Below are 113,478 nucleotides of genomic sequence, written 5' to 3'. Positions count from 1 at the left end.
AGCAGCAGGAATACCGCGCCCGCGACGACCATCGCGCGCACGCCCGGGTCGATCTCCCCCGCGATCTTGCGCTCGACGGCCTCGAGATCCGCGCGGAACTGCTCGAAGTCCTGACTGTTCTCCGCCGACTTCATGGTCTCCTCGTTCGCCTCGGGCGCATCCGCACGCGCCGAATCTGATTGTGCCGCTGACTCTTCCGCCTGCTGTGGGTCCTGCGCGGAACCGTCGTCGGGGCCGTTCGGCTGCTGCTCGGTCATCTGTGGTGATCCTGAGTCATGCGGGAGTGGGGTCGACCCATCATGCCCCGCCCCGAATTCCGACTACTACGCGGTGTCGGAATCAGGACGCGATCAGGCACCGCATTCGGAGCCGCAGCCTGCGGCGGCGGCCGCGACGACGAGCGGCTTGCCGATGCTGGGCAGGCCGAGACCGACGCCGATGGGGGCGGTTTTCGGGGTGATGCCGCGTTCGTGGGCATCGCCTGCGGCCGTACGGCGGTGCGACTGGATCGGGGCATCGGCGATGAGGTGATGCGGGGCCGCTTCGGTGACCGCCACCGTGACGATATCGCCGGGGCGGATTTCCGAGCCCGCGGGCAGATCGGCGGTCGGCCGGAAGTGGACCAGGCGGCCGTCCCGGGCACGGCCGCTCATGCGGGCGGTGGCGGCGTTCTTCTTGCCCGCGCCCTCGGCGACCAGCAGTTCGACCGTGGTGCCGATGAGCTCCTGATTGGCTTCGAGGGAGACCTGCTCCTGCAGCGCGATGAGTCGCATATAGCGCTCCTGCACCACCTCTTTGGGGAGCTGATCGGGCATATCCGCGGCGGGCGTGCCCGGGCGGATGGAGTACTGGAAGGTGTAGGCGCTGGTGAACCGCGCCTTGCGCACCACATCCAGGGTGGCCTGGAAATCCTCCTCGGTCTCGCCCGGGAAGCCGACGATGATGTCGGTGGTGATGGCCGCGTGCGGCATGGCCGCACGAACCTTCTCGATGATGCCGAGGAATTTGGCGCTGCGGTACGACCGCTTCATGGCCTTGAGCACGCGATCCGAACCCGACTGCAGCGGCATATGCAGCTGCGGGCAGACATTCGGGGTCTCGGCCATCGCCTCGATGACGTCATCGGTGAATTCGGCCGGGTGCGGGGAGGTGAAGCGCACCCGCTCCAGGCCCTCGATGCTGCCGCAGGCGCGCAGCAGTTTCGCGAACGCGCCGCGATCGCGCTCCTCGGTCGGATCGGCGAAGGAGACGCCGTAGGCGTTCACGTTCTGTCCGAGCAGCGTCACCTCCATGACGCCCTGATCGACCAGCGCCTGCACCTCGGCGAGCACATCGCCTGGACGGCGGTCGACCTCTTTACCGCGCAGCGCGGGCACGATGCAGAACGTGCAGGTGTTGTTGCAGCCCACCGAGATCGACACCCAGCCGGCGTACGCGGATTCGCGCTTGGCGGGCAGCGTGGACGGGAACGCCTCCAGCGATTCGATGATCTCGACCTGGGCCTGCGCATTGTGGCGGGCCCGCTCCAGCAGCACCGGCAGCGAGCCGATGTTGTGCGTGCCGAACACCACGTCCACGTACGGCGCCTTCTTGACCACGGTGTCGCGGTCCTTCTGCGCGAGACAACCGCCGACCGCGATCTGCATGCCCGGCCGCTCGGCCTTGATCGGCGCGAGGTGGCTCAGGGTGCCGTACAGCTTGTTGTCGGCGTTCTCGCGGACCGCGCAGGTATTGAAGACCACCAGGTCGGCGGTATCGCCGGTGGCGGCCCTGACGTATCCGGCATCTTCGAGCAGGCCCGAAAGTCGTTCGGAGTCGTGCACATTCATCTGGCAGCCGTAGGTGCGCACCTCGTAGGTGCGCGCATCCTGCTCGGCAACCGCGTCATGTGCTGAAACCTGCGCCAACGAATTCACCCAATCAGGGTAATGGCTGGGCTCTCGGGGCCATAAACCCCGTCCGATGGTGGTGACCTGCGTCTCCGCGATCACCGCGGTATCAATCGCCGGTTACGGGAGGGTGTCGAGTCGAGGCACAGTACCGGTGTTCCCACCGAAGACGAGCATTTCGGGCACAGTGCCTCTAAGGTCACAGGTCATGACCGACGCGCCTGTTTCCATCAGCAAGTCCGCGCCGATGATCTCGATGCGGAGTGTGGACAAGCACTTCGGCTCGCTGCACGTGCTGCGTGACATCAATCTCGAGGTGCCCTCCGGGCAGGTCGTGATCGTGGTGGGACCTTCGGGTTCCGGCAAGTCGACCCTGTGCCGCACCATCAACCGGCTCGAGACCATCGACTCCGGTGAGATCGCCATCGACGGGGTGAATCTGCCCGATGAGGGTAAAGCGCTGGCCAAACTCCGTGCCGATGTCGGCATGGTGTTCCAGTCCTTCAACCTGTTCGCGCACAAGACGATTCTGGAGAACGTCATGCTCGCGCCCGTGAAGGTGCGCGGTACCGATAAGGCGCAGGCTCGCACGCACGCCATGGAATTGCTCGAACGGGTCGGCATCGCCAATCAGGCGGACAAGTATCCGGCGCAGCTGTCCGGCGGACAGCAGCAGCGCGTGGCGATCGCGCGGGCGCTCGCCATGAATCCCAAGGTGATGCTGTTCGACGAGCCCACCTCCGCGCTGGACCCGGAAATGGTGTCCGAGGTGCTCGAGGTGATGGTGCAGCTGGCCAAGGACGGTATGACCATGGTCGTGGTCACGCACGAGATGGGGTTCGCGCGCCGCGCGGGCAATCGCGTGCTGTTCATGGCCGACGGGCAGATCGTCGAGGACACCGATCCGGACTCGTTCTTCACCGCACCCAAATCCGATCGCGCCAAGGATTTCCTCGGCAAGATCCTGAGCCACTGACGTTTCCCTACAGACGTTTCCCTACAGAGAAGGACTCTCGATGAGGTTCAACCAGGTACTCAAGGTCGCAGTCGGGGCACTGGCCCTAACCGTCGTGGCCGCCGGTTGTGGTGGCGGCAGCGATAAGTCCGCCCAGCAGAACGCGGCGAGCGGCAAGCTGACCGTGGGCATCAAGTACGACCAGCCGGGTCTGGGCCTGCACAACAAGGATGGCTCGTTCAGCGGTTTCGATGTGGATGTGGCCAAGTTCGTGGCCGATAAGCTCGGCGTGAAGCCGGAGAACATCACCTTCAAGGAAGCGCCGTCGGCGCAGCGCGAAACGCTGATCCAGAACGGTCAGGTCGATTTCATCGCCGCGACCTACTCGATCACCGATAAGCGCAAGGAGAAGGTCGATTTCGCGGGGCCGTACTACCTGACCGGGCAGTCGCTGCTGGTGCGTTCGGACAATACCGATATCACCGGTGCGGATTCGCTCAACGGCAATAAGAAGCTGTGCTCGGTGAAGGGTTCCACCCCGGCGCAGAACGTGAAGGACAAGTACGCCAAGGACGTTCAGCTGCAGGAGTACGACACGTACTCGCTGTGCGTGGAGGCGCTCAAGTCCGGTTCAGTTGACGCGGTCACCACCGATGACATCATTCTGCGCGGTTACGCGGCGCAGTCCCCGGGTGCGCTGAAGGTCGTCGGCGCGCCGTTCACCACCGAGAAGTACGGCATCGGCGTCAAGAAGGGCGATGCCGAATTCCGCGGCAAGGTCAATGACGCCATCGAGGCCATGATCACCAGCGGCGCCTGGAAGGCGGCACTGGAGAAGAACTTCGCCGGAACGGGTTTCGAGATTCCCGCGCCGCCGCAGGTCGACCGGTACTGAGTTGAGCAGGCGTGCCGGGCGGTGGATCCGCCCGGCACGCTTTCTATTTCGAACGGAGGGGCTCGGGCGCCGTGTTCAACTTGATCTCGGACTACCACACCCAGCTGCTGGACGCGTTCTGGGTGACCATCAAACTGACGCTGTATTCGGCTGTGCTGGCACTGGTTCTGGGCACGATCGTGGCCGGGATGCGAGTGGCGCCGGTGCCGATCGCGCGGTTACTCGGCACGGCATACGTCAATGTCTTTCGCAATACGCCACTTACGCTGATCGTCATCTTCTGCTCGATCGGGTTGTATTCCACGCTCGGCGTCAAACTCGCCGCATCGGGACCGAATGATCTGGCGGAGAACAATTTCCGCTTCGCGGTGCTCGGATTGGGTGTGTACACGGCGGCTTTCGTCTGCGAATCGCTGCGGGCGGGCATCAATACCGTGCCGCTGGGGCAATCCGAGGCGGGCCGCTCACTGGGCCTGACATTTTTGCAGAATTTGCGACTCGTGGTGCTGCCGCAGGCATTTCGCGCCATCATCGGCCCGCTCGGCAGTGTGTTCATCGCGCTGACCAAGAATTCCACCGTCGCCTCGGTGATCGGTGTCGGCGAGGCCGCGCTGCTGATGGACACCATGAACGAGAACGAGGCCGCCCCACTGGCCATCGGCGCGATCTTCGCGCTCGGCTTCGTGGTGCTGACCCTGCCGGCCGGTCTGCTGTTCGGCTGGCTGGCCAAACGATATGAGGTGGCGCGATGAGCTCGGCATCGGTTCTCTACGACGCACCGGGCCCCCGCGCGCGGCTGCGCTACCGGATCTACAGCGTCGTGGTCGTGGTGATCGCGGCGGCGCTGCTGTGGTTCGTCTACGACGCGTTCAACAGCAAGGGCCAGTTCGAGGCGGCGAAGTGGAAGCCGTTCCTGGAAGGGGACATCTGGTCCACGTATCTGCTGCCGGGTCTGCGCGGAACCATCGAGGCGGCCGGGCTGTCGATCGTGTTCGCGCTGGTGATCGGCATGGTGTTCGGCATCCTGCGGCTGTCCGATCATCGCAGTGTGCGGATCTTCGCGGGAACGGTCGTGGAGGTGGCCCGGGCGATCCCGGTGCTGATCCTGATGATCTTCCTGTTCGCGATGTTCTCGCAGAACAATGTGTTCCCGTCGGATCAGCTGGCGCTCGCCGCCGTGGTGACCGCGCTGACCGTCTACAACGGATCGGTCATCGCGGAGATCGTGCGCTCGGGCATTCGCTCGCTGCCGCGCGGGCAATCCGAAGCGGCGGTGGCCCTCGGCCTGCGCAAGAACCAGGTCATGCGCCTGGTCCTGCTTCCCCAGGCCATCACCGCCATGCTGCCCGCCCTGGTCTCGCAAATGGTCGTGGCGCTGAAGGATTCGGCCCTCGGCTACCAGATCACCTACGTCGAGGTGGTCCGCGCCGGTAAGCAACTCGGTGCGGCCGAACAGAACACCATCCCCGCCCTCCTGGTGATCGCGGTGATCATGATCGCCCTCAACTACACCCTCAGCGTGATCGCCACCCGCCTGGAACGCTGGCTCCGCACCCGCAAACGCGGCAGCCGAACAGCCCTGCCCGCCAACGCCAGCACCGCGGCCCCGGGCATGAGCCTCACCTGACAACCGCCCCGGCTCGGCGGACCGCCGCAATGGCCGTCCCCCGAGCCGGGCCGAATCCCGACTTCAGGCCAATGTGCCCGAGCCTCGGACAACAACCGCCCCTACCTCGCATACTGCTGTAATGAGCGAAGCCGACAGCGCCCGAAGACAATTCCGTCTCGGCCTGCTCCTGCTCGCCCTCGCCACCCCCCTGGCCGCAGCCTGCACCGCCCTGGCCGCCGCCCTAGGCGCCCTCCTCCTCTCAGACGCCCGCAAACGCCTGAACCCACCCGCACCCCTCCCCACCCCCAAAACCCTCCCCCGCGTTGCCAGCCCCCGCCCCACCCCCCGAGCCGACTCCCGCCGCCCCCGCCGCGGCCCCCGCCAACACGGCCGAGTCCTCAACTGACCAGCATCGCCGCCAGATCGTAGGCTTGCGCGAACTCTCCGCCCCATGCGGCGGCATGGTCCCTCTCGAAGGCCCGAAACAGCCTGTCCCGCACCTCATCCCGCCGCAACCACGCGGTCACGCGATCCATCCGATCGGGACGATAGACCGCTTCCCGCACGAGTTCCGCGAGGTGCCGATCGGCGGAAACGCCCACGGTCGATTCCCACGCCCGCAGATAAGGCGCGGGGTCGAGCCCGATCGCTGCGATTGCGCGCAAGAATTCCGCCGGGCTGGTGAATGCCCCGGTCTCGGACGGAAATTCGGTCAGCACCGCACCCCATACGCTGTCGAGAAAACCCTCGATCGTCGATTGTTCGGTACTCGGCCAACTCCGCCAGTTCGCCTGTGCCAGCTTCCCCAGCACGATCTCCGGATCGAGCTCATCGGAGGCGACCAGCCGTGCCAGCAAGAGCGGCAGCAGTGCCTTCACATCTTCGCGGTCACCGACGGTATTGCCGAGTTTGATTGCCAGCCAATACAGATCCGCGTCGTCGACCCTGACCGGCGGCCCGCAATGCGGGCAGCGCTCCAGCACCGCTCTACGCGGATACACCTCGAATGCCTTGGCGACCGTAGCCAAGGCAACCTCTACCGAATCCGCCACTCACCGATCCTCGCACCAACAGCGAGCCAAAAACCAAGACATAAAAGGCAGGACGTCAGGACGAGAAGGGCCGCACCGGGGGTTCGCCACTAAAGGCTCCGGGACCTTGGCGTCAGGGGCGGTTCAGGTCGGCGGCGGCCAATTCGGCTTTGACGATGGTGTAGGCGGTGGATTGGTTGTAGCCGCGGCGGGCGAGCATGCCTACGAGGCGGGTTATTGCCTTTTGGCGGTCCAGGTTCGGGGGGAAGGTGCGGAGTTTGCGGCGGACCAGGTCGGCGGCGGGGTCGGAGTCTTGTTCGGGCGATTCGGAATCCGCGGGATCGTCGGTGACGATGGCTTTGCCGAATTTGTACATCGGGCGATTGGTGGCGGGCGCGGGTTTGGCCGACCTGGGTGCCTTCGAGGTGCGGAGTGAGGTCGATTCATTCCGGGCGGGTTCCGAATCCGCCTCGGAGGTCGCGCCGCTTCCGGCGCGGGAGCGGGTGAGGCCGCCGTTCGATTCGTGCGAACCGGCGTCCGACTGATCGGGCGGGGTGCGGCGGGAGGACTGCGGTGGGGGTTTGCGGGTGTCGGTGAGACCGGCGGCCGCAACCTCGGGGGCTACCACCGCGAAGGCGGTGCCGGGGTCGTAGCCGCGGCGGGCGAGCATGCCCACCAGGCGGGTGATCGCCTTCTGGCGTTCTATGCCCTCCGGGAAGGTGCGGAGTTTGCGGCGGACCAGGTCGGCGGCGCGGGACAGTTCATCATCGGAGGTGATGGTGGACAGGGCTTCGTCGGCGACTTCCGGCGCTATGCCCTTGCGGCGGAGTTCCTCCGCGAGCGCCTTCTTACCCTTGCCGGAGTAGGTGTGGCGCGAGTAGACCCACTGCTGGGCGAAGGCCGCGTCATCGATGAGGCCGACTTCGGTGAGGCGATCCAGCACCTGATCGGACACCGCGGTCGAGAAGCCGCGGGCGGCAAGCTTATCCGCCAATTCGAATCGGCTGCGCGCACGATCGGTGAGCAACCGCAGGCAGATCTCCTTGGCCTGCGCCGGTTTACCGCCGTCGGGCAGCGGCTCCACCGGCTGCCCCGGACGACGCGCCCGCTGCGAACGCCGCCCCCGACCGGATCCCCCATCCGAGGATGAGTCGGTCCCGGACCGCCTCGAATCCGACTCGCCCCCAACCGATTCCCCGTCACCCCGGCGTCGACGACGCCGACCGTTGGATTCGCCGTCGGCGGAGTCGGCATCACGCGAACGGGCAAGGCGGCCACTCGACTCGCCATCGGCGGAGTCAGGGTCGGCATTGTCGCGCCGGGGGCGGCGGCTGTTCGGCTCGTCGTCAGAGGGGTCTGTGTTGTCACGGCGGGCGCGGGTGGAAGTGGTGCGGCGGGTGGAGGATTGGGTCCAGCCGCCGGTGCCGGAATCGGATTCGGACCAGAGTTGTGACGTGTCTGCGGCACCGGACCACGGGTCACTCGAGGCGGATTCTTCCCAGCGGGAGGGGGCGGCGGAGGCGCCGCTGTCATCCCATTTGCTGGGGGCATCCCATGCGCCACGGCCGGAGGAAGCGCCTGTGCCGGAGCCGTTTCGAGTCCTGGCACCTCCCGAACCGGAGCCGCCGCCCGCTCGCGCCGCGCGCTTGGCGCTGCGGGACTCGATGGCGTCGAGTTGGCGGCGGAGGCGTTCTACGGCGTCGAGGCGGGAGTCCTCGGGCCCCGGCCGAGTGGGCCGGGGCTCGGGGGTGGACCGGTCTGTCATGCGAGGTTAGAAGTCGGCGGGAGCCTCTTCGGCGGTGACATCCGCGCCGATGCCGAGCTTCTCCTTGATCTTCTTCTCGATCTCGTCGCGGACATCGGTGTTCTCCAGCAGGAACTTACGGGCGTTCTCCTTGCCCTGGCCGAGCTGGTCACCCTCGTAGGTGTACCAGGAGCCGGACTTGCGGATGAAGCCGTGCTCGACACCCATATCGATGATCGAGCCTTCCTTGGAGATGCCGACGCCGTAGAGGATGTCGAACTCGGCCTGCTTGAACGGCGGCGAGACCTTGTTCTTGACGACCTTGACGCGGGTGCGGTTACCGACCGCGTCGGAACCGTCCTTGAGGGTTTCGATACGACGCACATCCAGGCGCACCGAGGCGTAGAACTTGAGCGCCTTACCACCGGTGGTGGTCTCCGGCGAGCCGAACATGACGCCGATCTTCTCGCGCAGCTGGTTGATGAAGATGGCGGTGGTGCCCGAATTGTTCAGGGCGCCCGTCATCTTGCGCAGCGCCTGGCTCATCAGGCGGGCCTGCAGACCGACGTGGCTGTCACCCATCTCGCCTTCGATTTCGGCGCGCGGCACCAGGGCGGCGACGGAGTCGATGACGATGATGTCGATGGCGCCGGAACGCACCAGCATGTCGGCGATTTCCAGGGCCTGCTCACCGGTGTCGGGCTGCGAGACCAGCAGTGCGTCGGTGTCGACGCCGAGCTTGCGGGCGTAATCGGGATCGAGCGCGTGCTCCGCGTCGATGAACGCGGCGACGCCGCCCAGGGCCTGTGCGTTGGCGACCGCGTGCAGGGCAACGGTGGTCTTACCGGAGGATTCCGGACCGTAGATCTCGACGACGCGACCACGCGGCAGACCGCCGATGCCGAGCGCGACGTCCAGCGCGATGGAACCCGTCGGAATCACCGAAATGGGCTGGCGCACCTCTTCGCCGAGGCGCATGACCGCGCCCTTGCCGAAGCCCTTCTCGATCTGGGCAAGCGCCAGCTCCAGCGCCTTATCGCGGTCAAAAGCCTGTGGTGCCATCGTCTGGTTCCCCTTTTCGGCGGGTTGTCTTTACGTGCTGTGGTTGGCGCTCACGTTAGAGGGCGGCACCGACAAGTTCCGACGACGAGCTTAAACGAACACCTGTTCGAGGCAAACACCACACCCGCCGACACGCGGGACGGATATTTTCCGGTGGCCGAATCAGCGGATCAGCGAGATTCGGTCGGTGTCCATCAGCGCCTGCGCCTGCTTGAACGTCCGCAGCGACGGTGTCACCTCCACATCCACGATCCCGTCGAGCGCGCCCAGCCGCTCGGTGACGAACCGGTACAGATGCGCGATATCGCGGCAGACCAGCGCCGCGGTCAGCGTGGTCGGCCCGGTGGTCGCCCCGACGTAGGTGACCTCGGCATAGGTGGCCAGCGCCGACCCGACCGCGGCGAGATCGGCGGGCCGCACCCGCATCCAGATCGCCGCGCGCACCGCGTAACCCATGCGTTCCAGCGCGAAATCCAGATCGAAATACAGCACACCGGATTCGACGAGTTCGCTCATGCGCCGTGCGACGCGCGGTGCGCTCCAGCCGGTGGCGGTCGCGAGTTGCGCGTAGGGCGCGCGCCCGTCACGGGCCAGGATCGCCAGCATCGCCTCGTCCTCGCGGGTCAGCGCGAACGGTTCGTCGAATACCGCCGCGTCCTGCACCGGTTTGCCGGGACCCAGCATCCGCAGTTGATCGGCGGTGAACAATCGGCTGAAGCGCGGCCAGTCCTCATCCTGTTCGAAGCCGTGCATGACCTCGTACGCGGTCAATCCGGTGACCTGTGGCGCATTCGGAATTATCTTCAGCAGCAGGGCATCTCGTCGTTCCGCGGTGCGCGCGCGGCTCACGCACATGATCTCCGAACCGGTGGAGAGCAGCGAGACCCAGCTCAGTTCGGGCAGTCGCGCCAGCGCCTCGCCGAGCCGCAATGCCGCGCTCGGCGTGGAGCGGATGCGCAGGATCCAGCGCGCGTAACCGAGGGGTACGACATTGACCTGCCCGGAGACGTGAATGATGCCGCGCTGCAACAGCGATCGATACCGCCGGGCCACGGTCTGCTCCGAAACATCCAGTACCGCCGCGAGTTTGGCGAAGGGGATGCGGGCGTCCACCACCAGCCCGTGGATGATTCGCTTATCGAGGTCATCGAGGATGGCGGATTCCTGGACGGATTCGTCAACCATAGGAAGAATCTAACGCAGATGCCGCTGTGGGTGTGTGAAATCTGGGCCACAAGCCACGCTGAACGCACAAATCGTTCATTCTTTCCGTGGAGGCTCCCTCATGCGAAAATGGCTCCCCCTTTTCGCCGCGTGCCTGGGCACGCTCATGCTTCTCATCGACGTCACCATCGTGAACGTCGCCCTGCCCGATATGGCCGCCGACCTCGGCACCGGACTGTCGGGCCTGCAGTGGATCGTGGACGGCTACGCGCTCGCCCTGGCCGCGCTGCTGCTGGTACTCGGCTCGCTCGCGGACCGGATCGGCGCGAAACCCGTCTATCTGGCCGGACTCACGCTCTTCGCCGTCTCGTCACTGGTGTGCGGAATGGCCGGGGACACTTCGCTTCTCGTGCTCGCCCGGGTGTTCCAGGGCATCGGCGGCGCGGCCATGTTCGCGACCACGCTGTCACTGCTGCACGCCACCTATACCGGCCGCGATCGCGGTATCGCATTCGGCGCCTGGGGTGCGGTGAGCGGTGCGGCGGCCGCGCTCGGCGTGGTGCTGGGCGGTGTGCTCACCGATCTGCTGTCGTGGCGGTGGATCTTCTTCGTGAACCTGCCGATCGCGGCGGTCACCATCGCGCTCTCGGTCGTCGTTTTCCCCGCCTCGCAACGCAATTCGGGTCATCGGGTGGATCTGCCGGGCATGCTGGCGTTCACGGTGGCGGCGACCGGGATCACCTTCGGCATCATCCGGGGCGGTGAGCACGGCTGGGATGACGGCGGAGCGCTGACCGCGCTGCTGTTCGGCATCGTCGCCGCGGCACTGTTCGTGTTCATCGAATCCCGCAGTGCGGCACCGATGTTGCCGCTGCGACTGCTGCGCAACCGCACCTTCGCCGGAACCCTGCTCGGCGCGTCCGGGCAGACCTTCGCGGCTTTCGCCGCCTCACCGCTGATCTCACTGTGGTTGCAGCAGCAGCTGCATATGAGCCCGCTGCGCACCGGTCTGGCATTGCTGCCCATGGCCGTAACGGCTTTCGTGGTGGCCGGTGCGACCGGTCGCTTCCTGCACGATGCCGCGGCGCAGTGGACGATCGGGGCGGGCCTGATCGTGATCGGCATCGGGGCGGGGTTGCTCACCCTGGTCGACAGCGGATCCTCCTGGACCGCTTTGATTCCCGGCCTGGTGGTGATTGGCGCGGGAGCGGGCATCAACGCCCCGGCGCTGGTGTCCACCGGCATGGCGGCCGTCCCGCCGCAGCAGAGCGGCACCGCGGCCGGTGCGGTGAACACCGCCCGCCAGCTCGGGCTCGCATTGGGAGTCGCGGTGCTGGGCACCGTTTTCCGCGGCGCGGCCGGTGACGCGCGTCCGACTCCGATCGGGCAGTTCGTGGACGGACTGGATACGGCTTTCACCGTGGCAGGCGTGGTCGGACTGGTATTCGGCGCGGTGGCCTTCGCGCTGTTGCGCCGGGCGCGGGTGCAGTCGCCGCCGGTGACTCCCGCCGCCGTACCGGTCGGCTGAGCGGTCACGCCCGGGACGTCTCCGCACCATCGGTGCGGGGGCGTCCCGGAATCGGTTGTGCGGGAACGGTTGCCGTCACCCGCGTGCCCTCCCCCGGTGCCGAGGCAACGATCAGGGTGCCGCCGATCACCGCGAGTCGATCCTGCATATTCGTAAGTCCCACGCCCGCCGGGTTTTCCGATTGTTCGAATCCGCACCCGTTGTCCGACACCGTAATCGTCAAGGTGCCGTCGTCCTGATGCGCGGAAATGGTGGCGGTGACACCGTTCCCACCGTGTTTGGCGGTGTTCTGCAACGCTTCGAGACAGCAGAAGTAGAGGGCGGTCTCGATCTCGCTGCGATACCTGCCCAGATCGGCGATATTCAGCAGCACCGGCACGACGGAGCGATGCGTGACACCCGCCAGCGCGGCCCGCAATCCGCCCGAGGCGAGCAGGGTCGGATAGATGCCGTGCGCGAGCCGGCGGATCTCCCCGATCGCGGTTTGCAGCAGATCGCTTGCCTCGGTGAGCATTCGGGCGCACTCGTCATCGTTCGACCCCACCAGCTGCCGGGCCAGCTGCACCGTCACCGCGACCGCGACCAGATCCTGTTGCGCGCCGTCGTGCAGATCGCGTTCGAGCCTGCGCCGCTCGGCGTCGATGGCCGCGACCAGCCGGGCGCGCGAGGCCGCGAGCTGTTCGGCGCGCCGCGCCAGCAGCTGCTGTGACAGGGCCAATGCGTCCGCGCTGCGCCGGGCAGCGGTCGCGATGTCCTGCAATGTGGTCGCGGTATGCCACACCACCAGCAGGATCAGCGTGGACATCACCGGCAGTCCGACGATGGCGGCGGCGGAGATGCCCGGTGAGCGCGGCACCGAACTCAGCAGCGGCGCGGCCAGTACCCCGCACACCACGATGCTGGCGATGGTGACGATGGAGAAGCCCGGCAGTCGTCGCCGATCCACGTACGGGACAACGAAAATGGCGGGCAGGATCGCCGCGACCACATGAATCGGAAGCGTGAACGGCGACAGATACGAGGCGACCATGGCGCTCACCCACAGCTCGATCGAGATCACGGTGACCGCGAAGGCCAGCGCACCGCGCTCCACCAGCCGCAACACCCCGATATCGATGAGGGCGTTGAACGCCAGCACCGCGGCCAGCGCGATATTCCAGATCGAAGGCCGCAGCAGCTGCGCGACCAGGCACAGCCCGAGCAGTACCGCGATGGTCCCGAAGGCGGCGAACAGGAACTGCCGCAGCCGAATCCGGCTCACGGCGGCGGTGTCGTCCCAGTCGTGCGCCAGCGGTTCAGTCGGGTCCAGACCGTCGCGATCAGCTCCGGGCTCAGGTTTTCCTTGTGCACGTATCCGGCTGCGCCACACTGCGATACCTCGTCCGGGAGATCAGATGTGTCATAGGTCGACATCAACAGCACCCGCACACCGGGGTGCGCGCCGCTGATCCGGCGGGTCGCCTCGATACCGCCGATACCGGGCATATTGATATCCATCAGCACCAGCCCGGCCGCCGCCCGCGTGAGCAGTTCCAGGGCCGCCTCACCGGTGGCGGCCTCACCCGCGACGGTGAAACCCGCGCTGGCCGCGATCGTGGCGGCCAGGGCACGCCGGAAGGCCGCGCGATCATCGACGATCCACACCGGCACTTCGGCATTCATGCTGTCATGGTGCCGCGCGGGGCCGGGCATCGAAAGGGTGCACACACCCCTAACGGTCGTTCGCGGACAGGAATACCAGCACCGCCGCCACCCGCTGATCCAGTGCCGGATCCGCGGTCAGCCCGAGCTTGGCGAAGATCGAATTGATGTGCTTCTCCACCGCTCGCTGCGAGAGCGCCAGCCGTTCGGCGACGACCCGATTGCTGCCGCCGAGCGCGATCTCCCCGAGCACCTGATGTTCGCGCGTGGTGAGGCGGTCGACCAGCTCCCGCTGTGGTCGTTGTGCCAGTAGCGCTTCCATGATCATCGGATCGAGAATCGAACCGCCGCCCGCGATCACGTGCACCGCGTTGAGCAGCTGATCGAAATGCGCGATGCGTTCCTTGAGCAGGTAGCCGCGCCCCACCGAGCCGCCGTCGAGAAGTCCTGCGGCATAGGCGGGTTCGGCATAGTGCGAGAGCACCAGCACCCCCGTGCCCGGATGCGTCTCGCGCAGCAGTTTGGCCAGCCGCACCCCCTCATCGGTGCCGGTGGGCGGCATCCGCACATCGGTGATGAGCACATCCGGCCGCGCCGAACGCACCACCTCGAGCGTCGAGGCGAAATCGGTGCCCGCCCCGACCACTTCGATCCCCGAATCCGTTGCCAGCACCCGCAATACGCTCTCGCGAATCAGTATCGAGTCCTCGGCGACGACAACCTTCACCCGGCCGGTGTTCACATCTGCGAGGATCCTCCACCCCGCGCCGGCGCGCACCCGTACCGCACTACCTCAATTCCCGGGGCGCACCGCTCGCACGGTGGTGCCAGCACCCCGTCCACGAGTGGTGCGTACAGGCTGCCACCCCGGACCCCGATCGCCGACTATTTAGAGGCCGACGCAATCCCGCATCGGCAACCACCCGCCCCATAAGGCCATCGCGGCACTGCCCGCCGCGATGGCCGAGCGGGAGCACAACTTTCGGCCCGAGCGCAGCTGGCGTGCGAATCCGCCACGAGCTCGCCCACCCACCACTTCCGGTGATACTCCGGGGCGGCGCGGCGGAGGGGTCCGCACCGCCCCGGAGGCACACCGGGTGCAGCGGCCGGAGAGGACCTCCGCACGCAGCGAATCACGGACGGCCTCCGGACTATTGGAGCGGCAGGTCCCAGTTGTCGTCCGCCTCGGTGCGCGGCCCGAAGATGCGGCGGGCGGATTCATCGATGCGGGTGTCGTTGATGCTGGCTTCGCGACGGGACATCAGGCCCTCCGCGGAGAATTCCCAGAGCTCATTGCCGTAGCTGCGCCACCATTGGCCGGAATCGTCATGCCATTCGTATTGGAAGCGCACGGCGATGCGGTTCCCGTCGAAGCTCCAGAGCTGTTTGCGCAGCGCATAGCCGTTCTCGGCGGACCATTTGCGCTTCAGGAAGTCGACGATCTCGGCGCGGCCGGTCAGGAATTCATCGCGATTGCGCCAGACCGAATCCTCGGTGTACGCCTGCGCGACCTTCTCGGGATCGCGGGTGTTCCAGGCGTTTTCGGCGGCACGGACCTTCAGTTTGGCCGATTCCAGGTCGAAGGGCGGCAGTGGGGGTCGCATGGTGCGGTCCTTTCACGGAAGAAATAACCATACTGAGGCGTTTCACTGGTTAGAAACCTAGGGTCGAGCACCCGTGGTGTCAACCTTCATTGTCGACAGCACCGGTTAGTGAGGAGGTGTTCCACCGATGACGAGCTCGCGACAGTTAGTCTCAGGCGTGCCCGATGCCCGCCCCCACCTCGGCGAACCGCTTGCGCTGGATCTGCTGAACACCCGCTGGATCGATGCGGAGGGTCCGCAGGATCTGCTCACCGACCTCGCCGGATTGCGGCGGTGGCTGGCGGATAACGACCTCTCGGTCGCGGTCGACGCCGCCACGCTGCGCGCGGTCGTGGCCACGCGCGAGGCGATCCTGCTCACTGTGCGCGGCGGCTCCGCCGATGAGCTCAACCGGGTGCTGGACCACGGCCGCATTCGCCGCGTCCTCACCCCCGACGGTCCGGTCGCCGAACCCGATGTCCGGCAGGCCGAATGGTTCCCGGCCTGGCTGGCCGCCGAAAACCTATTGGAGCTATTGGGCGCGGCCCCCGACCGCATCAAACAGTGCGCACACCCCAACTGCGTGCTCTGGTTCCACGACACCTCGAAGAACGGCGCTCGCCGCTGGCATTCCATGGCGACCTGTGGCAATCGCGCCAAGGCCACCCGGCACTACGCCAAGAAGACACATCCGGACGAGTGAGCCTGCGGACCCGGCGACTGGTCGACGATCGGTGGCCAGGCTAGCTACCAGCGCGTCTTGGGTACGTCGAACTCCGCGCAGAGCGCGCGCCACACATCGCGCGGATCGATGCCCGAATCGATGGCCTGCGCACCCGTCTTCCCGATCCGCGGCAGCACATGGTCGGTGAGCAGCGCGTCCCCGCGCGCCGTGCCGAACTCGGTATGCAACAGCTCCTGGAATTCCGTCAATCGCACGGCCGCGAGCCTACGCCACGGCCAAGACCCGCGCGCACCGCTCCGCTTTCCGCGAAATCCACGTGCGGCACCCATCCGGCGACGTCAGGTGTTGGCGACGTCATGACAGATCTGGACGGGGTCGGAGACCACCGCCGCTCCGGCCGCGGCCGATCGGGCGGCGGCGGTGTAGGCCGGATCGTCGAGGATCTGTTTCACCGCGTCGCGCACCGATTCCGGTGTGAGCGGGCGTACGAGGATCGAACTGCCTTGGCGGACAACGCGATTCGCAAGCTCCCATTGGTCGCCGCCGCCGGGGACGGTGACCACGGGCACACCCGCCAGCAAGGATTTCGCGAGCAGACCGTGCCCGCCGCCGCCGATGACCACCGACGCGTGGCGGAGCAATTCGTCCTGGCGACCCAAACCGGCTGTGGCCCAGGCGGGCAACTCGGCCGGTGGGGTATCCAGGGTGGAGACCGCGACGCGCACGCCCGCACCGCGCAGACCCTCGAGCACGGTGTCGACCATGTCGGCGACACCCGTGTGCGCGGTCGAGGGCGCGACCATGATCAACGGTTCATCGCCGGGCGGCAGTTCCAGAATGTGATCGGTCGGCTCCCACAGCAGCGGGCCGACCAGGTGCGCGTTGTCCGGCCAGTCCGGTCGCGGCACCTCGAGCGCGGGCAGGGTGGCGATCAGGCGCGCGGCCGGTCCCGGATCCTGTTCGGGCAGGCCGATACTCACTCGCGCCAGTCCGCGCTGCGCCTCGCCCCGGCGGATATCGCGGGCGGTCAGCGTGCGCAGCACCGAATCCCGGGCGCGACCGCGCATCCCCTCCCCCGGCGTGAGCCCACTTCCGATGGGCGGCAACCCCTTCGACGGCAGGTACAGCGGATGCGGTGACAACTCCACCCAGGGCAGCCCCAACCGCTCGGCCGCCATCCCGCCGCCGGCGGTGAGCACATCCGATACCACCAGTTCGGGGAGCATGGCGCTCAGATCCGGCAGGATCTCGGTCGAAATATGCGCCGCCCGTTGATGGATGCGGGCACCCGCGTCGGCATCGTCATCTTCGGCGCGCGGGGCCAGCCCCTTCAACCGCCGCACCCCGATACCGGCCGCCAGCGCCGCGTCGAACCACCGCGGGCTGGTGAACAGCACCGGATCGTCGCCCGCCGCCAGCATTCGCAGGCATAACGCGATCGCCGGAAAGGCATGTCCCGGATCAGGCCCGGCCACCACCGCTACTCGCACACGCGTAGCCTCCCACACCGCCCCGCCCCCACCCGCACCTCGCCCAACAACACCCGCCGGTATTGCCCCCCGACGGGCGAATTGACGGGGTTACCCGGCGAAGTAGTAGAGCTCGAAGGAGACCGCTCGGGCGGCCGGGAAGCCCTCCTTGGGACCGGCGGTCATATCGATGACCGCGCGCGCCTGATCGACCACGGGGTCGGAGCTCAGCGCGGCGAGGTAGCGGTGGTGCGCGGCGAGGGATTCCACGGCCGTTTCGATGGTGTCGGTGACGTCCACGCCGTGGCTGCCGTCGGCGACACCGCAGACCGCGGCCCAGCGCGGGGAGTGCGGGGGCAGGTCCAGGTCCGTGTGAATCCATTCGTTACCCGCATCGGATACCGCGTCCAGGCCGGAGCGGCCGACGGCGCGGTGGTCGGCGCTATTGGCGTAGCCGCGCGCCCAGACATCGCCGAAGTTGAAGAGCACCACCATATCCGGCTGATGCCGTCGAATGGCGGCCGCCAGATCGCGGCGCAGCGCGAGACCCTCCTCGATGCGGCCGTCCGGATAGCCGAGGAATTCGACCTGGCTGACGCCGACGATCTGCGCGCTGGCGCGCTCCTCGTCCTCGCGCAGCGGACCGGCCTCGGCGGGCGTCAGTCCCGCGATGCCCGCTTCGCCGCTGGTGACCAGGACGTACCGAATGTCCTTGCCCTGCCGGGTCCATCGCGCGACGGCCGCGGCCGCACCGTATTCGATGTCATCGGGGTGCGCGACGATCACCAGTCCGCGCTGCCAGTCCTCGGGAAGCTGCTCCATGGGTGAATTCAATACCAGACCCGGGCCAACGGACGCCGACTCGTACGATTCGATGCCGCGCGTTATCCGCGCATCCACTCACCTACTGCTACAGCGCGGCGAGAACTCCGTCGAAGGCGGCTTCGGCCGCACCCAGCAATTTCAGATCGGCTCCCAGCCGGGACTTTTCGATGCGCACCCCGCCGAGCGCGCGACTGACCATGCTGCGACGGCGCACCTCATCGGCGACCTTGGCGACCGTCGCATCGGGCAGCGCGGTGAACAGGTCGCCGAGCACCACCAGTTCCGGGCCGAGGATATTCACGACATTGACCAGCCCGAGCACCAGCCAGTTCAGATAGTCGGCGAGGCGGGCATCGCAATCCTCGTGCAGCTCACGGAGTTCGGCGACGATCGCCCCGCGCGGCCCGTGCTCGGGCAGCCCGAGCGCACGGCACAGCGCCGCTTCGCCGACCTCGGTTTCCCAGCAGCCCTCATTGCCGCAGTGGCAGGGCAGGCCGCCGGGGCGCACCATCATATGGCCGATTTCGCCGAGATAGCCCGCCGAGCCGCGCAATAGCGCACCCTGCGCGATCAATCCGCCGCCGACCCCGACATCGGCGGAGACGAACACGGCATCGCTCGCGCCCTTGCCCGCACCGCGCACATGTTCCGCCAGCGCACCGAATTCGGCATCGTTGCCGACCACGACCGGCAATTCCAGCACCGCACCCAGGCGCTGCCCCAGCGCCACCTCGGCCCAGCGCAGATTCTCCGAACTGCGCACCAGGCCGTCGGAACGCCGCACCACCCCCGGCACGGACACCCCCGCCGAGAGCGGCCGCACCCCGAGATCATCGGCCAGCAGCGCGGCGGATTCGGCGACGTGGGTGATCACCTCATCCGGTTCCCGTTGCCGCCCATGCAGATTCCAGCTGTTGCGCCCGAGTACCTGCCCGCCGAAGCCGACCAGCGCGATCCCGGCGTGCTCGGCGCGCACATCCACCGCCAGCACCGCCGCGGACTGCGGTTGCGGCAGCACCAGCAGCGATGGGCGGCCCGCGCCGCTGGCCAGCCGCGGCACCCGCTCCTCCACCAATCCGGCTTCGGCGAGTCCGTCGACCAGCATTTTGATGGTGGATCGATTGAGCCCCAACGCGGTGGCGAGCGCTGCCCGGGTGGTGGGTCCTCCGGTATGCAGCAGCCTCAAGAGGCTGGACCGGTTATAGCGGCGCACCTCGTCCGGGCGGGCGACGGTCATGGACTTAGCAATACCATTGCCGCCCCGAGCGCCCTTCTCGCGCCTTGCGTGTTCCGCGCAACGCCGCGCGAATTCGCGCCACCCGCAGCCACGTTGAGCGTGGCTGCGAGCGAATTGCGCGGCCTCATCGCTGCGCCGTCGCCGAGCGCCGCCGGGACAGCGCGTCGACGGTCGCGGCGAGCAGCAGCACCAGACCGGTGACGATGGAGACCACCGCCGCCGGCTGTTGCAGCAGACCCAGACCGTTGGATACGACCGCCAGCACCGCACCACCGATCACGGCATCGGCCACCCGGCCGCGGCCGCCGAACAGCGAGGTGCCGCCGATCACGGCCGCGCCGACGGCGAACAGCAGGGTGTTGAGCCCGCCCGCCTGCGGATCGACCGAACCGACCTTGGACGAGTAGACGATCGCGCCCACCGCCGCACAGGACGAGGAGATGACGAAAACGCTTGCGCGCAACTGGGTTACGTTGATGCCCGCGCGGCGCGCGGCTTCGGCGTTACCGCCGACGGCATAGATGTGGCGACCGTATCGAGTCCGATTGAGCACGAAGGTGCCCGCGACCAACAGCGCCAGCACGATCGGAACCACATACGGCACACCGGAGATGACGATCAAATTGCTCGGCGAACGATTCACGGTCAGCAGCGCGGTCGCCACGGCCGCCAATACGGTGAGCGCCGATACTTTCGCGGCGACCAGCGGCGTCGGCTGGGTCACCAGGCCGCGTTGCCGCCGCCGCAGATGCCCGCCGAGGGTGACCACCGCGTATCCGCCCGCGCCCACCACGAACAGTGCCCAACTGCCGGCGGTGGACAGATTCCCGTTCGCCACCTGATCGAGCACATGCGAGGAGCTGATGCCCAGGACGCCGCCCTCACCGATCAATTGCAGGATCACGCCCTGCCAGGTCAGGAACAGCGCCAGAGTCACCACGAACGACGGCATGCCGATCTTGGCGATCAGGAATCCGGTGATGCAGCCGATGGCCGCGCCCACGCACACCGCGAGCAGCATCTCGATCCACGGATTGGCCTTGAAGCCGATGACGGTGATCAGCACACCGAGCAGCGACATGGCCACGCCCGGCCAAATGCGCAGCAGCCCGGCCAGAATCGCCGCCAGCACCAGCAGGCCGTTGAAGAGGAAGAACACGGTGGAACCCATGCCGGTGAGCAGGTTCCCGTCGTGCACGTAATGCATGGCCAGCACCGCGCCCGCCACCCCGGACGCGGTACCCGCCGACAGGTCGATCTCCCCGATCAGCAGCACATAGACGATGCCGATCGCGATGATCGTCTGCCCCGCGCCCTGCGCGAGCAGATTGGCGATGTTGTTGAGCGAGAAGAACACATCGGACTGCACCGAGAACAGCACCACCAGTGCGAGCAGCCCCAAAAGGGCCGGGAGCGAACCGATCTCGCCTCCCCTCAAACGGGCGAGATACTCTCCCAGCGCCTCTCGGGTGGATCTGGTGGTGGTGTCGATCCCGAAATCGGTGATCGCGGCGGTATCGGATTTCTCCGAAACCTTGTTCATGTCAACAGCTTTCTCGCTCACAACGCCACCGCTTCCGGACGGGCCAGCCCGAGCTCACCCGAGCGACCGGCGGTGATCAACTCCACCACCTGACTGTGCGTGACATCGGCGGTGCGTACCTGGGCCGCCATCCGGCCCAGGTACAGCACCGCGATGCGGTCCGCGACCTCGAAGACATCGGCCAGGTTGTGGCTGATCAGCACCACGCCCAGACCCTGTTCGGCCAAGCGCCGCACCAGATCCAGCACCTGCCGGGTCTGCGCCACGCCGAGCGCCGCGGTGGGTTCGTCCAGCAGCACCAGATTGCTGTTCCAGAGCACCGCTTTGGCGATGGCCACGGTCTGCCGTTGCCCGCCCGAGAGCGAAGCCACCGGTGTGCGAACGGATTTCACCGTCCGCACCCCGAGGGAGGCCAGCGTGGTGCGCGCCGCCTCCTCCATGCTCGCCTCGTCCAGCAGCCACGGTTTCCCGCGTTCGCGGCCGAGGAACATATTGGCCACGATGTCGAGATTGTCGGCCAGGGCCAGGTCCTGGTAGACCACCTCGATACCGAGCGCCGCCGCGTCCTTGGGCCCGCGCAGGTGTGCGGGCTCACCCCGGAATCGCACCTCGCCGGAGTCCGAAGGATGTATTCCGGCAACGCATTTCACCAATGTGGTCTTGCCCGCGCCGTTATCGCCGACCAGGGCAGTGACCTCGCCGGCAGGCACGGTCAGATCCACATCGTGCAGTACGTGCACCGGGCCGAAACTCTTGTTCAGTCCGGTGATCTGGAGCAGCGGCTCGCTCATCACATAGTTCTCCGGCTAGTTACGACGGCGTCAGGAAATGCCGAGTTCGGTGCAGGCGGCCTTGAGATCGCCACCGCAGATATCGCTCGCCTTGACGAATCCGGCGTCGGTCACCACTTTGACGTCCGCGCGGGTGATCGTCTGCGGGGTCAGCAGTACCGATTTCACATCCCGCTTGCCCTTGGGATCCTGGCTCACGGCCGTCGCCAGCGCATCCGCTGCGGCTTTATCACCCTTGGCCAGTGCCACGGCGAGTTTCGCGGCGGATTCGGCCTCATCCTTGATGGGCTTGAAGACCGTCATGTACTGATCGCCGCGCAGCACGGCCTTGAGGCCGTCGGCGGTGGCGTCCTGGCCGGTCACCGGGACCTTGCCATTGAGACCGTTCTTCTTCAGCACGGTGATGACCGCGCCCGCGAGGCCGTCATTGGCGGCGACCACGCCGTCGACCTTGCCGCCGTTGCCGGTGAGGATCTGCTCGAAGGTGCTGCCGCCCTTCTGGTTATCCCAGCCGTCGATGGCCTGGCTGCGCACCAGCTTCAATACGCCCGAATCATAAAGCGGCTGAAGGGCTTTGAGCTGACCCTGATGGAACAGGGTGGCGTTGTTATCGGTGGGCGCGCCCTCGATCTCGACGACCTGTGCGCCCGGCTTGTCCTTGAGCGCGGTGATCAGGGCCTGGCCCTGGAGTTCGCCGACGCGCACATTGTCGAAGGAGACGTAGTAGTCCGAGGATCCGCCCAGATTGAGGCGGTCGTAATCGATGGTCGGGATTCCGGCCTTCTTGGCCTTGGCGGCGACCGCGCTGCCGACCTCGCTGTTGATCGAGGCGACGATGAGCACCTTGACGCCCTTGGCGATCATGCCGTCGGCGAGGGTGGTGAACTTCTGCACATCACCCTGGGCGTTCTGCACGTCGGCGTCGAATCCCTGTGCGCGCAGGGCCTGCTGGAGCATCGGCTTGTCGAATGATTCCCAGCGCGCCGAGGTCGCGGTCTCGGGGAGGATGACCCCGACCGTGCCATTGCCGCCGCCACCCGAAGGGGCGGAGGAGGATTCGGTGCTGCTGGTGGAGTTGGATCCGCACGCGGTGAGCGTGAGCAGACCCGTTAGCGCCACGGCCATGGCAACGGTCGCGGACCGCAGGCGGCGCTTCGGCGAGTTCTTCGTCCTCATCAGGGTGACCCTTTCGAGCGGCGGCCACCGGATTGTGGCCGCACACCGATATGTTGTGGGCAACAACATATGCGAAGGGGATCACCCAGACGGGACGATTCGCCGAAATCAGGGCAGCAAAACAACCTTTCCGCCCGCATGGCCGTCAAGGACGAACTCGTGCGCGGCGGCGGCCTCGGTCAGCGGATAGGTCTTGGCGATCGGCAGATCCAGTTTCCCGGAGGCCACCAGCGGCAGCAGTTCCCGCCAGGCCGCACCGCGAATCTCGGTGCCCGGATCCGCGCCCGGACCGCCGCCGAGCACCTGGAAACCATCCTGAGCCGCTCGCCCGAAGGCCACGATCGAGGCGATGCGCTGCCGATTCGGGACCAGCTCCAGCGAAACATCCACCGCCTCATCGGTTCCCACGGTGTCGATCGCGACGTCCACGCCCTGCGGGGCCAAAGCCTTTACCCGCTCGGCCAATCCGGGACCGTACTCGACGGGTTCGATGCCGTAGGCCCGCAGCCGCTCATGCCGCGCGGGTGCGGCCGTACCGATCACGCGCGCGCCGCGCGCCACCGCGAGCTGTGCGGCCAGCGCGCCCACACTGCCCGCCGCACCGTGCACCAGCACAGTGTCACCGGCGTCGACACCGGTCGCGGTCACCAGATGTACCGCGGTGCCGCCGACCGCCAGCAGTCCGGCGGCCACCTCCCAGGACACCTCGGCGGGTTTGGGCACCACCGTCGCTGCGGGCACGGTGAGCGCGGTGGCGTACGCGCCGCCGCGCACGATCACCTCTTCACCCACGGCGACCGGACCGGCCGGGCCGATCGCGTCCGGGCCGACGGCGGTCACCACACCCGCCGACTCCAGCCCCAGCCGGATCGGCAGCGCGGCCGGATCGGTGCCGAACGCACCGCTGTAGCGCTTGTAATCGAAGGGATTCACCCCGGCGGCGCGGACCTCGACGGTCACCTCGCCCGGACCGGGATCGGGCAGCTCCACCTCGAGCGGAGCGAGAACCTCGGGACCACCGTAATTGGTGGCGACGATCGCAGTAGCAGCCATAGCGCGGACAACGTACCGCCCGCGCGACCGATTCCCATTCGGCGATACCGGATGGGTCCGGATATGGCTGTGGGCCGTTCGGAGTGTCTCCGAACGGCCCACCCGCGGGGTTCCGATACCGCTACAGCTTGCTCATCGGGTTCTTGTTCGAGCCCGACATCGCCTTGTACACCAGGTACAGACCGAAAACGACCAGGCTGATCATGAGGATCGGGAACAGCCCCTTGATCAACGCGCCGATGATGGCGAGCGCGATCCAGACAACCGCGACTATGCCGATGATCTTCCAAAGCATTCCGTGCCTCCCGTAGTTCCCGAACCGCGATCAGCGCGATCCGATGCCTCAATACTGCAGTGCCCGGAATGGAAAATCACCAGGTCAGCAGCAATATCGGGGAAAGTTCAGGGTTGTCCCCGAGGGTACGCCCCGGGCACGGACCCGGACTTCCCGCGCGTGAAGGCGGGCCACCGGACAACAGTCGCAGGTGAGGCGCTCGGCCGGTCTAGGGGTTCGCGCGATAGCGATCGTCGGCCAGGTCGGTCAGGGCCTGTGCCCAGCCGTCGAGGCGGTCGGCGGCATCGCGGAGGCCGACCATGGCCCAGCCGAGGTCATCGGTGATCGCGGCGCTCTCCGGGACGGCGAGCACGCGCGCGGCGGCGGCGACCATGCCCTCGAATTCGGCCACACCGCCGTCCAAGCGGATGGTGATGGCCTGGACATGTTCCGCGAGAGGCGAATTGCGCGGGCCGAGCACATTCGCGGCCTGCTCCATGGCGACCATATCGGCGGCCAGGGCGTGCAGCGCGGCAGCGCCCGAGGACGCCGTTTCCAAAGTGTCGCTGAGGTCTTCGGCCGGTAACCGGCCCGATCGTTCGATCTGCGCGCTCAACCCGTGCAGGGCCCGCTCGGCGCGCACGAGTCGCGAAATCGACGCCCGCGCCGCCGACCGGATCGGCGGCAGCTTGCGCGGTGCGAACGCCGCCTGCGGCAGCGGCTCCTTGCGCAATTGCAGATACCGCTTGGCCGTGACAGCGGTTCCGGTGACCAGCGCCACCGCGCCACCACCGACCACGATCACCGCCCACGCGGGAGCCGAGATGAGCACCAGCCCAACGGTTCCCGCGGTGGTCAACCCGCCCGCGGTCCCCAACCGCAAACTCCGTCGCCGCGTCCGCCGCCGCTTACGCAACTCCCGCTCGCGCGGATCAGCCCACTTGCGCACGGCAACCAGCGCCTGCTCCCCCACCCCGCGCAAAGTATCCGGCAGCCGCTGCGCCAACTCCTCGGGCCCAACCCCGGTGGGCGCCAACATCTCCCGCGCCACCCGAGCGGCCCGGCCGCGCTTGCGGCCGGAAGTCTCCGGTGCCGGATCGGGCGGCGCGGCGGCCGAACGGCTCTGATCGAATGTCGCCCCGGCGCCACCGAACCCGAACTGCGCCTGCGCATCCGGCCCCGGTGGCACCCAGGCCACCCGTGGCTCCGATGCCGCCTCGGGAACAGTCGGTTCGGGCGTGCGCGCTCCGGGCCGTGCGAACCGCTTCCGGGAAGTGCGCGCACCGGTATCGGAATCCGCTCGCGCCGTACGGCCCGAGGATTCCGAGGAACCGGGGGTCGGTGCCGAATCGGCCCCGCCCGAGCCTGATTCGGGCCGGAATTCGGGGTAGTCACCGGTTCCGTACGCGCGAGTCCGAGCGGTGGGCGGCACGGAATCGGGTATCGGGGAGCCTGTTTCGGGGCGGTGCAGCGGCTTGGTGGAGTGCCTTGCCGTGGTCTGATCCGACTGCGGATCCACCTGCCACCCCTGCGTATTCGGAGGCCGGGGGTGGAAGTCGTTGGCGGATGCGGGATCCGGGGCGGGTTGACCGAAGGGGGAAGGGAAGCCGGGGAGGGGGACGGTGGGGTCCGCGGGGCGGGATTTACGGCGGAAACGGGCAGGGGAGGTCGCGGGGGTGTTGTCCGCCCGCGATCTCCCCATCGGTGTAATGCCTTTCGCTACCGCTCGAATTACTGCTGGGCGGCCTGGCCCTTGTTGGTGTTGATCTGCGGCGTGGCCGCGGGATTCGGGACGGCGGCCTGCTGGTTGTTACCGCCGGCGGGCAGGGCGTCGCCGCGCATGGAGGCGCGGATCTGCTCGAGGCGGGAGTGGCCTGCCATCTGGATGCTGGCCTGCTGGACCTCCATCATGCGACCCTGCACCGTGTTCTGGGCCAGCTCGGCCGCGCCGAGGGCATTGGCGTAGCGGCGCTCGATCTTCTCGCGCACCGCGTCCAGGCTGGGGGTGGTGCCGGGGGCGGACAGGGTGGAGTCCATCTGCTGCAGCGAGGCCGAAACCTGCTCCTGCATCTTGGCCTGCTCCAGCTGGGACAGCAGCTTGGTGCGCTCGGCGACCTTCTGCTGCAACAGCATGGCGTTCTGCTCGACGGCCTTCTTGGCCTGAGCGGCGGCCTGCAGCGACTGGTCGTGCAGCACCTTCAGGTCCTCGACGGCCTGTTCGGCGGTGACCAGCTGGGCGGCGAAAGCCTCAGCCGCATTGGTGTATTGGATCGCCTTCTCGGTGTCGCCCGCACCGGCGGCCTGATCGGCCAGCATGACCGCCTGGCGCGCATTGGCATTGAGCTTCTCGACCTCGTCGAGCGAACGGTTCAGCTTCATCTCCAGCTGACGCTGGTTGCCGATCACCGACGCCGCCTGCTGCGACAGCGCCTGGTGCTGCCGCTGGGCCTCCTCGATGGCCTGCTGGATCTGGACCTTCGGATCCGCATGCTCTTCGATCTTGGAATCGAAGAGGGCCATCATGTATTTCCAGGCCTTCACGAACGGATTAGCCATCGATTGATCCCGCCTCCATCTGACGTGCCGCGCGCCTTCGCGCGACATAGTGCGCGACCGTCACGCACCCGGTTGTCCCATATCCTCCACTGCGCGGCAGCGGCCGGAAAACCCGTACCTGGCACGGCGCCTCCGGCACGAAGCCTACAGAGAATTTATCCCTTTCGGCTGCCACGCACAGTAATCACGGTGTGCTCGACACCGTAATCACATGCGCGCAGCGGGCGATCACTTGGCCGCGACCAGAACCAGGCGATCCGATTTGGGGGCCGGAATGACGATCCGCGGCCCGAAACCGGCATCGCCGGCCCGTGCCACATCGCCGTCCCCACCCCTGGGCCGTACTCCCGCACCGGCCGGGGCCAGCGAGGCGTTCGCCGTGGCCACGGCCTTTTTCGCGGCCAGCCGATCGGCATCGGCCATGGCCGCGCCGACATCGACGAGGACCTGCGCCAGCGGCACGTCCAGGGCCTGGCAGATGGCGGCGAGCAGTTCGCTCGACGCCTCCTTGCGGCCCCGTTCGACCTCCGATAGATAACCCAGGCTCACTCGTGCCGAGGTCGAGACCTCACGCAGCGTCCGGCTCTGGGCGACCCGAGCGCGCCGCAGACTCTCCCCGATCGCTTCTCGCAGCAGCGTCATCCCGTTCTCCTCACACTCGTCTCGCCGGACCCAGCGTTTGACTGGACAACGTCCGGCGTCGGTCTCGCGTTCCCGGAAGCTTCACCCGCCTCGAACAGTACGGACGAGTTCGGCGACCGCGGCGCGGACCGCGCCCACCCTGATCGTCCACCGGTCTCCCGACAGTTTCAACCGGATGACCTCCGTGCCCTGGACACCGGCGATGCCGAGGAACACGGTTCCGACCTCGCGGCCGTCCTGTGGATCGGGTCCGGCGACACCGGTCAGGCCGATTCCCCAGTCCGCTCCGCATGTCCTCCGCGCCCCGACAGCAAGCTGTTCGGCGGTGCTCGCGGCGACCGGGCCGTCGGTAGCGAGGGTGTCCGCGCTCACACCGGCCAAATCGTGCTTGAGCTCGGTGGCGTAGACGATCAGTCCACCCCGCAACACGGCACTCGCGCCGGGAATTCCCGCGATGGTCGCGGCGAGCAGGCCCGCGGTCAGGGATTCCGCGGTGGCTACCGTCTGACCTGCGCCTTTCAGCGCGTGGACGAGTTCCGCGGCGGGCACGAGCGAGGTGAGTGGATCGGATGATCCGGGGGTTTGGGTCGAGTCGAGCTCAGGCGGCACGGCTGCCGCCGGGCGAACCGAACCACAGCCTGCCCGCCTGCACCACGTAGTCGAGACCGGTCACCACGGTGAGCACCACGGCCACGTACATCAATGCCATTCCGGCACTGGCGAATCCGCCGGAAAGCGGCAGCAATAGCACCGCAATCGCCACCGACTGCACCAGGGTCTTGAGTTTGCCGCCCCGGCCCGCGGGGATCACCCCGCGCCGCACCACCGCCAGGCGCAGCAGGGTCACGCCGAGTTCACGGGCCACGATCACGATCGTCATCCACCACGGCAGATCGCCCAGCATGGACAGGCCGATCAGCGCGGCGCCGATCAGCGCCTTGTCCGCGATCGGATCGGCGAGTTTGCCGAAGTCGGTGACCAGGCCGTACTTCCGGGCCAGCTGACCGTCGATGCGATCGGTGATCGCCGCGATGCCGAACAGCGCCGCCGCACCCCAGCGCCACTGCGGATCATGACCGTCGCCCGCGAACAACGCGGCCAGGAACAGCGGCACGATCGCGATGCGCAGCACGGTCAGCACATTGGCGATATTCATCAGCGGCACGGCCGCCGGTTCCACCACACCCGGGGTCGCGGGGGCGAAACCCGATCGCGCCGGACCGGCATCTGCCCAGCGACCTTCCACCTCATCACGCTGCACGGTCACCAGCGCCCCCAACAGCCGCGACACCGGCCATGGTTCCCGGACCATTCCGGTATGAGGGGAGGCTGGATGTGCGACACACCCCAAGCCTATCGGTACCGGGGCCGACTACTGTGCACCCCATGACAACACGGGCACCCCACAGCGGTTCGGTAGACGGTATGACGGCCACGGCGCCGATCATCCGTCGTGCCCGAACCTCTGATGTGCCCTCGATAAAACGCCTCATCGATTTCTACGCCGGCAAGATCCTGCTGGAGAAGAACCTGGTCACGCTGTACGAGTCGATCCAGGAATTCTGGGTCGCCGAACGCGACGGGGAACTCGTGGGCTGCGGGGCGCTGCATGTGCTGTGGGCGGACCTCGGTGAGATCCGCACGGTCGCGGTGCACCCGGAGATCAAGGGGACCGGGGCCGGGCATCTGCTGGTGCAGCAGCTCATCACCGTGGCGCGCGAGCTCTCGCTCGGGCGGGTGTTCGTGCTGACCTTCGAGGTGGACTTCTTCGCGCGGCACGGATTCGTGGAGATCGAGGGCACGCCCGTCACCGCCGAGGTGTACGCCGAGATGTGCCGGTCCTACGACACCGGCGTCGCCGAATTCCTCGACCTGAGCTATGTGAAGCCCAATACCCTCGGGAATACCCGAATGCTGTTGACGCTCTAGCTTCTTCGAAGCCCATTCGACCAGAAAGCGGATACCGTGCCGATCTTCGCCGTCCACTACACCTACTCCGAGGCGACCGTTCCCGGTCGCGATGAGATCCGTCCCGTGCACCGCGAGTACCTCGCCGGGCTCGCGAAGCAGGGCACCCTGCTGGCGCGCGGCCCGTACCCGGACGGGTCCGGCGCACTGCTCATCTTCGACGCCGATTCCGCCGAGACCGTGGGCAAGCTGCTCGCCGAGGATCCGTTCCAGGTCTCGAATCTGGTGGACGGCACGCGCGTGGTGGAATGGCTGCCGACCGACGGATTCCCTTCCGCCGCTCCGGCGTAGCGGCCGGGCGAGGACGCGCTAACGCGCCGACCCCGCCTGCCAGGTGGCGGCGACGATCTCGTCGATATCGGAATGCCGCGGCCGCCAGCCGAGTTCGGCGATCGCCTTGGCGGGATCGCCGATCAGGGTCGGCGGTTCGGCGGCGGCCGGACCGTGCACCCGGGCCACCGTGCGTCCGGTGACTCGTTCGACCGCCGCCATCACATCGAGAATGCTTGTGCCGCAACCGCTGCCGATGTTGTAGCGGGTGCCGGCGCCCGGTGCGGGGCAGTGCTCGACGCAGGCCGCGAAGGCTGCGGCCGCGTCCGCGATGTGCAGGTAATCGCGCACCGCGCCGCCATCGCCGTTGATACGCAATACCTCTCCGTCGCGTGCCGCGGCCAGCACTCGGGGGATCAACCGGGTGGCTTCCGGATCGGCTCCTCCGGCAACATTCAGCAATCTGACCACCACCGCGCCCAGCGCACCTGTCCGAGCTTGTGCTTCCACGGCGAATTCGGCCGCCAGCTTGCTGGCCGCGTAGGGATGCGGCGGCGCGTCCGGGGTGTGCTCCCCCATCGGCTGCATTTCCGGTGAGCCGTAAATCGCTCCGGTGGAAGCGAATACGATGCGCGGTACACCTTCCGCTGCCATCGCCTCGACCAGTGCCACCGTCCCGCCGGTGTTCACCCGGAAATACGGCAGTGGATCCGTCACCGATTCTCGTGCACGTCCCAACCCTGCCAGGTGGCACACGGCGTCCATCCCGGACACCGCGCGCCGCAATCCATCGGCATCCAGTAGTTCGGCCATCCGGACCTCGGCCGCATCGGCGATCTCGACCCGCGCGCCCGGCCGCACCATGGCCACCGGCTCATGCCCCCTCGCATGCAGCGCCTGGACCACTGCTCGCCCGACGTACCCCGCCGCCCCGGTAACCAGCACCTTCATGACCACACTCTCCCAATCGACTGTCGGTGCCGGAGATTAGGGTCCCGGACATGCAAGCCGCCACGGCCGCTGTCGCCGATATCGTGCGCACTCTGACCCCCTGGGATGCCCTGGAACGCGGGCATATCGCCGAAACCCTGCGCTGGTTGTCCGAATCCGATGACATCTTCCGCAGAGTCAAACCGGCCACGCCGCCGCGACATCTGGTCAGCTATGTGGTGCTGGTCGATCCGGGCTCCCGTGCGGTGTTGCTGGGCCTGCACCGCAAAGCGGGACTCTGGCTGCCGACGGGCGGCCATGTCGATCCGGGCGAGCACCCGCTGGCCACGGCACGCCGCGAGACCGTCGAAGAGATCGCCATCGAGGCGGACTTCACCGTCATCGGCGACGCACCGCTGTTCCTGACGATCACGACAACCGTCGGAATCGGGCTCAGCCACGAGGACGTATCGCTCTGGTACGTCATCCGGGGCAGCCGCGATCGCGAATACGCTTTGGACCCGGCCGAATTCGCCGATCAGCGCTGGTTTCCCCTGGACGCGCCGGAATTGCCTGCGGCCGATCCGCATTTCGAACGGTTCCTCGCCAAACTGACGGCGGCCCTGTCCGTTTGATTATCGCGATGCGGCCATTGGGGCGAGGCCGAGCGCCGCGAGGGCGGCCTCGCCCTGTGCCGCGTGGTCGCCACCGGCGAGTACTTTGGTTCGGGCGGACTGGTATCGGCACTCGGCGGTGTCGAATACGGTGACCGTGGCCAGAATTCGATCCGGATCTCGGGCCAGGATGGCTTCGGCGCGGTCGACCAGGGCGGTGGCGATCGGATTGCCCGCCACGACGGCCCGGGCCTCGGCTATGCGGTCGGTCGCGGCCGGATCACCGTCGAGGGCAAAGGTTTCGGCGCGCAGGGCCACGTACCAGTGCAGCCAGGGGGATGGGGAATCCCGCCACAGGTCGGCGGGTGCCGCGTCCACGTGATCGAACGCCTCATCGATCCGGCCGTGGTGCAGCAGCCGGAGCGTGCTGAAAACCGCGCGGTCGCCGTCACCAGGTGCGGCACCCAGCCGGTCCGATACCGCCTGCCATTCCGCGCGGTCGCCGTCACCAGGTGCGGCACCCAGCCGGTCCGATACCGCCTGCCATTCCGCGCGGGCGGCGTCGTCACCGCGCAGGCCGTGAATCATCGCCACGCCCGTCGCGGCCGCACCGAGGCCGGGGGCGCTCGGCGAGCCTTCGCGCTGCCACGCTTCCAGGAACCGGACACTGCGGGTGAGCACATCTTCGACATTGCCCGCCAGCGCATCCACCACCAATAGGCGGCCGGTGGCCCGGTGCCCCACCTCGGCCAGCATCGGATGATCGGCCAGGCGGCGGGCCGCCCGGCGCGCACCGCGCAGATCTCCCACGCCCACACCGGCTTCGGCGGCCTGGCCGAGCGCCTCGATCAACTCGTGCGTACCGTCCGGCGTCGTCGGCGCGGACGCCAGCAACGCGACCCGGCGACGTGCCGTGGCCGATGCCGCCAGCGCGTCACCGACCCGGCCCTGCGCGCCGGTGAGCGCGTCCAGTGCCGCGGATTCAGCCAGCGGATCGCCGGTACGGTGCGCGAATTCGACTGCCCGCTCGGCGTGCCGCAGCACCTCCGGAATGGAGTGAGACGATGCGGGTGCCACCGGTGGGATTCGCGAACCGTGCGTACCGTGCCCGTTCGCGTCGGATACTCCGGAAGTACTGCCGGGCAGTGCATCCGGTGCGCCGAAGGCGTTGGCGAGGACTGCGGCCTCGGCAAGAGCGATGGCAGCTTGGGCGGATGCATTGCCGGAGGCGAGGTTTCGCGCCTCGGCGATCAAAGCGGTCAGTTCATCGCGTGGCGGGTGCTGCTGGAAGGTATTCCAGAAGCGGTAGGCGCTGGTGGCGGCGGTAGCCAGGTCGGCGGCGGCACCGGCGGGGTCGTCCGCCTGCTGGGCGGCCACGGCGGCGGCGCGGTGCAGGCGGTACATATTGTCGCCGCTGAGTTGGCAACCCGCGGCCGCGGCGGCTTGGCGGAGGAGGGCGGCCGTGTCGGCCGGGTTGTCGGCGAAGGCGGCGGCTTGTTCGTAGCGCCATTGGGATTCGCCGGTGAGGTGCCGGGTGAAGGCGAGGTTCGCGAAGTCGCGGGTCAGGCGGTAGGCGTCGGCGCGCCGGTCGGGCTGTTCACAGACCCAGGCCAGGGCCACTCGCAGGTCATCGGCCGCCGCGTCGAAGCGAGGACGCCAATCGGGTTGCGCCACAGTCAGGTTGGTGGCCTCGGTGAGGCACCAGGCGAGGTGGCGGGCGCGGGCGTCATCGAGTTCGCTCGCGTCGGTGAGCTGTTCCATGCCGTACTGACGGATGGTCTCCAGCGCGCGGTATTCGGTGCCGGTGGCGGTCGGGGTGACCATGAGCAGGCTCTGCTCCACCAGACGCGCCAATCCGGTTGCGACCGAACCCTTCTCGGATCCGGTGACCTGTGCGGCCGCCGCGATGGTGAACGACTTCATGAAGACCGCTATGCGGCGCAACAGGACTCGGTCTCCGGGCTCGAGCAGCGCATGACTCCAATCCAGAGCCGCGCGCACCGAGCGATGCCGGTCATCGGCGCGCGCGCCGCCCGCGAGCATGCGCAGCTGGTCCGACAGACCCTCGCCGAGACCGTCCAGGCCGAGCGTGGTCCAGCGCGCGGCGGCCAATTCGATGGCGAGCGCCACACCGTCCAGGCGCTCGACGAACGCGGAAACCTGTTCGCGCAACGCCTGATTCGGTGGCCAGCCGCCCGCCGCCGCGCGGTCCATGAACAACTCGACCGCATCGGATTCGCCCGCGCCCGCCAGCGACATGGGCGGCACGGTGTAGACGCGTTCGAAGGGCACCATGAGCCGGGCGCGACTGGTGGCCAGCACCGTCACGCCGGGGCAGCTCGCGAGCAGCCGTTCGATGAAGGGCGCGACCCCGTCGCGCACGTGCTCGCAATTGTCCAGCACCAGTAGGGCATTGCGATCGGCGAGCGCCGCCAGTACGGATTCGTCCATGGCGCGGCCGGGCTGTTCGCCGAGTCCCAGTGCGAGCGCGGCGGTTCCGGCGACCACGCAGATATCCGGGCTGGTGATGGGCACCAGATCGACGAACCACACGCCGTCCGGGAATTCATCGGCGAGTTCGGCGGCGACGGTGAGCGCGAGCCGGGTCTTGCCGACGCCGCCCGGACCCACGGCGGTCACCTGGCGCTGGGACTTCAACAGTTCGGTGAGTTCGGCTCGCTCCCCGGCGCGGCCGATGAACGAGGTCAGCGGGGTCGGCAGCACCGGGGCGGCGGCGGGTTGCGGGCGATCGGCCGGTGCGGAGTGGGCGGCGTGCTGGGCGAGCGCCCGCCGATCGGCTACCTCGAGCTTGCGCAGCAGTGAGGAGACGTGGCTTTCGACCGTCCGCACCGAGATGAACAGTCGCGCGCCGATTTCCGCATTGCTGAGGTGCTCACCGACCAGCGCGAGCACCTCGGCTTCCCGCGCCGAGATGTCCACTGTCGCAACCATGCGCCCCATTCTGCCGTACCCGGGCCGCACCCGGATTGTTCGATCGTCTCGGTACGGAGCACCGAAACGGCACTCGGTGGTGGATTCCGTGGTGAGCACGGATGTGGCTCACCCCCTCCGAGAGCGAAGCTTTAGTCACGTCCGGAGCACACCACACCGGCACCGAGAATCCCCACGTCAGGAGCGAAAATGACCACCACGCAGGGCATCAAAACCGTACTGCATCCCGTCACCGATCTGGCCGCCGCCAAGGCCGTCTACACCGCCCTGCTGGGTGTCGCCCCGCAGACCGACTCCCCGTACTACGTCGGATTCGACGCCGAAGGCCAGCACATCGGCCTCGTCCCGGACAACGGCAAGCAGCAGCTCACCAACCCCGTCGCCTACTGGCACGTCCCGGATATCGAGGCCAAGATCGCCGACATGACCGCGGCCGGAGCCACCGTGCGACAGGCCGCCGATGAGGTCGGCGGCGGCCGCCTGGTCGCCACCCTCGTCGATACCGACGGCAATGTGCTCGGCCTCATCCAGGATCGCTGAAACCCGCTCGCACCAGCAACTTTCACCTCATTCACGTAAGGACAAGCACATGACCACCAGCACCAAGTCCGCCGTCTCCTTCTCCGCCGAAGAGCGCGCCGCCATGAAAGCCCATGCGCAGGAACTGAAGACGACCGCGCGCCGCAATCCGAAGAACGCCAAGGCCGATGGTGAGCGCGATGTGCTCGCCAAGATCGCCGAGATGGACGAGTCCGATCGTGTTCTGGGCGAGCGCATTCACACCATCGTCAAGGCCAATGCCCCCGAGCTGACCCCGAAGCTCTGGTATGGCATGCCCGCCTACGCCCGCGACGGGAAGATCGTGGTGCATTTCCAGTGCGCCGCGAAATTCAAGTCCCGGTACGCCACACTCGGTTTCAGCGATCCGGCGCGGCTCGATGACGGCACCGTATGGCCGGTGGCCTTCGCATTGACTTCCCTGACCGCCGAGGACGAAGCTCGCATCGGTGAGCTGGTGGCGCGGGCCGCGGGCTGAATTCCACCGGGTTGGCGCGTTTGCCCGATCCTGACGCGTTCCGCACTGGTCCGGCAGCGACTACGAGGCAACACTGGATACCCGCACCACACCCATGGTGCGGGTATGCGTTCGACATCCCGAACGCCCTTGGCTGCCGATCTGATCCAGAGCGGACATCCCCATCGAACTGCCCGTGAGGAGACGTCGTGCAACATTCCCGAGAACGCGCCACCGCCTATGTGATCGAAGCGTTGGAGGCCAAAGGCACCGCGACCCGGGATGACTTCGACGTACCGGGCATCGTCGACACCTCGCACGCGATCACCGAAGGCTGGGACTTCTCGGAAATGGAACGGTCGCTGTTCTGGAATATCGCCGCGAGCTATCTGAAGGCTTGACGGAAACCCTCATGGCGCGTTCGGATGCGAGCGGGTGACCACCGCCCAGCGCAGGGCCGCCCGGCGCATGGACGCGGTATCGGAGTAGCCGAGCAACTGCGCCTGTCTGCCTCGGCTCACCGGCCCGCCGATCGAGGCCGCGGCCAGCCGGGCCGAGCGCGCCCGGTCCAGTTCCCGTCGCCAGGTCGTACCCGCTTCGGCGAGACGGCGTTGTAGCGTGCGCGGACTTGTCGCGAGACTGCGCGCCACCCGTTCCAGTGAGATATCGCCCGCGTCGAGTGCCTCGGCCACCGCGACCGCAACCCGTTCGGGCCACGCCGATTCCAGTGGCGGGGGCGGCGGCAGCGCCTCCGCCAAAGGTTTCAGCACGGCCGCGAGCACCGGATCGGCACTGGTGAGCGGCATATCCAGATCGGACGCGCGGAATGTCATGGCATCGGTGTCCGCACCGAATTCGATGATGGCGGAACCGAATACCTCGCGGTACACCTCGATTCGGCGCGGCGCGGGGCGGCGCAGCGAGACCCGAATCGGATCCAGCGGGGCGTCGACAACACGGCGCGCTCGGGTCAGCACCGCGGTCAAACCCCACAGCTGGGTGTAGTCCCGCGTCGCGTCACCACCGTCGACCATATCGAGCCGCAACGCCGGACCGCCGTCACCCTCCACCAGGTCGAACCGGTGATTGGTGGTGACAGCACTGACATACGGCCCGCACGTCGCCAATCCCGCGCGCAGCGTCGGCGCACTGGTGAACAGATAGTCGTACAGCCGAGTCGCCTTGAGCTCATACCGGCTCGCCACCCGCAGCGCCACATCCGGATCCCCGAGCGCCCGCGCCCCGACTTCCCATAGCCGCCAGAAGGTTTCACTGGGCACGTGCACGCCATTACCGGTCAATGTCCAGCTCGGCACCCCGGATTCCCGGATCAGCCGTGCTCGATCCAACCCCATCGCCGTCAACTGCGAGATCACGAACCGGTGCAGCAGAGTCTGATCGGTGCCCAACGCCCCTCCCTCAACCGCTCACATGGTCGACGGCCAGGACAGTACCGCACCCGGCAGGTGCTCCGGAGCGAGAATTCGCCCGTCGCCCGAAAGCAGTTCCACCGGATGCGCTGTCGTGCTGGATCGAGCCGGTGTCACGCGGCCAATTGCAGGGCGACGGTCGCCGCGGCGGGCACCAGATACAACACCGGGAAGATGGCCGATCCCGCGTGACCGGCACGGATCGAGGTCGCCGACGCCAGCAGGAAATAGAGGATGAGGCAGAGCGCGGCCGCGATACCGATCGGCGGGAGGAAGAAGCCGGCGATCAGGCCGAGCGCGCCCGCGGATTTGGCCAGCGCCAACCAATTCCACCAGGGCGCGGGGACGCCGTACTGTTCGAGCGGTTCGACGACGAACTGCTTCCGGGTGAACAGGGAGAACCCGGAGAAGCCGATCCAGAGCGCGGCGACGATGGCGACAATGTGATAAGCGGTGGTCATTGTTCGAGATCCTTTGTGCGTGAAGCTGTTTCGGTGACGGTCAGGCGGTGGGCGCGAGCCGCCGGGCCCGCGCGGTGAGTAGCGAGCGCACGAACTCGAGATGGTTGGGCAGGACGCGCTCCCAGATAGCCCGGGCGGCCGGATCGATGAATCGGACGAAAGTCGCCAGCAGCACGCCGGTGTCATCGCGGCGGAAGAGCAGCTGACCTTCGAAGCCACGGGTGGATTCCGCCTGCAGCAGCAGGTATTCGGGTGCGGAGTACGCGATGGGCCAGCCCGCGATCGTCCCCTCGGAGCCGACGGGGGCGAGCTGGAGCGCGATCCTCCGCCAGCCCCGCTGAAGCGCCGTCGCGACGTCCGGGGCCACCTCCTCCAGAATCTCCCGAGCCCACTGTTCGGCCGGACGCGTACCGGATGCGCTGGTGCGCAACAGGTGCGCGTCGTAATGCCCGAAGCCGGTCAGGGTGGTGAGGGCGAGTGTGTCGGCATCGAGGCCCACCTCCTCGACGATCAGCGGTTCGGTGTCGGCATACCGCTCGTTCGAGTCACGGTGCGTCATGTGGATTCCCTATCGATCAGTGTCGTCGGTGGCGGTGTGTCGTCCGCCATCGATAGATACAGAACAGTACTGTATCTATCGCGGATGATTGAATCAACAGCACCGACTACTGATTGGTTGACATCGATGGCCCCACCGGTGCGCACTCCCCGACAAGCCTGGATCGACGCCGCCCTGGCGATCCTGGCCGAGGCGGGTGCCGAGGCCATCCGGGTCGAAACGCTCGCCGCCCGGCTCGGCGTCACCCGGGGCGGGTTCTACCGGCAGTTCGCGAGCCGCCAGGAATTGCTCGACGCCGTACTGGACAGCTGGGAACTTCGCACCGTCGACGAGGTGCGCGAGCGCGTTGAACGCGAGGGCGGGGACGCCAAAGCCAAGGTGCGCAAGGCCGGTGCGCTCACCTTCTCCCCCAGACTGCTGCCCATCGATCTCGCGGTCCGCGAATGGGCGCGACGCGATCCCGCCGTCGCCGATCGGCTGCGGCGGGTCGATAACGAGCGCATGGAATACCTGCGCGATCTGATCGGCACGATCAGCGACGATCCGCGCGAGGTCGAGGCCCGGGCCATGCTCGCGTTCTCACTGGTGATCGCCAACTATCTGATCACCGCCGAACACGGCACCGGGTCTCGTGCCGAAATCATCGACAGTGCAATCCAATTCGTGTTGAAGTAGCCCTTACCGCGCGGCCGCGATGCTCCGGCAGATGCGGGGTACCGCCGTGCCGATCGGCTCCCGGATCACCTCGACCGCCATATCGTCGTACGGGGTGGGGGCATTGTTGACGATGACCAGGTTCGCGCCGCCGCCGACCGCGAGCGCGCACAGCGAGGCCGCGGGTTCGACCTGCAACGATGTGCCGATCGCGAGGAAAAGCTGACTGGCCGCGGCGATTACGCGCGCCTTGTTCAGCACATCGCTGTCGAGCTGCTCACCGAACATGACGATGGACGGTTTCAGGATTCCGCCGCACGCACAGCGCGGATCGTCCTCGCCCGCAGCGACTTTCGCCAGGGCGTCCGCGGTCGTGCCACGCTGTCCGCATTGCCGGCAATCGACGTTCGTGAAGCTGCCGTGCAATTCGAGCACCTTGCGATCCGGTGATCCGGCGCGCTGATGCAATCCGTCGACATTCTGCGTCAGCACGCGCATGGCGATACCGGTGCGATCGAGTTCCGCCAACGCCCGGTGTGCGGCATTGGGTTCCGCATCAGCCCGGTGCAGGGCGTTGAACTCGCGCCAGAATTGGCGGCGCATATCGGCCGAGGCCAGGAACTCGCGCTCGGTGAAAGCACCGGCGAGCGACGGGTTCCTGGTCCACGTCCCTTGCGGCCCACGGTAATCGGGCAGTCCGGAATCGGTGGAGATCCCCGCGCCCGTCAGCACCGCCACCCGGGTCACACCGCTTGCCCAGCCCATCTCTTCCATTCCGGGGAAGGTAGGCGAGCCGGGCAGCCGCGCGCGACCGAATTTCGGAGCTCTACCGATCCTGTTGATTCCGGAACAACCGATCCACCCGGACGCCCGCGCGTGCTTCGGGGGTGCTGATATCGAAATACTGCGCGGGCGACACATGATGGCGCCTGGCCACCATCGAGGCGGGGATCGATTCGATTTTCGTGTTCAGAGCGCGGACGTTCGCGTTGTAGAGGCGCCGGGCCGCGGCGATTCGATCCTCGACATCGCTCAGTTCGCGTTGCAGTGCCGCGTAGTTCTTGACCGATCCGAGGTCGGGATACTGTTCGGCGAGCGCCGACAGATGTGACAGCGCCGAGGTGAGGGCGTTTTCGGCGGTCGCGACGCCGGTGATCTCACCGTGGGTTTCGACCGGGTCGGCGGCGAGTGCGCGCGCACTGTTGCGCGCCGAGACCACGGCCTCCAGGGTTCCACGCTCGAATTCGGCGGCGCGTTCGACCGTTGCCACCAGATTCGGCACCAGCTCGTGACGGCGTTGCAGTTCGACATCGACCTGCCGCCAGGATTCGGCGACCAGATTCCGCAATCGAACGAAATCGTTGTACGCGGCGAAGTACCACAGCATCGCCACCAGTGCGATGACGATGAGCACTACGACGATGAGGGTCATGCGTGTTCCCTTTCAGCGGGGGATCCGTAATCGGTCCAGACGAATCGTGGGATGCCATCGGCGATTACGCGCATCGCGTCGAAGACCGCCCCGATCTCACGGGGCCGATTGCCCAGGGTGGTAGTGCCGACCAACAGGTTTCCGACGATTTCGAATTTGGTCAACATGACCGCGCCGCCGTGCCGACCGGCGATGTCCAGCAGTTCGCCGATCGTGCGCGGTGTGAGCACCGCGTGCGCGAACCCCGGGTTCGCGGAATACACCGAGAATTTGTCGTTGAAGTCCGCCGATTCGAACTCCACTCGAGCACCGGTGGTCATATCCAGCGTCACCCCGAGGGTCAGTCTGGGCAGTGCCGCGGGCAGCGTCAGTACGAAGACGTTCCGATAGTGGGTGCTGACATTGATCCGGTTATTGTGCAGCCAGGTCAGGTGGAAGAAGATCGCCGGATAGTCGCCGGCTCTCCCCTGCATGGTGTCCCGGATCCGATAGCGCCGCGCCCGGCCGATATTGAACGGCGGAAAATCCCAGGTCGGCACCGGCCACTCGGATGAGCGCCGGTATTCGAAGCCGTTCTCTCCCGCCCACCGCGCCGTCCACCGCTTGCGGAACGATTTCACGATAATTCCGGACGGCAGGAAAGCCAGGAATGGCGTGAGCGGCAGCAGTACCCATGCGAGCGGGCGGCCGTGATCATGCCACCACCGATACTGGAAGATCACCAGCGCAACGAAAGTCGCCAGCGACAAAGTATTGAGAAACCACGGCCGAGACCACACCGGACCGCCGTCACCGCGCGCTTCCCGCTCGGTCACATCACTCATCGTGCCCACCCCCACGCCGCCCACCCTGAGCGACCGCACCGATTGTCTCAGGCACCCGCAACCGGTTAAACACCTGGTCCCGGCCCGGCGAGCCCCCGGGTGATCACCCGGCCGATAATTCGGTTTCGCCCCCGGCGACCGGCTGCTACCTTCGATACAACGATCCGATACGAGAAAAGGGAAGGCGGAGAACATGTTCGGACAATCGCTCCGCCGCCGTATTCGCAGCGGTCCCTAGGTCTACCGGTAGACCGCAGGGCCGCTCTGGCGAATCAGCCACGGAGCGGCCCTTTTTCATTCCCGAACACTCACACCCGCACACCTCGATGGCGAGTAGATGTCAATGCGGACATCCGTGCGGGGCATGTGCCCGTAGCTCAAACGGACAGAGCGTCTCGCTACGAACGAGAAGGCTGGAGGTTCAATTCCTCCCGGGCACTCCATATTTCAATGAAGCGTGGTGTAATCGGCAGCATGGCGGATTCTGATTCCGCCGGTTCAGGTTCGAATCCTGGCGCTTCAGCTCCACGGATCATTCCGGCAGGCCGAGGCCACGTGCCAGCACCGGCCACGAATTGATCAGCGCGTCATGCCAGTAACCCCAGGAATGGGTTCCGGTGGGCGGGAAGTCATAGGTGGCGGGAATTCCGAGCGCGGTCAGACGTGTCTGGAGATTGTGGCTGCAATAGTCGGTGGCGGCTTCGAGCACGCCGCCGACCGTGATCTGATTGGCCAGACCGGGAATGCCCGGCAGCGTGTAGGGACCGTCCAGGGTGTCATGCGGGCCGGGCAGGCCGGAGCCGCTGGAGATGAACAGGTTCAGGCCGCGCAGTTGATCCGCGTGCACGTACGGATCATTATCGGCCCACATCGGATCGCCCTGCGGGCCGTACATATTCGCGGTGTCACCGCGCCCCTGCTGGACAACCAGATTCACGAATTGATAGCCGAGCGGGTCGCTGATCTGCGCACATCCGCTGTAGGCGGCCACCGAGCCGTAGAGGCCGGGCTTCGCGATCGCCAGTTGCAGCACCGAGGTGCCCGAGGTCGACAGTCCCGCGATCGCGTTCTGCCCGCTGGTATTCAGTGCCCGGTCGATCAGTGGCGGGAGCTCCTCGGTGAGAATTGACGTCCTTGCCCGCCAGGAAATCCAGCGCCTCGGGTGCGCGATGATCCCAATTCGCGGTGCCCTCACCACCGTCCGCGCCATTGAGCAGGTACAGCACCGGTCGCGGCCGGGTGTTATCGGCGGGAAGTTGGACTTCGACGGTGATAGTGCGGCCCATCGCGGCCGAATAGACGTCGAGGTTCAGGTGGCGGTCGTCCACGACGGTGGAATTGGCGATGCTGGAATCATCGGGACTTTCGGCATGGGCGGGCCCGAGACCGGGTAGCGCCGTCGCGAGCAACAGACATACGCCGAGGGTCGTCCGTCGGGTGTTCAGGTGCCGGATCACTCGCGCTCCTCGCGTAACGGGGTTGTGCCGCAGTGTGTTCGGAAATGGTCGAGCGGGTAGCCGGCTCTGACGAGGGGTAAGGAGTCGGCTACCCGCCGGATCAGTGAATCAACGGGGTGTTGTCAGCGGCCGAAGGAGCCGGTCCAGAGGGTGTTGACAATGCCGCCGAGCGCGGCTCCCAGGGTGTGGAAAAGACCGCCGAAGGCGGCGCTACCGGTGTCGATGATGACTGGAATCAATTGACTGCCTTTCCTTTTCGGTGCTGCCGGAATGAAGTGTCCGGCGATCGCCAGCGTAGAGACCGCTCGGGATAATTACTAGCGTTTCGCTAGTATGATGACAATCACAGCAATCATCCAGTAACACTCCATGATTGGCCTTCGATAAAGCGCGGCCGCCACCATGGGGCAAGATCTGCGATATGGACGAGCCGACCACGCCCCGGCCGCGCAAGAAACGCGATCGCGCGCGCACCGAATCGGATCTGTTCGACGCCGTCGAACGGCTGCTGGAACGCGACGGCATACTGGCCGGGCTCAATCTCAACGAGGTTGCGGCCGAAGCGAATGTGAACCGGGGCCAGATCTATCAGCTCTTCGGCAGCCGCCAGGAACTCCTGCGCGCGGCACTGGCGGATCGACTCGCCGGGCTGGCCTCGCAGTCACCGGATCACTGGAATGTGCCGTTTGCCGAGCGCCGCCGACGGCTGATGCAGGCGTCCCTGTCCGGCAAATGGATGGCATTCATGGCGATGCTCGCCCTCGACGGCGATGAACAGCTCTCCATCTTCAGCGAACCCGATGAGATGACCGCCGCCCTGCAACGCGATAAGGCATACGGCGCGCTGCCCCCGGACGTGGACGCGGAAGCCCTGCACGTGCTGACGGCGGCGACCGTCGCCGGATACGCCATCTTCCGCCGGGTCGTGGCGAGCGATATCGGCGTGCCCCTGGCGGAACTCGATGAGCGGGTGGTCGCCGCCTACGACTACCTCCTCTCGCGGGTAACCGAAAAGGACTGAGACGCAGGAGAAATCGCCGCTATCGCGATGCGCCGCTCGCGGTGAAGAACCGCCAGAGCGCGGGAGTCATGGTCGCGGCGGGATATTCGTGACCCATCTTCCCGAACACCCAGTGGTCCACGCCGATTCGGCCGTCGATGTCGTAATGCGAAACGGTGCGGGCGTATTCGCCATCACCGGCGGGGTAGGTATCGACCGAGTCCGGCGTCGGCGGCACGATCGCAGCGGCGACGGCGGCGAGGATATCCACCCGCCCGGCACTCGCGGCCAGACCCGCACTCCGCCACTCCCCCGCGACCAGCCCCTGCACCCACGGCGGTGATACCGGGTCCGCGCTGCCGGTGACCACCGTGACCGGCAACGACCGCACCCCGCGCTCGATCATCCGGGAGCCCGCGATGGTGCCGAGTGAGTCCAGGCCGGTCACGGCCGGAAATCCGGCGCTGATCCCGAGCGCGGCGAACCGTTCTGGATGCACCGCGCCCAGGACGGCCGTCATCGCGCCGCCCGCCGAATGCCCGGCCAGATATACCCGCTTCGGATCGGCGCGCAGCTCATCCACCGCCTCGGAGACCATGCCCGCGAGCGTGGCGACCTCACCCCGCTCGCACCACTGCTGCACCGGATCGAACCAGTTCCAGCACTCATCGGAGTTGGCCGAGCGGGATTGCTGCGGGAAGACGACCGCGAACCCCTGCGCCGCCGCCAGCGCCGGGAATCCGGTCGCGATCGCATCCCGCTCCCGGTCCGCGTCCGACGGGTCGGTGCCGCGAAACCAGCACCCGTGCAACCACATCACGACCGGACTGCCTGCCGCGAGTTGCGGCGGCCGGTACAGCAGGTAGCGCCGAGCCGCAGCGCCGGAGCCGTACTCGTGCCAGCTCAGATCGGTGGTCTGCGCCGCCGCGGTGACATCGGCGATCGACGGCACCGCGACCACCAGCGATAACACCATCCCCGCCAGTACGCCGCGCACTGTCCTGGTCAGCATTCGAGTTCCCCTCCGGCGATCACTGCGAGCGAGCTCGGACAAGACGGTCAGCGTACCGGCGGCAACCGAAAATTACTAGCGTTCTGACAGTAGAGCTCCCGCCGCACTCTCTGATTACGAAATTCCGGAAACGATAATGCGTATTTGTCATGTCTGGTACGCATGAATCAGCTACCTGGCAGCAGAAATTGATTCACAATAGTCCGCTTTTTTCGACACGGAAGAAGGAGCTATGAGAATCAAACGATTCACTGCAACCGCCGTGCTCGCAATAGGAGTCACGGTATTCACGGCAACTGGTGTGGCGGGCGCGGACCCGTCCGTGGAAGGCCCGAATCCCGATGTCGGGCAGAGTATTTCGATTCCCGTGGAAGACGCGCCGCCGCCGGCCGCGGGCACTGTCGATGATCCCGATGTGACGATGCACCAGTGCAATGCCATTCTCGGCGCACTGACCGGCGGTCTCATCGGCGGCACCTTCAGCGCCCTGCCCGGAGCCCTGATCGGCGCGGGTATCGGCGCACTCATCGGCTGGTCGCTGCTCTACCCGCCGGGACCGCCGCTGGCCTGCTGGCAGCCGCCCGCACCGAATTGATCCGCGGGAGCACCACCGGCGCACCATCGGGCCCGTATCTCCCGATGGCGCGGCCGGGGGTGATCAGCTATCGGAGTCGCCGGAGTCCGGGGGCTCACCGCCGCCGCCGCGAATGGTCCAGAGCAGCCCGTCCAATTCATCGGGCTTGATGAGGACATCGCGGGCCTTGGACCCTTCGGACGGGCCCACCACTTCCCGCGTCTCCATCAGATCCATCAGGCGGCCCGCCTTGGCGAAGCCGACGCGGAGTTTGCGCTGCAGCATCGAGGTGGAGCCGAATTGCGAGGTGACAACCAATTCGATGGCCTGCAGCAGCAGGTCGAGATCGTCGCCGATATCGGGGTCGACATCCTTCTTCTCGCCGGTCTTGGCGGCGGTGATGCCTTCCTGATATTCGGGTTCGGCCTGGGTTTTGGCGAAATCTACGACGGCTTGGATTTCCTCGTCGGAGATGAACGCGCCCTGCAGACGGGTCGGCTTGCTCGCGCCCATGGGCAGGAACAGGCCGTCACCCATACCGATGAGCTTTTCCGCACCCGGCTGATCGAGGATGACTCGCGAGTCCGTCAATGACGAGGTCGCGAAGGCCAATCGGGACGGGACATTGGTCTTGATCAGGCCGGTGACCACGTCCACCGAGGGACGCTGCGTCGCGAGCACCAGGTGAATGCCCGCCGCACGAGCCTTCTGGGTGATGCGGACGATGGCGTCTTCCACATCGCGCGGCGCGGTCATCATGAGGTCGGCGAGCTCGTCGACAATGGCCAGAATGTACGGGTACGGGCGGTAGACGCGTTCACTGCCCAGCGGAGCCGTGATCTGGCCCGATTTCACCTTGCGGTTGAAATCGTCGATATGACGGACCTTGTTGGCCTGCATATCCTGATACCGCTGTTCCATCTCCTCCACCAGCCAGGCCAGCGCGGCGGCGGCCTTCTTGGGCTGGGTGATGATGGGGGTGATCAGATGCGGAATGCCTTCGTACGGCGTGAGTTCCACCATCTTGGGGTCGATGAGAATCATGCGGACCTCATCGGGGGTGGCCCGGTGCAACAGTGAGATCAGCATGGAATTCACGAAACTCGACTTACCCGAACCGGTGGAACCGGCGACCAGGAGATGCGGCATCTTGGCCAGATTCGCCGAGAGGTATTCGCCCTCGATGTTCTTGCCGAGGCCGATCACCAAGGGATGGTGATCGTTTCGGGTCGACGGGGCCTTGAGCACATCGGCCAGGCGCACCAATTCCCTATCGGCATTGGGCACTTCGATGCCGACCGCGGATTTGCCCGGGATGGGTGCGAGCAGACGCACATTCTCGGTCGCCACCGCATAGGCGATATTGCGGGCCAGCGCGGTGATCTTCTCGACCTTCACGCCCGGGCCGAGCTCGACCTCGTACCGGGTGACCGTCGGGCCGCGCACGAAACCCGTGACGGCGGCGTCGATTTTGAACTGGACCAGCACCTCGGTGATGGCCTCGATCATGGATTCATTGGCGGCGCTGCGCTTCTTGGGCGGTTCGCCATCGGTGAGCAGGGTCAGCGGCGGCAGATTGTAATCGCCGTCCACCTCCCGCTCGGTGACGAATTCCAGCTGCTGCGGCGGCGGGGGCGGCGGGGTCTGATCGACGACCTTGGGGGCCTTGCGCGCCTTGGGTTTCGGCGGCTCCTCGGCCGCGATCTCCTTGGCGTCCTGCAGCGGCGGTTCGCCGATGATCTCGGTGGCCGCGTCCGAACCGCCGAATTCGTCGGGCGGATAGTTCTCCGACGGGGTGCGACCGCGACGGCGGGATTTCACGCCCTCGTGGCGCGGGAAACCGTCCTCGTCGTAATTGGCCGGATCGTAGAGACCGGGTTCATCGGAGTAGCTCTCGTATTCGTCGCCGCGGCTGCCGGTGCCGAAGATCTCGCGCAGCGCCTCGGGCACCTCACGCACCGTGGTGCCGGTCAGCAGCAGCAGACCGAATCCTATGGCCAGCATCAGCAATGGCACCGCCAGGAACGCGCTGAGCCCGTCGCTGAGCGGACCGCCGATGACATAGCCGACGAATCCCGCACCGTGCGCGCGACCGTGCATATCGGTGGGCGAACCCGCCGCCAGATGCCAGATACCCAGTATCGGCAGTCCGGTGAGCAGCCCGCCCAGCACCAGCCGCGGCCGGATCTCCGGATGCGGTTCGGTGCGCATGAGAATCACCGCGATGCCGATGGCCACGAACGGCAGTGCCGCCGAAGCGGATCCGGCGATCCAGCGAATCGCGGTATCCACCCCGCGCCCGACCGGGCCGCCCGCGGACAACCACACCGCCACCGCGATCACGATGCCGAATGCCACCAGCCCCAGCGCGATTCCGTCGCGCCGATGCCCGTGCTCGATCTCCCCCGCCCGGCTCACCGCCCGGGTGCTCGCGCCGAGCCCGCGCGCCAGCATGTTCCAGCCGTTGTTCACCGCCCGCGTGACCACCGCCAACGGCGCGGTATCGGACCTGCGGCGCGGCGCGGGCCTGCGCGCGGCGGCCGGACGTTTGGGGCTTCGAGTGCGACCGGCGCTAGCGGTGCGACCGCCCGCGGCGGCACGCGGAGTACGCGCCCGGGACCGTGCAGGAGTCTGCCCCCGCGTCGATCCCGCTCGCGAACGTGACGTTGCGGCACCGCGGGACTTACCTGGCATGACCCCCAGGCTAGCCGCAAACGCCCCACCCGGACCATCCGCAACACCCGGCCCACCCACAACAGCCCTGTGGGATAGGCAACGCCTATCGCCGCCGAAGTCCGCGAACACCGCCCATCACATGCTCCCGCACCCGAGACCGGAAACGGGCGGTGTCACGCGGACAGTGCGAAAAACGGCGTGTCGGCCACCCGCTACCGCACTGGGTGACCGCCCGCACGGCCGTTCGCATGTATCGCGGACCATGCGAACGAAGACACCGGCCGCGGGGGTCGATCCGGGTGACGCCGCCGCCTCAGCCGCCGACGGGGACCGGCTCGGGGCGGCCGGAGTGCGGGGTGGGGTCGACGAGCGCGCCCCAGCGGATCAGGGCCTGGTCGAAGTCGGGGATCTGGGTGGTGGCGGTGCGGTAGCACTCGGCGGCGTCGACATTGCGGCCCATGCGGCGCAGGGCGGTGTAGCGGACCAGCAGGTTGTAGAGGTTGTAGGTGTGCAGGACGCCGGGGCGGGAGGAGTCGCGAGTGGCTTCGGCGCGTTCGGCGTGTTCGGCCGCCTGCGGGAGGCGACCGGCGGACAGGTGGGCGACGGCGGCGCGGGAGTGCACGGTGGATTCGAAGCGGGTGGAGCCGCCGCGGCGGGCGGTGCGCAGGGCGGCGTCGAACAGGCGGGCGCCCAGTTCGGCTTCACCCTGGCCGCTGAGCACGCAGGCCGCTTCGGTCAAGGCCCACATGACATTTCGCCGGGTGCCGGGACGGGTGTCGCCGACCACGGCGCGGGCGGCGGCGGCGAGCGAATCACGGTCCCGGCCCGCCGCCGAATGCGCCTGGGCGAGCAGGGAATACGCCACCCGGACGCATTCCGGGCTCGCGCCGCAACGGTACAGGCGCAGGGCGGCGGCGAAATGCGTTGCGGCGCGGACCGGATCGTGATGATGCATGCCGAGCGCGCCCGCGAAGATATGCGTGGTGCCCGCGACCCAGGGTTCGGCCTCGGTGTTCACATCGTCCAGTAGTCGGTCCACATGCGCCGCGGCCCGCTCGGGTTCACCGAGCTCGGAAACGACCACGAATACCAGCGCAAGCCGAGCACGACTGGCCGACAACGAATTACCGTCGGCTTCGCAGGCGCGGATCAATTCCTCCAGCGCCTTCTCGATATCGACCGTGGCATCGCTGGCGAGCATGGTGCCGGACACCGCGAGCGCGAGGTCCGCCGCGAGCAGCCGATGCCGCCGGGTACCCACCGCCGCCAACCGGTACAGCGCAACCAGATTCCGCCGCTCCACATTCATGAAATCGCGGGTGGAATCGAGATCCGCCAGCCGGGTGCCCGGATGCGCGGTGGCGGTCAAGCCCAGCCGAACGCCCGGATGCCGCACGCGCAGCACGGTTTTCATGGTGGCCAGGTAGTAGTCGAGCAGCCGCTCGACGGGGTCCACGACGGCGCGCCGGTCCGGGCATACGATCGGTTCGGCCTGCTGACGACCGGCCGCGAACAGGCGCATCAGATCGTGATAGTGGTAGCGCCCGCGGCCCACCGTCTCGAGCATGCCGCGATCGACCAGCTCCTCGCACAGATCCTCGGCGAGCGGTTCGATGGTGTCCAGCACCGCCGCGGTGGCGGCCAGCGGCAGATCCGGGAGTTCGGCGACGGCCAGCAGCCGGAAGGCGCGCGCGGCCTCGACCGGCAGCTGTTCGTATCCGGCGCGGAAAGCGGCGGTCAGCGCCAGATCCCCGGCGCGGAAACGATCCAGGTCATGGCGTTCCGCGGCCAGCCGGTCCGCCTCGGAGACAATGGTCCACTGCGGGCGGGCCGCGACCCGCGCCGCCACGATCCGCACCGCCATGGGCAGCCGCCCGCACAGTTCGACAATGCGACGGGTGGATTCGGGTTCGGCGTTGACCCGGGCGGGGCCGACGATTCGCGTGAAAAGCGCTGCGGCCTCATCGGTTTCGAGCACCTTCAGCGCGGCCGAGCGCACGCCGGGCAGAGCGGTCATGGGCCGCCGTGCCGTCACCAGCACCGCGCATCCCGGCTCACCGGGTAGCAGCGGCGCGATTTGCGCTGCGTCACAGGCATTGTCGAGCACGAGCAGCATGCGACGCCCGCTCACGGCGGATCGGAACAGGGCCGCCCGCTCGGCCGCCCCGGCGGGTACATCGCGCGGCGGCACATTCAATCCGCGCAGCAGTGCGCCCAGCACCTGTTCGGGTTCGGCCGGATCCGCGCCCGCGCCGTGCAGATCGACATACAGCTGCCCGTCCGGATATCGATCCCGAATCCGGTGTGCCACATGCAATGCCAGCGCCGTCTTGCCGACCCCGCCCATGCCCGAGATGGCCACGATCGGGGTGATGCTGTCGGCCAGTACGGCGCACAGTTCGCGCGCCAATTCCCGGCGGCCGGTGAAATCGGCTGTGTCCGGCGGCAATTGCGCGGGTTTCGGCTGCACCGCCACCGCGGACCCATCGCCGGGCAATTCATCGGACAGGATCTGGCGATGCAATTCCAGCAGCGCGGGCCCGGGTTCGATGCCCTGTTCGGCGACCAGCAGCCGCCGGATGCGCTGATATTCGCCCAGCGCCTCGGTGCGCCGCCCGGCCCGGTACAGCGCGGTCATCATGAGCCCACGCAATCGCTCGCTGTGCGGGTCGACGGTGATCAGGGCTTCCAGATCGGCCAGGGCACGCGAATAATCCCCGCGCCGCACGGTGATATCGATGAGATCCTCGCGCAGCACCCGCTGTAAACGACGTAATCGGGCGCGTTCGGCACCGGCCCACGGTCCGGGCACACCGGCGAGCGGATCACCGCGCCACAGCCGCAGCTGCGCCCGCAGGATGGCGTCCGCCCGCTCCAAATGTCCGTCCGCGCGGGCCTGTTCGGCCTCGGCGCGGCAACCGTCGATGCGATCGATATCGAGTTCGAGCGGACCTTCCAGGCGGTAGCCGCGCGACTCCGAGAACAATCGCACCGTCTCCGGCCGCGCCGCCAGCTGCTTGCGCAGCGCCCACGCGTAATTACGCAGCGCGCCCACCGCGGAGGAGGGACGATCGACGCCCCAAATCCCGTCGGCGAGTTCCTCGATCGATACGGTGCGCCCGCGCGCGAAGGCGAGCATGACGAGCGCGGCCTGGTGCTTGGGTGGCATGGGTGCGGCGGGGACGCCCTCCGTCGTCAGCTCGACCGGCCCGAGAACCGCCAGTTGCCAAGACATTGCCTACCACCTCATCACACTGCGGGCCGCTGCCGAGCACAGAAACTACCGGCCGACGCGTGATCGTTTCATGATCGGTGGTCACGCTGCCACCGGCGCGGGCGGACCGTCCCGCATACCGGAATGGTCAGACGCTGCGGTCGAGCGCGTAGACGGCTTCCACATCGGCGGGATCGCCGGTGGCCTCCAACCGCACGGCATTGCGGCCGAAGGCGTGGAACAGCAGTTCGGAGGGTTTTCCGGCGAGTACGACGGTGCGATCGCCCACCTGGTGCGCAACCGTGCGCCGGCCGTCGGGTGTGGTGAGCGCGACGGTAACCGCCGATTTGCGATAAGCCATGCGCGACAAGCCGGTCAGCACTTTCCAGAGCCGGTCCTCATCGGCGGCGGAGAGTTCGCGCGGTTCCCAGCCGGGTTCGGCGCGACGCACGTCCTCATGGTGGACGTACATCTCGGTGAGATTCATCAGGGAATCGACCGGTCGCAGGAGCCACGGCGGGCCACCGGCGATCTCATCGAGCAGCTGCGGGAACGGCCGCTTGGCGACCTTGTCCTGCACCCGCTCCAGATAGGGCGCGAAGGGCTTCAGCATGATGCCCGGGGCGGCGTCGGGGCGGCGTTCGCGAACGATCAAGTGCGCGGCCAGATCTCGCACCGTCCAGGTGCCGCACAGGGTGGGCGCGTCCGGACCGGCGGCGGACATGGTCTGCACCAGTGCCTGGCGCTCCCGTTGGGCCATACTCATAAGGCCACACTAACCGGATGGTTGGCGTGATGCATGATGCGCATGCACAGGTGGCGGGGTCGCTGAACGAGGCGCTCGCACGCCGATGGGCGCTCCCCCGGTATCACGCGACCGCACTCGCCCGGGTCACATGATCGCGTCGGTTGAGTTGCGCCTCAATTGCTGGACGGTTCGGCTAGTTAAGCCGAGCACCCGGTCCGTCATAAGGTCGTCCCTTGATCATTTACGCGCCGCCCGATCCGATCCCGGATGGGGCGGTGGGATATGCCGCCGCCGAGCCGGTTCCGGGTTGGCGTCGGCGAATCCGGGTCGGTAGCTTGATCACTCGGTCCATCGGGGAATGGATCCACTGCATACGAAGGGGCAACACCTTGAAAAAGATCGTCAGTGGCGCCGCCGTGATGGTCGCGGCCGCGGGCTCACTGCTGGTGAGCTTGGCGGCTCCGGCCGGGGCATATACGGACAACTTCGGCGCGATCGCGCTGTCGCCGTCCACCGGCCGCATCGGCTACTCCTATGACTATCCGGATCGCGCCGCCGCGCAGGGCGGTGCGATGAACTCGTGCACGTTCGACGACTGCCGTGTCGTCGCCAGCTTCGGAAACGGTTGCGGTGCGGTTGCCTACTCCCGCCGTGCGGGGCTGTACACCTACGGTGCGGCGTACTCGCGTTCGGCGGCCCGCACCCAGGCGCTCACTCGGAACAGCTCCGACGCCACCATCATCCACTGGAACTGCACCACCGGCTACCAGCTCTAATATCCGTTCAGGGGAGAAAATTCGTTGAAGCACAGCATCTTCCGCGCCACCGCCGCCGTGGCGCTGGCCGCCTCCGCCTTCGGACTGGTCGCCTGCAGCACCAGCGAGACCAAATCGGATAGCGCGACCACCACCAGCGCGTCCGCACCCACCAATAACTTCCAGGGCAGCACCGACGACACCAAGGAGACCGGCGCGCCGCCGTCGACCACTCCCGCGCCGAACCTGCCCAAGCCGACGGTCGCCGAACTGAACGACAAGATCACCAAGGCGTTCGACCCGTCCATCGACGCCAAGACCAAGATCGACTGGATCGAAAACGCGGGCCAGGACCCGCAATTGGTCGCCAAGCTCGTCGACGCCGCCAAGAAGAACGACGTCAAGGTCGAGATCACCAACGTTCCGGACCCGGCCGACGGCAAGCTCAAGGCAGATGCCAAGGTCACCATCGCGGGCAATCCCGTGAACAACGCCACCGTCTCGTTCGTCGCCGAGGGCAACGAATGGAAGGTCGACCACGCCTTCGCGTGCAGCATCGTCAAGGCTGCCAAGCTGGATTCGGCTGCCTGCCAGGACAACTAGAGCCTTACGAGGTTCCCGCCCCGACACTCATGTTGTCGGGGCGGTTTTGTTTCAAGGTTCGGTAACCGAGTTCGCCGCACCCGCCACGCCGCACTCCCATGCCTGGATGCGCATATTTCAATCCAGGTATCCATAGGTTGTCTCTTTTGGCGGATACGCGAGAGCGCCCGGTAGCTGGTGCTACCGGGCGCTCTCGCGGTGTGGCTGTTGGTTACTCGGGTCAGACGCCCATGACCGTGGGAACGATCATCGGACGGCGGCGGTACTTGTCCGCCACCCACTTGCCGACCACCCGTCGCACGCTCTGAGCGATGCGGTGGGTGTCGGTGACGCCTTCGCTGGCCAGTCGGCGGAGTTCGGCTTCCACGAGCTCGTGGGCGTCGATCAACGCGTCCGGATCGTCGGAGAAGCCGCGACCGGTGACCTCGGGGGCGCTGACGGCCTTACCGGTGGTGGAATCGACGGCAACGGTGATGGAGATGAAGCCGCCCTCGCCCAGAACCAGGCGGTCCGAGAGGGTGGATTCGCCGACATCGCCGACGGACAGGCCGTCCACGTAGACCTGCCCGACGGGGACGCGCCCGGTGATGGTGGCGATACCGTCCACCAGGTCGACCACTACGCCGTTCTCGGCGAGCATGACTCGCTCTTCGGGAACGCCGGTGGCCACGGCGAGCGCGGCGTTGGCGCGCAGGTGCCGCCATTCGCCGTGCACGGGCATGGCATTGGTCGGGCGGACCGCGTTGTACAGGTACAGCAGCTCACCGGCCGAAGCATGTCCGGAGACATGGACTTTGGCGTTCTGCTGGGTGATGACGGTCGCGCCGATCCGGGTCAGGCCGTTGACCACGGTGAAGACCGCGTTCTCATTGCCGGGGATCAGCGAGGAGGCCAGCACGACGAGATCGTCGGGGCGGATATTGATCTGGCGGTGGTCGCCGCGCGCCATCCGGGACAGCGCCGAGAGCGGTTCGCCCTGTGAGCCGGTGGAGATGAGCACCAGCTTGTGCACCGGCAGGTTCGCGGCCTGATCGATATCGACCACGAGGCCGTCCGGCACATCCAGATAGCCGAGGTCCTGGGCGATCTGCATATTGCGGACCATGGAGCGGCCGACGAAGCAGATGCGGCGGTCGTAGCGCTGGGCCACCTCCACCACCTGCTGGATGCGGTGCACGTGAGAGGCGAAGGAGGCCACGATGACTCGGCCCTTGGCCTTGCCGATCACATTGTCCAGCACGGGGCCGATCTCACGCTCGGGCGTGACGAATCCGGGGACCTCGGCATTGGTGGAGTCGACCAGGAACAGGTCAACGCCTTCGTCACCGAGGCGGGAGAAACCGGCCAGGTCGGTGAGGCGGCCATCGAGGGGCAGCTGATCCAGCTTGATATCGCCGGTGTGCAGCGCGATACCGGCGGGCGTGCGGATCGCGACGGCGATCGCATCGGGGATCGAGTGGTTCACCGCGAAGTACTCGCAGTCGAACGGTCCGTGCTGGGTGCGCTGGCCCTCGGTGATCTCGATCAGCTTGGGCTGCAGGCGATGTTCACGGCACTTGGCCGCGACCAGCGCGAGGGTGAACTTCGCGCCGACAACCGGGATATCGCGGCGTAGGCGGAGCAGGAACGGCACCGCGCCGATGTGATCCTCGTGGCCGTGGGTGAGCACGACGGCCTCGATATCGTCCATCCGATTCTCGATGGGACCGAAGTCGGGCAGGATCAGGTCGACGCCGGGCTGCTGATCCTCGGGGAACAGCACACCGCAGTCGATGATCAGCAACTTGCCGTTGTATTCGAAAACGGTCATGTTGCGGCCGATTTCGCCGATACCGCCGAGCGCGAACACCCGCAGGCCACCCTTGGGGGCGGCGGGCGGCGGGTTCAGCTTCTGGCGTTCCACGCGCGGCTGGGCGGGCGCGTCGGAGCGGTCGTTGCGGCCGCCGCCCTGGCGGGAACGGCCGCCGGGCTTGCGATTTCGCTCACCCTGGCGCGAGCGCGGGGCGGATTCGTCCTGGCGCGCGCGGGCGGGCTCGGCCTTGGGGGCCTCGGTCTTGGCGGGCGCGGCCTCGGCGGTATCGCCGTTGCGGGCGCCACGGGCGGTGCCATTGCGGCCGTTGCGACCGCGAGGCTCCGCCGCGGCTTCCACCGGCGCGGCCTGCGCTACCGGCTTATCCGCGGCAGCGGCCTTGGGCTCGGCCGCTTTCGGCTGTGCCGCAACGGGTTCCGGCTTATCCGGCACGGGGGCCGGGGCTCCCGCGGCGCGGGATGCGGTGCGGCGCGGGCGACGTCCCTCGGGGCTGCTCATGCAAGCACCCCCGCGGCCCGCAAATCGACCGCGAGTTCTGCGAGTTGTTCGGATGTGGGCATGATTTGTGGCAAGCGTGGCTCCCCGGTCTCGACCCCGAGCAGCCGCAGGGCGCCCTTGGTCATGGCGACGCCGCCCAGGCGGGCCATGGCCCGGTTGAGCGGAATCAGGCTGACATTGATTTCACGGGCCCGCACCACATCACCGGCCGCATAAGCGGTGGCGAGCGCGCGCAGGCGATCGGGCACCAAATGCCCGATGACGCTGATGAATCCGGTGGCTCCGACGGACAACCAGGGCAGGTTGAGCACATCGTCACCGGAGTAGAACGCCAGTCCGGTCTCGGCGATCAGTTCCGCGCCGGCGTTCAGATCGCCCTTGGCGTCCTTCACCGCGACGATGCGCGGATGTTCGGCGAGGCGGCGAATGGTGTCGGGCGCGATGGCCACCACCGAACGCGGCGGAATGTCGTAGAGCGTGACGGGCAGATCGGTGCTGTCCGCGATCGCGGTGAAGTGCGCGATCAGGCCGTCCTGGGTGGGACGGGAGTAATAGGGGGTGACGACGAGCAAACCGTGCGCGCCCGCGCGCTGCGCGGTGCGTGCCAGCTCGATGCTGTGCGCGGTGTCGTAGGTGCCGACGCCCGCGATAACGGTGGCGCGGTCACCGACCGCGTCGACCACGGCGTGCAGCAGATCGAACTTCTCGGACTCGGTGGTGGTGGGCGATTCGCCGGTGGTTCCGGAGATCGCGAGCAGATCGACACCGCCGTCGACCAGGCGTGCGGCGAGCGCCACCCCGGCATCGACATCGAGCTTGCCTTCGGCGGTAAAGGGGGTCACCATCGCGACACCGACTGTGCCGGACGCGCGCAGCTCGATTCGCGTCGATTCACCGTTCGTCATAGCCAGAAGGCTACCCGGTCATCGAATCACCTTTTGCATCGTTATACCCGAACCGGCCCGGCGATAACGGTGATTCGCATCGCCCACCTTGGGGTGACGTCAAAAGTTTTCTTGAATGATGTCAGATGTGACAGCACACTGGTGTCATGGATCTGAACAAGTACACCGCCCAACTACGCGAGAACCTCATCGCCGCGGCCGCTCTGGGCGATGAGAAGACACAGTCCACCGCCGCGGCGCTGGCCGCCGCCACCGAGAGTTCGGCCCGGCTGGTTCTGCTCGCGGCGCTGTCGGAATTGGCGAGCGAGGTGAGCGCGTCGGTCGGCGATCGCACCGTGCGCGTCTCGGTCGACGGCACCGACGCCCACGTGGATGTGCGCAAGACCGCATCCGCCGAGGAAGAGCATCAACCGACGTTCGAGGAAATGACCGGGGATATCAGCCGCGTCACACTGCGACTGGTGGAGCAGATCAAATCCCGGGCCGAGGAGGCCGCCGCGCAGAGCGGGCAGTCGCTGAACTCGTGGATGGCCACCGCCGTGCAGGGTGCGCTGCGCGATCAGATGAAGCGGGGCGGCCCGGGTCGCTGGGATATGCCGCGTGAGTCGAGGGAACCGCGGGAACCTAAAGAGCCGAAGGACCCCTCGAACTAGTCGAGCAGCAAGCCCGGCGGCAACGAGCTAATCGGTGACGCTGACCTTGCCGTCCGTATCTATCTCGGTGCGGCGGTCGTGATCCGGGGCGTGTGCGAGGACTGTGGCGAGCACGCTGCGTCCGAGGGGTAGGACTCGCACCGTTACCGATCCGGCGTTCGCGGCATCCAATTCCCTTGTGGCGGCGTCGATTACGCGCCTGCGCACCCATTCTGGGACGCCCGCGAAACCGCCGTCGTCCAACAGCACCACTTCCACTCCCCGGGAGCGAGCACCGCGTGCGGCACCGCTGAGTTCATCGGTGACCAGCTGCGGAGCGCGCAGACCATCGCGGAGTTCGGCCTCGAGCAGGCGGCATTCCTCGCGTTCGGCGGCGGTGAGTTCGGCACCGTCGGCAATGCGCTCGAGTATCGGGCGCGCCACCCGGTCCAGCCGGGCGAGTTGGCGGGTGCGCTCGCTGTCGGAGGCGGCCATGGTGGCCTCGGCAGCGGCGCGGATCATGGCGTCCTCGCGCAGCAGCACCAGCGAGCGCTGCATCGGGCGCATGACGGCCGCGAACACCGAGATGGCGGCGACGGTGCCGATCGGCACGAGCGTGCCGAGCACCGTGCGGGAGTCGAGTTGTTCGCCGAGTCCGGCCAGCAGGATCACCCCGGCGACACCGGCGACGCCCACCCAGGCAAGTCGGCCGCGGCCGCGCAGCACCAGCACGGTCAATACATAGGAAGCCGCGAACGCCGACCACACCGATTGATTCGCGCGTTCGGAGTACGGGGTCATGATGGTGAGCGCGGTGGCGATCGGACCGGAGGCCGCCGCGTACAGCGATACCGGCAGCGGTAGCGGATCCACCGGCATGACGATGACCAGCGCACCGGCGCTGAGAATGATCACCATGCTGAAAAGCGCCGCCCACTGCGGTGATTCACCGAAGTTGCGCAGCATGTACAGCCCGATGGTGGCTTCCAGGATGAGCAGGAACAGCCACGCCGCGCGACCGCGCAGACCTAGCAGATCACGCAGGCCGAAGCGCGAATCCAGTTCGGCCGCGTGGTATTCAACGGGAACCATCGCCACCCCAGACCAGTGTCACGGTGGTGCCCTCGCCGGGTGCGGATTCCACGAAGGCCGAACCGCCCGCCAATTGGCGCATGCGGCCCAGGATGCTCATGGAGATGCCGAGCCGGTCGGCGGAGACCCGCGCCAAGTCGAAACCCGCGCCGTCATCGGTGAAGGCGATGCGAATGCTGCCCGCGCTGATCGTCGCGGTGACGGTGCGGCGGACATCGCGGCCGGGGACATGGGCGTGCCGCAGGCTGTTACGCACCGCTTCGGTGAGCGCGGCGGCGATGGTGCTGGCCGAATGCACCGGCATGCGCAGATCGTCGTAGCCCGGCCAGGTGCGGGTGGCGAAGCGAATGCTCGGATTCACCTCGTGCACGGCGGTTCTCAGGAACAGCACGGCGGTGCGGGCGTCGAGCAGATCGGGATCGCGGTCGTCGCCGCGGCATTCGTCGAGCTGTTCCAGGGTGCGCTCGGCCTGGCGGCGCAGTACCGAGGATTGGGTGCCCGCGCGTGAGGCCTCCAGCAGGGTGGAGAGCACGGCGTCGTGAATGAGCGCGGCGAAGCGGGCGCGTTCGCGATCGCGGCCCTGTGCGGCCGCGGCGGCTGCCGCGCGGCGGCTGGCGATGGCGGATTCGCGGTCGACGCGGGCGGCCGCGCCGGTGGCGGCGGTACCGCACCAGACGAACAGGGCCGCCAAACCGGCTGCGCGCAGGAAGTTCTCGACCACGGACAGCGGCGTGACGGTGGCGACCGTGTACACCGAGGCCAGCGCCGCCGAGGTGGCGGACACCAGCAGATAGGTGACGGCCCAGCGCGCGGGCCAGGCCAGCACGGCCGCTGTCACGGCCAATGCGGTCACGCGGTACGGCCACACCGTGGTGGCGTCCACCGAATGCGTTTCCAGCGCGATCGGAATGGTGGCGAACGCGAAGAGGAAACTGATTGCCGCGCAACCGCATACGATGCGGATCGCGCGCGGTCCGGCCAGCGCGGACACCACCGCGATCACCGGATACCAGCCGAAGGCCAGCACCACGGCGGTGATCGTCCACCAGGCTCCGGCGACCCGGCCCTGTTCGGCGATCTCCGGCAATTCCATACCGCCCACAATGATTCCGGCGATGCCGATGGAGATGCCGAGCCGCCGCATGATGCGGTCGTACGCGGCGGTGGCCGGATCCTCCTGCGGCACCGTGAGTCCGCCGCGCACCCGCCGAATGAGCGCGGTGACGGCGGACATCGAGGGTGCTCCGGGCGTGGTGTCCAGCGTGCCCGACGCGGTCATGCGCGCGGGTGTCGTTCGGGGACGGGCAGCCAGCCGTCCTCGACTGCCCGCTTGTACAGATCGGTTTTGGTCGGGGCCGGGCGGCCCGCGTCGGCGTACTTCTGCCGGATGCGGCCGAGGTAATCGTTGACGGTCTGTTCCGAGAGGCCGGTCATGCGGGCAACGCGGGAGGCTTTCTCACCCGAGGCGTACAGCTGCAGGACCTGCTGCTGGCGCGGGCTCAATCCGACATTGGACAGCTGCGGATCACCGTCGATGGCCGCGGCCCAGTCGGTGGTCACCACCTGTTCGCCCTGGGCGGCGCGGCGCACCGCGGTCACCACGGTGGGCACATCCTCGGATTTGCGGACCACGCCGAGCACACCCGCCCGCGCGGCCTCGCGCACCAGGAACGGATTGTCCGCCCCGGTGAACACCAGCACCTCGATCCCGCGCTCGCGCAGGGATCGCACATTGTCGTCCGGTGAGGATCCGTCGGCCAGCCGCAGATCCAATACCACCAGGTCCAAACGCGGGTTCGCCGACAACAACTCGGCCACCGTGCCCGCGGTGATCACCAACTCCAGATCGGCCTCGGGGGCCAACATGGCCGCCAAACCGATTGCCACCGACTCGTGATCCTCCACCAGCCCGATACGGCGAATCCCCGAATCCTGTGCCTCCACGGCGGCCCTCACCTCTTCCCACAACCGAATATCCGTACTGAGTATGACGGTAACCAGTCCCGATTCGTCAGCCACCAGAATTCGGGGGGAAAAGCCGGGAGCGGGTTTGTAGGGTTTGCGGGGAGAACCGCAGGGCGTGTGAAGGGATCGGAATATGCCGGACGAAGTGCTGCTGGACGACTTCGAGGACACCGGGAAGTGGGAACTCGCGGGGGCGGGGGCGAGTAAGGCGCATATCACCACGTTCGCCGAGGGTGCGCCGGTCAAGGATCCGCTGGCCTATCCGGATGGCGTGCGCGGGGAGGACCATCGGGCGCTGGCGGTGCTGGTGCGCGGGGCCGCCGACGGGCATGAGATCGAACTGGTGGCCAAGGCGGATCGCGCGGTCGCGCTGCCGGGCGAGGTGAGCGGAGTGGACCTGTATGTGCGGTCGCCGCACGCGTCGATCGAGGTGTCCGGGTTCATCGCCGGGGCCGGACAGGACAGCGTCGAGATACTGCTCGGGCGGATTGCCGTCGCACCGGAATGGCAGCGGATCGGGGAGGAATTGCGCGAGGCGCTGACCGGGGCGGAATTGCTCGGATTGAAAATCCGGCTCGTGGAGGTCGTGAAGCAGGCGGGTGAGGTCATGATCTTGTTGGACGATTTGACCGTACGCTCGTCGTCATGAGCGAGAGCACAGAACTATCGCGCCCCGGGCGGGGCACCGCCCGGGCGCTATCGGCATTTCTCTTCGGTATGGGGACTTTGCATTTCGTGGCCCCGAAACCATTCGACGCCTTGATTCCGGACCAGCTGCCCGGATCGGCGCGGGCGTGGACCCTGGGATCCGGGGTCGCCGAGATCGCGGTGGCCACGGCCGTCGCGGTCCCGCGCACCCGGCGGCTGGGCGGATTGCTCGCGACGCTGCTGTTCCTCGGTGTGTTCCCCGGGAATGTGAAGATGGCGAGCGACTGGGTGCGCAGCAGTAAGCCGCTGCCGCTGAAAGTCGGTGTGCTGCTGCGCCTGCCGATGCAGATCCCGATGATTCTGCTGGCGCGGAAGGTGTATCGGCAGGCTGCCTGAGCGCGGTCAGCGACGGGTGATGGCCTCGAATACCTTGGGGTCGACGAGGGTTGAGGTGTCACCCAGTTCGCGGCCCTCGGCCACATCGCGGAGCAGGCGGCGCATGATCTTGCCGGAACGGGTTTTCGGCAGTTCCGGAACGATGTGAATGTCACGGGGGCGGGCGATCGGTGAGATCTCCCGGGACACTTCGGCTTTCAATTCCTTGATGAGGTCGTCGCCGGTGTTCTCGGCCTCGCCGGTGAGGATGACGAAGGCGACGATGCCCTGGCCGGTGGTGTCATCGGACGCGCCGACCACTGCGGCTTCGGCGACACTCGAATGGCCGACCAGCGCGGATTCGACCTCGGCGGTGGAGATGCGGTGGCCGGAGACGTTCATGACGTCATCGACTCGGCCAAGGACCCACAGGTCGCCGTCGGTATCGAGTTTCGCGCCGTCACCGGCGAAATACCAGCCCTTGTCCGCGTAACGGGCCCAATAGGTTTCGCGGTAGCGGTCGTTATCGCCCCAGATGCCGCGCAGCATGGACGGCCACGGCTCGTCCAGGACCAGATAGCCATTGGCTTCGGTCTCGCCGAGGACGACCGGGTTGCCTTCCTCGTCAACGACTTTCGCGGAGATACCCGGGACGGGGGTCATGGCCGCGCCCGGTTTGGCGGCGGCGACGCCGGGCAGCGGCGAGATCATGATCGCGCCGGTTTCGGTCTGCCACCAGGTGTCCACGATGGGAGTGCTGTTCGCGCCCACCACATCTCGATACCAGCGCCACGCTTCCGGATTGATCGGCTCGCCGACCGAACCCAGCAGGCGCAGTGAGGACAGATCGTGGGCGTCGGGGATCTCGCGGCCCCATTTCATGAAGGTGCGGACCAGCGTCGGGGCGGTGTAATAGATGGTGACGCCGTACTTTTCGATGATCTCCCAGTGCCGGTGCTCATCGGGGAAGTTCGGGGTGCCCTCGTAGACGATCTGGGTGGCGCGGTTCGAGAGCGGGCCGTAGACGATGTAGGAGTGGCCGGTCACCCAGCCGATATCGGCTGTGCACCAGTAGACATCGGTCTCGGGCTTGTGATCGAAGGCGGCGTGGTGGGTGTACGAGACCTGGGTGAGGTAACCACCACTGGTGTGCAGGATGCCTTTCGGCTTACCCGTCGTGCCGGAGGTGTAGAGGATGAACAGCGGGTGTTCGGCATCGAAGGACTCCGGCTCGTGCTCGGGTGAGGCGTGCGCGACGGTCTCGTGCCACCACAGGTCGCGGCCCTCGGTCATCGGGGTGTCCAGGCCGGTGCGGTTGACCACCAGCACATGCTCGACACTCGAATCCGTCTGTGCCGCAATGGCTTCATCCACGGCGGGCTTGAGCGCTGCCGCACTCCCCCGCCGCCATTGGCCGTCGGTGGTCACCACCAGCCGCGCTCGCGCGTCCTCGATGCGCTGTCCCAGTGCGCCCGCCGAGAATCCGGCGAACACCACCGAGTGCACCAGCCCGAGTCGCGCGCAGGCCAGCATGGTGACGATCGCCTCGGGAACCATGGGCATGTAGATGGCGACCCGGTCACCGGCGCGAAGGCCCAGAGCGGTGAATTGATTTGCCGCTCTGGAGACTTCGGCCAGCAGGTCGGCGTAGGTGATGGCGCGGGCATCACCCGGCTCGCCGACCCAGTGGATGGCGACCTGGTCGCCGTGTCCGGCCAGCACGTGCCGATCGACGCAGTTGTACGCGACGTTCAGCGTGCCGTCCACGAACCATTTGGCGAAAGGCGCGTCATCCCAGTCGAGTACGCGGGTCCACGGCCGCGCCCAGTGCAGGCGCCGCGCCTGTTCGGCCCAGAAGCCCTCGCGGTCCGCCGCCGCCCGATCGTAGAGGGACACAGTGGCGTTGGCGGCGGCCGCGAACTCGGGGCTGGGCGGATAGCTCAGCCGGTCGGTGTGGTCGCGGTCGATCGTGCTCGTCATTGTGCTTTCTCCAGTCGAAAGGGCAGGGCGGTAAGGGTTCACGAATCGAACGCCGTCAGTGCGCGACGGCCTGCTCGGCGCCGACGCCGGTGAGGGCGCGGACCTCCATTTCGGCGGCCTTGGCCGGATCTTCGTTGTTCCGGCCCAGGTAGGTGCCGACAATGCCGAGGACGAAGGCCAGCGGAATGGATACGATGCCCGGATTGGACAGCGGGAACCAGGCGAAATCGCGGCTCGGGATCATGGCGGTCTTCGCACCGGATACCGCCGGGGAGAAGACGATCAGCACGATCGTCGAGATCAGGCCGCCGTACATGCTGAACAGCGCGCCGGTGGTGTTGAAGCGCTTCCAGAACAGCGAGTACAGGATGGTCGGCAGATTGGCCGCGGCGGCGACCGCGAAGGCCAGCGCCACCAGGAAGGCGATGTTCTGGCCGTTGGCGAGGATGCCGAGGCCGATCGCGATCAGGCCGATCACCACGGCGGTGATGCGGGAGACCCGAACCTGTTCGGCCTCACCGGCTTTACCGCGTTTGATGACCCCGGCGTAGATATCGTGTGCGAAGGAGGCCGAGGCGGTGATGGTGAGTCCGGCGACCACGGCCAGGATGGTCGCGAACGCCACCGCCGAGATAATGCCGAGCAGCACCACACCGCCGAGTTCGAAGGCCAGCAGCGGAGCCGCGGAGTTCTGGCCGCCCGCCGCGGCGAGGATCTTGTCCGGGCCGACGATGGCGGCCGCGCCGTAGCCGAGCACCAGGGTGAAAACGTAGAACGCGCCGATCAGGCCGATGGCCCAGACCACCGAGCGGCGGGCTTCCTTGGCGGTGGGCACGGTGTAGAAGCGCATGAGCACGTGCGGGAGTCCGGCGGTGCCGAGCACCAGTGCCAGGCCGAGGGAGACGAAGTTCAGCTTGGAGGTTTCGCTGCCGCCGTACTGCGCGCCGGGAGCCAGCACATCGCGATGTGCCACAGCCTTGTTCGCGGATTCGGAGACGTGCTGCTGCGCCGAGCCCAGGATCTCGGAGAGGTTGAAACCGAACTTGCCCAGCACCATGACGGTCATGAACGCCGCACCGGTGATCAGCAGGACGGCCTTGATGATCTGCACCCAGGTGGTGCCCTTCATACCGCCGATGAGCACGTAGGCGATCATGAGCAGGCCGACCACCGCGATGACCACGGATTGTCCTGCGCGACTGTCGATATCGAGCAGCAGGGCGACCAGACCGCCCGCGCCCGCCATCTGGGCCAGCAGGTAGAACAGCGAAACGGTCAGGGTGGACAGGGCCGCGGCGGTGCGCACCGGGCCCTGCTTCAGACGGAAGCTGAGCACATCGGCCATGGTGAATTTGCCGGTGTTCCTGAGCATTTCGGCGACCAGCAGCAGCGCGACCAGCCACGCCACCAGGAAGCCGATGGAGTACAGGAAGCCGTCGTAACCGTAGACGGCGATGGCTCCCGCGATGCCCAGGAAGCTCGCGGCCGAAAGATAGTCGCCCGCAATGGCAATGCCGTTCTGCGGGCCGGAGAAACCGCGGCCACCGGTGAAGAAGTCCGACGCGCTGGCGGTATTCCGGCTGGCACGGACCACCACGACCATGGTGACCGCGACGAACACCGCGAAGATGGCGATATTGGCGGCCGGATTGCCGACCGTGGTGGCGGCGAGAGTGCTCGTGGTACTGGCGAAGACGTTCATGCCTGTCCGCCTTCCAGTTCGGCGCGCAGTGCGGCGGCGCGGGGATCGAGCTCGCGCCCGGCGAAACGCACATACAGCGCCGTGATCACGAAGGTGGAGACGAATTGCCCCGCGCCCAGGATCAATCCGACATTGATATTGCCGATCACCCTGTGCGCCATGAAGTCATGCGCGTACGCGCCGAGCAGCACGTACACCACGTACCAGGCCAGGAAGAGCGCGGTCATGGGGAAGACGAAGCGGCGCAGTCGATGACGCAGTTCCTGGAATTGCGGACTGGCTTGGGCGGCGGCGAAGTCCGCTGCGGTCAACTCGCGCGGTGGCGCGGCGAGACCGGATTCGGTACTGCTCATCGGATTCCTAGCGTGTGATGTGGCTAACTGTGACGACGCTAACCAGCGCGGCGACCGGGCAGAACGGTGTGGGCTGGGTCACTCGACGAAGGTGCCCGGTTCTGCGGTGAGCGGTCGGTTCGGCGCGATGAACGGTCAGGCCGAGCGCAAGCCCCGTTCACGGTCCGCGCCCATGCCCAGGGGTTCGGGGGCATGCATGCGGACGAAGATATTCGCGATCTCCGGGGCGGATTGGCGACGGGTCAGGCGGCTCACCAGGATCATCGCGGCGAAGGCGACGGGGACGCTGACGGCGGCGGGATAGCTGAGCAGGGCCGAGGGCCAGCCCGCGGCGAGGGTGTGCGAGACGCCGCCGGAGACCGAGACGGCGGTGGCGGTGCCGGACAGCAGGCCGCCCGCGATGAGGCCGACGGCCGCGCCGGTGGCGGTCAGGCCGCGCCACCAGATGCCGAGCACCAGCAGCGGGCAGAGGGTGGATGCGGCGACCGCGAAGGCCAGGCCGACGGCGCGCGAAAGGTCCAGGGAGACAACGGTCAGGGCCAGCAGCAGCGGCACGGTGCCGGTGATGATCGCCGCCAGGCGGAAATCGCGGATGCGGCCGCGCAGCAGATCGGTGCCGACCACGCCCGCAATGCTGACCAGCAGGCCGGAGGAGGTGGACAGGAATGCCGCCACCGCGCCCGCCGCCACCAGGGCCGCGAGGAGTTGGCCGGGGAGACCGGAGAGTACGGCGCTGGGCAACAGCAGAACCGCGGCGTCCGAGGCTCCGGCGTTGGAGAGCCTCGCCGCGTACAGGCGCGCGAGTATGCCCAGCAGCACCGGGAACAGGTAGAAGAATCCGACCAGGCCGATCACCGAAAGCGCTGTGCTGCGGGCTTTTCGGCCGTCCGGGTTGGTGTAGAACCGCACCAATACGTGCGGGAGTCCCATGGTGCCCAGGAACGTCGCGATGATCAGCGAATACACCTGATACATCGGATGCGGGCCGCCGAGCCCGCCGCCGGGGAGCAGCCACTGCGCATCGGTGACGGCGGTGAGATGCGGTGCGCTCGAATCATCGTCGTGCCGAAGGAAATACGCGAGCAGCACCAGGCCCGGGATCGCGATGGCGGTGAGTTTGAGCCAGTACTGGAATGCCTGCACGAAGGTGATCGATCGCATGCCGCCGCCAGCGACGGTGCCGATCACGATGGCGCCGACCGCAACCGCGCCGACCCAATCCGGTACGCCCAGCAGGATTCTCAGCGTGAGGCCCGCGCCCTGGAACTGCGGGATCATGTAGACGCCGCAAATGAGCACCACGACAAGGGCGGTCAGCTTGCGCACCGGGCGCGACCCCAACCGGAACTCCACGAAGTCGGGCATCGTGTACGCGCCCGAACGGCGCAGCGGTGCGGCGACGAACAGCAGCAGGCCCAGATATCCGGCGGTGAATCCGACCGGATACCAGAGCGCGTCCGCACCGTACTTGGCGATCAACCCCGCAACACCGAGATATGAAGCAGCGGAAAGATATTCACCCGAGACGGCCGCCGCATTCCAGCGCGGCCCCACCGACCGCGAGGCCACCAGGAAATCCGAAGTCGTCCGGGCCAGCCGCACCCCGTAACTGCCAATGGCCACGCTCGCGAACGCGGCGAGCAGCAACGCCACCACCGTCATCCAGGATCCCGGCTGCGAATCCACCTCAGTCCCCGGTCAATTCGCCGAAGTCCTGCTCATTGCGCTCGGCCAGCCGCACATAGACCACCCCGGCCACGAACAACATCGGATACACCGCGAACCCGAGCAGCACCCAGGGCAACCGCAGCCCGAAGAGTTCGGCGCTCCCCAGCGGCCCCAACGCGAACAACAATGGCAGCGCCCCGAGCGCACCCACCACGACCAGACCCACGCGCACGGCCAAGCCGAACTGCGCGCGAATCAACCCGCCGATCATGGCTGCGCCCACCTCGGTCTGCTCGGCCACCTCCACCCGGGTCCGTACCAGCCGAGCGCCCCGCCGCTCGGCGAGCACCACCCGCTCTCGCTGCGGCCGTTGCCCACTCGTCATCGGACGGCCTCGACCAATGCGGCGGTAATGCTGTAGTCGGGCACTGAGCGTTTTCGCGCGCCGGATGGACGAGCCGCCGCGCGAAGTCGCCTATGTGGCGACGCTCCACCGCATCCCGGTCGATTCAGCGCCCGCATCAGCGCGGGGTCCGATGCTGACGCGGCGTATGGATCAACCGTTGTTTGAGGTCGCGCACCTGGCGGCGGCTGACCGGGAGTTCCACCGCCGCCGCGCTGCCCTCCGCGCGCAGGCAGACCACCGTGCCGGTGCCGACCGTGCGCAGCCCGGTGACCAGACGTAGGGCCACCAGGTAGGAGCGGTGCACGCGCACGAAACCGGCTTCCTGCCAACGGGATTCCAGCTCGGAGAGCGGGATACGGACCAGATGCGAGCCCGAATTGGTGTGCAGGCGGGAGTAATCGCCGTCCGCTTCGACCCAGCTCACCGAGGCGCGGTTCACCAGCGTTGTCGCACCGCCGAGCTCGACCGGGATCACCTCGTGCGGATCGATATCCGCCACCGGCTGCGGTTGGGCGCGCCCGGCGATGATGCGACGCACGGCCTCCGCCAGTCTCGCTTCTCGCAGTGGTTTGAGCAGGTAGTCCACCGCGCCCAGATCGAATGCCGCGACTGCCCGATCATCGTGCGCGGTCACGAACACCACGGCGGGCGGTCTGGCGAACTCCGACAGGATGCCCGCCAGCTCGAGACCATCGAGCCCGGGCATATTGATATCCAGGAACACCGCGTCCACCGCATGCGCCCGCAACAGTCGCAGCGCGCTGGTGGCATCGCTCGCGGCATGGATCTCGCCGACCCCGGATTGCGCCCGCAGCAGATAGACGAGTTCATCCAGGGCCGGTTTCTCGTCATCCACGGCGAGCACGCGTAGCGCGGCGTCGGTCGAGTCGGTGGTCCTGGTCACAGTCCGGACATCCTAAACCCGGCATATCCGACCTCGTCATCCCGGCATGTTTTCGGCCGGGATCCGCAGCCGATCGATGGACCCCGGCCGAAAGCGCGCCGGAATGACGAGATGGGCATGAGCACCCCGGCTCGGATACGCGGCTTCGCGACCCTCATGCCCGCACCCCCGGACGGAATTTGGGGACGCGCATGCTGACCTTCGTTCCCGCGCCGGGAGCGGTGTCGACTGTCAGGCCGTAGTCGTTGCCGAAGGCGGCGCGGAGGCGGTCGTCCACGTTGGCGAGGCCGACGTGGGCGGATTCGGCTGTGCCGGAGGTGGTGTGGATGGCGTCGAGGGCGCCGGAGCGCAGGATTTCGGGATCCATGCCCGCGCCGTCGTCCTCCACCGAGATGAGGCAGTCGGCGCCCGCGTCCTCGGCGACGATGGTGACGGTGCCGAGACCGGGCTGGGTGGCGAGGCCGTGCCGGACGGCGTTCTCGACCAGGGGTTGCAGGGCCAGGAAGGGCAGTACGACCGAGAGGACATCGGGGGCTATTTGCAGGCGCACGCGCAGGGCTTCGCCGAAGCGGGCGCGTTCGAGCGCGAGGTAGCGGTCGATATTGGTGAGTTCGTCTGCCAGAGAGGTGAATTCACCGGCCGTGCGGAAGGAGTAGCGGGTGAAGTCCGCGAAATCGAGGATGAGTTCGCGCGCTCGATCCGGATCGGTGCGCACGAACGAGCCGATCGTATTGAGCGCGTTGTAAATGAAATGCGGGCTGATCTGGGCACGCAACGCACGCACCTCGGCCCGGTCCAGGCGGGCGCGGGAGGCGTCGAGCTCCGCCAATTCGATTTGGCCGCAGGCATATCGAGCCACCTCGGCAACAGCGCCGAGCATGCCTGGCCCGGGCTTGCCCCGCGTCACCGCCCCGAGCGCACCGACCATCCCGCTGTGCTCACTCGGAAGCGGTTGCGCCAGCAGGGTATAGCCGTCCGCACAGGAGACGAGCACGGACCGCTCCCCCGCGATCGCGCGACTCGCCGCCTCCCCGAACGCTTCCCCGAGTTCGGCATGCGCGCCATCCCACGCCAGCAGCGTCCCGGCGGCATCGGCGATACCCAGCGCTTCGGCACCCGTGAGTGCGCGCAGATAGGGCGCGGCCTGTTCGGCCGAGTCCCGAGTCAGCCCGCCGCGCAACGGTTTCGCCGCCAGCGCGGCCGTCTGCAATGCCGCGTGCACCGCCCGCTCGGCGGGCGTGGTCACCGATCGGCGCGTGCGCGGCCACGCGAACAGCGCCGCCGCGATGAGCGCCCCGGCGATGACGATCGCGACCGAGGTAGCACTCACGGCATGAGCTGAGCGGCCAGAGTAGCCCCCAGCTCCCAACACCGCTCCACATCCTGCTTGGTCGGCGGCCCCGAAATAACCACGGCCGCAGCCGCTTTCTCCCACCCCAGCCCGGTGGTAATGCTCTCCACCCCGCGCTCGGCCCCCTCGGTCCCCTGGTTGCCGTGCATGTACATGGCGTACGGCCGCCCCCGGGTCGAATCCAGGCACGGGTAGTAGAAGGTGTCGAACGCGTGCTTCAACGCCCCTGACATATACCCGAGATTCGCGGGCGTCCCGAGTAGATAGCCATCCGCCTCGAGCACATCGCTCGCGGTCACGGACAAAGCCGCCCGCCGCACCAACTCCACACCCTGAATCTCCGGATCGGTGGCCCCCGCCACCACCGCCTCGAACATCTCCTGCATATGTGGTGACGGCGTGTGATGGATGAGCAGCAGCTTCGGCACGCACCCGAGCCTAATGCCGGGTACGCCGGTATCCGCCAACCCTGCCCCGAATACGAAACAGCCGCGCCACCCGTACTCGGGTGGCGCGGCCGGTTCATTCAGCCCGTGCTACTTGGCCGTCTCGCGCTTGGGCAGTTTCCAGCCCGGGCGGGGGAAGTGGCAGGTGTAGCCCTCGGGGTAGCGGAGGAGGTAGTCCTGGTGCTCCGGCTCGGCATCCCAGAAGGTGCTGGCCGGGGTTACCTCGGTGACCACCTTGCCGGGCCAGAGGCCGGAGGCGTCCACGTCGGCGATGGTGTCCAGGGCTACCTGCTTCTGCTCGTCGTCGAGGTAGAAGATGGCGGAGCGGTAGCTGTCGCCGATGTCGTTGCCCTGGCGGTTCTTGGTGGTGGGGTCGTGGATCTGGAAGAGGAATTCCAGCAGGGCGCGGTAGTCGGTGACTGCGGGGTCGTAGTCGATCTCCACGGCTTCCGCGTGTCCGGGATGGTTGCGGTAGGTGGGGTGGTCGTTGCGGCCGCCGGTGTAGCCGACCTTGGTGGAGAGCACACCGGGCTGGCGGCGGATCAGATCCTCCATGCCCCAGAAGCATCCGCCGGCCAGAATCGCCTTGCGCGTGTCGGTCACGCCTCCTCCTTCGTGAAGAGAGTCTTGTACTGTCCGTAGCCTTCCGCCTCGAGGTTATCGAGGTGGATGAAACGCAGGGCCGCGGAGTTGATGCAGTATCGCAGTCCGCCCTGATCGCGCGGGCCATCGGTGAACACGTGCCCGAGATGGCTGTCACCGTGCGCGGACCGCACCTCGGTGCGAATCATCAGATGGCTGATATCGCGCTTCTCGAACACATTGGTGGCGTCGATTGGTTTGGTGAAGCTCGGCCACCCCGATCCGGATTCGAACTTGTCCGTCGAGGCGAACAATGGTTCGCCGGATACGACGTCCACGTAGATTCCCGGCTCGTGGTTGTCCCAGTACTCGCCGGTGAACGCTCGCTCGGTGCCGTTCTCCTGCGTGACGTGGTACTGCTCGGGTGAGAGCGCCGCTACCGCCGCCGGATTCCGGTTGTATTCCTGTGTCACCTGACCTCCTCTTATCGGCCACACGTACAACCGGCCGCCCCGGATGGAAGTTCCCGCCCCCGGCCGGCGTCACACTTCGTTCATTATTCGCCACGCCCGGGGCGCGCGGCTACCTGCGCTGGTGGCGGCGCAGTTGGGTCGACGCGATCGAAGCGATCAGCGACAGCGCGGCCAGCACGGCGAAGGCCAGCTGATATCCGGAAACCGGGGACCACTCGGAAGCCGTTGCGCGGGAGAGGATTACCGCGACGACCGCGACTCCCACCGCACCGCCGATGCGCTGCAGGATATTGACGAAGGCCGCCGCGTCGGGCAGTTGATCCGGGCGAACGGCGGCATAGGCGGCCGACACCAGTGGCATGCCCGCAAGCGCCGTCGCCACACCCGCCGCGAACAGAAGTAGCTGTACGACAAGGAGATTCGCGTCCTTCGGCAGGAACGCGAAGGGCAAGAGAGTCACGGCCACGCCCAGATTGCCGAAGATGGCGATGAAGCCGCCGCCGAATCGGTCGGCCAGGCGGCCACCCAGGGGCAAGGTGATGACGCCGCCCGCGCCGAAGGCGATGAGCAGCACACCCGTGCGAATCAGGCCGTCACCGTGCAATACCTGGAAATACAGGGGCAGCAGGACCATGACGCTGAACATGGAGGCCCCGGCGAAGAAACTGGCGGTGTTCGCGGCGGCGAAGACGCGATTGCTGAACATCCGGACATCGAGCAGCGGCCGGACGCTACCGGCGGTGCGAAGGATGAAACCCGCCAGCGCGGCCAGGCCGAGCACGACCGGCAGCCAGACCGATAGCGATGCGGCGGAACTGGTTTCGCCGATTTCCGACAGCCCATAGACGACCGCGGCCACACCGCCGCCCGCCAGGATCAGGCCGATGACGTCCAGCGGTTGCGTCGACCCACCGGGCCCCAGGGGCAGATAGCGCAGACCGAGCGCGAACCCGATCAGCCCCAGCGGGATATTGATCAGGAACAGCCACTGCCAGCTCCAGTGCGCGAGCATGAGACCGCCGACGGTCGGCCCGAGGGCGGGCGCGCCGACCACCGCGATGCCGACCACACCCATGACCCGGCCCATGCGCTGCGGCCCGGCGGCCTGCCCGAGAATGGTTTGACCTGCGGGAATCATGACTCCCGCGGCCAGGCCCTGAAGCACCCGCAGGGCGATGAGCCAGCCGGCGGAACCGGCCAGGGCGCACAGCCCCGAGGTGATGGTGAACGCGAGCATGGCTCCCAGCCACAGCCGCCCGACGCCGAAGCGGCGGCCGAGCCAGCCGCAGACGGTAAGCGAAACACCAAGGGCCAGTAGGTATCCGCTCGCGACCCATTGAATCGTGGCGAGCGAGGCGTGCAGATCCGCGCCGATGGTGTGCAACCCGATATTCACCAGTGAGGTGTCGAGCATGCCCATGATCGCGCCGAACACCACGACGGCGGCGGTGCGCCAGACGTAGGCGGGGATCTTGCCGGATGCGGAAGGGGCATCCGGTGCGCGAGAGGTGGTGGGGGCGTTGGTATCCGGGCGCGTCTGCGTCATCGGATGACTCCTTCGAATGTGCTTGAGCTTCCCAATTGCAGACTCTAACAATGATTGAGCTACTCAACAATAGATATAATCCGCAGGTGACCGAAAGCCGCGACTACTACCCCCGGGACCTGCTGCGCTATCCGACCTACGCGCTCGGCAAGCTGCACAAGGCCATGCACGTCGAGCTGGGGACCCCGCTGCGCGAGCACTGGGTGCTCACCTATCTGTCGGAGTTCAGCGAGATCTCCCAGCAGGAGATGGCCGACGCGCTCGGCATCGACCGCAGCGAAGTGGTGCGCCTGATCGACAGCCTGGAGAAGTCCGGCCTGGTCACCCGCACCCGCGATGCCGACGATCGGCGCAAGTACCGGCTGGCCATCACGAATTCGGGCCGCGCGCTGCGCGATGAGACCAATGCCCGGATCTCCGCCGCCACCGACAATCTGCTGCACCGGCTCACCCCCGCGGAACGCGAGACGCTGCACCGGCTTTCGCTCAAGGCGCTCGGTTACGACCTGGACGAGCTCTGACCGATACGCCTGATCTGCCCGGATGCGCGTCCGGCCCGGCAACCGGGCGACTACCGTGAACGGGTGCCCTCTCGACCGCGACTACCGCGTTTACCCCAGCTCACGCCCGCACTGGACGCGCATCGCGGCTACACCCAGCACGAAATCCTGGACGAACTGCGCAGGCTGATCCTGGGCGGCAATCTGCCGCCCGGCACCGGAATGCCGCTGGGTGAATTGGCCAGGCAGTTCGGGGTGAGCGCCATTCCGGTGCGGGAATCGCTGCAGACGCTCATCGGCGAGGGCCTGGTCGAGCATCGGCCCAATTTCGGCTATCAGGTCACCCTGCTGACCGCCGCCGAACTGAGCGAACTGTATGTGGTGCGGGAGAGCCTGGAGGCCGCCGCGCTCGCCGCCGCGGTCTCGCGGGCCACCGCCGAGGATCATGAACTCGCGCGCGAGACCCATGCCCGCCTCGAGCGCGCGATTCTCACCGAGGACGCGGTGGCCTATCACCGCGAGACCCGGAACTTCCATCTCGCGCTGGTGCTGCCGTCCGCGATGCCGCGGGTGGTGCACATGCTCGAATACGCCTGGAATATCACCGAACCGGTGCAGCCGATGGTGCACGCCAGCACCGCCGATCGCGTGGTGCTGCACGCCGATCACAGCAAGCAGCTCGCGGCCTTCCTCGCACGTGATGCGGCGGCGCTGTTGGACGCCACCGCGGCACACCATCTGCGACTCAACGGAGTACTGTCGCGACTGCCCACCGACACCGGACTTTTTGCGGATTCCGCAGGTGGGAAAGATATATAGTTTCAGCAACACCCGGGCAATACCGGCTCGATAGCGTCGCGCACACCCTTGTTCCCGAAGGCCGGGACCCGATGAGATCGGATGTGCGACATGCCCGAAACCGTTGCGCCGCCGTCCACGAGTGCGCCCGCAGACGCGCGACACTCCACGGTGACCAACGCGCCGGACTACGACCCCCGGTTGGTCAATGAAGACCTCGCCCCGCTGCGTGAGCAGACCTGGGGCACCTACAACATTTTCGCGTTCTGGATGTCGGACGTGCACAGCGTCGGCGGCTATGTCACCGCGGGCAGCCTGTTCGCACTGGGCCTGCACAGCTGGCAGGTGCTGATCGCCCTGGTCGTCGGCATCACCATCGTGTACGGGCTGTGCAATCTGGTGGCCAAACCCTCGCAGGTGACGGGTGTGCCGTATCCGGTGATGTGCCGCAGCGCCTTCGGTGTGCTGGGCGCGAATGTGCCCGCCATTATTCGCGGTCTGATCGCGGTGGCCTGGTACGGGATTCAGACCTTCCTGGCGTCGGCGGCGCTGGATGTGGTGCTGATCAAGCTGTTTCCCGGGCTCGCGCCGTACGCGGTGGTCGATGACTACGGATTCCTCGGGCTGTCCGCACTGGGCTGGGCCTCGTATCTGATTCTCTGGGTGTTGCAGGCGGCCGTGTTCTGGCGTGGCATGGAGTCGATTCGCAAGTTCATCGACTTCTGCGGTCCGGCCGTCTACGTGGTGATGTTCGTGCTGTGCGGCTACCTGATCTGGAAGGCCGGCTGGAGCGGGATCGACCTGAACCTAGGTAAGCAGACGCTGTCGGGCTGGTCGGCGCTGCCGGTCATGCTGGGCGCGATCGCGCTGGTGGTCTCCTATTTCTCCGGTCCGATGCTGAACTTCGGCGACTTCTCGCGCTACGGCAAGTCCTTCGCGGCGGTGAAGAAGGGCAATCTGCTCGGGCTGCCGGTGAACTTCCTGGTGTTCTCGCTGCTGGTCGTGGTGACCGCGTCGCTGACTATTCCGGTGTACGGCGAGTTGATCACCGATCCGGTCGCGACCGTGGCGCGCATCGACAACACCTTCGCCATCGTGCTGGGCGCGCTGACCTTCACCATCGCCACCATCGGCATCAATATCGTGGCCAACTTCATCTCCCCCGCCTTCGATTTCTCGAATGTGAATCCGCAGCGCATCAGCTGGCGGATGGGCGGCATGATCGCCGCGGTCGGATCGGTGCTGATCACGCCGTGGAATCTGTACAACAACCCCGATGTCATCCACTACACGCTGGAAACGCTCGGCGCGTTCATCGGCCCGCTGTTCGGTGTGCTCATCGCCGACTACTACCTGGTGCGCAAGCAGCGGGTGAACGTCGATGAGTTGTTCACCATGTCCGAGCACGGAAGTTATTGGTACCGCAGGGGTTACAACCCGGCGGCTATTCTCGCGACTGTTGTCGGCGCGGTGTTCGCGGTGATTCCGGTGCTGGCCTCGGGCCGGATGACCGGGATGTACACGGCCGCGCAGTACAGCTGGTTCATCGGCTGCGGTCTCGCATTGGCCGGGTACTACCTGCTGGCCACCCGGGGACCGCTGCGCCTGTCCGTACCCGTATCCGAAGATCGGTGAGACGCATGCGAATTCGAGTCATCAATCCCAATACCACCGCGGCCATGACGGATCTGGCCGCCGCGGCCGCGCGGGCCGTGGCCGCGCCCGGCACCATCGTGGAGGGCATCACCTCGGCGATGGGACCGGCGTCCATCGAAAGTCATTACGACGAAGCGCTTTCGGTGCCGGGACTGCTCGCGGAGATCGCGCGCGGTGAGGCCGAGGGCGTGGACGGCTATGTCATCTCCTGTTTCGGCGATCCCGGCTTGGACGCGGCGCGCGAGCTGGCGCGCGGGCCGGTGATCGGTATCGCCGAGGCCGCCATGCAGGCCGCCAGTCATTTCGGGCGCGGGTTCAGTGTGGTCACCACCCTGGCCCGGACCTCGGGCCGGGCCGCGGAATTGGCCGAGCGCTACGGGATGGAGCGGTTCTGCGCGGGTATTCACGCATGTGAGATTCCGGTGCTGGAACTGGAGGATCCCAAGGCGCGCACGGTGATCGCCGACGCCTGCCGCGATGCCGTGCACACCGATAACTCCGATGCCATCGTGCTCGGCTGTGCGGGCATGGCCGATCTGTGCGAATACCTCACGCGGGAGGTCGGCGTCCCCGTCATCGACGGTGTCGCCGCCGCCACGCTCACCGCGCAATCCCTGATCACCATGGGGCTGCGCAAATCCGGGCGCGGGGAGTACGCCGCACCGCTGCCCAAGCAGTACACCGGCCTGCTGGCCGAATTCTCCCTAGACAGTCAGGAGGCGCGTAAGTGACCCTGCCCGCGTACGTACTTGGCGATATCGAAGGCCGGTTGCGGTCGGTCGATGCGGAACTGGCGCAACACTATCCGGGTGATCGGGCGGGACAGCCCATTCACACCGCGTATGTGAGCGCGGCCGACGCCACCCCGGAACTGCCGAGGGAATGGGGCGCGACCGCCATCGAACTGGCCGGCAAGCACAGCGATGTGCTGACCGAGCTGGGCGGACCGGACGCGCTCGCGCGCACGCTGAACGCGTTGCGCTGGCGGGCCATTCAGGATCTGCGGCTGGATTTCGAGGACGGGTACGGAACGCGCGGCGACGCCGTGGAGGATCGCGACGCGCTGCACGCCGGTGCGGTGCTGGCGGCGCTGCCCGCCGAGGTGGTCTCGCGCGGTATCCGCATGAAGGGGCTCACCACGCTCGAATGGGAGCGCGCGGTGCGCACTTTGGAGAAGGTCCTGGAGGGCGCGGGCGGGGTGCCCGACGGATTCGTCTTCACCATTCCCAAGATTCGTTCGGCCGATCAGGCCGAGGCGGCCGTACTGCTGTGCGAGGCAATCGAATCCGCGCACGGGCTGCCGGAGCGATCGCTGAAGTTCGAATTGCAGATCGAGAGCCCGCAGGCCGTGATCGCCGCCGACGGCACCGCGACCGTCGCCCAGGCCATTCACCGCTCCGCCGGTCGCTGCACCGGATTGCATTACGGCACATACGATTACAGCGCCGCCTGCGGTATCGCACCGCAGTTCCAGTCGCTGGAGCATCCGGTGGCCGATCACGCCAAGGCCGTCATGCAGGCCGCCGCCGCGCAGACCGGCGTCTGGGTCTGCGACGGCTCCACCCAGGTACTGCCCCTGGGCACCGATGACGAGGTGCGCGCCGCCCTGGCCCGCCATTACCGCCTGGTCACCCGTTCCCTCGAGCGCGGCTACTACCAGGGCTGGGATATGGGCGCGGGCCACCTGGCCACCCGCTGGCTCGCCACCTTCGCCTTCTATCGCACCGCCCTCGAGGTGGCCGCACCCCGCATCGGCCGCTACCTGGATCGCCAGGGCGGCGCGGTGGTGGACGAACCGGCCACCGCCCAAGCCCTTGCGACCGTCGTGCTGCGCGGATTGGACTGCGGCGCTTTCGGTCCCGACGAGGTGACGGCGCTGGTCCCGGCCGCGACCGTCACCGTTCTCCATCAGTTGCGCGAAAGGAAAATGCCGACGCTATGACCGCCGACAAGACTGATTTCACTTTGCTGCCCGATCTGGCCGTGCGCTCGCTGGGCGGTGCGGTGATCTGGGCCAATGACGAGTCCTTCGCTGAGCGGGAGAATCTCATTCGGCCGGAGGAATCCACTTATCAGCCCGCGACTTTCGGGCATAAGGGGCAGGTGTACGACGGGTGGGAGACCCGGCGGCGGCGGGGGGATTTCGGGGATTCGCCGGATTCGGAGGATTGCGATATCGCGATCGTGCGGCTGGGGGTGCCCGGGGTGATTCACGGGGTCGTGGTGGATACCGCTTGGTTCAAGGGGAATTATCCGCCGGAGGTTTCGGTGGAAGCCATTGCGCTGGAAGGGTATCCGTCGGCCGAGGAGGTTGCGGGGCTGGATGGGTGGACCACCATTGTGGCGCGGGCCGCGGTGAACGGGGACAGCCGCAATCCGTTCCCGGTGGATTCCAAGCAGCGGTACACCCATGTGCGGTTGCGCATGTTCCCGGATGGCGGCGTGGCGCGGCTGCGGGTGCACGGGATCGCCAAACCCGAACTGCGGTGGCTGGATTCGGGGCCGTTCGATTTGGCGGCGCTGGAGAACGGTGGGCTCGTCGCGGATTGCTCCAACCGGTTCTACTCCCATCCCGAGCAGATTCTGCTGCCCGGGCGGGCGCGGTCCATGGGTGACGGCTGGGAGACCGCGCGGCGGCGGACCCGCGACAACGACTGGGTGCGAGTGCGTTTGGCGGGTGAGGGCGTGCTCACCATGGCCGAGATCGATACCTCGTACTTCCTGTTCAACAGCCCTGGAGCGGCTTCGCTGACCGGTATTCGCGCGGACGGGTCCGAGGTGGAGTTGTTGCCGCGCACGGTGCTTCGGCCCGATACCCGGCACCGGTTCGCCATCGACTCCGATGAGGCCGTGGTGGAGGTGCGTCTGGACGCCTTCCCGGACGGCGGGCTGGCGCGGCTGCGACTGTTCGGCACCCTCACCCCCGCCGCGCGGGCGGAGCTGGAAGGTGAACTCGCATGAGCGATTTCGACCTGAACTATCCGAGGGATATGGTCGGTTACGGACCCAATCCCCCGCATCCGCACTGGCCCGGCGAGGCCAATATCGCGGTGAACTTCGTCCTCAATTACGAGGAGGGCGGGGAGAACAACGTCCTGGACGGCGACGAGGGCTCCGAGACATTCCTGTCGGATATCGTTCCGGCACAGGCGTTCCCGAACCGGCACCTGTCGATGGAGACCATCTACGAGTACGGTTCGCGCGCCGGACTGTGGCGGGTGCTGCGGCTTTTCGAACAGCGCGATATCCCGCTGACCATCTTCGGGGTGGCGCGGGCGCTGGAACGCAATCCGGAAGCCGTCGCGGCGTTCAAACGACTCGGGCATGAGATCGCCTGCCACGGGTTGCGCTGGATCTCCTACCAGATGTCCGATCCGGAAACCGAGCGCAAGCACATGGAAGAGGCGGTAAACATTATTACTCGTCTCTTCGGTGCGCCGCCGCGCGGCTGGTACACCGGGCGGGACTCACCGCAGACCCGTGAGCTGGTGGTCGAGCACGGCGGCTTCGCCTACGACTCGGACTCCTACGCGGATGATCTGCCGTACTGGGTGAAGGTGGGCGAGCACGACCAGCTGGTGGTGCCGTACACCCTGGAGACCAATGACATGCGGTTCTCCTCCCCCGCCGGATTCGCCAACGGTGACGAGTTCTTCTCGTACCTGCGCGATGCCTTCGACGTCCTCTACGCCGAGGGCGCGGCGGGCGCGCCGAAGATGCTGTCCGTCGGCCTGCACTGCCGGATCATCGGAAAGCCCGCTCGCGCAAAGTCTCTGGAACGCTTCCTGGACTATGTGCAGTCGCACGACAGGGTGTGGCTGACCCGCCGCATCGATATCGCCGACCACTGGCGCGCCACCCACCCGCCGCGGTAGCTACGAAAATGGCCCGGAACCAACAGGTTCCGGGCCATTTTCATTCGAACGGTGAATCAGGATTGCCGGGCGGTGCGCTCCTGGCGCTCCAATTCGACCGCGCGGCGCATGACTTCGCGGGCGCGGGTGCGGTCGCCCGCGTAGTCGTAGGCGCGGGCGGCGCGGTAGTTGGTGCGCCAGTTGTCCGGGTCGGCTTCCCATTCGACCTTCACGCGCTCGAAAAGCTGGTCGGCGGCTTCACGTTCCAGACGACCCGAGGGACGCCGCGGCAGGTCGGAGGTGTCGAGTTCCAGCCCTTCGGCGTGGATCAGCTTCGCCAGGTGCTGATGTGCGAACGCGGCGCGCACGCTGGAGGCCACGATCCAGACACCCAGCAGCGGCAGCAGCAGCACACCCACGCCCAGGATCGCCGCCGGGATCGACCCCGAACCGATCAGGCTCAGCGCGATCTTGCCCAGCAGCAGGAAGTAGAAGCCCAGGATCAGGACCAGGGCCGCGATGAACGCGACCCGCTTGCCGACCTCGCGGGAGTTGTTCTCCGGCGCGGTCATCGTCGAACCCCGTTCGGGCTCGAATCCCGGCTGTGCGACTTCAATGGCTCGCTCACAGGTCCAGCAGGGCGTCGATGCCCACGGTCAGGCCCGGGCGCAGCGGGGTCTTGCGGGTACCGAGCAGGACGCCGGGGACGAAGGAGGTGCGGTCCATGGAGTCGTGCCGGATGGTGAGGGTTTCGCCCTGGGTGCCGAAGAGCACCTCCTGGTGCGCGACCAGCCCCGCCAGGCGTACCGAGTGCACGCGCACGCCGTCGACGTCCGCGCCGCGCGCGCCCTCGAGTTCCTGGCTGGTGGCGTCGGGGCTGCGGCCCACGCCCGCCTTCTCGCGGGCGGCGGCGATCATGCTCGCGGTGCGGAAGGCGGTGCCGGACGGCGCGTCGGCCTTGTTCGGGTGATGCAGTTCGATGACCTCGACCGAATCGAACCAGCGCGCGGCCTGTTCGGCGAAACGCATGGTCAGCACCGCGCCGATGGCGAAGTTGGGTGCGATGAGCACGCCGACCTCAGGCTTGGCGGCAAGCCAGCCGCGCACCTGATCCAGGCGTTCGGCATCGAAGCCGGTGGTGCCGACCACGGCGTGAATGCCATTGGCCACCAGCCACTCCAGATTGGGCATGACCACATCGGGATGGGTGAAGTCGATGACCACCTCGGTGCCGACCACGGTGAACATCTCCAGCGAATCACCCTTGTCGACCTGGGCGACCAGTTCGAGATCGTCGGCCGCCTCGACACCCGCGCAGATCGCCTGCCCGACCTTGCCGCGCGCTCCGAGCACACCCACCCGGATCCGGTTCGTGGTCACCACGTCTCCTCACATGCCTCTACCTGAACAAAAAAGTCTGGCCCGAGCCTATCGGGTCGCCGGGGCGAGTCGGGGAACCCCCGTTACCGTGGGCGTATGCGATCCGGCACACCCGGCACGACCCGCCCGTCCCGGCCCTCGCGACCGATGAGGGCAACTGTTCAGCTTCCGGCCAACCGGCCGTCGGATACGCCCGGTAGGCATCGCCTGTGAGAATTCGCCGTAGTACCCCCAGCGCGCTCGTCGCCGTCGCCGTGTGCGCCGCTGCCCTGGCCGCCTGCTCCTCCTCGGACTCGGGCGCCGACTTCACCGCGACCAAGGATCAGCCGCTGGTCATCTCGCTGGACGACTTCCTGGCCAAGACCGGCGGGACCGCGGCGGTGGCCATCGCGGACCCGCAGCACGGCAAGATCACCCGCAATGTCGACGGTTCGGTCGTGTACACCCCCGCCGCCGGTTACACCGGTTCGGACAGCATCACCGTCACCACCACCGATGCGGTCAAGCTGTACACCACCGATATCAAGCCGCTGGGCACCTTCGGCGGAATCACGGTGCAGGGCAGCGGTTTCGGCTCCTCGTTCACGCCGGTGCCGGGTTCCAAGGACGAGTTCTACGGCCTGACCGACCGCGGCCCGAACGTCGACGGCAAGGGCAAGAACGAAAAGCTGGTCGCGGTACCGGATTTCACGCCCTCGATCGCCAAGTTCAAGATGGTCGGCACCCGCGCGGTGGTGGAATCCACCATCGCACTGAAGAATCCGGCCGGACAGCCGTTCAACGGCCTGGTCGACACCTCGGCCACCACCGGTGAGACCATCAAGGATCTCGCGGGCAATGTACTGCCGCCCACCGATCACGGTATCGACAGCGAGGGCCTGGTCGCCCTGCCCGACGGCACCTTCTGGGTCTCGGACGAATACGGCCCGTTCATGGTGCACTTCGACGCCAAGGGCACCGAGCTGGAGCGGCTCGCGCCGGGACGCGGTCTGCCCAAGGAACTTTCGCTGCGCACCCCGAATCAGGGCATGGAGGGGCTGACCATCACCCCCGACGGCAGCACCCTGGTGGGCATCATCCAGTCCGCGCTCAATGAGCCCGGCGTCAGCAATGCGCGCGAAGTGCCGATGACCCGCATCGTCACCGTGGACCTCAAGACCAAGGCCACCAAGGAGTTCATCTACCCCTTGGAGAACCCCAAGGAGAAGCTCGCGGTCTCCGAGATCACCGCGCTGAGCGCCACCACCTTCGTGGTCGACGAGCGCGACGGCAACAAGGCGCCCAAGGCCAACAAGAAGCTGTGGACCATCGATATCAGCAATGCCACCGATGTCGGCCCGCAGTCCAAAGTCGCGGGCGCGCAGTACGATCCGGAGAAGGGCCTGCTCATCGACGGTAAGCCGATCGAGGTCTACGTCGGCACCGTGAGCACCGCCGACGGTGTGGCGGCGCTGCAGAAGGCCGGTATCACCGCGGTCGCCAAGAAGTCGAACCTGGATCTGGGCGGGCTGCTGGACGGTCTGAACCCGGACGGCAAGTTCTTCGGCCACGACAAGGTCGAGGGTGTGGCCACCAATGACGGCGGTAAGACGCTCTACATCTCCGATGACAGCGACTTCGGCGTCGAGGGCGCGACCGGTGATCAGCCGCCGTTCGGGCTCAAGGCCAAGATCCTGCCGAATGGCGTGCAGGACAGCGGTGAGATCCTCGCGGTGGATACCACCAAGCTGCCCGCGAAGACGCAGACCAAGACGATCAACCTGACGGTCAAGTAGCGCCTGCTCGAAAACCAACGCCCGCCACGGTGATCCGTGGCGGGCGCGTTCGTTTCGATGCGGAAAGCGTTGCCGCTCAGTCGAAGATGACGACCTGGCGCAACGCGTGCCCGGCGGCGAGTTCATCCATGCCGGTGTTGATGTCGTCCAGGGTGATGCGCGAGGACACCAGCCGCTCGACCGGCAGCTTGCCCTCGCGCCACATGCGCACGTACTCCGGGATATCCCGCGCGGGAACCGCGGAGCCCAGGTAGCTGCCGATGATGGAGCGGCCCTGTGCGACCAGCCCCAGCGGGGAGATACTGGCCATCGCCTCGGGCGCGGGCAGGCCGACCGTCACGGTGGTACCGCCCACCGCGGTCGCGGCCACCGCGGTCTCGAAGGCGCGGATATTGCCCGCCGCCTCGATCACGACCTCGGCCTGAATGCCCTGCTCGGCCAGTTCCGCCGGGGTGTAAGAGGCGGTCGCGCCCAATTCCATGGCGATCTTGAGCTTCTCCGGCACGGTGTCGACCGCGATCACATCGCGGCCGGTGCCCTCACGGATGGCCGCGGCCACCAATACCGCGGCCATGCCGACGCCGCCCAGACCGACCACCATGATGCGATCGGCGGGACCGGGCTTCGCCGAATTCAACAGTGCCCCACCGCCGGTCAGCACCGCGCAGCCGAGCACCGCCGCCACATCCGCCGGAACATCGTCCTCCACCGGGACCACCGAATGCCGGTCCACCACCGCATGCGTGGCGAAGGCCGAGACACCCAGATGGTGATGCACCTCCGCACCGTCGCGCAGCAGTCGCCGCCCGCCGTTCATGAGTTCACCGGCATTGTTGGCCATACTGCCCGGCAGGCACGGGGTGCGGCCCTCGGTCGCACAGCCCGCGCATTCCCCGCAGCGCGGCAGGAAGGTCATGACCACGCGCTGACCGACCGCGATATCGCTCTCGCCGGGACCGACCGCCTCGACCCGTCCGGCGGCCTCGTGCCCGAGCAGCATGGGCACCGGGCGCACCCGATTCCCGTCCACCACCGACAGATCCGAGTGGCACAGTCCGGCCGCCTCGATGCGCACCAGCAGCTCACCCGGGCCGGGTTCACCCAGGTCGAGTTCGCTCACGGTGATCGGTTTCGACTCGGCGAACGGAGCCGGCGCCCCGATTCGTTCCAGGACAGCTCCACGAATCCTCATGCGCCCGACGCTACTCCACCGGCTCACATCGAACCGGAAGTACAACCTTCCCAGACAGTTGGAAATCTGCTTCGATGGAGTCGGATAGGAGCACATATGCCCAGTACTTCCCTCACCACCGGCAATCGCGCCCTCAATCAACTGGTGACCGGATTCTTCGGAAATGTCGCCCGCGCCTACGACACCGCGGCGCTACAGCAGGCCGTCTACAAACCGCCGCAGGATCAGGTGGTCAAGGAGTTGCGCGCGGCGAAATCCCGGCGGATCGCCGATATCGGCTGCGGCACCGGCATTCTCACCACCCGTATCGCCCGGGAACTACGGCCGGAGGTGGTGTACGGGGTGGACGCCTCCACCGGCATGCTGGCGCAGGCCCGCGCCCGGTCCAGCGAGGTGCGATGGGAGCATTCGGCTGCCGAACACCTGCCGCTCGACGACGGTGAAGTGGATGCGGTGGTCTCCACCAGCGCTTTTCATTTCTTCGATCATCCGGTGGCGCTGCGCGAATTCCAGCGCGTGCTCGCGCCCGGCGGTCTGGTGGCCATAGCGACCATGCATCCCTCGGCCCCGACCGCGCGGCCGATTCAGCGTTTGACGCGCAGCCCGCTCTTCCCGGCGCACGCGCCCTCACCCCGGGAGACCCGGAAGCTGCTGGAGGACGCCGGTTTCCGGGTGCTCGATCAGCGCAAGATCGACCGGCCCATCCCGTCCTGGCTGGTGCCCGACGTCATCACCGTGGGGCGGCGCACCTAACGCACGCCGGGTTTGTCGCCACCTCGGAAACAGACGGTCATCTGCCGTTTATCCCACACCACCCAGACCGCGCCGCGACCGTCGCGGGGACAGCCGGAGCCGTCGGTGGTGTTCTCGAAAACGGCGGTGGCCTGCACTATGTGATCGCCCGGGGTGGCGCAGTCCACCTTGGACGGTTCATCCATATGTTCTGTGTCGTAACAGAATCCGGCGCGCCAGTCGAAGGCCAGGCACAGGTGATAGAGCTGTTTGCCCGCGCGATCCTTACGACTGGTCTCCAACTTGTAGAGCGGTCCGGCGCAGGGGGCCGGACCGGTTTGCAGGACCCGGTAATTCGCGTCGAGCGTGGTGCAGTCCGCGGGCGCGGGCGCACCGGGTTTCCAGGTGGGGCCGCCATCGGCGGCGGTGGCGGCCTCCATCGGAACCTCGACGCAGTCACCGGGATTCAGCAGTGACAGCGGATCCGGGGCCGCGGGTTTCGGATTGGCGGTACTGGTGGGGATACCCGCCTGGACCAGGCCGGGGGCCTCGGGCAGCGCGGTGCCCGCGACGATGTCGCCGAACAGCGCCGACGGGACCGGGGACGCCGCGGAAGCCATTGCGAGCCAGCCGAATCCGCCGAGCGCGACGGTGAGCACGACCAGCCAGCGCTTTCCGCGTGCCGCCGGATTCCACGAGCGTCTGGCCTCACGCTCCGAAGCGATGGCGAAGAAGCCGACTACCGCGGCCGCGAACAACAGCGCTGCCGCGCGCCCGGCATCGGCCCACTCCACACCCAGCGTCCCCACCACAATCCCCTAGATCGGTACCCTCGCAAACTATCGCACGCCACAATACGAGGGCAATCCGACAGATCCGTCGCTCATGCCGAGGCGTGGATCCCGGCCGGCAGCACGCCGGGATGACGGGGCGGCTAGCTCGTGAGCTCCTCGGCCTTCTCGGACTTGTCCGCCGGAATCGGGGGCCACTGTTCCGGGCGGATATTCGCGGGTTTGGCGGCCGAACTGCCCTGCCAGTCGAAATGCACGCCGACCCAGGCCTTCGGACGTTCGAAGCAGATCTCGCGGGCGTCGAACGAGGCGCGGCGGAAGTTGATATCGCCGAAGAAGTCTCCGCCGTTGAAGGTGATCAGGCGACCGCCGAAGACGGCATCGGCGAAGGACACCTTGCCGTGGTATTCGGCGCGCGCGAAGGTGATCTCCTCGGTGCGGCCCGAACCCCAGCGGGTGGCGGTGCCCAGATTGGCGCAGTCGAACGCGGTGGTCTCCGCGTAGAACCGGGCGGCGGTGAAAACCACTCGGGCACCGGTGAATTCGGCCCCGGTGAAGGTCACCCGGTCACCGTCGAACACGGTGCGCTCGAAACTGGTGAGCTGGGCGGTGAATTTGGCATTGGCGAAGCCGCCGCGCTCACCGGCGAAGGTGGCGCGATCGAATGCCGTTCGCGCGCCGCCGAATACGGCGTAATCGAAGTTCACCGGACCGCCGAAGGTGGCGTCCACGAAGGTGGTCCCCGAACTCTTGCGGTCGGCCCGGCCGACCCGATTGTGCTTGAAGTTCACATGTTCGAAGGAGGTGCTGCCGCCCCGGAACATGGCCCCGCGGAAGGTCACTCGCCGCCCGAGGAAGGACGCGCCCTCGAAGGTGGTGTCGCGGCCGCCGGTGAAGGAGGCATTGGTGAAGCGGGTGCTGTGACCCGCGAAGACCGCGCCCCGGAAGTCCGCGTTCTCGAAGACCGCGTCGGAGAAATCGAAATCGGACGCGGACCACGAGACATCGGCCGAGCGCCGGAGTCGTTCAGCGATCACCCGGACAATGGTCTCGCGTACCTGCCGGTCGTTCTGCCGGTAGTTGTAGACGCGCTCCACCGCCGTCCCGGAATCCTCGATGCGCTGGGATTTGGAGACCAGATGGCTGGCGCCCTCATCCGGCGCGTAGGGCAGGCGCAGATATCCGCACAGCACATCGATGCACTGCTGCCGCCGCCCGCGCACCGAGAACTCGTCGGCGACGCCCGCCAGCGCGTACACGCCCGCAATGCGCACGGCCACATCGGAATTGCCGAGTTGTGAGGCCGCCGCGCCGAACAGTTCCGCGAACCGGCCCCGCTCCAGATCGCGTTGCCGCCGGTAAGCGACGACGAGCGCCACCGCCGCGCCGACGCCCGCGGTGATACTCAGCGCGATCTTGGTCAGATCCAATTGATTCGGCGTCTCCGCCTTCGCACCCAGGGCCAGCCACAACATCCACCAGGTGAACGCACCGATGGCCAGACCACCGGCCACCGCGATCAACACCGACAGCAACAGCGCCGACCGATGAACTGTCCGGTTCAACATTCCGCCGAACCAACCCCACCGTCGCATAGCGGAAGGATAACGATCAGGCTCCCGCGCCGCGCGGGCTGTGGTTATTCCCACTCCGCGGCAAGCGATTTCGGCCGTGACACGACTCGGCCCGCCCGGCAGGTCGCCGGACGGGCCGAGAGCTGTTCGGGCACTGACGAATCAGGCCGCCTGTCGCCGCAGACCCAGTCCTGCGGCACCCAGGCAGGCCAGCGAGACCGCGACCACGAACCAGGGGAACACGGTGGTCAGGCCCCAGGTGGTGGCGGCCCAGCCCGCGACCACGGTCGGCAGCGCCATGGCGGTGTAGGCGAGCAGGTAGTAGGCGGACATGGTCTCACCGCGCTTGTGCTGCGGCACCACATTGGACAGGTGGCGCAGTGACCCGCCGAAGCCCAGTCCGAAGGTCGCGCCGAGGGCGAAACCGGCCACCAGCACCAGCACCCAGTTGTGGGTGGCCAGGGCCGGAATGGTCAGCAGCAGGGTGACGGCCATACCGATATCCCCGATGATCGCCGCACGACGGGCGGTGATATTGGTGGCGAAGTACTGCGCGGCCGCACCGGCGGTGGCCGTAGACGCGACCACCGCGCCGCCGAACACCAGATTGTGGATGCCGGTCTTGGCCGAGGCCAGCGACGGGTACAGCGACAGCAGCACACCCAGCACCGACCAGGCCGCCATCACGCCGAGGGCGGAGAACCAGAAATCGCTTCGAATCTCCTGCGGCACAGCGGGCTTGGCGATGGTGATGCGCCCGGCGGTGCGCGCGGTATGCGGTTCGCGCAGGGCCAGTACGCCCGCGCCGATGGCGAGGCAGGCCAGCGTGATCACCACGTACGGGGTGCGCAGCGGGTACGGGGCGTACTGCGCCAGCAGCGCGGAACCCAGAATGGCCACTGCCATACCGACATTGAAGGCCACACCGGACAGCTGGCCCGACCGCGCACCCTCCTTGGGTCGCATATCCAGCAGTGCCGCGGCACCGGCCACCACGGTCGCGCCGACCGCGAAACCATGCAGGGCGCGCGCCACCAGCAGCATGGCCACATTGTCGGCGAACAAGAAGACCACCAGGCCCGCGATCATGATGCCGAACGCACCGAGCAGCACCGGCTTTCGGCCCACCACATCGGAGATGCGACCGGACACCAGCACCGCGACCAGGGCAGCGACGGCGTAGACGGCGAAGACGAAGGTGGTCGTCAGCGGCGAGAAATTCCACGCCTGCTGATACATGCCGTAGAGCGGTGCGGGCGCTCCCGAGACGCCGAGCGCAACACCGCTGGCCGCGAGGATGAGCGCGTAGGCCCATTTCTGGCTGCTCTGCTCGGCTCGAGTCGCAACCGTCACTACCGCTGCCATCGAACCCTCCATCAGGTAAGTTTGATTCTTATCGAACCTGACCCTACTCCTGGTTCGATGAACGTCAAACCACTTATCGAGTGAGGTAGCTCATGACCGACACCGACGCGATGCTCCCCGTGGCCCCGCTGCCCGCGGTGCTGGGCGCGCTACAGGACCCGGTCCGCCTCGAAATGCTGCGCCGGCTCGGCAATGCCGGTGGCGAACCGGTGCGCTGCAGCGCGCTCTACGAGGTGGTCAGCAAGTCCACCGCGGCACACCACTTCAAAATCCTGCGCGAAGCCGGGCTCACCGAACGCCTCACCATCGACGGCCAGACCTGTCAGCGACTGCGCACCGAGGACATCGAAACCGCGCTGCCCGGACTGCTCGACGCCGTCCTCGGGGCGGCGAACCGGCTAACCGAGTGACCGGGAACCGCCCGGTGCGCTAGCGTCGGCGGATGCGCATTCGTGCGGCCACGACCGACGACCTCCCGATCCTGCAGGACATCGAAGACGCGGCCGGAGAACCCTTCCGGACCGTCGGCATGATCGAGATCGCCGATGACGACCCACCCTCGATAGAAGTACTCGACGAATATCGACGCGACGGCCGGGCCTGGGTCGCCGTCGACGATGACGGCGACATCCCGATCGCCTACCTGATCAGCGAGGAAGTCGACGGCACCGAACACATCGACCAGCTCTCGGTGCATCCCCAGGCGGCACGGCGGGGCATCGGCGCGACCCTGATCGACCGGGCCGCCGACCACGCCCGCGCCCAGGGGCTGACCGCGCTCACCCTCACCACGTTCACCGAAGTGCCTTGGAACGCACCGTATTACGAACGCCTGGGTTTCCATATCGTGGACGACGCGGAGTTGACGCCGGGGCTGCGCAAGATTCGGGCGCGTGAGGCCGAACACGGTCTGGATCGCTGGCCGCGCACCGTCATGCGGCGCGATCTCTGAAGTCGCGACGGCGACCTCCGGCGGTCGAGAACACCACGAGGGCCCGGATGTCATACGGTGTGGCCATCAGACAGTCCGGCATTCACACGGTCCGGACATCAGACGGTCCGGGCTCCCCGGCGATGGGGCATTCGCGGCGGTCCGGTCTACGCTCGGCCCGCACCCCACCGCACTGAGGACTCCGTGTGCGGTGCGATCCCGGGCCGAGCCGGTCAGCTGGGCCGCGCCGCCAGGCATTCCTGGACGCGGGCCAGTTCGCGGAGGCCGCCGAGCATGCGCGGGTCGTCGCCCGAGGCGAAGACGCACGCGTCGATGGCGGCCAGGCGCACGCGGGCGTCCGGATGTTCGTACATGATCCGGCGCACGCGCTCCAGCTGGTTGCCGCGTGACACCCAGACCAGCAGCTCCGCCGCGCGGGCCTGCTGGTCGCCGTCCGCGTCCGCCAGCCAGACGAAGCGCTCCAGCTCCGCCATGGACGTGCGGTCGCGCAGGGCGCCGAGCAGCGAGAGCATCGCCGGAATATCGGATGCCGGTCCACTCGATCGGAACATGGTGTCCCCCTTTCGAGCCGTCAGGTCACCATGTGCCCAGCCTGCTCCCGTGCGGACCGTACGGCCTGAGTAGCGGACCACTCGTTTCCGGGCGTGCGACTCCCCCGCCGACGCGAGTTGCCTACGCGGCGGCGGGTTTTCAGCGCAGAATGCCCGCCCCGGTGGCCGCGTTGATCCACGCCGGGAACTCGGTGAGCAGGCGATCGTAGAGTTCCGGATCGGTGATCTGGTCGATATCGTCCACGGCGAAGAAACCCACATTGTCGACGCGGCGGCCCGCCATGGTGTCCAGGCGCTCCAGCACGCCGTACCCGGAGCGGGTGCCCAGGCCCACGAACTGCCAGAAGATCGGCTCCTCGACCGCGGCCCGCAATTCCTGTTCGATCTCGCGGTTCTTGTAGACGCCGCCGTCGGAGAAGAACAGCACCAGCGTCGGGCCGTGCTGCGGGGTGGCGCGCACATAGTTGCGCACCTCCGCGATCACCTTCTGCTCCTCGTTCTGAATGCCGACGGCCTTCATATCGACCTGACCCGGTTGCAGCGCGCGACCGCGTTTGCGACCGCCGAACAGCGACAGCTGACCGCAGCGCACATGCAGCGAAATCCACTGCGGCATATCGGCGATGGTGAGATCCGGCAGTCGCGCCGGATTGCTGGCGAACGTCCACGCCTGCATCGCGCCATTGTCATCGAGCTGCGCCGCGACCGCCGCCATCCGCTCCACCACGCGGTGCACCAGCTGCTTGTCGTACAGCGGCGTCATCGATCCGGAGGCATCGAGCACCAGGATCACCCGCGCGTTCAACTGCTGCACACCATGCTTGGCCAGGCTCACCGCGACCTGTTCCTTGCGCAGCGACAACCGCTTTCGCATATCGACCGGCAGCTGCTCCTCACCTTTGGTCAGCCGAATCGCGGGCTGACCACCCGGCTGCGCGAACTGCTGCGGCGCGGGCTGATATCCCGGAGGCGGCGGGGGCTGATGGGCCGCGGGCGGCGGTGTATACGAAGCGGGTTGCGGCGCAACCGGATACGACGGCGTGGGCGGCATATGCGATCCCTGCGGCACGGGCGGCGGCGCGTACGCGGGAGACTGCGGCGCGGGCGGCGGAGCGTAGGCGGGAGGTTGGGGCACAGGCGGCGGGGCGTAGGCGGCAGGTTGCGGTGAGTATGGGGCGGGCGCGGGCTGCGCCGACGTGTCATCATCCACGGTGATACCGAAATTGGTTGCCAGCCCGGCCAATCCGCTGGACCAGCCCTGACCCACGGCCCGGAACTTCCAGGCCCCGCTACGCCGATACAACTCTCCGCACAGCATGGCGGTCTCGGGTCCGGCCGCGATATCGAAGCGCGCGATCTCAGCCTCGGTGGCGGCATCCACCACCCGCAGATGCAGCCCGGGCACCTGCCCGAACGTCCCGCCATCGGCGGACGCACACAATGCGATTCGCTCGATATCCGGCTGCACCCCGGCCAAATTCACTTCCAGCGCATCGAAATCCCCGCGCTTGCCGAGATGCCGCACCGCGCCACTGGGATGCCCCGGCTGGTTGTAGAACACGAAATCCACATCGTTGCGCACCTTCCCCGCAGCGGTGAGCAATAGCGCGGAGGCATCGACGGCGGGCACCCCGGGTCCCCCCGACCACGCCAGTACGGCTCGAACGGCATTGGCGGCCACGGGGACATTGGCCCCTTTGCTGAGAGTCGTCACCCGAGCCAGTCTGCCGCAAATCGGCGTCCACGACACCGCCAACGCAATGCCCCTGTGCCGCCGCACCGGATAGATCCGGTGCGGCATACCCCTTCGATCGCCGGGTGGTGAACCAGCGCGGGAGAAGTCGGCGACTCGCGATCCCCGACGAGGCTCCCGCTGCGATTCGACAGCACTGATCCGGAGCACACCGCGCGCTTTCAGCGCCGCACAGGTTCAGCGCCACACAGGTTTCAGCGCCGCTGGACCTGCGGCTGCCGCACCCTCGCTCATCCTGCGCACCCGATCCGCACGGGCTCGGGTGCGCACTCCTGACCCGGGTGCGAGGCTTCCGCTCAATCCACCAGGCGGCGGACCGGGGCGGGGAGGTCTCGGGTGCGGCGGTAGGGGCCGGCTACCGAGGCGGCGAAGGGGCGGGAGAGGAGTTTGGCGGCTATGCGGGAGACCTCGTCGGTGGTGACTTCGTCTATGCGGGCCAGGGTTTCGGAGACGCTGCGGTGGTTGCCGTAGCTGAGTTCGCTGCGGCCGATGCGGTTCATGCGGGAGCCGGAGTCCTCCAGGCCCAGCACCAGGCCGCCGCGCAGGGAGCCTTTGGCGCGGGCGCATTCGGCGTCGGTGATGCCTTCGGCGGCAACCTCTTCCAGTACGCCGCGGGCCAGATTCGTGACCTGGCCGAGGTTTTCGGGCTGGCAGCCGAGGTAGACCGAGAACGCGCCGGTATCGGCGAAGGTGTCGACGCTGGAGTACACCGAGTACGCCAGGCCGCGTTCCTCCCGAATGCGCTGGAACAGACGCGAACTCAGGCCACCGCCGAGCACCGTGTTGAGGATGGACAGCGGCCAGCGCTTATCGCCCTCGTGGCGGCCGAAGGCGCGGGTGCCGAATACCAGGTGCGCCTGTTCGCTCTCGCGATAGATGCGCATGAGTTCGGGGGTGGCGCGCGGGCGGAATTTGCCCTCGCGGCGCGGTGCGGGTTCGCATGCCGGATCGAGCCGGTTGGCGAAGGCGCGATGCACCAGCTCGACCGTGTGCTCGTGTTCGATATTGCCCGCCACCGCGACCACCATGCGGTCCGGGCGGTACCGGCGCTGATGGAACGAGCGCAGCTGCGGCGCGTTCATGCCCTCGATGGTCTCGACGCTGCCGATCACCGGGCGGCCGATCGGATGATCGCCGAACAGCGCGGTCAGGAAGGCGTCGCCGACCATATCCTCGGGATCGTCATCGCGCATGAAGATCTCTTCGAGCACGACCTGCCGTTCGACGGCGACATCCTCGGCCCGGCACAGACCGTTCAGCACCACATCGGTGACCAGATCCACCGCCATGGGCAGATCCTCGTCCAGCACGTGCGCGTAGTAGCAGGTCTGTTCCTTGGCGGTGAACGCATTCAGTTCGCCGCCAACGGCATCCATGGCCTGCGCGATATCGAGCGCGGACCGGGTGGGCGTGGCCTTGAAGAGCAGATGCTCCAGGAAATGCGCCGCACCGGCGACCGTCGAGCCCTCATCGCGCGAGCCGACGCCGACCCATACGCCGATGGAGGCCGAGCGCACGCCGGGTACATGTTCGGTGACGACCCGTAGCCCGCCGGGCAGCACCGTCCGGCGCACACCGGTATCGGCGTACGGCACCTCGTTGGTGGAGCGGACCAGTGCAGAACTCTTAGCCGACAGTGGAGTGTCCTTCTTCCGACCCATGCTTCCCAACCCGCGGTTCGTGCCTCGAAGAGCTTGTGTAGTTCAAAGATTGGTGGCCCCCCACTCCATTATCGGAGCAAGGGGCCACCGCACTTTACGTCAGACGTACGACAATCACTCGGCCGCGACGGTTTCGGCGACAGCGCTGTCCGCGCTGTCCGCCGAGTCCTCGTCGACCGGGACGAGGGAGATCTTGCCGCGGTTGTCGATATCGGCGATCTCGACGCGGATCTTGTCGCCGACGTTCACTACGTCCTCGACCTTCGCCACGCGCTTGCCGTTGCCCAGCTTGGAGATGTGCACCAGGCCGTCACGGCCCGGCAGCAGCGAGACGAACGCGCCGAAGGCGGTGGTCTTGACGACCGTGCCCAGGAAGCGCTCGCCGACCTTCGGCAACTGCGGGTTCGCGATGGCGTTGATCTGATCGATCGCCGCCTGCGCCGCGGGGCCGTTGGTCGCACCGACGTAGACGGTGCCGTCATCTTCGATCGAGATGTTGGCGCCGGTTTCCTCGGTGATCTGGTTGATGACCTTGCCCTTGGGCCCGATCACCTCGCCGATCTTGTCGACCGGGATCTTGATGGCGGTGACGCGCGGGGCGTACGGGCTCATCTCGTCCGGGATGTTGATGGCCTCGGCCATGACGTCCAGGATGGTCATGCGGGCATCGCGGGCCTGGTTCAGCGCACCGGCCAGCACCTGCGACGGGATGCCGTCGAGCTTGGTGTCCAGCTGGAGAGCCGTGACGAACTCCGGGGTACCGGCGACCTTGAAGTCCATATCACCGAAGGCGTCTTCGGCACCGAGGATATCGGTCAGCGCGACGTAGCGGACCTCGTCCTGGCCCTTGTCGTTCTTGATGGTGTCGGACACCAGGCCCATGGCGATACCGGCGACGGGGGCCTTGAGCGGCACACCGGCGTTCAGCAGCGACAGGGTCGAGGCGCAGACCGAGCCCATCGAGGTGGAACCGTTGGAGGACAACGCTTCCGACACCTGACGGATGGCGTACGGGAACTCTTCCTGCGACGGCAGCACCGGCATCAGGGCGCGCTCGGCGAGCGCGCCGTGGCCGATCTCGCGACGCTTGGGCGAGCCAACGCGACCGGTCTCACCGGTGGAGTACGGCGGGAAGTTGTAGTGGTGCATGTAGCGCTTGGAGGTCTCCGGGCCGAGCGAGTCGACCTGCTGCGCCATCTTGACCATGTCCAGGGTGGTGACACCCAGGATCTGGGTCTCGCCACGCTCGAACAGCGCCGAACCGTGGGCGCGCGGGACGACCGCGACCTCGGCGGACAGGGCGCGGATATCGGCCAGACCACGACCGTCGATGCGGAAGCCGTCGGTCAGGATGCGCTGGCGCACAAGCTTCTTGGTGACCGAGCGGAACGCCGCGCCGATCTCCTTCTCGCGACCCTCGAAGGTCTCGGCCAGGCTGGACAGCACGGCCAGCTTGATCTCGTCGATCTTGTCCTCGCGCTCATGCTTGCCCGCGATGGAGAGCGCCTCGTTCAGCTCCTCCTTGGCGGTGCCCAGCACGGCCTCGAACACATCGGACTGGTACGGCAGGAAGACCGGGTACTCCGCGGTCTCCTTGGCGGCCAGCGCGGCGAGGTCGGACTGCGCCTTGCACAGCCGGGCGATGAACGGCTTGGCGGCCTCGAGGCCCTGTGCCACAACGGTTTCGGTGGGCGCGGTGGCGCCGTCCGCGATGAGGGCGAGCACCTTGTCGGTGGCCTCGGCCTCGACCATCATGATCGCGACGTCACCCTCGACGACGCGGCCCGCGACGACCATGTCGAACACGGCGCCCTCGAGCTGCTCGACGGTCGGGAACGCGACCCACTGATCACCGATCAGGGCCACGCGCACACCGGCGACCGGACCCGAGAAGGGCAGGCCCGCAAGCTGAGTCGACGCCGACGCCGCGTTGATGGCGACCACGTCGTACAGATCCTTGGGATCGAGCGACATGACGGTCACGACGACCTGGATCTCATTGCGCAGACCGTCGACGAAGGACGGGCGCAGCGGCCGGTCGATCAGGCGGCAGGTCAGGATGGCGTCGGTGGAGGGACGGCCCTCGCGACGGAAGAACGAGCCGGGGATGCGGCCCGCGGCGTACATGCGCTCCTCGACGTCCACCGTCAGCGGGAAGAAGTCGAACTGGTCCTTGGGGTGCTTACCGGCGGTGGTCGCCGACAGCAGCATGGTCTCGTCGTCCAGGTAGGCGACGACCGAACCGGCGGCCTGCTTGGCGAGGCGGCCGGTCTCGAAACGGATGGTGCGGGTGCCGTAGGCGCCGTTGTCGATCAGCGCGACGGACTCGAATACGCCGGGCTCGACCTCGGCGGCGGAACTGGTCAATGTTTCGGTCATTCTCTTCTCTCAACCTCTCGTCTTCGCCGGATACCAGCGCCACCGCCCCGATGGGCATGACGCGATCCAGCTGTTTTGTCCCCTTGACGGGGCGAGTCGTACCCGGCACGGGCGCTCGAGGACCCTCCTGGTCTCCGGGCGCACATCCGGCCATCTCCCCTTGGAGACGGCGACGCGGAGGCGGTCATCGATCGAAGCCCTCCGGCGCGCGGTGTATCTCCTCTTGCTGCGCCCCGAAAAGCCACTACCGAAGACCGACGCCACGCGACGGATGCATACGGCTCATGTTGGCGTGCATACGGCAGCGTTCACCGGATGCACGAAAGGCCAACGAGGAGATTCTATGCCTCCCCGTCGGCCGGTTCGTCAACTGCCTGCGGCAGTCGTGTTGTGTCGCGCGAATGCGCGACGATGCGTCAGCAAAATCAGCGACGCAGGCCCAGACGCTCGATCAGCGAACGGTAGCGGTTGATGTCGTTGGCCTGCAGGTACTTCGACAGGCGACGACGGCGACCGATCAGCGCGAGCAGACCGTGGCGGGTGTGGTGATCGTGCTTGTGCACCTTCAGGTGCTCGGTGAGATCGGCGATGCGCTTGGACAGCATCGCGATCTGAGCCTCCGGAGAACCGGTGTCGGTCGGGTGCAGGCCGTACTCGGCCAGAATGGCCTTCTTCTGCTCGGTGGTCAAAGCCACAGCATTGCTCCTGAATTTCCAGTCCGCGCGAAAAGTCCCGGGCGAGCCCGGTCGGGCGCTGCCGCGGACCGCAGCAAACCCAGCGGATCAGGTTACCGGACCGCTGACCTGGACTGTTAATCGGGGCTAATCGACGGTCTGGGCGGTGAGCACTTTGCGGGCCTGGTCGACATCGCGGCCGATGGCCTCAACCAGTTCCTCGATGGAGTCGAATTTGCGCATTCCGCGCAGCTGTTCGACGAAATCCACCGCGACGTGCTTGTCGTAGAGATCGCCGTCGAAATCGAGGATATGCGGTTCGACCGTGCGGGAACGGCCGTCCTCGAAGGTCGGATTGGTGCCCACCGAGATGGCCGCCATGCGGCGCACTTGATCGGGGTCGTCCAGGGCGGTGAACCATCCGGCGTAGACGCCGTCGGCCGGAATCGCGCCGCGCGGGACGGGTGCCACATTGGCGGTCGGGAAGCCGAGCGCGCGACCGCGGGCGTCACCGTGCACGACAACGCCCTCCACCCGATGCGGGCGGCCCAGGGCTTCGGCGGCCGCGGCCACATCACCCGAGGACAGGCAGGCGCGAATATAGGTCGAGGAGAAGGTGACCGCGTGCTCGCCGAGCAATTGCACGCCGTCGACCTCGAAACCGAAGCGCGCGCCCAGTTCACGCATGGTGTCCACGGTGCCCGCGGCCTGTTTGCCGAAGGTGAAGTTATCGCCGACCACGACCTCGGAGACGTGCAGTTTGTCGACGAGCAACTCCTGCACGTATTCCTCGGGCGTCAGCTTCATGAAATCTTTGGTGAACGGCATGACCAGGAAGACGTCGATGCCGAGTTCCTCCACCAGCTCCGCGCGGCGATTCAGCGTGGACAGCTGCGCCGGATGCGCACCGGGCCGCACCACCTCGAGCGGATGCGGATCGAAGGTCATCAGGACCGACGGAACACCGCGCACCGCAGCGGATTTCACCGCACGGCTGATGAGCTGGGCGTGACCGCGGTGGACGCCGTCGAACACCCCGATCGTGAGCACGCACCGGCCCCACTCCGCGGGCATCTCGTCGAGGCTTCGCCATCTCTGCACACCGGAAGCCTACTGAAAGCGCGTCTCGGACAATATTCGGCCGTGCGGATCTTCACAGCGGCGAGCGTGCTCGTCATCGCCCGTTCACCCGCGCGCAGCCGCCCGTAACCTGTGCCGCGCGGCCTTGCCGACCAGCGTGCGCGCCGATGTGGGAAACCGCTGCGGCTGTGCCTAAGCTCGGTGACGTGCCCGGAAAACGAGACATCGCCACGCGCCGCGAGCTGGCCGATCCGTCCGAACCCACCGGTACCTCCACCGCCGTCGCGACCAGTGTCGCGCCGGTTCTGTCCTCCGTCGCGCAGGACTATTTGAAGGTGATCTGGACCGCGCAGGAATGGTCGCCCCAGGAGAAGGTGTCGACCAAACTGCTGGCCGAACGGATCGGAGTGTCGGCCTCGACCGTCTCCGAGGCCGTCCGCAAGCTCGCCGATCAGGGATTGGTGGAACACGCCCGCTACGGCGCCATCACCCTGACCGAGGACGGCCGCCGCGCCGCCATTGCCATGGTGCGCCGGCATCGGCTCATCGAGACATTCCTCGTCAATGAACTCGGCTACGGCTGGGATGAAGTCCACGATGAGGCGGAGGTGCTCGAGCACGCCGTCTCCGAAACGCTCATGCTGCGCATCGACGCCAAACTCGGCTACCCGGACCGGGATCCGCACGGCGACCCCATCCCCTCGGTGGACGGTGCGGTGCCGACCCCGCCCGCCCGGCAGCTGAGCGATTTCGGCGATGGCGAGACCGGGCGGGTCGCGCGCATCTCGGATTCGGATCCGGCGATGCTGCGCTATTTCGATTCGCTCGGTATCGCCCTCGATACGCCGATCGCGGTGGTGGAGCGGCGGGACTTCGCCGGAACCATCGCGGTGCGGGTGGACGATCGCACCATCGATCTCGGCAGCATTGCGGCCGAGGCGATTTGGCTCACCCACGAGAACTAGCGACCAGCGGTTCGCTGAGCCGTGTCCCGCGGGACGCAAGCCTCAGACCAGTCGGTGACCGCCGTCGACGTGCAGCACGGTGCCGGTGATGAAGGGGTTGCGCAGTAGCGAAAGCGCCGCCTGCGCAATGTCTTCCGGGGCACCCAGGCGGCCCGCGGGGAGCCTGTCGGCCATGGCGCGCAGGCGGTCCTCCCGATCGTCCCAGGGCATCTTGTCCCAGATGCCGGTGCGCACCCAGCCCGGGGAGACCGCGTTGACGCGGGTCGGGGCGAGTTCCACCGCGAGGGCGCGGGCCAGACCTTCCAGGGCCGCGTTGACGGCCGCCACCATGGCACCGCCGGACGCGGGACGGTAGGCGGCGATTCCCGAGGTGAAGGTGAGTGATCCGCCCGGGGTGATGCGGGCGTGTTTGGCCAGCAGCATGGAGCCGATCAGTTTGGTCTCGATGAAACCGCGGCCGTTGGTGAAGTCGAAATCCTTGATGGGGCCGTAGGTTCCGGTGGTGTCACCGGCGGTGGTGATCACATGGTCCACCGCGCCGATGGTGTCGAAGAGCCGTTCGACCTGTTCCTCGTCACCGACGTTCGCGGCGATGGCGTTCAGTTTTCCGTCGCCCAACTCGCGCACCGCGTCGGCGAGGCGCTCGGCCGAGCGGCCGACGATCGTCACCTCCGCTCCCGCCGCCAGCAGTGCGTCGGCGATCGCCAGGCCCATACCCGAACCGCCGCCGATGACTACCGCGCGGCCGATCTCGTTCTCGAATCCCTTGTGTGTCATGCCATTCAGCCAACCGGCCTTGACAGCGCCCGTCCATGTCGCAGCCCCGAAGCCGGGTTAGCGGCGGGCTAACGGTGGCGGTCAGGGTGCGAATCGGATACCGCCGGTGAGCGCTTCGGCGACGGTGTGCAGGGCGGAGTTGCGGGCGGCGGGACGCCAGGCGGCCACGTAGTTCACCACCAGGGGGCGCGGTTGCAGTGGGCGCCAGACCAATCCGGGCGCGGAGGCGGTGCGGGACGAGCCCAGGCCGATGGCGGCGGGGCGCATCGGGAGCAGCGACAGCATTTGCGCATGGCTCATGGCGCTCTCACTGAGGGCGACGGCCGCACCGCGTTCCCGCAATTGGGCGAGCATGGAATCGTGCAGTTCCGGTGCGGTATCGCGGGCGAACATGATCAATTCCTGATCGCTCAGATGCGCCGGTTCGATGGTGTCGCGGCCCGCGAGCGGATGCTCGCGGGACATCACGATGCCGAGCTCCTCGGCGGCGATACAGGTGCTGGTCAGATGGTCCGGCAGCCGAATCGGCATGCGCAGCACCGCGAGATCGACATCCTCGCGATCGAGCAATCGCACCTGATCGGCGCTCGGGCCGCCGGTGAGCACCACCCGCGCACCGGGCTGCCGCGCCTTGAGCAGCGCCTCGATGCGGGCGGGCAGCCAGGTCGGCGCGCCGTTCACCACACCGAGCCGGAAGACCGCGCGCTCGGGATCTGCCACCAGCCGCGTCTCGCGCAAGGCTGTTTCGGCGGCGTCCAGCACGTTCCGCGCCGTCTTCAGCAGTACCTCACCGGCGGCGGTCAATTCGACCCCCTGCGATCCCCTGATCAGCAGCGGCCCGCCCACCTCACGCTCGATGGCGCGTATCTGCTGACTCAGCGTGGGCGTGGAAATGAACAGCCGCTCCGCGGCCCGGCGAAAGTGCAATTCTTCCGCTACCGCCACGAAGTACCGCAACTGCCGCAATTCCACCACCAGAGCACTGTAGGCCGCGCAGGTGTCGCCCAGGGTGGTAGCGCATTACCGGTGAGATCATCACGGCTGTCCCCCAGGCTGATTCGACACGCCACCGCACAGCTCAGTGGGTGGGAAGTGCCCCGCCCGGTACGGCGGCAGGGCCGGTGCGCGGACGGCGGTCCTCGACGGCGGCGAGCCAGAACCACACCGGCGGCAGCGCCACCTCGATGGCGGTGAGCACCAGCTGGAACCAGTGCGGCCAGCCGTGCACCGCGATGGAGACCGCGCGGCCGAACGCGCCGAGGGCGAAGATTCCGGCGAGCCAGCGGATGGCGGTGGTGTCCACCGGATCGCGCCGCGCCGCCCGCAGCCAGACCAGGCCGTAGCCGAGGAAGATCGCGCCGAAGAATCTGGTCTGGCTATCGGCGGTGGCCCCGTCCGATCCCATATCCGGGATGCCGTCGATACCGGCCACGATATGGAAAATCCCGATGGCGACACAGGCGTAGCCCATGAGCAGGCTCAGCCATTTGAGTGCTGCGGTCATTCGATCCTCCCGAATCGAGTTGGTTCCCAAAGATTCCCGCTTAGTTGACGCGCGTCTACTAAGAGGCTAGAACGCTAGTAGACACGCGTCAACTAAGCTGATCCCGTGACCCGCCGCCGCCTCTCCCCCGACGAACGCCGCCGCCAGCTCATCGACAGCGCCGCGCGGCTGTTCGCCACGCACGACTACCCGACCGTGCACATGGAGGACGTGGCGAACGCGGCGGGCATCTCCAGGGCGCTGCTCTACCGCCACTTCCCCAGCAAGCCCGAGCTTTTCGCGGCCGTGTACCAGCAGGCGGCGGAACAGCTGCTGGTCGATACCAGCCTGGACCCGGACATTCCCCTGGCCGATCAGATCGCGGCGGGGCTGGACGTGCACTTCGACTATTTCGAAGCCAATGCCAAGACCGTGGTGGTGGCCAACCGCCTACTGATCGGCGATCCGGCCATCCAGGCCATCATCACCGGCGAGCTGGCCACGCTGCGCGAACGGATGCTCGACGTGCTGGGTGTGGAAGGTCAACCGCGCCAACTGTTCTCGGCGGTCATCATGAGCTGGCTGACCTTCGTGCGGGTCCTCACCGTGGAATGGCTGGAGAACCCGTCCTGCCCCCGGCCGGTGCTGCGCGATGTGTGCGTCGGCGCACTACTGGGGGCGCTGGAACCGCTTGCGGCCCAAGCCCCTTAGAGATTCGCGGGGCGGATGACCATGACCGAGGAGGCGCGCTTACCGCTCTCCTTCAGCAGGGCGATGGCGTGACCGGTGGAATCGATTGCGGCATAGACGCCCTGGATGCCCGCCGGATCGAGCCAGCGGCCGTTGCGGAGGTCATCGGCCTGGGTGTCGGTGATCTCGCGGATCGGGAAGGCGGCGCGCGCGGCCTCGTCGATATCGAGGCTCAGCAGCGGATCGCCAGCCGTGGCGGCGGCCTGCAGCGCTTCCAGGGTGCGAGCCTGTTCAAGGGTGAACGGGCCGACCCGAGTGCGGCGCAATGCGGTGAGATGCCCTCCAACGCCGAGCTTTTCGCCGAGGTCGCGGGCCAGTGCGCGAATGTAGGTGCCGGAGGTGCATTCGACCTCGACATCGAGATCCACGAATTGTTCTGTGCCGGTGTCGATATCGCGACGCTCCAGAATGTCGAAGCGGCTGACGGTGACGGGGCGCGCGGCCAGCTGCACATCCTCACCGGCGCGGGCGCGGGCGTAGGCGCGCTCACCGTTGATCTTGATGGCGCTGACCGTGGCGGGCACCTGCTGGATATCGCCGGTCAATTCGGCTACGCCCGAGGCGATTTCGGCATCGGTCACCTGCGCCGCGGAGGTGGTCGCGGTGACCTCGCCCTCGGCGTCATCGGTGATGGTGGACTGGCCGAGCCGAATCGTGGCCGTGTACGCCTTGGTGGTCAGGATCAGCTGCCCGAGCAGTTTGGTCGCCCGCTCGACCCCGAGCACCAGCACGCCGGTCGCCATCGGATCCAGGGTGCCCGCATGCCCGACCTTCTTGGTGCGCAATATCCCCCGGCTCTTGGCGACCACATCGTGACTGGTCCAGCCCTGTTCCTTATCGACGATCACCAGCCCGCCGAGGGCGTCGACGACCGGGGTGCGCTTCTCGCTCATCAGCCCTCCACGATCGCGGTCAGAATCAGGCCGTCCGAGATCAGCCAGCGGCCGTCGAAGCTCTTCAGGGGTGCGCCACCATCGATGGCCAGGCCCGGAATCAGCAGTTCGGTGTGGAAGGTGCCCGCACCCGTGCCCTCGGATTCCTCATCGACGGTGAAGGTGATGTGCGCGTCCTCGAAACCCAGCCAGATGCCGGTGAGCGGACGCCACGTCTTGTAGGTGGCCTCCTTGGCGCAGAACAGCAATCGATCCAAATGCAGTCCGGTGCCGGGCAATACGGCTTTGAGCCAGTCGCGTTCGGGAGCCAGGCTGACCGAATCGAGTACACCGTCGGGCAGCGCCGCATGCGGTTCGGCGTCGATGCCGACGGATCGGAAGCGCAGCTTGTGCGCCAGCGCCGCGGCCTTGTAGCCGTCGCAGTGGGTGATGCTGCCGACCACACCGCGCGGCCACTGCGGGCCGCCGTCCTCGCCCTTGCCGATGGCGACCGCGGGCTCGCCGAGCTGGGTCAGCGCCTGCCGGGCGCAATGCCGCGCGCCGATGAAATCGCGCCGCCGCTTCTCCACGGCCCGGGCGATCAGATGCTCTTCGGCGGGATGGGCCTTCAGGTCCTCGGGGTACGCCGTCAGTTCGGCCGCGGCGATACCGTCGGGAAGAATTCTGCCGAGAATGCGCGCCGACTCCGTCGCCGCGACCGTCCGCTCTTCGATGACCGCCTCCTGATAGCACCACCACTTACCGGTCAAGAGCCTACCGGCCGAGCTCCGGACACCCGGGCCCACCGGGTGCCGACCCCATGCCCGGCTTCGGTCAGTCGAATCGGACCGTGGCGATCATGCTGCGGGCCAGGGCTTCCGGATCGGGTTCGAAATTGAGCGGTGACTGCTCCAGTGCGCCCTCGCGCCACAGTACGGCGAAACCGTGCACCATCGACCAGGCCGCGAGCTGGGTCGCCAGCTGCGGCTGTTCGCCGGGATCGGGTTGGTTGGCGGCCGCTCCGGCGCGCAGGGCGGCGCCGGATCGATTGCGCGCCTGCACAAGTCGCGCATCATCGGTGTGCAGTAGATCGCGGCGGTACATGACGTCGAAGTGACCGGGATGCCGGAGTGCGAAGCGGACGTAGGCGATGGCGGCGGCGCGGAAATCGCCGTCGGCCGCGTTCAACTCCGCGGTGAGCAATTCGAAGCCCTCGATGGCCAGTGCGGTGAGCAATCCGGCCCGATCGCCGAAGTGATGCGCGGGGGCCGCGTGGGAGACCTCCGCGCGCCGGGCCAGGCTGCGCAGGGAGATCGCGTCGACGCCGTCGGCGGCGATCTGTTCGGCGGCCGCGGCCAGCAGGGTGGCCCGCAGGTCGCCGTGGTGATAACTGGTCTTCGCCATGACCCCATCATGACCGGCAATCTTGCCATTGACAAGTTCCTCGTGCGGATCTAATCTTTCCACTGTCAAGATTGCTCGAAACGCAGGAGAACCCGATGGCCCCCTTGCTCGTACTCGCCGTCGTCACCGCACTCACCCGACTGCTCGGCTGGGTCACCGGCAATGCCTGGCTCGATTCCTGGCCGCACAGCACGGCACTGGGATTGGCCGCCATGTTCGCGCTCACCGCGAGCGCGCACTTCATTCAGCCCAAGCGGGACGGCCTGATCGCCATGGTTCCGACGATGTTCCCCAATGCCGCCGCCATGGTCACGCTCACCGGCGTGCTGGAGATCGCGGGCGCGGTGGGACTGCTGCTGCCGCCCTTCCCGCGGATCGCGGCCGTGGCGCTATTCCTGCTGCTGCTCATCATGTTTCCGGCGAATGTGCGGGCCGCCCGGGAGGATGTCGGGGTGAAGACCATGCCGCTGCCGCTGCGGGCAGTGGTGCAGGTGATCTTCCTGGGCGCTACCGCGTTGGTCGCGCTGGGCTGAATCATCGTGCGCCGGTGCGGGAATCGACCACGATCAGTAGTGGATCGGGCCGTCCGTCTCATCGAGCGGGCGGCCCGAGGCGCGTCCGGACTCGGCAATGAGTTGCGCCGCAATGGAAACGGCGGTCTCATCCGGTGTGGAGGCGTTCAAATCCAGGCCGAGCGGGCTGCGCAGCCGCCGGAGCTGTTCCGATGTGACGCCCGCCGCGAGCAGACGTTCCACTCGATCGGCATGGGTGCGGCGCGAACCCAGCGCACCGACGAACGCGATCCGCTCGATGCTCAGCGCCTCGGCGAGCATGGGCACATCGAATTTGCTGTCGTGGGTGAGCACGCACACCACGGTGCGATCGTCGATCCGGCCGCTCGCGTATTCGCCGCGCAGATAGCGATGCGGCCAATCCACCACCACCTCGTGCGCGGCGGGGAATCGCGTTGCGGTGGCGAAGGTTTCGCGGGCGTCGACTACCGTGACGCGATAGCCGAGCTGTGCGCCGAGACGGCTCAGGGCGCGCACGAAATCATTCGCACCGGCCAGGATCATGCGCGCGGGCGGGCCGAAACTCTGCACGAACGAGCGGGCCGGGAACGCACTGTCCGCGCATTCGTCGGACCCGATGATTCCGGTTCGCCCGGCGCGCACCATATTCAGCGCATCGCGGCTCACAAATGCGCCGCCGCCGGATACCGCTCGCACCTCGCCATCGGGTGCCGCACCGCCGACGACCATTCCCCGGGCACCGGCCTCCGATTGCGCGACGGCACGATCCGCCGGGTGTATGAGCAGCCATGACGGGTTCGCGGTGAGCGTCGTCGCCAGTGCGACCGCTCGCCCGGCGCGGATGTCTCGATCCAGTGCCCGCAACTCCGGGAGCCGGGCGGCATCGACGCGTTCGAGGCAGATTTCCATTTCGCCGCCGCACGTCAACCCGACAGCAAACCCGTCCGGATCGGCGATGCCGAAGCGCTCGAGCACCGCCTCGCCGTCGGTAAGCACGGAGCGCGCGGATTCCACCACGGCCGCTTCGACACAGCCGCCCGAGAGCGAACCGATCACCTCACCCGACCCGGTCACGACCATGGCCGCACCGATCTCACGCGGTCCGGCCCCGGTGACCGCGACCACCCGGGCCAGCACCACCGGGCCTTTTCGGACCCGGTCGATCAGCTGGGGCAGCACATCGCGCATACCTCCATCATCGCCGCCCGATGCCGCGCACGCTCGCGCGCACACGAGATAGCAACGTCAGCGCAACATGCGGGCCGGTGGTGGGCCGATTACCGGGTCCAGGATCCCAACTAGGCCAGACCCCGGCGGCGCTGGGCTTCCTCGCGCATCTTCAAGGCCGCCGCCTGCATCTCGGGGGTGATCTTGAAGTGGCCACCCCACTCGTTCAGGGTGTCACCGTAATCCGGCGTCGGCAGGATCTGCCGGAGCAGCTTCTCCGGCAGACCGCGGCGCTGCCATTCGCGCGGATAACCGAGCGAGACCTCTTCGAAGCGCACACCGTCGTGATAGGTCGTGCGCGGGATGTGCAGATGCCCGTAGACCGAGCAGACCACGTTGTAACTGGTGTGCCAATCCGCGGTGAGATCGGTGCCGCACCACAGCGCGAACTCCGGGTACCAGAGCATATCGGTGATCTCACGCAGCAGCGGGAAGTGATTGATCAGCACCACCGGGGTATCCGCGGGCAGCGCGTCCAGGCGGCGCTGGGTGTACTGCACGCGGGCATGACACCAGGCGTCGCGGGTCAGGTACGGCTCCGAGGACAGCAGGAACTCATCGGTCGCCACCACATTGCGCTCGCGCGCCAGCGCCAGGCCCTCGGCCTTGGTGGTGGTGCCCGCGGGCAGCCATGAATAGTCGTAGAGCAGGAACATCGGCACCAGCGTCACCGCGCCGCCGTATTCCTCCGAGCCCGCACCGGTCCACACCGGGAACGGATCCTCCGGGGTCAGCACATCGAGATCGCGGCAGATGGACACCAGGTAGTCGTACCGGCCCGCACCGTGCATCTGCACGGGATCCTTTGCCGTGGTCCACAATTCGTGATTCCCTGGCACCCAGATGACCTTGGCGAACTGGCGGCGCAGCGTTTCCAGCGCCCACCGGAAGTCATCGGTCTTCTCCCCCACGTCGCCGGCGAGAATCAGCCAGTCCTCCGGAGAATCCGCCCGAATCCCCTCCACCACGGGTTTATTGCCCGAATGACCGACATGGATGTCGCTCACCGCCATCAGTTTCGGAATCACGCAGTTCCGCCCTTCCTGTCGAGACCAGCCTTCGCGGTAACGGCGGCGGCCCCCATCAGATTCCCATGCGCACCCCGGCGGGCCGCAGGTCCCCCCGGCCGCGGCTGTCAGCGGTCCAGGTGGATGCGGGCGGTGGCGGCGAAACCGGCTGCGACGGTGAGGGTTCCCGAGGGCTCGCGGCGGCAGGAGGCGATGGCGAGGTGACAGGGGCGGGGCAGGTCCACGGGGAGTTTCGCGCCGCCGTCGATCTGGTAGCGGGTATTGGTGACCTTCCACTTGCGATCGGCTTCGGGGTCATCCGGAATGCGGGGCGGGGCGTCGACGCGGGCGACCACCATGACCTCGGTAATTCCTACCGGCCAGGTGAAGGTGAGCAGACCCGCGCGCTCGGCCAGCGCGGTGACGGTCGGCATGCCGCCGGGGGCGGTGTCGGTGGCGGCGGCCGGACTCGCCCCGCCGTGCGGACCGCCCTGGCTCGCCTGACCATTCGGACGCGACCGGCCGAACGAGCCGGGCTGACCGTCGGAGTGCGCTTGACCGCCCGAGCCTGCCCCACCGCCCGAACCCGCATGTGCGCCGGTATCCGAGCGGGTCATCTCCGAAGCCCGGCCTGCCACCGACGCGACCACGCCGTAGACGGGGACCGGACCGGTGCCTGCCGCGCCGTCCTCGAGCCTCGTGCTCCGGGTGCGGCCAACCACCCGCGTGGATCCGTCGGGTTGCACACGGGTGACACGGTATTCGACGTCTTCGGTCGCCGACGGCGACCAGGTGATCACCACGGTGCCATCGGGTTGGCGGGTGACGGTCACCGGGCCGGGCGATTCGACCGGTAGGTCCGTGAGTGCGGCCACGGTGCCCGCGTGATCCGCGCACACCTCGAAAACCGCTCGCAGTGCACGCATTCGGGCGGCGGCGGGGGCAGGCGGCGCGGCGGCGAACAGGCGGTCGGCTTCGGCGAGCGCCGAACGCGCCTGTGCCAGTAGCTGATTCAGGGACAGGCCGCGGCTGTCGGGATTGGGCACGTCGGAGGCGGAGCGTTCCAGATACTCCAGATGCCCGAGCGCCTCCATGAACCGCTTGCCGGCGCAGGCGGTCGTCGCACCGCGCCAGTGCACGGCGGCCTCGGACAGCACCCGGTCCACGAGTTCGGCGACGGGGCGCACCGCGGTGGTACCGGCGCTGTCCGCGCCGACATACCGCTGCGCCTGTGCGACATGCCCTTTGGCCGCGAGCGGATGCCCGGCGCGCAACGCCGCCCGAGCCGCCTTCAACGGCTCCTCCCACGCCCGTGCGGGCGGCGGCGGGGGCAGTGGCGGCACCCGCCGATAGTCGGAGCCGCCCGTCCCGGCGAATGGACCGGTAGCGCCGGCGGCCGATCCGCCCGCCGCCGCCGAACCCGGGGTCGCGTGGCCGGAGGTCGCACCGGTATCGCGCGAGCCGCTTCGATCAGGTCGGGCGAAGGAAATCGGCGGCGTGCCCGAACCCTGCTGGGTCGCACCGGAATTCGTGGGCAGATCCTTGCCCTCGACGGTGGTGCCGAGTTCTGCTGCCAGGGCAAGGATTATCTTCTCGGCGGCGGCGCGATCGACTCCGGCGGCGATGGCCTCACCGACGAGGAACTCGTAATCGCCTGCCACCAGGCTGTCTTCGACCAAAACGGCGGCGCGGACCTGGGGGCGGAGCAGGTCGGTGGCGTCGTCGATGATGGCCCGGAGGTAGTCGTCGACGACGGCGTCACCCTCTAGCAAGTCGCTGACGTGCACTAGTAGTTCATCAAGCACCACCCGGACGCGGCCCGGCGGGAGTTCGCGGGTGCGGGCGCGCAAAGCCTCTGCGCGCAAATGGATCTCACCGGTTTGGCGGGCCTTGGTGAAATCCAGGCCCAGCAGCGCGAGCAGGGTGGGGACCGGTTCGCCCGGAAGCAGGCGATCGTATTCGGCGAGCAGTTTGCGAATCTGCTGCCGCCGTTGCGGACTCACACCGGTGGCGGCGGGTGTGGGCGCTGCCGCTTCGTCGAGGATGCGGTGGCGGCGCAGGCGTGCACGCACCTGATCCGGGGTCAGGCCGCTGAGCTTGCCGATATCCTCCAGCCCGGGCACCTTGCCCGCCGGGATTCCGCCGTGCCGCTGCACCAGCCGGTCGATGGCGGCGTCGATCATCTCGTACCGCTCGGAATCGCGGCGTTCGCGCAACTGCTCCACGCGCTCGGCCTCCACCCGGCGCGAGGAGGCGTGCAGCAGCGGTGCGGAGAGCTCATCGTGCTCATCCACCAGCAGTCCAGCCAGCACCCGATATTTGGGGTGGTCGCGTTGTTTCTGCCAGAACCCCCACACTTCCTCGATGCGCGCCCGCACCTCGGCATCGCCGAGCGTGCCCGCCTCATCGAGCGGAATGTCGTAGAGCTCGAACGCATCCGACGCCTCGATGCCGCCGCGGCGTTCCACGGCGGCGAGCACTCGCTTGCGATAGTCGTTCGGGTCGAAGGCGTGCATGGCTCTGGTTCTACACGGCGCGGCGGCGCGTGCGCTGCAGCTGATCCAGTTCGCGGGCCACATCGGCCTGGGACAGCGTCGCCCCGGTCTGCACCGAAAGGGCAAGGGGCAGATCGGCGTCCACGTGATAGGCGGTCACGTGCAGCACACCGTCGAAACCCATCTCGAAGGTGACCCGCACTTCACTGCCCGCCGGATAGCCGGGCGGAATATCCCGAATCCGCCCCTCCACCAGTATTTTCGAATCCTCGGGCCGGGTCGAGGCGGCCTGGCCCTGCTGTTCCACGATGGTCAGCTCGATCTGATCCTGATCGGCGCGCACGGTGCCGTAGGAGCGACGCACCTTGATCGGCAGCGTCTGATTGCGGTGCACCAGCCAGCTCGCGGCCAGCCCGTTGTAGCTGTCCAGCGCGAGCACGCCGAAACCGCGCGACACCACGGTGTCGACCTGGATTTCCAGCATGCGCCGCACCAGGCTCACCGGCTGTCCGAAGGACGCGGCGACCCGGCCGACCGACTGCTCCAATTCCCGCGGATCCGCATCACGCAGTTCCGCACCGTCGCGCAGGCGGCCGCGCGTCACCAGATCGGCGACGACCAGGCGTTCCATTTCCAGCTTCTCGCCGTACAGCGCGGCCCCGCGCGCCACCGAGAGATCCGGATCGCGCAGCTCGCCGACCAGGCCGAGTTCCCGCTGAAGTTGATTCGCCACCATGGGCATTCGCGAGGAACCGCCGACCAGCAGCACCCGATCCACCTGACCGACCCCGCGCTGTCCGGCCGCGGCCAGGCACGCCTTGGTGAGATCGAGGGTGCGGCGCATGAGCGAGGCCGTCATGGCCTCCAGCTCGGCGCGGGTCAGCGTGATCACCGCGCGCGCACCGTCGTGTGCGACCAGTACCTCGGTCTGCTCGGCCTCGCTGAGTTCGTGTTTGGCGCGTTCGGCGGCCAGCACCAGCATCTGCGATCCGGCCGAATCATCCAGCGGGTCTTCGGCATCCGGGTTGGCGGCACAGAATTGCTGGGACAGGTGCAGGGCGATGCGCTCATCCCAATCCGCGCCGCCGAGTTGATGATCACCCTCGACCGCGAGCACCGCGATGCGCCGATCGGACAGTTCGATCACCGTGGCGTCGAAGGTGCCGCCGCCCAGGTCGTACACCAGCACGGTCTCGCGACCACCGGCCTTGCCGATATCGATACTGCCGTCCAGGCGGCCGAAACCGTAGGACAGCGCCGCGGCGATGGGTTCGGACAGCACACCGGCGACATCGAAACCGGCATAGGTGCCGGCCTGAATGGTCGCGCGCCGCTCCTCGTCACCGAAATAGGCGGGCACGGTGATGACCACGCGCTGTACGGTGCCGCCACCGCCGAATTCGGCATCGGCGGCCAGGCTCTTGAGGATCAGCGAGGAGACCGCGGGCGCGGACCAGCTCTGCCCGTGCGCCATGAAGCGCCATTCGGCATCGCCCATGCGCCGCTTCACCAGTGCGCACACATGCTCGGGATCCAGGCGCGACTGCCTGCGCGCGCCCTCGCCCACCACATGGTCGTTGGCGGAGGCGAACAGCACCACCGAGGGCACCGTCGGCTCCCCGTTCATGCCGATCAGAATTTCCGGGCGTCCGTCCGCGTCGATCCGCGCGATAGCCGAATTCGTTGTGCCCAGGTCGATGCCGAAGACCCCCATGGCGGCGATCGTAGCAGCCATGTCCGGCCATCGGGATTAAGGTTCGGGGCATGACCGAACCCGCGGCGGCGACCGGGAACCCTGACAGCGCAATCGAACCCGATCGCGACGGCGATACCGGGCCGGCACCCGAACGCGACGCGGACGGCACGGGCGTGCTGGCCGAACGCATCGACGATCTGACCAGGGTGATCGCCCGGCAGGCGAGCACCCTCGAACGGCTGGCCGATGACGCCAAGGCGCGGGCGCAGCGCGAGCGCGCGGGCGCGGATGTACCGCTGGTGGTGGAACTGTTCGCGCTGTACGGGGATGCGCTGTCGCTGGCCGCCACCGCGCATTCCGAGACCGAACAGGCCGCTTTCGAGACCTTCGCGGGCCGGGTGGAACGGCTGCTGACCGGTCGCGGCGGGCAGATCGTCAGTCCCGTCGCCGGGGCCGGGTTCGACGCATTGACCATGGAGGCCGCCGATGTGACGGCCACGGCCGATCCGGAGGCCGATCGCACCGTGGACAGCGTGCTGCAACCCGGGCTGACCATTGCCGATCGATCGGTCCGGCCCGCGCGGGTGATCGTTCGCCGCCATAAGGATTAAGCGAAAACGCTTCACAACTTAAGCGCGGATGCTTAATCTCGGCTCATGCAGTATCGCAGCATCGATGTCGGACAGCCCATGACCCGCTTCGCACGCGGCTGGCACTGCCTCGGACTGGCCGAAAGCTTCCGGGACGGACAACCGCACTCGATCGAGGCATTCGGCACCAAGATCGTGATCTGGTCGGACAGCAAAGGCGAGTTGCACGCGCTCGACGGCTACTGCCGCCATATGGGCGCGGACCTGTCCTACGGCAGCGTGAAGGACGACAATATCGCCTGCCCCTTCCACGATTGGCGCTGGCGCGGCGACGGGCGTTGTGCCGCAATCCCTTACGCGCGCCGGGTGCCGCCGCTGGCCAAGACGCGATCGTGGGCCACCTGCGAGGAGAACGGGCAGTTCTTCGTCTGGAACGATCCCGAAGGCAATCCGCCGCAACCCGAGGTCGCGATACCGCATATCGAGGGTATGGGCACCGATCTATGGAGTGAGTGGAACTGGAATTCGCTGTTGATCGAGGGCGCGCACTGCCGCGAAATCATCGACAACAACGTGGATATGGCGCACTTCTTCTATATCCACTACGCCTATCCGGTGTTCTTCAAGAATGTGTTCGAAGGGCATGTGGCGACGCAGTTCCTGCACAGCAAGGGGCGGCCGGATGTGCACACCGCCTCGAACTACTCCACCGAGATGCAGCTATTGCGTTCGGAGGCTTCGTATTTCGGGCCGTCGTACATGATCAACTATCTGCACAACGACTTCGGTGAGCGGACCGTCGAAGTGGCGCTGATCAATTGCCACTATCCGGTGACGCACAATTCGTTCATGCTGCAGTGGGGTGTGAGCGTGCAGCGCATCGAGGGATTGCCGCCCGCCAAATCGGCATCGCTGGCCAAGGCGTTCGGTAAGAGCTTCGGCGTCGGATTCCTGCAGGACGTCGAGATCTGGAAACACAAGACGCGCATCGACAATCCGCTGCTCACCCAGGAAGACGGACCGGTGTATCAGCATCGCCGCTGGTACGAGCAGTTCTATGTGGATGTCGCCGATATCAAGCCGGAGATGACGGCCCGCTTCGAATTCGAGGTGGACACCACGCACGCCAATGAGAACTGGGAAGCCGAGGTCGCCGAGAATCTGGCCCGGCGGGCGGCCGAACAGGGTTAGGCGAGCCGCCCCGGAACATCCGCGCCGACGCGCGCCCATTTACCGGACAGGGCGCGCGCGGATACCGCGATCAGGCGCAGGACCATGAAAGCGACCAGGCCGGTCCAGATTCCGGCGATGCCCCAGTCATAGGCCAGCGATAGCCAGATCGCGGGCAGGAAGCCGAGCAGCGCCGAACCCAGCGTGGCATTGCGCAGGAACGCGGCATCACCCGCGCCGAGTAGGACGCCGTCCAGGGCGAACACCACGCCCGCGATGGGAATGATGCCGACGAAGAACCACCACACCACGTGGGTGCGATCCAATACCGACGGATCGGTGGTGAACAGGTTCGGGATCACCGTGTACCCCGCCGCGAAGATGGCGGCCAGCACCAGCGCGAATATCGTCGACCACGCGGTGATCCGCCGTGCCAAACCCTGTGCGCCCCTGGCATTTCCGGCCCCCAATGCCGCACCCACCAGGGTCTGCGCCGCGATGGCCAGTGAATCCAGGGTCAGTGCCAGGAAATTCCACAGCTGCAAGACCAGCTGATGCGCCGCCACCGAGGCCGCCCCGAAGCGGGAGGCCACCGCCGCGGCGGAAACGAAACACGCCTGGAAGGCCAGACTGCGGGCGATCAGATCGCGGCCGAGCACCAGCTGCGCCTTCATGATCGCGATATGCGGTGCGAGCGGAACCCGGGACGCCACCAGCGCACCCACGAACAGCGCCGCCGTCACCACCTGTCCGGCCACATTGGCGACCGCGGAACCCTCCAGCTCCAGGCGCGGCGCACCGAGCAGACCGTGCACCAGCACCGGGCACAGCACACCCGAAAGTGTCAGCCCCGCAACCACATACAGCAGCGGTCTGCGCGTCTGCTGCACCCCGCGCATCCACCCGTTCCCGGCCATGGACAACAGGATCAGCGGCACCCCGAACAGCGCGATGCGCAACCACGACTCCGCACCCGGGGCGATATCGTCACCGCCCGCGATGGCCCGCGTCACCGGCCCCGCGAAGATCTGCAGCACAACGACAATCGCGATCCCGACCCCCGCAGCGATCCAACTCGCCTGCACCCCTTCGACAATCGCCCCGCGCTCATCCCCCGCCCCATGCCGCCGCGACGCCCGCGCCGTCGTGCCGTAACTCAGAAACGTCAACTGCGAACTCACCTGCGCCAGAATCAATCCGCCGACCGCCAGCCCCGCCAGCGCCAACGCCCCCAGCCGCCCCACCACGGCCATATCGAACAGCAGATAGATCGGCTCGGCGACCAACACACCGAGGGTCGGCACCGCGATCCCGAGAATCCGCCCCGGCCCCGCCTGCACCGCCGCCACCCCCACCTCGGTCTCCGCCATGCAGCCACCCTCCCACACGGCCCTGACACAAGCGGGGAGGGCGACGACCCGAATCGCGGGGCTATCCGGTCAGAATGTTCGAGATCGGTCTGGCATCAGCCTCGCGATCCCGGCGCGCCCCTGACCGGGGTCTACCCGATCCGTGCGAGTACGCCGGTGGCTCCCGGCCAAAAACATGCCGGGATGACGGGGGCTCCGAGGCGATGTTTACGGCCCCCGCCTTGGAACAGGTGGAGATCATCGGATGCCGCGGCTGAGGTGGCTCTCGACCCAGCCGGGGCGGGTGACTCCCGCGAGTGGGCGGGTGGTCGCCATGGGTGGGCGGTCGGCGAGCGATACCGTGCCGACGCTGCGATGCCAGGTGGCGCCCTCCGGGCGGTAGCGGGCCAGGCCGACACCCGAATCGCAGATGCCGAGCCGGTCCAGCAGGGTCGCGATGACCTGGCGACTCATCTCCGCCAATTCGTGGGTGGGGCGATTGCGGTGTCGGCGGGTGCCCAGATCCACCTGGGCGATGGCGGCCGCGCCGTGTCGCTGCCAGGCGTCGAGCAGAATGCCGATCTCCACGCCGTAGCCGGGTGCGAAAGGTATGCCGTGCAATAGATCTCGGGTCGCGGCGTATTCGCCACCGAGCGG

General features: G+C 67.3%; 112 protein-coding genes, 2 tRNA genes and 2 pseudogenes (2 of these 116 only partly in view). 39 read left to right on the top strand and 77 right to left on the bottom strand.

What is annotated here, in order from left to right; all coding sequences use genetic code 11:
* Nucleotides 1-134, bottom strand: the beginning of a protein-coding gene (locus ACFC4D_RS30705) for a hypothetical protein (RefSeq protein WP_364632787.1). Its footprint begins 448 nt before the window's first position; 134 of the gene's 582 nt are visible here — the first part of the coding sequence; it begins with the start codon at nt 132-134; the stop codon falls past the left edge of the window.
* A 216-nt stretch (nt 135-350) separates the two neighbouring features.
* On the bottom strand, nt 351-1,907 hold the full coding sequence (gene miaB, locus ACFC4D_RS30700) for a tRNA (N6-isopentenyl adenosine(37)-C2)-methylthiotransferase MiaB (protein ID WP_376068688.1): 1,557 nt from the start codon (nt 1,905-1,907) through the stop codon (nt 351-353).
* 229 nt (nt 1,908-2,136) lie between these two features.
* Between miaB and ACFC4D_RS30695 the strand changes: the two genes are divergently transcribed.
* From ACFC4D_RS30695 to ACFC4D_RS30675, 5 genes are all read left to right on the top strand, one after another.
* Entirely contained in the window at nt 2,137-2,865 is a 729-nt protein-coding gene (locus ACFC4D_RS30695; protein ID WP_364632785.1) for an amino acid ABC transporter ATP-binding protein, read from the top strand.
* Nucleotides 2,866-2,905: 40 nt separating this feature from the next.
* Nucleotides 2,906-3,739: a glutamate ABC transporter substrate-binding protein gene (locus ACFC4D_RS30690; RefSeq protein WP_364631231.1), complete on the top strand. Its 834-nt coding sequence runs from the start codon at nt 2,906-2,908 to the stop codon at nt 3,737-3,739.
* A gap of 71 nt (nt 3,740-3,810) precedes the next feature.
* On the top strand, nt 3,811-4,491 hold the full coding sequence (locus ACFC4D_RS30685; RefSeq protein ID WP_364631228.1) for an amino acid ABC transporter permease: 681 nt from the start codon (nt 3,811-3,813) through the stop codon (nt 4,489-4,491).
* Complete coding sequence (locus ACFC4D_RS30680; RefSeq protein ID WP_376068458.1) at nt 4,488-5,366, top strand: amino acid ABC transporter permease; 879 nt, start codon at nt 4,488-4,490, stop codon at nt 5,364-5,366. The genes ACFC4D_RS30685 and ACFC4D_RS30680 overlap by 4 nt, the downstream gene beginning before the upstream one ends.
* A gap of 121 nt (nt 5,367-5,487) precedes the next feature.
* Nucleotides 5,488-5,754 carry a hypothetical protein gene (locus ACFC4D_RS30675; RefSeq protein WP_376068456.1) on the top strand — a complete coding sequence of 89 codons (267 nt, stop codon included), beginning with the start codon at nt 5,488-5,490 and terminating at the stop codon, nt 5,752-5,754.
* Here ACFC4D_RS30675 and ACFC4D_RS30670 read toward each other — a convergent pair.
* The 4 genes and pseudogenes from ACFC4D_RS30670 to ACFC4D_RS30655 all read right to left on the bottom strand — a co-directional run bounded on the left by ACFC4D_RS30670 (nt 5,747) and on the right by ACFC4D_RS30655 (nt 10,370).
* Nucleotides 5,747-6,331, bottom strand: coding sequence for a hypothetical protein (locus ACFC4D_RS30670; protein WP_376068455.1), 585 nt, complete (start codon nt 6,329-6,331; stop codon nt 5,747-5,749). The two genes, ACFC4D_RS30675 and ACFC4D_RS30670, sit on opposite strands and share 8 nt — an antisense overlap.
* A 646-nt stretch (nt 6,332-6,977) precedes the next feature.
* Nucleotides 6,978-7,496, bottom strand: a pseudogene (gene recX, locus ACFC4D_RS30665) (recombination regulator RecX); the annotation flags it as partial.
* 654 nt (nt 7,497-8,150) lie between these two features.
* On the bottom strand, nt 8,151-9,185 hold the full coding sequence (gene recA, locus ACFC4D_RS30660) for a recombinase RecA (RefSeq protein ID WP_364631220.1): 1,035 nt from the start codon (nt 9,183-9,185) through the stop codon (nt 8,151-8,153).
* Between the two features lie 162 nt (nt 9,186-9,347).
* Nucleotides 9,348-10,370, bottom strand: coding sequence for an Lrp/AsnC family transcriptional regulator (locus ACFC4D_RS30655; protein WP_376068453.1), 1,023 nt, complete (start codon nt 10,368-10,370; stop codon nt 9,348-9,350).
* 100 nt (nt 10,371-10,470) lie between these two features.
* Here ACFC4D_RS30655 and ACFC4D_RS30650 point away from each other — a divergent pair, with 100 nt between their 5' ends.
* Nucleotides 10,471-11,877: an MFS transporter gene (locus ACFC4D_RS30650; protein WP_376068452.1), complete on the top strand. Its 1,407-nt coding sequence runs from the start codon at nt 10,471-10,473 to the stop codon at nt 11,875-11,877.
* Between the two features lie 4 nt (nt 11,878-11,881).
* Here ACFC4D_RS30650 and ACFC4D_RS30645 read toward each other — a convergent pair whose 3' ends face one another.
* The 4 genes from ACFC4D_RS30645 to ACFC4D_RS30630 form a co-directional block, all read right to left on the bottom strand.
* The gene (locus ACFC4D_RS30645; protein WP_376068450.1) at nt 11,882-13,138 is read right to left on the bottom strand and encodes a sensor histidine kinase; all 1,257 of its coding nucleotides are present in this window, start codon (nt 13,136-13,138) and stop codon (nt 11,882-11,884) included.
* Nucleotides 13,135-13,539 carry a response regulator transcription factor gene (locus ACFC4D_RS30640; RefSeq protein ID WP_376068448.1) on the bottom strand — a complete coding sequence of 135 codons (405 nt, stop codon included), beginning with the start codon at nt 13,537-13,539 and terminating at the stop codon, nt 13,135-13,137. The genes ACFC4D_RS30645 and ACFC4D_RS30640 overlap by 4 nt, the downstream gene beginning before the upstream one ends.
* A 49-nt stretch (nt 13,540-13,588) precedes the next feature.
* A complete protein-coding gene (locus tag ACFC4D_RS30635) occupies nt 13,589-14,260 on the bottom strand; it encodes a response regulator (RefSeq protein ID WP_376068446.1) in 672 nt (223 codons plus the stop codon).
* Nucleotides 14,261-14,669: 409 nt separating this feature from the next.
* Complete coding sequence (locus tag ACFC4D_RS30630; RefSeq protein ID WP_376068445.1) at nt 14,670-15,122, bottom strand: nuclear transport factor 2 family protein; 453 nt, start codon at nt 15,120-15,122, stop codon at nt 14,670-14,672.
* A gap of 127 nt (nt 15,123-15,249) precedes the next feature.
* Between ACFC4D_RS30630 and ACFC4D_RS30625 the strand changes: the two genes are divergently transcribed.
* The gene (locus tag ACFC4D_RS30625) at nt 15,250-15,804 is read left to right on the top strand and encodes a CGNR zinc finger domain-containing protein (RefSeq protein WP_376068443.1); all 555 of its coding nucleotides are present in this window, start codon (nt 15,250-15,252) and stop codon (nt 15,802-15,804) included.
* A gap of 44 nt (nt 15,805-15,848) precedes the next feature.
* Here the strand turns inward: ACFC4D_RS30625 and ACFC4D_RS30620 are convergent, their stop codons facing one another.
* The 14 genes from ACFC4D_RS30620 to pgsA all read right to left on the bottom strand — a co-directional run bounded on the left by ACFC4D_RS30620 (nt 15,849) and on the right by pgsA (nt 28,619).
* Entirely contained in the window at nt 15,849-16,040 is a 192-nt protein-coding gene (locus tag ACFC4D_RS30620) for a DUF3046 domain-containing protein (RefSeq protein WP_364631202.1), read from the bottom strand.
* A gap of 84 nt (nt 16,041-16,124) precedes the next feature.
* The gene (locus tag ACFC4D_RS30615; RefSeq protein ID WP_376068441.1) at nt 16,125-17,276 is read right to left on the bottom strand and encodes a glycosyltransferase; all 1,152 of its coding nucleotides are present in this window, start codon (nt 17,274-17,276) and stop codon (nt 16,125-16,127) included.
* 90 nt (nt 17,277-17,366) lie between these two features.
* Nucleotides 17,367-18,077, bottom strand: coding sequence for a PIG-L deacetylase family protein (locus ACFC4D_RS30610; protein ID WP_376068439.1), 711 nt, complete (start codon nt 18,075-18,077; stop codon nt 17,367-17,369).
* Nucleotides 18,078-18,165: 88 nt separating this feature from the next.
* The gene (locus ACFC4D_RS30605) at nt 18,166-19,317 is read right to left on the bottom strand and encodes an ROK family protein (RefSeq protein ID WP_375954349.1); all 1,152 of its coding nucleotides are present in this window, start codon (nt 19,315-19,317) and stop codon (nt 18,166-18,168) included.
* A 124-nt stretch (nt 19,318-19,441) separates the two neighbouring features.
* On the bottom strand, nt 19,442-20,860 hold the full coding sequence (locus tag ACFC4D_RS30600) for a sugar ABC transporter permease (protein ID WP_376068437.1): 1,419 nt from the start codon (nt 20,858-20,860) through the stop codon (nt 19,442-19,444).
* Nucleotides 20,861-20,877: 17 nt separating this feature from the next.
* Entirely contained in the window at nt 20,878-21,651 is a 774-nt protein-coding gene (locus ACFC4D_RS30595; protein WP_376068436.1) for an ATP-binding cassette domain-containing protein, read from the bottom strand.
* A 30-nt stretch (nt 21,652-21,681) separates the two neighbouring features.
* Nucleotides 21,682-22,827: a sugar ABC transporter substrate-binding protein gene (locus ACFC4D_RS30590; RefSeq protein ID WP_375954353.1), complete on the bottom strand. Its 1,146-nt coding sequence runs from the start codon at nt 22,825-22,827 to the stop codon at nt 21,682-21,684.
* A 108-nt stretch (nt 22,828-22,935) separates the two neighbouring features.
* Entirely contained in the window at nt 22,936-23,880 is a 945-nt protein-coding gene (locus tag ACFC4D_RS30585; RefSeq protein ID WP_376068434.1) for an NADP-dependent oxidoreductase, read from the bottom strand.
* A 121-nt stretch (nt 23,881-24,001) separates the two neighbouring features.
* A complete protein-coding gene (locus ACFC4D_RS30580; protein WP_364631178.1) occupies nt 24,002-24,175 on the bottom strand; it encodes a hypothetical protein in 174 nt (57 codons plus the stop codon).
* Between the two features lie 208 nt (nt 24,176-24,383).
* Complete coding sequence (locus tag ACFC4D_RS30575) at nt 24,384-25,856, bottom strand: hypothetical protein (protein WP_376068432.1); 1,473 nt, start codon at nt 25,854-25,856, stop codon at nt 24,384-24,386.
* A 29-nt stretch (nt 25,857-25,885) separates the two neighbouring features.
* On the bottom strand, nt 25,886-26,710 hold the full coding sequence (locus ACFC4D_RS30570) for a PspA/IM30 family protein (RefSeq protein ID WP_364631172.1): 825 nt from the start codon (nt 26,708-26,710) through the stop codon (nt 25,886-25,888).
* Between the two features lie 228 nt (nt 26,711-26,938).
* Nucleotides 26,939-27,352, bottom strand: a complete 414-nt coding sequence (locus tag ACFC4D_RS30565) for a helix-turn-helix domain-containing protein (RefSeq protein ID WP_375954359.1) — start codon at nt 27,350-27,352, stop codon at nt 26,939-26,941.
* A gap of 81 nt (nt 27,353-27,433) precedes the next feature.
* On the bottom strand, nt 27,434-27,961 hold the full coding sequence (locus ACFC4D_RS30560; protein WP_376068431.1) for a CinA family protein: 528 nt from the start codon (nt 27,959-27,961) through the stop codon (nt 27,434-27,436).
* On the bottom strand, nt 27,951-28,619 hold the full coding sequence (gene pgsA, locus ACFC4D_RS30555; protein WP_375955996.1) for a CDP-diacylglycerol--glycerol-3-phosphate 3-phosphatidyltransferase: 669 nt from the start codon (nt 28,617-28,619) through the stop codon (nt 27,951-27,953). The genes ACFC4D_RS30560 and pgsA overlap by 11 nt, the downstream gene beginning before the upstream one ends.
* A gap of 119 nt (nt 28,620-28,738) precedes the next feature.
* On the opposite strand from pgsA, the gene ACFC4D_RS30550 reads away from it, so the two are divergent.
* Entirely contained in the window at nt 28,739-29,281 is a 543-nt protein-coding gene (locus ACFC4D_RS30550; RefSeq protein WP_364631163.1) for an amino-acid N-acetyltransferase, read from the top strand.
* 36 nt (nt 29,282-29,317) lie between these two features.
* Nucleotides 29,318-29,611 carry a YciI family protein gene (locus ACFC4D_RS30545; protein ID WP_364631160.1) on the top strand — a complete coding sequence of 98 codons (294 nt, stop codon included), beginning with the start codon at nt 29,318-29,320 and terminating at the stop codon, nt 29,609-29,611.
* A gap of 18 nt (nt 29,612-29,629) precedes the next feature.
* Here the strand turns inward: ACFC4D_RS30545 and ACFC4D_RS30540 are convergent, their stop codons facing one another.
* Nucleotides 29,630-30,541 (bottom strand): NAD-dependent epimerase/dehydratase family protein, encoded by a 912-nt coding sequence (locus tag ACFC4D_RS30540; RefSeq protein WP_376068429.1) that lies wholly within the window; start codon nt 30,539-30,541, stop codon nt 29,630-29,632.
* Nucleotides 30,542-30,591: 50 nt separating this feature from the next.
* Here ACFC4D_RS30540 and ACFC4D_RS30535 point away from each other — a divergent pair, with 50 nt between their 5' ends.
* Nucleotides 30,592-31,155, top strand: a complete 564-nt coding sequence (locus ACFC4D_RS30535) for an NUDIX hydrolase (protein ID WP_376068427.1) — start codon at nt 30,592-30,594, stop codon at nt 31,153-31,155.
* Here ACFC4D_RS30535 and ACFC4D_RS30530 read toward each other — a convergent pair whose 3' ends face one another.
* The gene (locus tag ACFC4D_RS30530) at nt 31,156-34,086 is read right to left on the bottom strand and encodes a LuxR C-terminal-related transcriptional regulator (protein WP_376068426.1); all 2,931 of its coding nucleotides are present in this window, start codon (nt 34,084-34,086) and stop codon (nt 31,156-31,158) included.
* A 189-nt stretch (nt 34,087-34,275) separates the two neighbouring features.
* On the opposite strand from ACFC4D_RS30530, the gene ACFC4D_RS30525 reads away from it, so the two are divergent.
* The 3 genes from ACFC4D_RS30525 (at nt 34,276) to ACFC4D_RS30515 (ending at nt 35,502) form a co-directional block, all read left to right on the top strand.
* The gene (locus ACFC4D_RS30525; RefSeq protein WP_376068424.1) at nt 34,276-34,626 is read left to right on the top strand and encodes a VOC family protein; all 351 of its coding nucleotides are present in this window, start codon (nt 34,276-34,278) and stop codon (nt 34,624-34,626) included.
* 49 nt (nt 34,627-34,675) lie between these two features.
* Nucleotides 34,676-35,122, top strand: coding sequence for an iron chaperone (locus ACFC4D_RS30520; protein WP_376068422.1), 447 nt, complete (start codon nt 34,676-34,678; stop codon nt 35,120-35,122).
* A gap of 188 nt (nt 35,123-35,310) precedes the next feature.
* Entirely contained in the window at nt 35,311-35,502 is a 192-nt protein-coding gene (locus ACFC4D_RS30515) for a hypothetical protein (RefSeq protein ID WP_375954374.1), read from the top strand.
* A gap of 9 nt (nt 35,503-35,511) precedes the next feature.
* Here ACFC4D_RS30515 and ACFC4D_RS30510 read toward each other — a convergent pair whose 3' ends face one another.
* From ACFC4D_RS30510 to ACFC4D_RS30500, 3 genes are all read right to left on the bottom strand, one after another.
* Nucleotides 35,512-36,510 carry an AraC family transcriptional regulator gene (locus ACFC4D_RS30510; RefSeq protein ID WP_376068420.1) on the bottom strand — a complete coding sequence of 333 codons (999 nt, stop codon included), beginning with the start codon at nt 36,508-36,510 and terminating at the stop codon, nt 35,512-35,514.
* A 134-nt stretch (nt 36,511-36,644) separates the two neighbouring features.
* Nucleotides 36,645-36,992, bottom strand: coding sequence for a DoxX family protein (locus ACFC4D_RS30505; RefSeq protein ID WP_375954377.1), 348 nt, complete (start codon nt 36,990-36,992; stop codon nt 36,645-36,647).
* A 40-nt stretch (nt 36,993-37,032) separates the two neighbouring features.
* Complete coding sequence (locus tag ACFC4D_RS30500; RefSeq protein ID WP_375954378.1) at nt 37,033-37,551, bottom strand: hypothetical protein; 519 nt, start codon at nt 37,549-37,551, stop codon at nt 37,033-37,035.
* Between the two features lie 126 nt (nt 37,552-37,677).
* Between ACFC4D_RS30500 and ACFC4D_RS30495 the strand changes: the two genes are divergently transcribed.
* A complete protein-coding gene (locus ACFC4D_RS30495) occupies nt 37,678-38,226 on the top strand; it encodes a TetR/AcrR family transcriptional regulator (protein ID WP_375954380.1) in 549 nt (182 codons plus the stop codon).
* Nucleotides 38,227-38,229: 3 nt separating this feature from the next.
* On the opposite strand, the gene ACFC4D_RS30490 is transcribed toward ACFC4D_RS30495, so the two are convergent.
* Genes ACFC4D_RS30490 through ACFC4D_RS30480 form a run of 3 tightly spaced genes read right to left on the bottom strand, consistent with a single transcriptional unit; the run spans nt 38,230 to nt 40,461 of the window.
* Nucleotides 38,230-38,979 (bottom strand): NAD-dependent deacetylase, encoded by a 750-nt coding sequence (locus ACFC4D_RS30490; RefSeq protein ID WP_376068419.1) that lies wholly within the window; start codon nt 38,977-38,979, stop codon nt 38,230-38,232.
* A 52-nt stretch (nt 38,980-39,031) separates the two neighbouring features.
* Entirely contained in the window at nt 39,032-39,637 is a 606-nt protein-coding gene (locus tag ACFC4D_RS30485) for a LemA family protein (protein ID WP_376068417.1), read from the bottom strand.
* Complete coding sequence (locus ACFC4D_RS30480; protein ID WP_376068415.1) at nt 39,634-40,461, bottom strand: DUF3137 domain-containing protein; 828 nt, start codon at nt 40,459-40,461, stop codon at nt 39,634-39,636. Before ACFC4D_RS30480 ends, ACFC4D_RS30485 begins: the two co-directional genes overlap by 4 nt.
* A gap of 366 nt (nt 40,462-40,827) precedes the next feature.
* Between ACFC4D_RS30480 and ACFC4D_RS30475 the strand changes: the two genes are divergently transcribed.
* Both ACFC4D_RS30475 and ACFC4D_RS30470 read left to right on the top strand, forming a co-directional pair.
* Nucleotides 40,828-40,904 (top strand) — tRNA-Arg (locus ACFC4D_RS30475).
* Between the two features lie 8 nt (nt 40,905-40,912).
* Nucleotides 40,913-40,984, top strand: a tRNA-Gln gene (locus tag ACFC4D_RS30470).
* A gap of 9 nt (nt 40,985-40,993) precedes the next feature.
* On the opposite strand, the pseudogene ACFC4D_RS30465 reads toward ACFC4D_RS30470, so the two are convergent.
* Nucleotides 40,994-41,873 (bottom strand): annotated as a pseudogene (locus ACFC4D_RS30465) (alpha/beta hydrolase).
* 418 nt (nt 41,874-42,291) lie between these two features.
* Here ACFC4D_RS30465 and ACFC4D_RS30460 point away from each other — a divergent pair.
* The gene (locus tag ACFC4D_RS30460; protein ID WP_375954386.1) at nt 42,292-42,939 is read left to right on the top strand and encodes a TetR/AcrR family transcriptional regulator; all 648 of its coding nucleotides are present in this window, start codon (nt 42,292-42,294) and stop codon (nt 42,937-42,939) included.
* A gap of 19 nt (nt 42,940-42,958) precedes the next feature.
* On the opposite strand, the gene ACFC4D_RS30455 is transcribed toward ACFC4D_RS30460, so the two are convergent.
* Nucleotides 42,959-43,930: an alpha/beta hydrolase family esterase gene (locus tag ACFC4D_RS30455; RefSeq protein ID WP_376068414.1), complete on the bottom strand. Its 972-nt coding sequence runs from the start codon at nt 43,928-43,930 to the stop codon at nt 42,959-42,961.
* Nucleotides 43,931-44,162: 232 nt separating this feature from the next.
* Between ACFC4D_RS30455 and ACFC4D_RS30450 the strand changes: the two genes are divergently transcribed.
* Entirely contained in the window at nt 44,163-44,525 is a 363-nt protein-coding gene (locus ACFC4D_RS30450; RefSeq protein WP_376068413.1) for a hypothetical protein, read from the top strand.
* A 63-nt stretch (nt 44,526-44,588) separates the two neighbouring features.
* Here the strand turns inward: ACFC4D_RS30450 and ACFC4D_RS30445 are convergent, their stop codons facing one another.
* The 3 genes from ACFC4D_RS30445 to ACFC4D_RS30435 all read right to left on the bottom strand — a co-directional run bounded on the left by ACFC4D_RS30445 (nt 44,589) and on the right by ACFC4D_RS30435 (nt 51,160).
* The gene (locus tag ACFC4D_RS30445; RefSeq protein WP_376068412.1) at nt 44,589-47,198 is read right to left on the bottom strand and encodes a DNA translocase FtsK; all 2,610 of its coding nucleotides are present in this window, start codon (nt 47,196-47,198) and stop codon (nt 44,589-44,591) included.
* A gap of 295 nt (nt 47,199-47,493) precedes the next feature.
* Nucleotides 47,494-50,415: a BTAD domain-containing putative transcriptional regulator gene (locus ACFC4D_RS30440; protein ID WP_376068410.1), complete on the bottom strand. Its 2,922-nt coding sequence runs from the start codon at nt 50,413-50,415 to the stop codon at nt 47,494-47,496.
* Between the two features lie 127 nt (nt 50,416-50,542).
* Nucleotides 50,543-51,160 (bottom strand): TIGR03085 family metal-binding protein, encoded by a 618-nt coding sequence (locus tag ACFC4D_RS30435; protein ID WP_376068409.1) that lies wholly within the window; start codon nt 51,158-51,160, stop codon nt 50,543-50,545.
* A 371-nt stretch (nt 51,161-51,531) separates the two neighbouring features.
* Between ACFC4D_RS30435 and ACFC4D_RS30430 the strand changes: the two genes are divergently transcribed.
* Nucleotides 51,532-51,918, top strand: a complete 387-nt coding sequence (locus ACFC4D_RS30430; protein WP_364631112.1) for a DUF4189 domain-containing protein — start codon at nt 51,532-51,534, stop codon at nt 51,916-51,918.
* A gap of 24 nt (nt 51,919-51,942) precedes the next feature.
* Complete coding sequence (locus ACFC4D_RS30425) at nt 51,943-52,500, top strand: hypothetical protein (protein ID WP_364631108.1); 558 nt, start codon at nt 51,943-51,945, stop codon at nt 52,498-52,500.
* Between the two features lie 220 nt (nt 52,501-52,720).
* Here the strand turns inward: ACFC4D_RS30425 and ACFC4D_RS30420 are convergent, their stop codons facing one another.
* Both ACFC4D_RS30420 and dapA read right to left on the bottom strand, forming a co-directional pair.
* Entirely contained in the window at nt 52,721-54,808 is a 2,088-nt protein-coding gene (locus ACFC4D_RS30420; protein ID WP_375954398.1) for an RNase J family beta-CASP ribonuclease, read from the bottom strand.
* The gene (gene dapA / locus ACFC4D_RS30415; RefSeq protein WP_364631102.1) at nt 54,805-55,713 is read right to left on the bottom strand and encodes a 4-hydroxy-tetrahydrodipicolinate synthase; all 909 of its coding nucleotides are present in this window, start codon (nt 55,711-55,713) and stop codon (nt 54,805-54,807) included. Before dapA ends, ACFC4D_RS30420 begins: the two co-directional genes overlap by 4 nt.
* Before the next feature lie 146 nt (nt 55,714-55,859).
* On the opposite strand from dapA, the gene ACFC4D_RS30410 reads away from it, so the two are divergent.
* Nucleotides 55,860-56,366 carry a hypothetical protein gene (locus ACFC4D_RS30410; RefSeq protein ID WP_375954399.1) on the top strand — a complete coding sequence of 169 codons (507 nt, stop codon included), beginning with the start codon at nt 55,860-55,862 and terminating at the stop codon, nt 56,364-56,366.
* 27 nt (nt 56,367-56,393) lie between these two features.
* On the opposite strand, the gene ACFC4D_RS30405 is transcribed toward ACFC4D_RS30410, so the two are convergent.
* From ACFC4D_RS30405 to ACFC4D_RS30395, 3 genes are read right to left on the bottom strand one after another with little or no spacing between them, the layout of a single operon-like run.
* On the bottom strand, nt 56,394-57,437 hold the full coding sequence (locus tag ACFC4D_RS30405; RefSeq protein ID WP_375954400.1) for a hypothetical protein: 1,044 nt from the start codon (nt 57,435-57,437) through the stop codon (nt 56,394-56,396).
* Nucleotides 57,424-58,716 carry a sensor histidine kinase gene (locus ACFC4D_RS30400; protein WP_375954401.1) on the bottom strand — a complete coding sequence of 431 codons (1,293 nt, stop codon included), beginning with the start codon at nt 58,714-58,716 and terminating at the stop codon, nt 57,424-57,426. Before ACFC4D_RS30400 ends, ACFC4D_RS30405 begins: the two co-directional genes overlap by 14 nt.
* Nucleotides 58,713-59,381, bottom strand: coding sequence for a response regulator transcription factor (locus ACFC4D_RS30395; protein ID WP_364631090.1), 669 nt, complete (start codon nt 59,379-59,381; stop codon nt 58,713-58,715). The genes ACFC4D_RS30400 and ACFC4D_RS30395 overlap by 4 nt, the downstream gene beginning before the upstream one ends.
* A 154-nt stretch (nt 59,382-59,535) precedes the next feature.
* On the opposite strand from ACFC4D_RS30395, the gene ACFC4D_RS30390 reads away from it, so the two are divergent.
* Together ACFC4D_RS30390 and ACFC4D_RS30385 are read left to right on the top strand one after the other, a co-directional pair.
* The gene (locus ACFC4D_RS30390) at nt 59,536-60,051 is read left to right on the top strand and encodes a hypothetical protein (protein WP_376068407.1); all 516 of its coding nucleotides are present in this window, start codon (nt 59,536-59,538) and stop codon (nt 60,049-60,051) included.
* Nucleotides 60,048-60,446: a hypothetical protein gene (locus tag ACFC4D_RS30385; RefSeq protein WP_364631084.1), complete on the top strand. Its 399-nt coding sequence runs from the start codon at nt 60,048-60,050 to the stop codon at nt 60,444-60,446. Before ACFC4D_RS30390 ends, ACFC4D_RS30385 begins: the two co-directional genes overlap by 4 nt.
* 6 nt (nt 60,447-60,452) lie before the next feature.
* Here the strand turns inward: ACFC4D_RS30385 and acs are convergent, their stop codons facing one another.
* From acs to ACFC4D_RS30330, 11 genes are all read right to left on the bottom strand, one after another.
* Nucleotides 60,453-62,405, bottom strand: coding sequence for an acetate--CoA ligase (gene acs, locus ACFC4D_RS30380; RefSeq protein WP_376068405.1), 1,953 nt, complete (start codon nt 62,403-62,405; stop codon nt 60,453-60,455).
* Between the two features lie 55 nt (nt 62,406-62,460).
* On the bottom strand, nt 62,461-64,107 hold the full coding sequence (locus ACFC4D_RS30375; RefSeq protein ID WP_376068403.1) for a cation acetate symporter: 1,647 nt from the start codon (nt 64,105-64,107) through the stop codon (nt 62,461-62,463).
* The gene (locus tag ACFC4D_RS30370) at nt 64,104-64,460 is read right to left on the bottom strand and encodes a DUF485 domain-containing protein (protein ID WP_364631075.1); all 357 of its coding nucleotides are present in this window, start codon (nt 64,458-64,460) and stop codon (nt 64,104-64,106) included. Before ACFC4D_RS30370 ends, ACFC4D_RS30375 begins: the two co-directional genes overlap by 4 nt.
* Before the next feature lie 135 nt (nt 64,461-64,595).
* Nucleotides 64,596-66,122, bottom strand: coding sequence for a cation acetate symporter (locus tag ACFC4D_RS30365; protein WP_376068402.1), 1,527 nt, complete (start codon nt 66,120-66,122; stop codon nt 64,596-64,598).
* Nucleotides 66,123-66,147: 25 nt separating this feature from the next.
* Nucleotides 66,148-66,513, bottom strand: coding sequence for a hypothetical protein (locus tag ACFC4D_RS30360; protein WP_375954410.1), 366 nt, complete (start codon nt 66,511-66,513; stop codon nt 66,148-66,150).
* Between the two features lie 136 nt (nt 66,514-66,649).
* Entirely contained in the window at nt 66,650-67,438 is a 789-nt protein-coding gene (locus ACFC4D_RS30355) for a LytR/AlgR family response regulator transcription factor (protein WP_376068400.1), read from the bottom strand.
* A 154-nt stretch (nt 67,439-67,592) separates the two neighbouring features.
* The gene (locus tag ACFC4D_RS30350; protein ID WP_376068398.1) at nt 67,593-68,768 is read right to left on the bottom strand and encodes a sensor histidine kinase; all 1,176 of its coding nucleotides are present in this window, start codon (nt 68,766-68,768) and stop codon (nt 67,593-67,595) included.
* Nucleotides 68,765-69,217, bottom strand: coding sequence for a flavodoxin family protein (locus ACFC4D_RS30345; RefSeq protein WP_376068396.1), 453 nt, complete (start codon nt 69,215-69,217; stop codon nt 68,765-68,767). The genes ACFC4D_RS30350 and ACFC4D_RS30345 overlap by 4 nt, the downstream gene beginning before the upstream one ends.
* 108 nt (nt 69,218-69,325) lie before the next feature.
* Nucleotides 69,326-69,838 carry a peptide-methionine (S)-S-oxide reductase MsrA gene (gene msrA, locus ACFC4D_RS30340; protein WP_375954417.1) on the bottom strand — a complete coding sequence of 171 codons (513 nt, stop codon included), beginning with the start codon at nt 69,836-69,838 and terminating at the stop codon, nt 69,326-69,328.
* Nucleotides 69,835-70,290 (bottom strand): peptide-methionine (R)-S-oxide reductase MsrB, encoded by a 456-nt coding sequence (msrB, locus tag ACFC4D_RS30335; RefSeq protein WP_375954419.1) that lies wholly within the window; start codon nt 70,288-70,290, stop codon nt 69,835-69,837. Before msrB ends, msrA begins: the two co-directional genes overlap by 4 nt.
* Nucleotides 70,291-70,399: 109 nt before the next feature.
* Entirely contained in the window at nt 70,400-71,836 is a 1,437-nt protein-coding gene (locus ACFC4D_RS30330) for a DHA2 family efflux MFS transporter permease subunit (RefSeq protein ID WP_376068395.1), read from the bottom strand.
* A gap of 86 nt (nt 71,837-71,922) precedes the next feature.
* Between ACFC4D_RS30330 and ACFC4D_RS30325 the strand changes: the two genes are divergently transcribed.
* The 7 genes from ACFC4D_RS30325 to puuE all read left to right on the top strand — a co-directional run bounded on the left by ACFC4D_RS30325 (nt 71,923) and on the right by puuE (nt 78,665).
* Entirely contained in the window at nt 71,923-72,357 is a 435-nt protein-coding gene (locus ACFC4D_RS30325; RefSeq protein ID WP_376068393.1) for a MarR family winged helix-turn-helix transcriptional regulator, read from the top strand.
* 63 nt (nt 72,358-72,420) lie between these two features.
* Nucleotides 72,421-73,155 (top strand): GntR family transcriptional regulator, encoded by a 735-nt coding sequence (locus ACFC4D_RS30320; RefSeq protein WP_376068391.1) that lies wholly within the window; start codon nt 72,421-72,423, stop codon nt 73,153-73,155.
* A gap of 90 nt (nt 73,156-73,245) precedes the next feature.
* Nucleotides 73,246-74,769: an NCS1 family nucleobase:cation symporter-1 gene (locus ACFC4D_RS30315; protein WP_376068390.1), complete on the top strand. Its 1,524-nt coding sequence runs from the start codon at nt 73,246-73,248 to the stop codon at nt 74,767-74,769.
* A 5-nt stretch (nt 74,770-74,774) separates the two neighbouring features.
* Nucleotides 74,775-75,521 (top strand): aspartate/glutamate racemase family protein, encoded by a 747-nt coding sequence (locus ACFC4D_RS30310; protein ID WP_375954428.1) that lies wholly within the window; start codon nt 74,775-74,777, stop codon nt 75,519-75,521.
* A complete protein-coding gene (locus ACFC4D_RS30305; protein WP_376068388.1) occupies nt 75,518-76,732 on the top strand; it encodes a DUF6986 family protein in 1,215 nt (404 codons plus the stop codon). Before ACFC4D_RS30310 ends, ACFC4D_RS30305 begins: the two co-directional genes overlap by 4 nt.
* Entirely contained in the window at nt 76,729-77,751 is a 1,023-nt protein-coding gene (gene alc, locus ACFC4D_RS30300) for an allantoicase (protein ID WP_376068386.1), read from the top strand. The genes ACFC4D_RS30305 and alc overlap by 4 nt, the downstream gene beginning before the upstream one ends.
* Nucleotides 77,748-78,665, top strand: a complete 918-nt coding sequence (gene puuE, locus ACFC4D_RS30295) for an allantoinase PuuE (protein WP_376068384.1) — start codon at nt 77,748-77,750, stop codon at nt 78,663-78,665. Before alc ends, puuE begins: the two co-directional genes overlap by 4 nt.
* Before the next feature lie 56 nt (nt 78,666-78,721).
* Here the strand turns inward: puuE and ACFC4D_RS30290 are convergent, their stop codons facing one another.
* Together ACFC4D_RS30290 and dapB are read right to left on the bottom strand one after the other, a co-directional pair.
* The gene (locus tag ACFC4D_RS30290; protein WP_376068383.1) at nt 78,722-79,216 is read right to left on the bottom strand and encodes a hypothetical protein; all 495 of its coding nucleotides are present in this window, start codon (nt 79,214-79,216) and stop codon (nt 78,722-78,724) included.
* Nucleotides 79,217-79,268: 52 nt separating this feature from the next.
* Nucleotides 79,269-80,024, bottom strand: a complete 756-nt coding sequence (gene dapB / locus ACFC4D_RS30285) for a 4-hydroxy-tetrahydrodipicolinate reductase (protein WP_376068381.1) — start codon at nt 80,022-80,024, stop codon at nt 79,269-79,271.
* Between the two features lie 209 nt (nt 80,025-80,233).
* On the opposite strand from dapB, the gene ACFC4D_RS30280 reads away from it, so the two are divergent.
* On the top strand, nt 80,234-81,799 hold the full coding sequence (locus ACFC4D_RS30280; protein WP_375954439.1) for an esterase-like activity of phytase family protein: 1,566 nt from the start codon (nt 80,234-80,236) through the stop codon (nt 81,797-81,799).
* Nucleotides 81,800-81,875: 76 nt separating this feature from the next.
* Here ACFC4D_RS30280 and ACFC4D_RS30275 read toward each other — a convergent pair whose 3' ends face one another.
* Nucleotides 81,876-82,991: an alcohol dehydrogenase catalytic domain-containing protein gene (locus ACFC4D_RS30275; RefSeq protein ID WP_364631027.1), complete on the bottom strand. Its 1,116-nt coding sequence runs from the start codon at nt 82,989-82,991 to the stop codon at nt 81,876-81,878.
* A gap of 96 nt (nt 82,992-83,087) precedes the next feature.
* Between ACFC4D_RS30275 and ACFC4D_RS30270 the strand changes: the two genes are divergently transcribed.
* Nucleotides 83,088-83,744: a class I SAM-dependent methyltransferase gene (locus ACFC4D_RS30270; RefSeq protein WP_376068379.1), complete on the top strand. Its 657-nt coding sequence runs from the start codon at nt 83,088-83,090 to the stop codon at nt 83,742-83,744.
* Here the strand turns inward: ACFC4D_RS30270 and ACFC4D_RS30265 are convergent.
* From ACFC4D_RS30265 to ACFC4D_RS30255, 3 genes are all read right to left on the bottom strand, one after another.
* The gene (locus ACFC4D_RS30265) at nt 83,741-84,532 is read right to left on the bottom strand and encodes a hypothetical protein (RefSeq protein ID WP_376068378.1); all 792 of its coding nucleotides are present in this window, start codon (nt 84,530-84,532) and stop codon (nt 83,741-83,743) included. The two genes, ACFC4D_RS30270 and ACFC4D_RS30265, sit on opposite strands and share 4 nt — an antisense overlap.
* A 125-nt stretch (nt 84,533-84,657) precedes the next feature.
* On the bottom strand, nt 84,658-86,109 hold the full coding sequence (locus tag ACFC4D_RS30260; RefSeq protein ID WP_364631018.1) for a pentapeptide repeat-containing protein: 1,452 nt from the start codon (nt 86,107-86,109) through the stop codon (nt 84,658-84,660).
* Nucleotides 86,110-86,250: 141 nt separating this feature from the next.
* Nucleotides 86,251-87,453, bottom strand: a complete 1,203-nt coding sequence (locus tag ACFC4D_RS30255; protein ID WP_375954444.1) for an MFS transporter — start codon at nt 87,451-87,453, stop codon at nt 86,251-86,253.
* 92 nt (nt 87,454-87,545) lie between these two features.
* Here ACFC4D_RS30255 and ACFC4D_RS30250 point away from each other — a divergent pair, with 92 nt between their 5' ends.
* A complete protein-coding gene (locus ACFC4D_RS30250; RefSeq protein WP_375954446.1) occupies nt 87,546-87,863 on the top strand; it encodes an ArsR/SmtB family transcription factor in 318 nt (105 codons plus the stop codon).
* A 32-nt stretch (nt 87,864-87,895) separates the two neighbouring features.
* Nucleotides 87,896-88,405, top strand: a complete 510-nt coding sequence (locus ACFC4D_RS30245; protein WP_375954447.1) for a GNAT family N-acetyltransferase — start codon at nt 87,896-87,898, stop codon at nt 88,403-88,405.
* Between the two features lie 212 nt (nt 88,406-88,617).
* On the opposite strand, the gene ACFC4D_RS30240 is transcribed toward ACFC4D_RS30245, so the two are convergent.
* The 6 genes from ACFC4D_RS30240 to ACFC4D_RS30215 all read right to left on the bottom strand — a co-directional run bounded on the left by ACFC4D_RS30240 (nt 88,618) and on the right by ACFC4D_RS30215 (nt 96,524).
* A complete protein-coding gene (locus tag ACFC4D_RS30240) occupies nt 88,618-88,956 on the bottom strand; it encodes a hypothetical protein (RefSeq protein WP_376068376.1) in 339 nt (112 codons plus the stop codon).
* A gap of 139 nt (nt 88,957-89,095) precedes the next feature.
* Nucleotides 89,096-90,670 (bottom strand): VWA domain-containing protein, encoded by a 1,575-nt coding sequence (locus tag ACFC4D_RS30235; RefSeq protein ID WP_376068374.1) that lies wholly within the window; start codon nt 90,668-90,670, stop codon nt 89,096-89,098.
* A gap of 335 nt (nt 90,671-91,005) precedes the next feature.
* Nucleotides 91,006-92,370: a M16 family metallopeptidase gene (locus ACFC4D_RS30230; protein ID WP_375954452.1), complete on the bottom strand. Its 1,365-nt coding sequence runs from the start codon at nt 92,368-92,370 to the stop codon at nt 91,006-91,008.
* 114 nt (nt 92,371-92,484) lie between these two features.
* Nucleotides 92,485-94,749, bottom strand: a complete 2,265-nt coding sequence (locus tag ACFC4D_RS30225; protein ID WP_364630997.1) for a polyribonucleotide nucleotidyltransferase — start codon at nt 94,747-94,749, stop codon at nt 92,485-92,487.
* Between the two features lie 425 nt (nt 94,750-95,174).
* The gene (rpsO, locus tag ACFC4D_RS30220; RefSeq protein ID WP_309231729.1) at nt 95,175-95,444 is read right to left on the bottom strand and encodes a 30S ribosomal protein S15; all 270 of its coding nucleotides are present in this window, start codon (nt 95,442-95,444) and stop codon (nt 95,175-95,177) included.
* 126 nt (nt 95,445-95,570) lie between these two features.
* Entirely contained in the window at nt 95,571-96,524 is a 954-nt protein-coding gene (locus tag ACFC4D_RS30215; protein ID WP_376068372.1) for a bifunctional riboflavin kinase/FAD synthetase, read from the bottom strand.
* A 167-nt stretch (nt 96,525-96,691) separates the two neighbouring features.
* Between ACFC4D_RS30215 and ACFC4D_RS30210 the strand changes: the two genes are divergently transcribed.
* On the top strand, nt 96,692-97,468 hold the full coding sequence (locus ACFC4D_RS30210; protein WP_375954456.1) for a metal-dependent transcriptional regulator: 777 nt from the start codon (nt 96,692-96,694) through the stop codon (nt 97,466-97,468).
* Between the two features lie 42 nt (nt 97,469-97,510).
* On the opposite strand, the gene ACFC4D_RS30205 is transcribed toward ACFC4D_RS30210, so the two are convergent.
* The 3 genes from ACFC4D_RS30205 to ACFC4D_RS30195 form a co-directional block, all read right to left on the bottom strand.
* On the bottom strand, nt 97,511-98,245 hold the full coding sequence (locus tag ACFC4D_RS30205) for an SDR family oxidoreductase (protein WP_376068370.1): 735 nt from the start codon (nt 98,243-98,245) through the stop codon (nt 97,511-97,513).
* A gap of 81 nt (nt 98,246-98,326) precedes the next feature.
* Entirely contained in the window at nt 98,327-99,220 is an 894-nt protein-coding gene (locus ACFC4D_RS30200; RefSeq protein WP_375954459.1) for a LysR family transcriptional regulator, read from the bottom strand.
* 103 nt (nt 99,221-99,323) lie between these two features.
* Entirely contained in the window at nt 99,324-99,749 is a 426-nt protein-coding gene (locus tag ACFC4D_RS30195) for a DUF4345 domain-containing protein (RefSeq protein WP_376068369.1), read from the bottom strand.
* 105 nt (nt 99,750-99,854) lie between these two features.
* Here ACFC4D_RS30195 and ACFC4D_RS30190 point away from each other — a divergent pair, with 105 nt between their 5' ends.
* The gene (locus ACFC4D_RS30190) at nt 99,855-100,439 is read left to right on the top strand and encodes a TetR/AcrR family transcriptional regulator (protein WP_375954463.1); all 585 of its coding nucleotides are present in this window, start codon (nt 99,855-99,857) and stop codon (nt 100,437-100,439) included.
* Here ACFC4D_RS30190 and truB read toward each other — a convergent pair.
* The 3 genes from truB to ACFC4D_RS30175 all read right to left on the bottom strand — a co-directional run bounded on the left by truB (nt 100,436) and on the right by ACFC4D_RS30175 (nt 102,754).
* Complete coding sequence (gene truB, locus ACFC4D_RS30185; protein ID WP_376068367.1) at nt 100,436-101,371, bottom strand: tRNA pseudouridine(55) synthase TruB; 936 nt, start codon at nt 101,369-101,371, stop codon at nt 100,436-100,438. The two genes, ACFC4D_RS30190 and truB, sit on opposite strands and share 4 nt — an antisense overlap.
* The gene (gene npt, locus ACFC4D_RS30180) at nt 101,371-102,045 is read right to left on the bottom strand and encodes a 4'-phosphopantetheinyl transferase Npt (protein ID WP_375956000.1); all 675 of its coding nucleotides are present in this window, start codon (nt 102,043-102,045) and stop codon (nt 101,371-101,373) included. Before npt ends, truB begins: the two co-directional genes overlap by 1 nt.
* Before the next feature lie 139 nt (nt 102,046-102,184).
* Nucleotides 102,185-102,754 (bottom strand): TetR/AcrR family transcriptional regulator, encoded by a 570-nt coding sequence (locus ACFC4D_RS30175; protein WP_375954467.1) that lies wholly within the window; start codon nt 102,752-102,754, stop codon nt 102,185-102,187.
* A 95-nt stretch (nt 102,755-102,849) separates the two neighbouring features.
* Between ACFC4D_RS30175 and ACFC4D_RS30170 the strand changes: the two genes are divergently transcribed.
* Complete coding sequence (locus ACFC4D_RS30170) at nt 102,850-103,287, top strand: DoxX family protein (RefSeq protein ID WP_376068366.1); 438 nt, start codon at nt 102,850-102,852, stop codon at nt 103,285-103,287.
* Between the two features lie 33 nt (nt 103,288-103,320).
* Here ACFC4D_RS30170 and ACFC4D_RS30165 read toward each other — a convergent pair whose 3' ends face one another.
* The 4 genes from ACFC4D_RS30165 to ACFC4D_RS30150 form a co-directional block, all read right to left on the bottom strand.
* Nucleotides 103,321-104,475: an XdhC family protein gene (locus ACFC4D_RS30165; protein WP_376068364.1), complete on the bottom strand. Its 1,155-nt coding sequence runs from the start codon at nt 104,473-104,475 to the stop codon at nt 103,321-103,323.
* 110 nt (nt 104,476-104,585) lie between these two features.
* Nucleotides 104,586-105,527 (bottom strand): metallophosphoesterase family protein, encoded by a 942-nt coding sequence (locus tag ACFC4D_RS30160; protein WP_375956003.1) that lies wholly within the window; start codon nt 105,525-105,527, stop codon nt 104,586-104,588.
* A 122-nt stretch (nt 105,528-105,649) separates the two neighbouring features.
* The gene (locus tag ACFC4D_RS30155; protein WP_376068363.1) at nt 105,650-108,037 is read right to left on the bottom strand and encodes an Ig-like domain repeat protein; all 2,388 of its coding nucleotides are present in this window, start codon (nt 108,035-108,037) and stop codon (nt 105,650-105,652) included.
* A gap of 10 nt (nt 108,038-108,047) precedes the next feature.
* Nucleotides 108,048-109,730: an Hsp70 family protein gene (locus ACFC4D_RS30150; RefSeq protein WP_376068686.1), complete on the bottom strand. Its 1,683-nt coding sequence runs from the start codon at nt 109,728-109,730 to the stop codon at nt 108,048-108,050.
* 50 nt (nt 109,731-109,780) lie between these two features.
* Between ACFC4D_RS30150 and grpE the strand changes: the two genes are divergently transcribed.
* Nucleotides 109,781-110,323, top strand: coding sequence for a nucleotide exchange factor GrpE (gene grpE, locus ACFC4D_RS30145; RefSeq protein ID WP_376068361.1), 543 nt, complete (start codon nt 109,781-109,783; stop codon nt 110,321-110,323).
* Nucleotides 110,324-110,368: 45 nt separating this feature from the next.
* Nucleotides 110,369-111,493, top strand: a complete 1,125-nt coding sequence (locus ACFC4D_RS30140) for a Rieske 2Fe-2S domain-containing protein (protein WP_364630953.1) — start codon at nt 110,369-110,371, stop codon at nt 111,491-111,493.
* Here the strand turns inward: ACFC4D_RS30140 and ACFC4D_RS30135 are convergent.
* The gene (locus ACFC4D_RS30135; RefSeq protein WP_376068359.1) at nt 111,490-112,842 is read right to left on the bottom strand and encodes an MATE family efflux transporter; all 1,353 of its coding nucleotides are present in this window, start codon (nt 112,840-112,842) and stop codon (nt 111,490-111,492) included. The two genes, ACFC4D_RS30140 and ACFC4D_RS30135, sit on opposite strands and share 4 nt — an antisense overlap.
* A 237-nt stretch (nt 112,843-113,079) precedes the next feature.
* A protein-coding gene (locus tag ACFC4D_RS30130) for a glucosyl-3-phosphoglycerate synthase (RefSeq protein WP_376068357.1) crosses the window boundary here: on the bottom strand, nt 113,080-113,478 show its 3' end. Its footprint extends 573 nt past the window's final position; only the last 399 of its 972 coding nucleotides appear in the window; the start codon falls outside the window, past its right edge; its stop codon occupies nt 113,080-113,082.

The sequence above is a fragment of the Nocardia sp. NPDC056000 genome, assembly GCF_042269265.1.
In the GTDB taxonomy this organism is placed as follows: domain Bacteria; phylum Actinomycetota; class Actinomycetes; order Mycobacteriales; family Mycobacteriaceae; genus Nocardia.
The sequence above is the reverse complement of the archived record's forward strand: the minus strand, read 5'-3'. Positions and strand labels throughout refer to the sequence as shown.

Coding starts and splice junctions, on each gene's coding strand:
- ACFC4D_RS30440 (WP_376068410.1), bottom strand. CDS start 50,415: ATGTCTTGGCAACTGGCGGTTCTCGGGCCGGTCGAGCTGACGACGGAG.
- ACFC4D_RS30540 (WP_376068429.1), bottom strand. CDS start 30,541: ATGAAGGTGCTGGTTACCGGGGCGGCGGGGTACGTCGGGCGAGCAGTG.
- ACFC4D_RS30275 (WP_364631027.1), bottom strand. CDS start 82,991: ATGAGGATTCGTGGAGCTGTCCTGGAACGAATCGGGGCGCCGGCTCCG.
- ACFC4D_RS30255 (WP_375954444.1), bottom strand. CDS start 87,453: ATGGCAGCGGTAGTGACGGTTGCGACTCGAGCCGAGCAGAGCAGCCAG.
- ACFC4D_RS30435 (WP_376068409.1), bottom strand. CDS start 51,160: ATGAGTATGGCCCAACGGGAGCGCCAGGCACTGGTGCAGACCATGTCC.
- ACFC4D_RS30630 (WP_376068445.1), bottom strand. CDS start 15,122: ATGCGACCCCCACTGCCGCCCTTCGACCTGGAATCGGCCAAACTGAAG.
- ACFC4D_RS30580 (WP_364631178.1), bottom strand. CDS start 24,175: ATGCTTTGGAAGATCATCGGCATAGTCGCGGTTGTCTGGATCGCGCTC.
- ACFC4D_RS30485 (WP_376068417.1), bottom strand. CDS start 39,637: ATGACCCTCATCGTCGTAGTGCTCATCGTCATCGCACTGGTGGCGATG.
- ACFC4D_RS30530 (WP_376068426.1), bottom strand. CDS start 34,086: ATGGTTGCGACAGTGGACATCTCGGCGCGGGAAGCCGAGGTGCTCGCG.
- ACFC4D_RS30565 (WP_375954359.1), bottom strand. CDS start 27,352: ATGACGCTGCTGCGAGAAGCGATCGGGGAGAGTCTGCGGCGCGCTCGG.
- ACFC4D_RS30420 (WP_375954398.1), bottom strand. CDS start 54,808: ATGAGCAGCCCCGAGGGACGTCGCCCGCGCCGCACCGCATCCCGCGCC.
- ACFC4D_RS30225 (WP_364630997.1), bottom strand. CDS start 94,749: ATGACCGAAACATTGACCAGTTCCGCCGCCGAGGTCGAGCCCGGCGTA.
- ACFC4D_RS30525 (WP_376068424.1), top strand. CDS start 34,276: ATGACCACCACGCAGGGCATCAAAACCGTACTGCATCCCGTCACCGAT.
- ACFC4D_RS30450 (WP_376068413.1), top strand. CDS start 44,163: ATGAGAATCAAACGATTCACTGCAACCGCCGTGCTCGCAATAGGAGTC.
- ACFC4D_RS30260 (WP_364631018.1), bottom strand. CDS start 86,109: ATGCGACGGTGGGGTTGGTTCGGCGGAATGTTGAACCGGACAGTTCAT.
- ACFC4D_RS30605 (WP_375954349.1), bottom strand. CDS start 19,317: ATGACCGTCGCCCGCCCGGACGAGGTGCGCCGCTATAACCGGTCCAGC.
- ACFC4D_RS30570 (WP_364631172.1), bottom strand. CDS start 26,710: ATGGCTAATCCGTTCGTGAAGGCCTGGAAATACATGATGGCCCTCTTC.
- alc (WP_376068386.1), top strand. CDS start 76,729: ATGACCGCCGACAAGACTGATTTCACTTTGCTGCCCGATCTGGCCGTG.
- ACFC4D_RS30315 (WP_376068390.1), top strand. CDS start 73,246: ATGCCCGAAACCGTTGCGCCGCCGTCCACGAGTGCGCCCGCAGACGCG.
- ACFC4D_RS30140 (WP_364630953.1), top strand. CDS start 110,369: ATGCAGTATCGCAGCATCGATGTCGGACAGCCCATGACCCGCTTCGCA.
- ACFC4D_RS30175 (WP_375954467.1), bottom strand. CDS start 102,754: ATGGCGAAGACCAGTTATCACCACGGCGACCTGCGGGCCACCCTGCTG.
- ACFC4D_RS30410 (WP_375954399.1), top strand. CDS start 55,860: ATGGATCTGAACAAGTACACCGCCCAACTACGCGAGAACCTCATCGCC.
- puuE (WP_376068384.1), top strand. CDS start 77,748: ATGAGCGATTTCGACCTGAACTATCCGAGGGATATGGTCGGTTACGGA.
- ACFC4D_RS30655 (WP_376068453.1), bottom strand. CDS start 10,370: ATGGTTGACGAATCCGTCCAGGAATCCGCCATCCTCGATGACCTCGAT.
- ACFC4D_RS30360 (WP_375954410.1), bottom strand. CDS start 66,513: ATGACGAGTGGGCAACGGCCGCAGCGAGAGCGGGTGGTGCTCGCCGAG.
- ACFC4D_RS30600 (WP_376068437.1), bottom strand. CDS start 20,860: ATGAACAAGGTTTCGGAGAAATCCGATACCGCCGCGATCACCGATTTC.
- ACFC4D_RS30205 (WP_376068370.1), bottom strand. CDS start 98,245: ATGACACACAAGGGATTCGAGAACGAGATCGGCCGCGCGGTAGTCATC.
- ACFC4D_RS30520 (WP_376068422.1), top strand. CDS start 34,676: ATGACCACCAGCACCAAGTCCGCCGTCTCCTTCTCCGCCGAAGAGCGC.
- ACFC4D_RS30575 (WP_376068432.1), bottom strand. CDS start 25,856: ATGGGGAGATCGCGGGCGGACAACACCCCCGCGACCTCCCCTGCCCGT.
- ACFC4D_RS30535 (WP_376068427.1), top strand. CDS start 30,592: ATGCAAGCCGCCACGGCCGCTGTCGCCGATATCGTGCGCACTCTGACC.
- ACFC4D_RS30375 (WP_376068403.1), bottom strand. CDS start 64,107: ATGAACGTCTTCGCCAGTACCACGAGCACTCTCGCCGCCACCACGGTC.
- ACFC4D_RS30365 (WP_376068402.1), bottom strand. CDS start 66,122: ATGACGGTGGTGGCGTTGCTGCTCGCCGCGTTCGCGAGCGTGGCCATT.
- ACFC4D_RS30270 (WP_376068379.1), top strand. CDS start 83,088: ATGCCCAGTACTTCCCTCACCACCGGCAATCGCGCCCTCAATCAACTG.
- ACFC4D_RS30150 (WP_376068686.1), bottom strand. CDS start 109,730: ATGGGGGTCTTCGGCATCGACCTGGGCACAACGAATTCGGCTATCGCG.
- ACFC4D_RS30290 (WP_376068383.1), bottom strand. CDS start 79,216: ATGACCGCGCCGGAGAACAACTCCCGCGAGGTCGGCAAGCGGGTCGCG.
- ACFC4D_RS30695 (WP_364632785.1), top strand. CDS start 2,137: ATGATCTCGATGCGGAGTGTGGACAAGCACTTCGGCTCGCTGCACGTG.
- ACFC4D_RS30240 (WP_376068376.1), bottom strand. CDS start 88,956: ATGTTCCGATCGAGTGGACCGGCATCCGATATTCCGGCGATGCTCTCG.
- truB (WP_376068367.1), bottom strand. CDS start 101,371: ATGAGCGAGAAGCGCACCCCGGTCGTCGACGCCCTCGGCGGGCTGGTG.
- ACFC4D_RS30455 (WP_376068414.1), bottom strand. CDS start 43,930: ATGCTGACCAGGACAGTGCGCGGCGTACTGGCGGGGATGGTGTTATCG.
- ACFC4D_RS30690 (WP_364631231.1), top strand. CDS start 2,906: ATGAGGTTCAACCAGGTACTCAAGGTCGCAGTCGGGGCACTGGCCCTA.
- dapA (WP_364631102.1), bottom strand. CDS start 55,713: ATGACGAACGGTGAATCGACGCGAATCGAGCTGCGCGCGTCCGGCACA.
- ACFC4D_RS30370 (WP_364631075.1), bottom strand. CDS start 64,460: ATGAGCAGTACCGAATCCGGTCTCGCCGCGCCACCGCGCGAGTTGACC.
- ACFC4D_RS30680 (WP_376068458.1), top strand. CDS start 4,488: ATGAGCTCGGCATCGGTTCTCTACGACGCACCGGGCCCCCGCGCGCGG.
- ACFC4D_RS30165 (WP_376068364.1), bottom strand. CDS start 104,475: ATGCGCGATGTGCTGCCCCAGCTGATCGACCGGGTCCGAAAAGGCCCG.
- ACFC4D_RS30405 (WP_375954400.1), bottom strand. CDS start 57,437: ATGGTTCCCGTTGAATACCACGCGGCCGAACTGGATTCGCGCTTCGGC.
- ACFC4D_RS30170 (WP_376068366.1), top strand. CDS start 102,850: ATGGCCCCCTTGCTCGTACTCGCCGTCGTCACCGCACTCACCCGACTG.
- ACFC4D_RS30480 (WP_376068415.1), bottom strand. CDS start 40,461: ATGAGTGATGTGACCGAGCGGGAAGCGCGCGGTGACGGCGGTCCGGTG.
- ACFC4D_RS30330 (WP_376068395.1), bottom strand. CDS start 71,836: ATGACGCAGACGCGCCCGGATACCAACGCCCCCACCACCTCTCGCGCA.
- ACFC4D_RS30390 (WP_376068407.1), top strand. CDS start 59,536: ATGCCGGACGAAGTGCTGCTGGACGACTTCGAGGACACCGGGAAGTGG.
- ACFC4D_RS30590 (WP_375954353.1), bottom strand. CDS start 22,827: ATGAGGACGAAGAACTCGCCGAAGCGCCGCCTGCGGTCCGCGACCGTT.
- grpE (WP_376068361.1), top strand. CDS start 109,781: ATGACCGAACCCGCGGCGGCGACCGGGAACCCTGACAGCGCAATCGAA.
- ACFC4D_RS30585 (WP_376068434.1), bottom strand. CDS start 23,880: ATGGCTGCTACTGCGATCGTCGCCACCAATTACGGTGGTCCCGAGGTT.
- ACFC4D_RS30310 (WP_375954428.1), top strand. CDS start 74,775: ATGCGAATTCGAGTCATCAATCCCAATACCACCGCGGCCATGACGGAT.
- ACFC4D_RS30155 (WP_376068363.1), bottom strand. CDS start 108,037: ATGCACGCCTTCGACCCGAACGACTATCGCAAGCGAGTGCTCGCCGCC.
- ACFC4D_RS30250 (WP_375954446.1), top strand. CDS start 87,546: ATGACCGACACCGACGCGATGCTCCCCGTGGCCCCGCTGCCCGCGGTG.
- ACFC4D_RS30160 (WP_375956003.1), bottom strand. CDS start 105,527: ATGGCGGTGAGCGACATCCATGTCGGTCATTCGGGCAATAAACCCGTG.
- ACFC4D_RS30445 (WP_376068412.1), bottom strand. CDS start 47,198: ATGCCAGGTAAGTCCCGCGGTGCCGCAACGTCACGTTCGCGAGCGGGA.
- acs (WP_376068405.1), bottom strand. CDS start 62,405: ATGACGAGCACGATCGACCGCGACCACACCGACCGGCTGAGCTATCCG.
- ACFC4D_RS30245 (WP_375954447.1), top strand. CDS start 87,896: ATGCGCATTCGTGCGGCCACGACCGACGACCTCCCGATCCTGCAGGAC.
- recA (WP_364631220.1), bottom strand. CDS start 9,185: ATGGCACCACAGGCTTTTGACCGCGATAAGGCGCTGGAGCTGGCGCTT.
- ACFC4D_RS30500 (WP_375954378.1), bottom strand. CDS start 37,551: ATGACGCACCGTGACTCGAACGAGCGGTATGCCGACACCGAACCGCTG.
- ACFC4D_RS30550 (WP_364631163.1), top strand. CDS start 28,739: ATGACAACACGGGCACCCCACAGCGGTTCGGTAGACGGTATGACGGCC.
- ACFC4D_RS30650 (WP_376068452.1), top strand. CDS start 10,471: ATGCGAAAATGGCTCCCCCTTTTCGCCGCGTGCCTGGGCACGCTCATG.
- ACFC4D_RS30625 (WP_376068443.1), top strand. CDS start 15,250: ATGACGAGCTCGCGACAGTTAGTCTCAGGCGTGCCCGATGCCCGCCCC.
- ACFC4D_RS30610 (WP_376068439.1), bottom strand. CDS start 18,077: ATGGAGCAGCTTCCCGAGGACTGGCAGCGCGGACTGGTGATCGTCGCG.
- ACFC4D_RS30385 (WP_364631084.1), top strand. CDS start 60,048: ATGAGCGAGAGCACAGAACTATCGCGCCCCGGGCGGGGCACCGCCCGG.
- ACFC4D_RS30505 (WP_375954377.1), bottom strand. CDS start 36,992: ATGACCACCGCTTATCACATTGTCGCCATCGTCGCCGCGCTCTGGATC.
- ACFC4D_RS30675 (WP_376068456.1), top strand. CDS start 5,488: ATGAGCGAAGCCGACAGCGCCCGAAGACAATTCCGTCTCGGCCTGCTC.
- ACFC4D_RS30595 (WP_376068436.1), bottom strand. CDS start 21,651: ATGAGCGAGCCGCTGCTCCAGATCACCGGACTGAACAAGAGTTTCGGC.
- ACFC4D_RS30400 (WP_375954401.1), bottom strand. CDS start 58,716: ATGACCGCGTCGGGCACGCTGGACACCACGCCCGGAGCACCCTCGATG.
- ACFC4D_RS30135 (WP_376068359.1), bottom strand. CDS start 112,842: ATGGCGGAGACCGAGGTGGGGGTGGCGGCGGTGCAGGCGGGGCCGGGG.
- ACFC4D_RS30495 (WP_375954380.1), top strand. CDS start 37,678: ATGGCCCCACCGGTGCGCACTCCCCGACAAGCCTGGATCGACGCCGCC.
- ACFC4D_RS30640 (WP_376068448.1), bottom strand. CDS start 13,539: ATGAATGCCGAAGTGCCGGTGTGGATCGTCGATGATCGCGCGGCCTTC.
- ACFC4D_RS30230 (WP_375954452.1), bottom strand. CDS start 92,370: ATGGGTCGGAAGAAGGACACTCCACTGTCGGCTAAGAGTTCTGCACTG.
- ACFC4D_RS30490 (WP_376068419.1), bottom strand. CDS start 38,979: ATGGAAGAGATGGGCTGGGCAAGCGGTGTGACCCGGGTGGCGGTGCTG.
- ACFC4D_RS30195 (WP_376068369.1), bottom strand. CDS start 99,749: ATGACCGCAGCACTCAAATGGCTGAGCCTGCTCATGGGCTACGCCTGT.